Raw genomic sequence first — 115,343 nt, forward strand, 5'->3', positions numbered from 1 at the left:
AACAGAAAAAGGTAATAATGACACCCGTGCTTTGATAAAACTCTTCAACTTGGAAGGGAATGAAATGGGTACCATCCAGACTTCTTTTCCTACTAGCGAAATCAGCAATATCAGTTTCAGTCCTGACGGTAAAACATTAGCTTCAGTGTATGAAGACAGAGTTATCTTATGGAACTTGAATTTGGATGATTTATTAGGACGAGCATGTGACACAATACGCAATTATTTGCTGACTAGCAATGATGTTAGTCAGCAAGATAAGCATTTATGCGATGGTATCGAAACAACAATAGATGCTATTCAGAGCCCACCTGGGTCAACTGCTATTCCCGGAGATGACCTGTCGATGGACCAGATACTGCAACTCCAGCCTGATAATGGGGCTATGCCTGGTAAAATCCCGAAAGAAACAGTTAATTGTGGGTCCAAGAAAGCAACGCATTTGGAGTGCCCACCTTCTGAGCACAAACCCCGTCCAAGGCCCATCAAGATAACCACCAATCCCAACCATGTTAATCCATGGAGTATAGAAACAAATGAATAGTCTAGGAATATTCGATATTCATCTGTTCAAGCCCTTGTCAGTTTGCGAAACCAAGGGCGGGGGTTCCAGCCATGCATTTTGGCAAATTTTGGGAGCGCGAGAATGAACCGACTGGCGATCACTTTCATTGCTATTTTCCTTTCCGCCTGCGCCTACTTAGATGAGCCCCTTCAAGCGCCAACGGCCGTTGCCCAAATCCCACCAGAGCCACTGCAATGTGATCCGAATAAAGCAGCGTGCCCCCCAAAACAACTGACTACCCATTGGAATAAGAAAGGCTGCGACGAGAAGCAGGGGCGCTTTATGATTATCGAAAAACCAGGCACATATATTTACCCAGAGCAGCCACAATCCGGTCAAGAACTTTTACATCACTTCACTTATGGAACCTGTGCGGATGATCGATTACCCATCAAAGGCTCTATAAGCAGGAAAATTTTCCATACAAAAACTTTAGACAAAAACTTGGTCTTTGCAAGTAAAAATGATGATTTCGAGATTAAGGCCGGTACTTGGGAGCATACCGCTAAAATCAAGACGCCGCTAGGAATGACACCAGGTAAATACATTTTCCAAACTATTATTACTATCCAGGGTATCCCAGAAAAAAATGAATACCCATTTACGATAAAAAAATAAACTAAATCAGGATGCAATTAAACAAACGACATTAAATTTGCACCAAAAAACCGCAGATGATCCTGTCACTTTCCAAAATCAATGTCAGCAGTATGAGCTAGAGCCGGGAACCTGCTAACAATGTTGATGGACGCAAACTATCAGTGTTCAACTTGTTTCAGAATAGGTGTTCAGGATGAGCCAGAATATGCACTTTTGACATCGGCTTTGACAATTCGCTGACACTGACTTTGAAAAGCGACAAACAATCTCAATACTGCGAAATTTAATGAGTTAAAAAAACTAGTGTTTTTTTAACGTTTTATCTCATACCCGAAAAACCGGGTAAAAAATTTATGCTCCCTCCTAAAAAACGTTAAAAAACTAAGTAGTCGTCCCTGAAATAGGACAAACATAGCCTTAAGGCATTGAATTAAAAGTAATAAGCGAGAAAAAAGAAGGGTAATAATTGCAAGAAACGGGTAAAATAGATATTAATTTCTTGCAAATTTTTATTCAAAATGAAGCCAAAATCCCAAGAAACGAGCGGCCAAATCGATTTGTTCAATACCCCGCTGGCCGATCTGCTGAACCCCCGTCACGAGTTGTACCAATTAGCCCAGTTGATCGATTGGAAAACGATTGACGATGCTTTCGGTCAGTACTTTGTTGCCTCACAAGGGGCGCCGGCACTGTCCACACGGTTGGTGGCGGGATTGCATTACCTGAAACACGCCTTTGCGTGGTCGGATGAGGCGGTCGTAGCCCGCTGGCTGGAGAATCCTTATTGGCAATTCTTTTGCGGCGAAACCTTCTTTCAGCACGACACGCCTTGTCATCCCACCTCGCTGACCAAATGGCGGCAGCGCATGGGCGAAGCAGGTTGTGAGCAATTGTTGGCCCTGACCATTCAAGCAGGCATCGACAGTAAGGCGGTAAAGAAGCAGGACTTTGAAGCAGTGACAGTGGACAGTACCGTCCAGGAGAAAGCCATCACCTATCCAACCGATGGCAAATTGTACGAACGCTGCCGCCAGCACCTAGTGCGTCTGGCCGAGCAACATGAAATCTCGCTGAGGCAGAACTACAATCGCAAAGCCCCGTATCTACTGCTGATACCCAAAGGGCACAAGTGGCAAACCGCTACCATCATGCCAAGCACATGAAACGCAAACGCAAAATGCTCAAACAACTGAAAACCTTGGTCGGTCGGGTGTATCGTGATATTGAGCGTCAATTGGACAATCAATCCGACGCCGTCAAAGCGGCGTTCAAAGAGACGCTGGCGAAAACCCAACGGATTTTGAATCAGCAAACCCAGGATAAAAGCAAGCTGTACAGCTTTCACGCCCCGGAAGTGGAGTGTATTGCCAAAGGCAAGGTACACAAAAGATACGAGTTTGGCGTCAAGGTGGGCATCACCGTCACCAACAAAAGCAATTTCGTGCTGGGTGCCCGCAGCTTTCCGGGTAATCCCTATGATGGACACACGTTGGAATCCTGTCTGGAACAGGCAGAAATTCTGAGCGGCATCCGCGCTAAGGAAGTGTTTGTGGATTTAGGCTATCGGGGGATTGAAGTGCCGAATGTAACCATTTACAAAGCTCGCCAAAAGCGGGGTGTGAATACCCGAAGACTCAAGCAAGCGTTAAAACGCCGCAACGCCATCGAACCGATCATTGGTCACCTGAAGAACGACGGCTTATTGGGACGCAATTACCTCAAAGGTGAAATGGGGGATGCGTTGCACGCCATCCTCTGTGGTGCCGGCCACAACATCCGTTTGATCCTCAGGCGGTTGAGGATTTTTTGGTCTTATTTTTGGCAGTCGCTGTCTCGGCTCTGGGGCGCATTCTCATCTGAGCAATTCTTGTTGGCACCATAAGACCGAGTATCTATGAAAATTTCGGCTTTTTCAGGGACGACTAAGTAAAAAAGTCCGGGTGTGCTTCGGTTAAACAATCGGAGGTAAAAAAAGTATGGCCAATGCCTAAATATTGGGTAGTTCCCACTAAATTTACACTTCTGATTGCACTTAATGTCGGAACCTGTTTTGCCGGAGAAAACATTTTTTTGATTTTTTGTGAGTCTGCAAAGGGTTTTATAGCTGTCATCAGAAATTTTTAGGCCGATGTTGCCTTGGGGTCGGGTGTTGACGGTCCACTCTTCAGATTCATCGCCGGAAAGCAGGCATTGAATTCCGATTTCTGAAAGCTGCCAATCTTCACCGAGTTTACTAGCACCACAGCTGATAGTTAAGATTTAATTTGTTGTGACAGGATCGCTAGACACTTCGATACATTTCGTTGACTCTAAACTCAGGCAAACCATGTTCAACATCCCTCTCCAATTGCCCACTTTGTAGTCTGGAGCATGCAAGTCATCTGGCCTTTCACTATGACAGCCAATACCAGGAACTAATAAAGACCCTGGCTAATCTAGGCTGTGAACTTAATAACTTGCGCAAAGCGCCGCATCAGCGCCAGTGAACCACTAACAGCCAAACAGAAATAAGGAGCATTGCCATGATTGATCTCAAAGAAATAGCAAAAGTGGTTTTATTGGCTGGGGGTTTATTATTGGGGCATGCTGTTCAAGCGGAAAGCACTGTTAGTCCGGCCGTTCCATATAGCGAGAGAGCTAAGACTGCTGCAATATATGGGCTTGGCGACAGTGGCCCCCAAGGTGGCAAAGTCTATTATGTCGATGATACGGGTGAGCATGGCCTGGAAGCGAAAGCAGCCGATGAGATCAATTCACTAAGTTGGAGTGACGCTGTTACAGTTGCAGGTGCTTATGGCTCCGGCTGGCATTTGCCGACAAAGACTGAGTTAAAAGTCTTATATGAACACAGAAACGTGGTGGGCGGTTTTGCTAAAGACGACTATTGGAGCGCTACGGAGCAAGACATCAACAGCGCCTGGATCCAGGGCTTCGGCAATGGCGACCAGGATCGCTACAATAAATACAGTAAGCTTAGCGTGCGTGCTGTCCGGTCTTTTTAATTTGTTTCTCCAACCAGGAAAAACAGCGTCTACCGGTAAAAATCAGATCAAGGAATAGCTTTTATGAATACACTGGTTGCAAAAATGATTAGTTTTTTAAAGACTGATCGATATGCTGATGATCCGATCGACCTTGCTGAAAAACCAATCAGCACAGCTGCCTTTGCTGTAAATAAAGAACCCGAGCAACTTCACAAAGGCAAAAGACGTTTAAAGGAAAACTACACAAGTCACTGGGATTTGGATTATCTGCCCAGAAAAGAAGTCGATAAAATATTGGCTGAAATTCAAAACCGTAACCCTTAAAGCTAACTCCCTTTAGGCCAAGAACTTTGATGTAACATTAATACCTATCCTTTCGGTCAGTTTGATCGTCCACAAACCGCGGTTGAGACAAACCTTTGCGCTCAAGGAGGGGGTATCTCAAACTTTGATAGACAGCTTTCGGTTTTACTGCTGCCAAACTCTGAAATTGTTAAATGTCGCATAGTGGCCGGGCGGGCCAAAGAAGATGTAAGGTTACTTGCCAAAAAGCTGCCATTCGCTGAACTTAGGGAAGGAAGATTTCGCTAGCGTCATCGAAGGCCGGTTTTGGCCGATCAAAACCGCTCAAAATCTGGCTGAATTTGTATCGGAATATGCAAAATGGCTGAATTGAACTTTGGAAAGGTTGGTTATCTATCTACCAGTAACCGCCCGCAACGCGTGATTCGATCGAAACTAAACACATGCTCTCTCGGGCTTTCGTAGCAACGTCCCACCAATCTTCGTCTGTAATCCGGCTCGCCTTTTTCTAGATAAATAGTGGCACCACAAATGGGACATGCCGCCGAATACCGAACCAACCGAATCACTCTTAAATCCCCGTCTCGTAGCAGTTCGAACTGCGCAGACTGTTCATGAAAATTTGTGAACAATTCATGGGCTACGACGATTCGATCATCCAACAATAATATCCAAGGCTTGATGATCGTGACCCAGGAAACATAGGGAATGGCGAAAATACTTACCAGTAATGTCAAATCTTGCGTCGTCACGGATCTGGGTACGGATAACGATAGCCATCCAGCATAAGCAATTAACACCGCGAACACAGCTATGATTGCTAGCCAACCCGCTATAACCCAGACATGCCATTGTCTTAATTCGATTTGTCCACGCCGAAATAACCGACTCGCGATCCAACTGGGTTTGATTTCACCTAGTTCAGTCATTTGATAGCTGGCTTGCAAATCGGCAGCATTGTTCCTGCCAAGTACACCTTCAATCGCTTGGTCTTCTTCCGTAATTTCCGGTATCGGTTCTGCCTTGATATAGAACGTCGTGAGTTGTCCCGGACCGCCCTTTGTGCTTTTACGCTCTGGCTTTGGGTAATGAGGCAGCTCATATTTACGGGCATATTCGATAATTTGTGGCTCTCTGGCTTCACAATATTTCTTCAACGAACCCGGCCAATCGATCCACTTTTTAGGATCGGCAATTCCTATAGATTCACCGACTGCGGCGACGATTTCATCAGCCGTGAACCGCCGCTTCGACTCTTCAAATTCTGACTTCTTCAAGGATTCCTGGGCTAACGCCCGCAATATGCGGTGGCCTTTTTCATCGCTTGGCTCGCTATCCAGCCAGTCTATCAAGCATTGAATTACCTCACGCATAAACCACCCCAAACCAGGTAACCAGCAGTATTTGTCTGGTTAGTGAATAGCCGATTCATAACAATGTCCTCCATAACAAATTCGAGATGAGCAATATAAAAATGATTTTGGAATGCAATTATTCAGGTCAAACACCAATTAAGGCTCTACTTGTTGTAGGCAAAGTCTCTGTTAAGCAGAACGAGATTAGAAGAATTTCAGGATCATTCAATTCATTGGACCCCGCAATTCGCCTGGCGTTATCAAATTGGCCGTCCGTTATATGCCGAAAAAGGCGTCGCCAGCGCAATAGGACAATTATTTTCAACAAAGCCAAATCATATCTATCGGGGGTTCCGGAGGTTTGTGACCCAAAACAGGTCACTTTGCGACCGGGACATTTGCGCGTTGCTCTCCTAGCATATCGACAACAGTCGTTAATCAACTCAGAGGCGTTTATGTCAACACTGGACGAAGATATTGCCCGGCTAAATTTCGAATATCTCATGCTTGCTAGAGAGTGCGCGCGCAGTAATCCTGAAGAGACGGCCTGGCGATTTGGATTAGATCGAGTTGGCATACACCGTCTCGCCGGCATGACACAGGAGCAACTTCGTGAACACGCCGAAAGCAGTCGTGCTGTGATTCAGTTATTGCCTGTCTATGCCCCAAGCAACCTGCCTATGGTTGCCTATGTGGATCTGCTCCAACCCAATATCACTGGAACCGTGGATGAAACCAATGCCCATTAAATGCAGATCAAACATAGGCGCAGATTTGCTATTGGCGAAAAAATTAATCCAACTCGGCGCCCGTCCTCCAATTGTCAGCCAACTCTGCCATTTAACCCGAAAGCAAAGCATCGCATTTTTTAAGACGGTACAAGGGAAAGCACCCAAACAAGGCATGCTGCCACACGATCATCAATGGGCCATTCGCTCGGCGTTCAACAACATTCATGCCTCGCTATTTTTAAGCATGATTGAAGACATTCGGCAGCGGCTTTGCGCCCCGAACCTGAACGCGACTTTACTGGTTGCAGCTTATGAGATCTACAGCAACGTCACTTCCAGAATTTTAGCCGATCGGCAATTTATCCAACCGCGCTCCGGCCAACATTATCCGTTAGATATCAACCGGGCTTGGTATTTAATCAGCCTGCTCTCAGCGGGTGATTTGGTGTTCATGGTTTGCGGTCGTTGCCGCGCCCGCTACCTGGGCATGATTCACCCTGATGTCTCATTTAGCCAATGCCCTATCTGCGAGGTGTGGACTGATCGGTCGGGGCGGCGGCGTTGGGTTTCCGCAAAATCAAAAAAGCTCACATTGAACAAACCAAGTGCTCGTTAGAGACGATCCATCAGCTAGTAAGGAGAAGTCGCATGAATATCGTTGTCGTCACCGCCACCAGTTCCCAAATACCTCAGTCTATCCATGGCAAAAATCTTGCCCGATTAGCACGTGAATGCTTTGCTAATCAGCAATCGCTAACAATTGATTTTAAGGACGTTAAAAGCATAACGCAGGGGTTCTTTCAGGAATTGTTTTTGCCACTGGTCGCTGAATTCGGATCCGATTTTCTAAAATCGAAACTGACAATAGTTAATATGGCGGGGCATGTCGACAAAATGATGCAGTCAGCATTCAAAAATCTTGAGGCCTACTTTGACAAACTGACGGCAATAGATAAGCTCGATTGCGATCAAGAGATCTATGCCATGAATCAGGCATGGCTCATCAAAGCCAGAGAAATCGCACGGGAGAACCCGGTGCTGACTGAATTAATCTTGGGGATTACCGATGAGGCCATGCGATTGGCACTCGAAAAACTGTCATTAGAAGACATTGATTTCATTGCCCGATCTAATTGGCTATGTTTCACCCCCCGATTTTCGAGTCAATTTATTCAGAGTATCAATCGAGAATCACCCCCGATAGTGGAAGCTATGCTCGGATTAAGTGGCGCTATCGATTAAGAGAGGGAGCTAATGCTTAAAAAATACCAACAGCAAATACTGGCAATAGAACTTCTCAATCGTCACGCCAAAGTCAAAATCGTGTATCAAGCAACAGGGATTCCCATTAAATTGTTGCGACAGACCTACCGACAACTGCATGGTCGTTCCCCAAGTCGTGGTTCTATAAAATTTTCAACCCGTGGCCTGACTGGAAGTCGGCGGAAGTACAAGGACGTAACGCTGTTTGCCGTGTGCTATCGAGTTGCATCAAGCAAATCGGCCGACAGTCAAATACATACCCTCATAAGTGCATTTGATGCCTATAAAAAGTCCTATCCCTTTGGAAATCTCGATTTCTCAGCAGCATGGGTTGTGGCGCAGGATATCAAAGATAAAAAAGTCCAGTTATCGACGTGCACGAATTGTCGAGCCTGGGTCTTGTTAAATGCTAGGGATGACTATGATCGCTGTGAGATCTGTAAGACCGGCATGTAAGCGATATGTTGACAATAACCACAGATGCCTAATTCAAAACTGCTATGGAGACACTTGACTTAAACGAAGCTGCACTATTTTTAAAGATCAATCCAGAAGTACTCCGTAGAAAGGCAAAATCTAAGCAAGTTCCCGGCAAAAAAGTCGGGAAACGATGGGTTTTTGTTAAAGAACATCTTGCCGATTGGGTCAGTGATCGTTATCCTGCATCTGCGAGAAATCTGCAAGTAGTTGACGGATATACATCTAAGGAGAATATTCCATGTCAATCTACAAGCGGAAAGACACATGGTGGATTCAATTCACCGCGCCGGACGGAACGAGAATACAACGATCTGCTGGCACTAAACTCAAGCAAGAAGCACAAGAACTGCACGACAGATTAAAGGCTGATGCTTGGAAAACGAAAAGACTTGGCGTGAAGCCAATACACACTTGGCAAGAAGCTGTTATCAAGTGGCTTATTGAACAGGGTCATAAGCGAAGCATAGAAACCGACAAATTTCACCTTCGTTGGCTTGATGAAATTCTTGGCAACAAGACGTTAAATCAAATCGACAAAATGATGTTGGAGCGCATTACGGAGGCCAAAAAAGCCGAAGGTTCGAGTAATGCCACCGCCAATCGGATTCTTTCGCTGGTCCGGGCAATTTTGAATCGAGCTAAAAACGAGTGGGAATGGATTGATGCTGTACCCAATTTTCGATTTTTGCCAGAACCGAATGAGCGCATCCGCTGGTTAACACATGTGGAAGCCAGCAAACTCCTAATTGAACTGCCAAGCCATTTGGAAGCCATGGCAAGATTCGCTCTAGCTACAGGCCTGAGGGAAGCCAACGTCACCGGTTTAAAATGGTCGCAAGTGGATTTGAGGCGCGAATGTGCATGGGTAGATGCCGCGCAAGCTAAAGCCAACAAGCCGATTTCTGTACCACTCAATACCGATGCCATGGCGGTACTTAAAAGTCAACAAGGGCAGCACAATACCTTTGTTTTTACTTTTGAAGGCGAACCCATCAAAAAGGCCGGCGGAAAAGCCTGGAAAAAGGCGCTAAAACGCGCTGAAATTGAGGACTTCCGATGGCATGACTTACGCCATACTTGGGCAAGTTGGCACGTTCAAGCGGGAACGCCGTTAAACGTTCTGCAAGAACTTGGAGGATGGGCAAGTTACGACATGGTTTTAAGATATGCACATCTTTCGAGTGAACACCTTAAAGTCCATGCGGGAAACTCAAAGCTTGTTGTGACAAAATTACTACACTTCGAAAAAAGAGCGCAGTAAAAAATAACGTAAGCCATTGATAACATTGGTCGGGACGGCGGGATTCGAACCCACGACCCCTTGTCCCCCAGACAAGTGCGCTACCAAGCTGCGCTACGCCCCGAAGTTTCTCGTTAAATCAATGCCCATCTAGCAGAGCAAGCCCGACATAATATCACATTATTTGGGAAACGCTATTTGAGTAGTTCTAATATATCTTCCAGCTCGCCAATCATCTGATGAATAAGTTGTTTGGTGCGTAAACTGTCTTCCTTAGCGCTACCACTCGCCAGATGAGCACGGGCACCACCTATTGTGTAACCTTGCTCGTATAACAAAGCGCGAATTTGTCGAATCAACAACACGTCATGGCGCTGATAATAACGGCGATTTCCTCGGCGTTTTACCGGACTAAGCTCGGTAAACTCTTGCTCCCAATAGCGCAATACGTGGGGTTTTACCGCACAAAGATCGCTAACTTCGCCAATCGTAAAATACCGCTTGGCCGGAATAACCGGTAATTCGTTATTATTACTGGGTTCCAGCATACGCTTCTACTCGAGCTTTCAATTTTTGCCCTGTTCTAAAAGTCACCACACGCCTCGGAGTGATGGGAATTTCTTCACCCGTTTTAGGATTTCTGCCCGGCCGACCACTTTTGTCACGCAATTCAAACTTACCGAACCCGGAAATTTTTACTTGCTCGCCGCTTTCTAGACTTTTTTTAATTTCGTCAAAAAACAACTCTACGATTTCTTTAGCTTCTCGCTTGTTTAAACCGAGGTCTTCAAACAATTTCTCTGCAATATCTGCTTTGGTTAATGCCACAATCACTCCCTCAATTTTGCATTCAGTTTAGCCGCTAAAGTGTCCAGCACTTTGCGAAATATAGCATCAATTTCTGTGTCGGTAAGCGTTTGTGTAAAATCCTGCAAGAGTAAAGCTAACGCGACACTCTTATAACCTTCGGCAACGCCTGGTCCGCGATAAATGTCGAAGATCGATATTTCGCGTATCGCCGCCTCACGACATTCTTCAATAACCCTGGTAATTGCAGTAGCCGATACGGCCTCCTCCACCAACAAAGCCATATCGCGGCGTACCGAAGGAAATTTAGATAGCGCGCTGAATTTGGGAACCTTCCGTTCCAATACGGCCTCCTGCTCCAGCTCGAACAAATATACCGGGCTATCGAAACCTAATTGTTTTTCCAGCGTCGGATGCAGCATACCTAATAAGCCTATAGCGTCGCCGCGTGAATTTTTGATTTGCGCGGTTTGACCGGGATGTAATGCCGGATGTTGATAGACAACAAACTCAGCCGCAATACCCGTCAAACCGAATAACGCTTCGACATCGGCTTTCACATCGAAGAAATCCAGCTTTCTGGCTTTTTCGCCCCACTGTTCGGTGTTAACCGTCCCCAGGGCTACACCAGATAGCATTTTCCGCTGTTGAATGTGCCCGTCTTCATAGAAAAACCGTAGCCCGGTTTCAAACAGGCGCACGCGACTCTGTTGACGATTCGTGTTGTACAAAGCCGCATTCAATAAACCGCACCAAAGCGTAGTGCGCATGACAGCTAGCTCGGAGGATATAGGGTTTTGAATCCGGATAAATTCTTCGCCCGGCGCGACGGCATTTTGCATCGCCTCGTCGACAAAACTGTAGGTAATCGCTTCCTGGTACCCTCGATCTACTAAGCAATCCTGCAATCTCGCCAACGATAATTGTGCCTCGGGCGCCTTTCCCAACTCAGAACGCATTAACAGACTGCTGCTGGGTAGATTGTCGTACCCGTAAATCCTGCCGATTTCTTCCAGCAAATCTTCTTCGATAGCAATATCGAAACGAAAGCCAGGTGGAGTTATTTCCCAACCGTTTTCAACTACTTGAACCTGCATGCCCAGACCTTCGAAGAGCTTATGCACTTCGTCGTCGCCGAACTGGATACCCAGCACTTTGGTAATGCGCTGACTGCGCAATTTGACGGGCACTCTGGGCGGCAGAGCCGCAACAGCAGCAACTTCCTGAACCGGACCTGGGCTGCCACCAGCAATCTCGATGATCAACTGTGTCGCACGTTCGATGGCACGGCGCTGCAAATTGAAATCCACGCCGCGCTCAAAGCGATGTGAGGAATCCGTATGCAAACCAAATTGACGCGCTTTGCCAGCTACATTAATCGGTGTAAAAAACGCGCATTCCAGAAATATGTCTCTAGTCTGACCATATACCGCACTATCCTTGCCCCCCATCACCCCGGCCAAAGCCAAAGCTTGTTTTTGATCGGCAATAACTAAGGCGTCACCATCCAATTCTATGGTTTGGTCATTCAGCAAAGCCAAGGACTCGCCCGCCCGGCTGCGTCTAACCACGATAGGTGCGCTCAATTTATCGGCATCGAAAGCGTGCAGTGGTTGACCCAATTCGATCAACACGTAGTTGGTAATATCAACCACCGGGCTTAAACTTCTAATGCCGCAACGGCGCAGACGCTCTTGCATCCACAATGGCGTGACTGCGGCAGGATTGATATTTTTGATGAGACGGCCCAGATAAACCGGACACGCTTCTGTCGCTTCAACCTTAACTTCCAGGGCCTCTGTGTGTTGCGGTGCGACGGCGGCAAACGTCGTAGCCTGAAATGGCAGATTGTTCAGCACGGCCACTTCCCTGGCAACGCCTTCGACGCTTAAGCAATCTGCACGGTTAGGGGTTAAGCCCAACTCGATCACGTTATCGTTCAGCGCCAAATAGTCGCGAATATCGACACCGACCGGTGCATCAGCCGGTAATTCCATCAACCCATCGGAACTCGCTGCTAAGCCTAATTCTTTTTCCGAGCACAGCATACCGAACGACAGTTCGCCACGCAGCTTGGATTCTTTGATTTTGAAATCACCGGGCAATACCGCACCAATCAATGCTGCCGGAATTTTCAAACCGGGCCTGACATTACTGGCACCGCAAACGATTTGCAGGGCTTCCGCTTGGCCGACGTTGACCTGACAAACCCTAAGTTTATCGGCGTTTGGATGTTGAATAGTGGAGAGCACTTCACCCACTACCACACCGGAAAATTCGGCTGCAACAGGCGTCACGGCATCGACTTCAAGACCGGCCATGGTCAGTTGCGCGACTAATTCGGCGGTGGCGACAGGTGGATTAACCAGTTCTCTTAACCAAGCTTCACTGACTTGCATGATTATTTTCCACCGTTACCTAAACTGTTGTAAAAATTTCAAATCGTTTTCGAAAAACATCCGCAGGTCGTTGATGCCGTATTTCATCATCGCCAGACGTTCGACTCCGGTTCCGAAGGCAAAGCCCGAATAAACTTGGTTATCGATACCGACCGATTTGAATACTTCCGGGTGAATCATGCCGCAACCGCCGACCTCTAGCCAGCCCGTTTGTTTGCAGACGCGGCAACCTTTGCCGTCACACATTACGCAGGACACATCAAATTCGGCGGAAGGCTCTGTAAACGGAAAATAGGAAGGGCGAAAACGTACGTTGACTTCTTTTTCGAAGAAGGCGCGCAGAAATTCAAAAATCACGCCCTTTAGGTCACCGAAACTAACATCGGTATCGACCAGGAAGCCTTCGACCTGATGAAACATGGGCGAGTGGGTCATATCCGAATCACAACGGTAAACACGACCCGGCGCAATAATTTTCAAGGGTGGCTTTTCGGATTCCATCACCCGAATCTGTACCGGCGAAGTGTGAGTTCTCAGTACGGTATGCGCATCGAAATAGAAGGTATCGTGCATCGCTCGCGCGGGATGATGCTCGGGAATATTCAAGGCGCCGAAGTTGTGGTAATCGTCTTCGATTTCCGGGCCCTCGACGACATTAAAGCCGGCCTCGGCAAAAATTTTGGCAATCCGCCGCAAGGTGATCGTGACAGGATGCAATCCAGATACAGTTTGGCCGCGCCCCGGCAGGGTAACGTCGATACATTCGCTAGCCAGACGCGCCGCCAATTCGGCATTTTCCAAAGTCGATTTCCGAGCGTCTAACGCCTCTTGAAAGGTATTTTTGGCATCGTTGATAATTTGGCCGGCACTACGGCGCTGCTCGGGATCCAGACTGCCCAGCTCTTTCATTTGCTGAGTAAATAAGCCTTTTTTGCCGAGATAATTGACTCTGACCTGATCCAGTTGAATAAGGTCTGCTGCATGTGCAAGCTCTTGTAATGCCTGCGTAACAATATCTTCGATACTAGCCGACACGACTCAGCTCACTTTTGTCTGTAATTGAGGGAGGTTCCAAAACGATAGCTTCCCGCCAAACGAGATACGGCGGAAAACTCCCCGCCAGAAACGGGGAGCCAAGCGATTAAGCCGATCTTGCAGAGCGGCTTAATATTTTCCTTACGGTTTGCTTTGGTTTGCTATAGCTACTTTCGCAATGGCGCCGAAAGCGTCGATATCGCGGACAGCCAAGTCAGCCAATACTTTGCGATCAATCGCAACATTGGCTTTATTCAGACCGTTGATCAAACGGCTGTAGGAAATGCCGTACAAACGTGCGGCAGCGTTGATACGCACGATCCACAAGGCGCGGAATTGGCGTTTTTTCTGTTTACGGTCACGATAAGCGTATTGACCGGCCTTGATGACCGCCTGCTTGGCGACGCGGTAAACCCGACTACGGGCACCGTAGTAACCTTTTGCCAGTTTTAAAATCTTTTTGTGTCTTGCTCTAGCGGTGACGCCGCGTTTAACTCTAGCCATGTTCTACTCTCTTCAATAACGGTGACAAATCAACTGTACGGCAGCATACGCGCAACCAATGGCGTATCCGACGGATGAAGAATGGCTGTTTTACGCAGTTGTCTTTTGCGTTTGGTGGTTTTTTTGGTCAAGATATGACGCTTATGCGATTGTTTGCATTTAAAACCGCCGCTTCCGATTTTCTTGAAGCGCTTGCCTGCACCACTATGGCTTTTCATTTTTGGCATTTGTTTTCTCCAATGATTAAAAATAAAGTCCCTGAGATAAAACCCAGTGAGGCAAAATGCTTGGCCCCATTGAATTTCCGGATACAAAAAGTATCCGCTAGCCGATTCGTTCCTGAATCGCGTTGCCGTTTTAAAAAACGGCTAAAACCGTGTGATTGGATTATTTCTTTTTCTTCGGGCCCATTACCATGACCATTTGTCGGCCTTCCAATTTTGGAAATTGCTCGACTATGGCCATTTCTTCCAGATCAGTTTCGATACGTTTCAACAAATCCATACCCAACTCTCGATGAGTTAGCTCACGGCCTTTAAATCGCACCGTAATCTTGGTTTTGTCACCTTCGCTTAGAAATTTGATCAGACTGCGCATCTTGACCTGGTAATCGCCTTCTTCGGTACCGGGCCTAAACTTGATTTCCTTGATCTGGATTTGTTTTTGCTTTTTCTTGGCGGCTTGCAGTTTTTTGTTTAACTCAAACTGGTATTTGCCGAAATCCATGACTTTGCAAACCGGAGGATCCGCATTGGGCGATATTTCGACCAGATCCATGTTTGCATCATAGGCGAGCTGTAATGCTTCGTTTATTGAAACAACCCCGACTTGTTCACCTTCAGCACCTACTAACCGAACCCGCCTAGCGGTAATTTCGGTATTTAAGCGCGTTGCATCTTTTTTAGAGCTGATACCCTAATCCTCCAAGTTGTTATTATTTTCGATCCGCAATCTGGTTTCTCAAGCGTTCGCCAAGTTCGCCAATTGACAGACTTCCTAGATCCTCACCCTGCTGGGTGCGTACACTCACAGTATGAGTCTCTAATTCCTTGTCGCCGATAATCAAAAGATACGGCACTCGCTGCATGGAATGCTCACGGATTTTAAAGCCTATCTTCTCGTTTCTCAAGTCAATTTTGACTCTAAGACTTTGTTTTTCAAGTTGCCGCCTAATTTCCTCGGCATAATCGGCATGGCGATCAGTGATATTCATCACCACCAACTGCACCGGAGCCAACCATAGTGGGAAAGTTCCGGCAAACTGCTCGATCAAAATCCCGATGAAGCGCTCCAAGGAACCCAGAATCGCCCGATGCAACATTACCGGCACATGCCTGGCGCTATCTTCGCCTATATAAGAGGCATCCAGCCTTTCCGGCATCGAGAAATCGACTTGTATAGTACCGCATTGCCAGACCCGGCCTATACAATCTTTTAAGGAGAACTCAATTTTAGGGCCGTAGAAGGCGCCTTCGCCCGGCTGCAATTGCCAATCCAGACCTTTATTGTTTAATGCCAATTCCAACGCACTTTCCGCCTTATCCCAGACCGCGTCGTCGCCGACTCGATTTTCCGGACGAGTTGACAGTTTGATAATCACTTCCTCGAAACCAAAATCTTTGTAAACCTCAAACAACAGGTCGATAAACGTGGAGACTTCGGATTGAATCTGATCTTCGGTACAAAATATGTGCGCATCGTCCTGCACAAAGTTTCTTACTCGCATCAAACCATGCAGAGTACCGGACGGCTCGTTGCGGTGACAAGAGCCGAATTCAGCAAGGCGCACCGGCAAATCTCGGTAGCTCTTAATACCTTGGTTGTAAATCTGGATATGACAAGGGCAATTCATCGGCTTCACCGCATAATCACGGCTTTCCGAATGCGTGGTAAACATCATTGCACTGAACTTATCCCAGTGCCCTGACTTTTCCCACAAAGTGCGATCAACAATTTGCGGAGTTTTAACTTCCCCGTAACCATTCACGCGCAATTTTTCGCGCACGTATTGCTCGATCTGCTGATAAATAGTCCAGCCTTTGTCGTGCCAGAACACCATGCCCGGCGCTTCTTCCTGGGTGTGAAACAAATCCAGCGCCTTGCCGATTTTGCGGTGGTCGCGCTTTTCGGCTTCTTCCAGTCGATGCAGATAAGCAGCCAACTCCTTAGCGTCACCCCAAGCAGTACCGTAAATGCGTTGCAGCATTTCGTTTTTTGAATCGCCGCGCCAGTAGGCTCCGGCAATTTTCATTAGCTTAAAGGCTTTTAATTTGCCGGTACTGGGGACATGCGGACCACGACACAAATCGGTGAAGTCACCCTGATTGTATAAAGAAAGGTCTTCGGTAGCCGGAATCGAAGCAATAATTTCAGCTTTATACCTCTCGCCCAAGCCTTCAAAGAACTTTACAGCATCATCGCGCGACAACAGCGAACGGCTAATGGCAATATCTTGCGCAGCCAACTCTGCCATTTTCTTTTCAATGGCTGTTAAATCATCAGGCGTAAAAGAACGCTCAAAGGCAAAGTCATAATAGAAACCGTTTTCTATCACCGGACCTATGGTCACTTGTGCCGAGGGAAATAATTGTTTGACCGCCTGAGCCAATAGATGCGCAGTGGAGTGACGAATGACATCAACACCCTCTTCGTCCTTGGCAGTGACAATCTGCAAACTGGCATCGGAATCAATCAGCGTAGCGGCATCCACCAACTTGCCATTAACCTTGCCGGCTAGCGTGGCCTTAGCCAGCCCCGTGCCGATAGACAGGGCTACATCCATTACAGACACCGCTTGGTCGAATTGACGCTGAGAGCCGTCAGGCAAAGTGATTACAGGCATTTTCGATTCCACAATAAAAAAAGCACCGTCATGCGGTGCTTTATGTTTTGGTAGGCGCGAGTGGACTCGAACCACCGACCCCCACCATGTCAAGGTGGTGCTCTAACCAACTGAGCTACGCGCCTAAAGTCTATCGTTCGAGCCGCGCATTATAACGACCTTAATCTCTTATGCAAGCTTTTTCTGTAAAACCAGCAGTCCACAAGCTAAATATCAGGCTGTTTCAAATACAATAGCACCCTTGGCACTACTGGTGGCAGGGGCATTTTCCCCGCTATTGCCGGCTAGTTTGTTGAGGAACTCCAACAAAGTAGGCTTTTTACCGTTAGCAGCACTACCTAGCAGATTAACCAGATCACTAAAGCTATCTTGCAAATCTTTGTATTTGCTTCCAGCCGAACCATTGGTGTCAGTCAAAGCAGAGATCAAGTTATCCAAATTATCTGTGAATTTACCATAGCCATTTCGGCCCATCATTTTGTCGCCTGGACCATCATCATCAGAACCGTGACGACGATCAGCACTGTATTTCAAAGCCTGGCGCAAATCATGCAAAAAGCTATGTAATGCATGGCGCACATCGGCGACAGTTGCGCGTGGAGCTGGGGTATTCGTTGTGGTTGCAGCTGTTGTAGTTGCTTGAGTGCCGGCGTTATTCTGAGCACTGGTTGCTGTTGTTGCAGTCGCATTTTGTGCAGTACTTGTTGTTGCAGGTACTGAAGTAGTAGCGGCCGAAGTACCCTGCTTTGGCGGCGTTTGAGGGGCATTTGCATTGCTTTGCTCTTCAGCAGCAGGCTGCTGCACACCGCTCTGCTTCAATACCTGCCGTAAATCCTGCAAAAAGGTCTGCAACAACTGCCCGAGATTAGCCGCATTATTTTGACCGGCATCCGCATCATTATCAGAGCTTTCGTCGGCACTAGCCCCAGCACCCGGAATATTTAACCCAAAACTCTGCAGGGTTTTCACGACGTTTTGCATAAACGCGCCGCCTCCGTGATGGCGCCCGTGTTTCTCCCCTCTTCCACTTACCGCCGGACGCTCTTGATCCTCATCGTTGTAAGTGCTTTTGCTGCTGGATATGCTGATGGTGGTTTGCGATACATACAATGATGTTGTCAATGAATTGATCGTAGTCATTAGATTCACCTTGACGCTGCATAAAAACAAATGGCGCATAGCCAAAGACAGGACAGACTCAAATCACTTCCTATATTGGCGGTTACAACCATGCCGTTTGTTTTAGCGGCAGAAATTTTGTGAACTTTAGCTAACTATCCAAAAAAAAGACCAAACACACTTGACTGAAAACAAAACCTTGCGAACAAATCTTGCTAACAAATTCCGATGCAACGTCACTAACCGATTCCCCCTAAATTCCCAGCCAGTTTTGTGGGCGTAAAAATGTGTCGTACAACTCGGCTTCCGGGCTACCCGATTCAGGCTGCCAATTGTATTGCCAATGCGCGACCGGAGGCATGGACATCAAAATCGATTCGGTCCGACCGCCCGATTGCAGCCCGAATAAAGTCCCCCTGTCGTAAACCAAATTAAACTCGACATAACGCCCACGCCGATACAATTGAAAATTACGCTCCCGGTCGCCGTGGGCGCTGTCTTTACGTTTTTGCACAATGGGCAAATAGGCATCCAGGTAATGATCGCCGACGCTCTGCATAAACGTAAAAGCTTGGTCAAAATCGGGCTCGTTCAAATCATCGAAAAATAAACCGCCTACTCCCCTGGTTTCGTTGCGATGCTTTAAAAAGAAATATTCGTCACACCATTTTTTATAGCGTGGATACACATCCTCGCCGAACGGCAGACAAGCCTGACGTGCAACTTGATGCCAATGCAACACGTCTTCTCGGAAAGGATAAAACGGCGTCAAATCGAAACCACCACCAAACCACCAGATTGGCGGTTCACCATCTTTTTTGGCGATAAAAAACCGCACATTGGCGTGCGAAGTCGGCACATAAGGATTGCGAGGATGCATCACCAGGGACACGCCCATCGCCTCGAATTGCCGATTGGCTAGCTCAGGCCGTTTAGCAGTTGCCGATGGTGGCAAATGACTGCCAAACACGTGCGAAAAATTAACCCCGCCTTGTTCAAATACCTCGCCATTCGCCAACACCCGCGAACGCCCGCCACCACCTTCGGCGCGTTCCCAGGCATCTTCAATGAAGCGTGCGGCGGGTTCTTCCGCTTCTAAAGCAGTACAAATTCGATCTTGCAACTTCAGCAAATACGTTTTAACTGCAGATATATCGTTCTCAATCATGATAAAGCACTGCCCCGTTGATAGTAATTTACTCAGCAACCGCTATGCGGTAGCCCACTGAGCGCAAATTACCACAATAAGCATTCCGCCAACACTTAAGTCGGTTCTCCGGAAAATCTGGGCAGCACCAGATAAAGCACCGAACGCTATGTTATCTATCTAAGAAATTGTTAGCCGGGCGCACCAAAATTCGATTGCACTATTGGCTTGATGTTTCCCGATGTACAATCTACTTTTTATTCCTTGATAAAAGTGTGGATACATTATGGGATTTGAAGAACTAGCGGCGCTCAGAGATGAACTTGTCAAGCAAGCGGCTGCCAATAAATCGGTAAAACGAGAAAAAAAGATAGCGGGTAAATCGCCTATCAAAAAGACCGGCAAAGCTGACGCGTTAGTCGCCATCATCGGCTTGCTGCAAAAGAATTTTCCCTTGGCGTTTCCCAAAAAACCCGCTGCCAAACTGCCCTTAAAAATAGGTATCCACAAAGACATCCTGGCGCATGCCGATCAACTCGGTGCAGATAAAAACCAACTTCGCACCGCACTGAAGGCCTGGTGTTGGGGACATCGATACTGGGATTGCCTGACAGAAGACGCTGTCAGAGTAGATTTACAGGGAATGCCGGCCGGCCAAGTAACAAAAGCAGATGCTGAACAAGCGAGCAAATTAAAAGCGGAACGGCGCAAACAGCCTGAAGCGGTCGAAGCATTACCTACCGGGTCAGCCTAGGTTTTGCTTATCCAAAGATTGCAGGCACCAGGAGAGCGCGAGTTCAAACTGTTGATTTTCCTGGACGTTCAACCACGTAGAACCGCCGAAACAAGTTATTTCCAAAGCCCAGTTGCCTGCTTGCTGATGCGACAGTCCGTCCCAATCCAAAACTCAGAACCAATCGATACGCGCTTAGCACCCAAAATTAACTCGGGTGCTTACCAGCCTTATCAGTTCCCAGAAAATTTTTGCCGTAAACCCTCAATAAGTCATTAGAATGAGCAAAGAATCTACAAAACTATTGTGGAATCATAACGTAGCGACTGCAACATTTGCGTCATTTTCTTCGCGCGATCACGCCTTAGGTTAATCCACCCCAAGGCAACCTCTTTACGACCAAGCCTAAAGCGCAAAAGTCGGCAACACAGAGCCTTAAAGCCCCTCGGCATCTGCCAGGCGTTACTCTTTAATAGACTTTTCAAACTCCGACACTGGATCGCAGTTTGCCCGATCCTAGATTTTTAGTTCCCAGGAGGAATTATGTGTTGGAGTGGCGAGGCATCGGCCGCGCTAGCCTTAACCGGCTTTGCGAGTACTTCTTTTTTTTATCGGCGCGGCGAATCCCAGGTCTTATGCCTGGCACTGGCCTACTTTTCCCTGATGGAATTACTACAGGCGTATACCTATTCGGTGATCGACCAGTGCCTGAATCCGAACAACCAAATTGCTACCTTTTTGGGATATATGCACATTGCGTTTCAACCGTTTTTTGTCAACGCGGTCAGCATGCACTTCATCCCGGAACCGTCACGAAAACGCATCGCGCCGTTTGTCTATATTTTGTGCTTTGCAGCGACCACTGTTTTTATGATGCGAATTTATCCGTTCCAATGGAGCAGTTTTTGTTTTGACCACTACTATCAATTTCTACCAGGCACTCACCTCAAATTCTTGATGCCCTTTTGCGGTACGGAGATTTGCTCGACATCCGGACAATGGCATATTGCCTGGGCCATACCTGCCAGCGGCAGCATTCAGATGGCTAACAGTTACGTATACGCTGCCTTTCTGATGCCCTTGCTTTACGGCTCATGGAAACTGGTGTTGTATCATTTCACGACCGGCCCGCTGTTGGCCTATTTGACTACCAACGATATGAACGAATGGGCTGCCGTATGGTGTCTATATTCGATAGGGCTGCTGCTATTGTTAATTAAAACACCCATCCGCCAATATCTGTATGTGACTAACTGGTATGGTTGCCGCCATCCTCAGTTTTTTAAATAAGTTGATCAATTAACCACACATCCCTCAAGTTTGTTGAAGGTTCAAGCCGACTAGGAAATAATGCACAAAAGGGTAGTTCAATACTGACAGCCAATCACCGATAATCCCCACATAAATCTCAAACTACCCAGCCATGGACTCAGATAAAATCTTCCGCAAAGGCGTGTTTGCAATCTCTATAGGAATTTTCGGCGTATCCTCTGTTTTAACTTGCGCCCAAGCGGAATGGCATGGCGAACTAACTTTTCTCAGCGATTACTTGCATCGGGGCTATTCCAAGAATCGCGGCACCCCGCTGGCTCAGGCGCATATCGATTACCAGGACGCTATGGGCTGGTTCGGCGGCGTAGGCGTTTCACAAGTCAGCTTCGACGACCGTCGTTATAAAAATCATGCCGATGTCGAAATCAAACCCTATCTGGGTTGGAGCCTGCCGTTAAATCGTGACTGGCGTACTGAATTCTCGGTAACCGGCTACCTGTTTGACGGCAAGATTTTTGGCAAATATGCCGATTACGCTGAATTTTACACATCCCTACACTATCAGGACTGGCTCAGCGGCACAGTGTCCGTTGCGCCTAACGCCTATCGCCGCGACGCAACTGTGATGAATTACGAACTCAAATATCGCCGCGACATTCTCGACAACCTGCAATTTTCAACCGGATTGGGCTACTACCAAGCCAACAAATTATTGGATGAGGATTATTTTTATTGGAATGCCGGCGTCTCCTGGTTCATCACCCGCAATCTGGCACTAGACTTACGCTACACTGACGTTCATCTGGACAATCATCACGAAGACACCCATCACCACGAGTTTTATCCACGCTTACAGGACAACAAGTTTTTAATCTCCGTGACCGCCGGGTTTTAAATAAATTTCCCGCCTTTGAACCTTCCGGCGTCGCCGCGGAATACACTCGCACACCAAGCTAAAATCACCGGAACCCAGGTTTGAGCCATGCTGCGTTTAGTACCTAACTTACATCGACCACCCATGCCCGAACAGCCCCAAATCGGCTCGGACGAGTACGCTCTGCTGCAACGTATCGGCGCAGGCGATACCGCCGCGTTCGAAGCCTTCTACAAAAACTACTATCCAAGATTGTTTCGTTTCATCTTGCGCATGACGCGCCAACCTGAAGCGGTGGAGGAATTAATACAGGAGACCTTGCTGGTGGTTTGGGAAAAACCCCAAGGCTTCAATCATGAAAGCAAAATTTCCACCTGGGTATTCGGCATCGCCTATCACAAAACCTTGAAAGCCATGGCCAAAAGCGCCCGGCGTAACAACGATGTCGACATCGACGACTTGACCGAATCCATGGGTGACCCAGCCGCGAATCCAGCAAATAATTGGGAAAACGAGGATTGGTTAAACTGTGCGTTGGCCACTTTACCGCCGGACCAGCGCGCGGTCATCGAACTCACCTTTTACCACGGCTTGTCTTATCAGGATGTCGCCAGAATCCTCGATTGTCCGGAAAATACCGTCAAAACCCGTATGTTTCATGCCCGCAGGAAACTGCAGGTTTTTGCCGACGCACAGGAGAAATAAGGCCATGAACTCACAGATTTCCTCATCCACTACTTCCCATTCGGACATCGTGTTGTTACTACCCTGGTATGTCAATCAAAGCCTGTCGACAAATGAACGGCAGCAGGTAGACCGGCATTTAACATACTGCCTCGTGTGTCGGCGCGAGTTACAGAGCCTACGCAAACTCGCGGCGGCCGTGCAACAAGCAGCCGATCTGGACATAGCCGCTGAAGCCTCGTTCGCCGGCCTGCGTGCCAAAATGCAAACAGCCAGTCAACTCCCGCCCAGCAAACAGGCCGACAGCCCACGCGAACAGCGGGCTGGCGACAATGTAAAACCCTTCGGTTCTGGCCGGGGATTTTGGCGAATCGCCAGCAATACCGGAAAAGGCCTGGCTATTGCCGCGTCCTTGTTATTGGTCACACTACCGGCTGCCGTTCAATACCTGCGCCCGGCCAATACCACCGATTATCACACGCTGTCGGCAGCTAAACCGGACGCTGGTCCGACCGGCCAGATACGCGTGGTGTTTGCAAAGAATTTAATGGAAAAAGACATAGACGCCGCGCTTAGCCAAATTGGCGGAGTACGCATAGACGGACCGAACAGTGTCGGTGCTTACACCGTCAAATTCGCCGCCGGCAAGCCGGATACTGACATGGCTGGCGCCTTGGCGTTGCTACGCAGCCGACAGGATGTCATGCTGGCTGAACCGATTTTACAACCGTAACCGATCATGAAATTAGTGCGCTTGAATCTGTTTATATGCTTGCTAGGCTTGCTTGGCGCCTGCGCGAGCAACAGTGATTTATCCCGGCTGGGCGACAGCAACACTGCGGAAGAGCGGCGTCTGCTGATCACCTTTACCGACCGCAGCATTGACCGCCCGTTGCCAGCCAACAGCTTGGACGGTTATCGCTTGCGCGGCCATTACGGCAACTCCGGCTGGAGCGAACATATTGCGCAGGAACTGGCCGAGCGTCACCATTTAAAGTTCGTCGCGCAGTGGCCGGTGACGACCTTGGGCGTCAGCTGCGTCGTATATGAGGTACCGGATAGCTTACCCGTGCAACAGGCGATAGCAGAATTGCAACAGGACAGCGACGTGTCCTCCGTCCAGCAAATGCAGAGTTTCCAGGTTTTAGGTAAACAAGTTGCGCCGACTCAAACGTACAGCGACCCGTATCTGCATTTACAAACCGGATTCAACGCTCTCGGCATAGCCGATTTGCACCGCACCACCACCGGCCGGGGCGTGCGCATTGCAGTGATTGATACCGGCGTAGATACCGAGCACCCGGACTTGCAGGGCCGGATCAAGTACTCGGAAAACACCGCACCGGAGCCCAGCGATCACAATTTAGCCGATATCCACGGCACGGCAGTAGCCGGCGTATTATCCGCCCATCCCAACAACGGCATAGGTATAGCCGGCATAGCCCCCGAAGCGGAAATTTTGGCATTCCGGGCCTGTTGGCCGGAGAAACCCAATGCCTTGGCGGCACATTGCAACAGTTTTACCTTGGCATTAGCCTTGAATCAGGCTATCAGAATGAATAGCCATATCATCAATCTAAGCCTGAGCGGCCCCGAAGACCCTTTAGTGCATCAGTTAATCGAGAAAGCGTTAACCAAAGGCATTATTGTGGTCGCGGCAGTCCCTAGCCAGAATCAAAGCGGCGGTTTTCCTGCCAACATCGCCGGTGTGATAGCCGTTGGTCAGGAAAACAATGGCAACCACCAGCACATCGCCGCGCCCGGCAAAGACATTCTGACCACCGTGCCGCACCAAGCCTACGACTTTATGAACGGCAGTTCCTTCGCCACGCCGCATGTGGCCGGCATGGCCGCTTTGCTGTTGCAATTGCATCCGGACTGGAAAACAGCGGACATCAAACGCCGGCTAGGTAACGACGCCTCGACCGCCAATTTGCTGGATTCGAGCACAGCCCTCGCCTCTCCGGAACGTACGCACTAGTCTTTACAAAATCCACCGTCAAGAATCGCCCTTATCCGCCGACCGATTTCTGCCGCGCCGTTAATCGCTATGGCCTGTTGCGGATAAGTTCGGTTTATCGTCTCCACTATCTTGATACTTAGCCGCTCAGGCGCCAGATCCATTTCCGTCAAAGGCAACACAAAGCCCTTGGCGGCCAGTTTCTCGATCCGCAAACCTTGCTCGCTATTGCCGGCATAAGGATAGGCCAGTGAAGGTGTGCGGGTGCTGATCACGTCCATCAAAGTGTTGTCGCCGCCGAGGCTGATCGACAAAGCGGCGGTTTGTAAATTTTCCTGGAAGTTGTGCAAGAACGAGACGACTTGGACATTCGGGCTGCTGATCAAAGCTTGCAATTCAGCGATTTCGGTTGCCGCAGCTCGGGAGCTGGTAATCACTAAAAACTGATATTCCGGCAACAGCGGCGCGGTCCGGATCGCGGCGCGCAACAGCGATTTACCGATTTCGCCGCCGCCCTGGCTGACCATTATCCGGTTTTGCCGCACCGGCCAGCTTGCCGGGGGCGGCGGACTGACATAGCCGACGTAAACCAAACGCTCGGCAATCTCGGCGGTCAAGCTAAAGGTTTCCTCGAAGCGGACAATGTTCGGGTCGCCGCGCACGAACACGGTATGGATATGCTCCCGCACCAGTTTCACCATGCGCCTTTCGGCGTCCAGCGGCGCCGGCACCAAGATTTCCCGCACAAAACAAAAAATCGGAATCGCCCCGCAACGCTGTCTGACCTTGGCAAACAAACCCAGAATCTCTTTTTTTAAACGCCTCCGGCCGAACGGAAAAAATTCGACGATTACCGCATCGTAAGGCCAGCTTACAAACTGCTCGATAGCCGCCGCCCGCTCGGCCCAGATAACTTCGATGGGTTTATCGCTATCAGGTGCGTAAAGTTCGTCGCTGGCGCTATTGATCAAAATTGTCGGCAAACGCAGATGTCTGAAGCCCGGCAATTCCGGCATGTGTTGTAAACCCTGGCCGCCATGGATTAAATCAACGTCGGCATATTTCGACAACTCACGGATCACCAGCAGGCTGCTGGTCAAATGCCCCAGGCCCACCAGGCTTTGGCAATAAAATAGGATTTTGCGGCGCTTTGCGGGCATGGCAAACAAACCACTAAAAGCTGTATTTAAAGGTTAAATCGAGCTGAAAGGAATTATTTCCCTCCAACTCGCCGAACGCCGGGCCGGCCATGAAGACCGAACCGGCAAATTGCACCTGCAAATGCTTCCATTCGTCCAATGACAACACCAGATCAAACTCGTCGCCCAGCGTGCCGCTGCGGCCGTTGGGCGTCGCGCGAATGCGTGAATCGCGAATCACCGACGACGGCGTAGCCTGTTCGTAGTGGTGGTAAAGCAAATCGATAGAGCTTTGCTCGGAGATCGGAAAGCCGAGCGCCGCAGTCATGATGTTCAAATTCGATAATTCAGGCCGAAATAACTCACCGTAATAACGAAAGCGCTGGCTGCCGGATAATTTAATCTTGTTGTTATGGATTCCGGATTGCCGATAAGCACTATCGGTGCCGTCGTTGGGATTGGTGTCGCCGGAGCCGTAGGCATAGCCCACGGTCAGATAAGGTTCCAGGAACAAGTTACTGTACCAAGTGATGCCGGCGTCCATGCCCCAGGCCGCGACATGCCGCGGCGTTTGCGCCCTAACCCTTGAAAAATTGCTGTTGATGTCGGTAAAGGTTTGCGTGGTCTCTTCACCAAATACCAACGCTGAATCCAGCCAATAGCCTATCTTGCCGACATGTTCGATTTTTAATTTCCCCATCGCCCGCCCACCGAACCAATTCAGGTCGCCGTCGCTAGAGTCTTTACGATTGGCGCGGATCAGGTCGCCGGGGCGTTGGTTGTCCGAATTATCGAACTGGCTCAGAAAGAACAAAGACAGGTTTTGCTTCGGGTCCCATTGCCAAACCACATCGCCCATCAGCCGAACCACCCGGTCACTGACCGGATCGATGAAATCCTGATCCGACTGCTTGGAGCCCAACTCCTTGGCAATCGCCAACTCGGCGAACAGCGTGTCTTCGCCAAAATAAATCCGCGCCGCGTCCAGTTCGTCGTTCCACCACCATTGGCGCTTGTCAGCAATACGTTGCCGGCCCAATTGCAGACTAAAACCCGAATCCAAAATTTGGTGAATGAACAGCCAAGCCTGGGTCAGTTTGATGCCGGCTTCGTATTGGTCCAGACCGCTTTCGGTGTAAACCTCAGGATCGTAATACACATCGGACTGCACAAAAAACGATAGCGATTTTGACCACTGGTAAAACAACTCCAGCTTCAAATCTTGATAAAGATTGGCCACGTCATCGTCGCGGCGCGGGTCCAGCCGCCGGTCTTCCACGTAGCGAGGTTCCAGTTCGTAAGCACCGCCAATGGTCAGCGGATGGCCGAATACATCGACCTTGAACTGGTCTGCCGGCCGTTTGTCACCGGGGTTAATACGCAATGGTTCTTTTCTGACGCTGTCGCCATTGTCCTGGCGAAAGGCATTGTCATTGGCTTTGTTGGCAACCACCTGCCCGTTGGTGGTCTGTGCAAATACGGATAAACTCAGCAAGGCACCGCCGGCCAAGAATGCGATTTTTCCGGTTTTTAGTATCAAGGAATTAAAGCTCATGAACGCAGGGCAAATCAGTTGGTTGGTTAATTGAGATAGGAACGCATAGCTATCAGCTCAGCCAGGGACTCAAGCGGAAACGCACCTAACCGCACATCAAGCGCTTTTGTGTCGTCTAAAAATTCGCGCATCAAGCGGCAGTGCGTATTGGGATGTGTTTGGAATAGTTGCAATAAGGCTTGCAGATGCTCAAGGTCGTCACCGTCCATCACGGCGTGGTGCAACATAATGCCCAGTGGTAGCGGGTGCGTCGGATGCAACGCCTCTGCTATGGCTTGGCCCAGTGCCATCCAGGGCTGAGCGGATTTGATTCTGATCCCGCACCAATCGATAGCCACCGGAATTTCCCTTAATCTTCCGGTATGCAGTGTTACCGCGCCTCGGTTGCGTGACAAGGCTTGAAAACCCAGTTTAATCAGGCTGTCAGCCGTGGCTTGGCTACAACGGTTCCAGGGCGGCGTGAAGATGCTGTCCAGCGCCGAGCCGAACAGGCACTCAAGCTGTTGTTTGCCAACCAACAAATCCTTAAATTGCCGCTCTTCGCTGCGACTGATGCCGAATTCGCATTTGCGGCCTTGGTTTTCATGGTTGTGATGGCTGTATCCATGTTGATGTAAGCCCAACAGAAACGGATTTCGCCGCCAACGCCCCAGCAGCGAGTCCGCCAGCGACTGGCTAAGAGCATCGGGAATCACCGCAAGATCGATGGGTATATGGCAATCTCGAAAACAGTCCAACAAGGCATAAAGCCGATCATCATCCCAACCGGCGTCGTCGTCGCGAAAGAATATCTGGGCAGCTTGTTCTCGAGCATCCAATGCCATACGCACAGGTTTTAGCCAATCAGCAAACATGGACGTACTCCGTTGATTGAGCTCCTGGGATCAAGTCGTTTTTGCTGGCCCGCAATTCCTGAATCAGCCGCACGGTATGATCGGCGCCGGCCAGATTCAAGCCGGCTGGATTGGGGGAAAAATCCCTTAGTTGCAAAATCCGCTCAGCCAAACGCTGACCGGTCAATTCGCTTGGATTCAGTATTTCGACTAATCCCAATTCGGCTAATTTTTGTGCCCGCTGGCTTTGCTCGTCTTCCTGGCCGCGCACAAACGGCACGACCAGAGCCGGGGTGCCCGACTCCAGAATGTCCATCACCGTGTTGTAACCGCATTGACTTACTGACAGGCTGTGCGCCTCCAGCAAAGGCTGCATCGCCGGTACCGAGCGTCGTAGCGTGAGACCGGCCATGCCTTTGACTTGGGCGACTAAATCCTGCCAATCCGCTTCCGGTAAAAACGGCCCGGCGACGATGGTCATCGGTAATTTTTCCGTAGTCCAATTGATGGCGTGAGCCTGAATCGCCGCTTGAAACAATGGCGCGCCGACCATACCGCCACCGGCCGACACCAACACCCCGTGCCGTGGCGGTTTGATCGCGGCCGGAATGCGACCTGGAGCGACAAAACCGGTGTACAGCAGCGGGGTTTGCAAGGGATGACGCGGCTTAAAACTGTCTTCCAAGCGGGCAAACCGGGGATCGGCATGCACCAGCAGGCCGTCGAAATAGCGGTCGGTAATCCAGCGCGCCCTTTCGTCGTGCCGGCTTTGGTCTTTACGGGCGTTGACCATGATGTCGCGCAGACTGCACAACACCAGCGGCTTCGTTTGTTTGTCCCGACGCGCTGTCTTTAGGAGTGGCAACAACTCGCCAGCCAGTTTCTTGCGGCCGAACGGAAACAGCTCGATCAATACCACTTTGGGTCTGAGCATTGCGTACTCATCCAAAATTATCTGCTTGCGAGCCGCCAACGCTTCTTCGACGCTATAACGTTCATCCTGACTGTACAACTGATGATCCTCGCCCATACCCAGCGGCGGCAGATTCAGCATATCCAAATCGGCAACGGCGGCTTGGTGATCGGGAGCGCGGCCACCGTTCAGAAATGTCACCCGAAATTCGCGGCTCAAGGCATTGGTCAAGGTCATGGCTCTGACCCAATGGCCCATGCCTAGCGAATGTTGGCAATACAGCAGTAATCGCGGTTTGTAGTGGTTCATGCGGCACGCAACCCGTGTTGGAGTTTATACAGTTCGTGATAATGGCCGCCCATCTGCATCAAAGCTTCATGGCTGCCTTGCTCGACAATCACGCCTTGCTTCAACACTAAAATGCGGTCGAAATGACGGATGGTGTGAAATTGATGAGCGATCATCAGTACGGTTTTGCCGCCGTGCAGTTGATCGATAGCATCGCGAATCAAGGCTTGAGATTGGGCATCCACCGCGGAAGTCGGCTCGTCCAGAATCAGAATCGAGGATTGGCGCAACAAGGCCCGCGCCAGACACAAGCGTTGTTTTTGGCCGCCGGACAGATTACCGCCGCTTTCGCCCAACACCGTGTCATAGCCGTCCGGCAGATTGCGGATGAATTCGTCGGCATGCACCAGACGCGCGGCGGCTTCGATGTCTTCAATCGTGGCATCCGGGCTGCCGTAGCCGATGTTCTCGCGAATGCTGGTGCCGAACAGAATCGAATCCTGCAACACCACACCGATTTCCCGCCGCAACGCGGCGCGCTGGTAACGATCAACTTCAATGCCGTCGATGCGCACAACGCCCTGTTGCGGATCGTAAAGTCGAATCAGCAAGCGGGCGATGGTGGATTTGCCGGCCCCGGACGCGCCGACCAACGCCACCCGCTCACCCGGTTGAATGTGAAATGAAATATCCCGCAGGATGGGTTTGCCAGTCGGATAGCCGAACGAAACATTGTTAAATTCGATTTCGCCGCGCAAGCCGCTGGGCACTATCGCATCCGGTGGGTCCTGAATGTCTGGCTCGGTATCCAGTATTTCACTGATACGTTCGATGCTGACGCTGGCCTTGGAAAAACGCGTCGACAGGCGGGTGATTTGCCGAATCGGTTGATACATTTGGGCGATATACGAACTGAACACCAGCACATCCCCCGGTGTCAGCACCCCGTCGAACACTTGCAAGCACCCGAACAACACCACGATGCCGGTGCCGATGGCGCTGATGATTTCGATCATCCGAGTCGCCCCGGCCTCGATGCGCGCGGTACGCACGCTTTCAGTCATCGATTGGCTGCTTTCCACATCAAAGCGCTCACGCTCGACATCTTCCATGCCGTAGGTTTGCACCAGCGGCACCGCGTTCAACAGTTCGCTAACCCGCGACGCCAAGCGGCCTTCGTTATGGCGTTGCTTGCGCGCCGAGCGTTTCACCCGCCGGTAAATCAGCACGATAGCCAGACACAACAGCGGAAAGCTGGCCAGCACGATCAAGCTCAGTTTCACGCTCAGGTTGAACATAATGACGAACATGCCCAGTACGGTCAGCACATGGGTGGTGAAGGTCAAGGCCGAGTCGGCGTAGACGTCCTTCAAGGTATTGGTGTCGCTGGTCAGTTTATTCAGCAACTCGCCGGTGGGCGTACTGCTGTGAAATGCCAGCGACAGGCGTTGCAAGTGGTCGAACAATTCGCTGCGCAATGTGTAGACCAGCAAATAGCCGATGCGCGAAGTCAGAAACAGCTGGTAGTAGGAAAACACGCCTTTGCACAAAGCAATCAGCACCATGCTGCCGCACAGGATCCATAACGCCTGCTCGCTGCCGCCATGCAACAGCGGTTGCGCCGCCGCCAGATGGGCCGGCAACGGATGATTCAGCAACACATGATCGAAAATCAGCTTCATCGGCCACGGCACGATTAGGCTGGTCAGTGTCGAACCGAGAATACAGACAATCGCCGCGACTATACTGCCGCGGACCCGGCCCAGATGCGCCCACACGATTTGTCTAAAGCGGCTGTTCGATTGAGTTTGTTCAGTCATTAGCAGTTTTTCCGGTGAATTCAGTCGGCCAGCGGCCAAGGACGCAAAGCCAGCGCAATAAAATCTGCGACCCGTTGCGGCGCCGCGGATTTTTGTTGGATGAAGCAACGGTAAGCGCGGGTCAGCAACTGGCCGCGTAGATGCCAAACAAAGCGTTGCGCATCGGTTTGGTTGTGGTTGGCGGCTGAGTAAGCTGTAAACAGTGTTTGAACGAGTTGGTCTATCACGGCAACCGGATAGGGATAGTTGTATAAATCCGCCGCGAAATTGGCCAAATCCTGCAATGGATCGCCAATAGCTAATTCGTCGTAATCGAACAGCGCCAAGCGGCCGTCCGCCAACACTAGCAATTGATCGATATGAAAATCGCCGTGGATCAAGCCTAACACTTCAAACTCGGGGCAATCTTGGCGCAACTCGTTGAATAACCCAGTCAGCGCCGGTTGGATGGTGGGATAGGCATGGCTCAATTTATCGGCTTTCTTGAGCCACTCTTTTAGCTGTTGCTGCGAGGTAATGACCAGCAGAGGCGGTGGTGTGACTTGGTGAAAAGCGGCAAGTGCATGAGCTAAGGCCGGGATTTTCTCTGCGACACCGACTGTAAAATCCAACTCAGTTAGCATGTGGCCCTGCAAGCCTTCTAACCATAAAGTGTGGTGACCGGCGTCGTAAGCTAAGGCTTCAGGCATGACAAAGGCGGCGACCGATTGGCGTTGCAGCGTCAGCAGGTTGGTATAGACCGCCCGACCTCGTTCATCGGCATACGTTTTGCCATAAACCACCCGCGCCGGCTCAGTTTCGCTGGCAGCAAAGCGGTAACGCGCCGTGCAGCGAATTTCCGGCCGGTAATTGACGATCTCGATAGTCGATATTGGCCGTTGTTCCAACTCGGCAATCTGCCGACTGTCCATCAATTCCGCCAACCAGGGCATTGCCGGATCGTCCGGAAAGCGCCAGCCGACCATGCCCAGTTCAGCCAGATGTATCGCCGTTTCGCCGTTGGCCTGCGCTTCGGTGTAGGCCTGCTGGCTGCGCTGGCCCAGATAAGCGCGGGCGTAAAGTATGCGCTGCTCGGCGGTCGTTTCCGCTGGATGGCGGCCGCGTAAATGGTAAACCAGCGATAAAAACGAGCGATCGCGGTTTTCAGCCAGCCGATAGGTTTTGTAACGCGGATGCTGAATCTCGCAGCCGGTCACCTGCCAGTCGCCGGCTTGGCATTCGGGCAAATGCTGTTGCAGCGCGGCGGCCATCAGATCGGCGTCCAGCAAGAGGGCAAATTGCGCCAAGGGGTTAATCATGCTCGTAACCCTGAATAGCGCCGGCCATGCTGTTCGCCACCCAGGCGTATCGTCATCACTTCCGCGTTGCTGCGTAAATCGATGGCGTACAGGTATTTGTTTTTGACGTTGATCTCGGCTATACCGGTAAAATCGGCGCCCAACAACTGGTTTAAGATGATTTCGTTGGTGTTGCGATGCGCTACGATCAACATTGCCTCGCCGCCGCTGGCCAACATGGCTTGCAGACTGCTCAACACCCGCGCGCTAAAATCCGCATACGCTTCACAACCGGGCCCACGGAAACCGTATTTATCCTGTTCCCGTGCCGCCCATAAGCGGCTGGCTTCCGGGTCGCGTTCATCGACATGCCTGCCTTCCAGAATACCCAGGCCAATTTCCCGCAAACCGTCCAAAGTCTTGATCGGCAAGCCCTGCATGGCTGCGGTGGGTTTGGCGGTTTGTATGGCGCGGGTCAGGCTGCTGCTGTAAATCGTGCTCAGTGTTTCCTGTTTCAGCACGTCCGCCAAGGCTTCAGCTTGCTGCAGGCCTTTGGCGGATAATTTCGCATCGGCCTGGCCGGAAATCCGTTGTTGCAGATTCAATTCGCTCTGGCCGTGACGAGCTAAATAAATCCGCCGTGGCTGATCAGATGAGTACATTAGCCACTCCAGCAGCCTGCCCACAGTGCGCCGCATACATATCGCTCAGCGCCAGATAGCGTTTGATTTGTTTGAGGCGGGTTTCGTCCAGTTGGCGCAAACTGCGGCGTACCACTTCGTGTATCAACGCGGCGGCAACCTGCCAACGTAAATCCGTCAGACTCAGCGTCTGCTGACGATGGCGTTGGTAACTCAACACCAAGCGATTGACCAGTGGATGGATGGATTCAATGGATGCCGCATCGCGAATGCCGTTTAGATAAATATTAGCGATCAGGCTGGCCAAATCCAGCAGAGGGTCGCCAAGGCATACGCAGTCCATATCGATCAACCCCAAGCACTGACCGTCATATAAAAAATTATTCAATTTCAAGTCGTGGTGCAGCGTTGCCCGCTCAGATGGCGTTTGACGCAGTGCCTGCGCCAACAAACTGTTTACCGAGCGGGCAATACGGCCGGCCCATTCCGGGCGAACTTGTTCAGCCAGGGTTGGCGTGGCTAACAAGCCCTGCACCACATCGACTTGCGTGTAACGTCTTGGCGTATCGATACGGCAGGCGTGCAACTCCGCCACACACTGTCCCATCTGATCGGCCAGTTCCCCATCACTATCCGCCTGCAACGCCGCCCACGTCAAAGCCTGACCGGGCAGATGGGCTTGCCAAAGCGTCAACGTGTCCGCATCAAAGGCCAAAGCTTCGGCGCCCCAGTTAAATGGCCCGTTAAGCTGGCGCATCACGGCGAAGGTTTCGCGGCCCGCGTCATCGGCATAATTTTTGGCGTACACCAGCCGCGGCTGCGTTGATTCGGCAGTTTGCACGCTGTAACGAATCATGCAGGAGCGCTCGGCAAGATAATGCAACACCTCGGATTGCAAACCTTCTACAGGTATGCCCAGTAGGTTGGGTGCTTGCAGGCGGATCGTCATCGCCGCGTGATCCAGCAGCGTGGGCAAATGGCGCAGTTTGCGATCATAAGGAAACGCCCACACCAGCATGGCCGGGTGTTGTAATAACGTCAGCCCGCCTTTCGCCAAGTCGGGCCTTTTGGCGAGTTCCCGTTCAAACTCGCGGTTAACCTCAGCCGGCGAGCATAGCCGCCCGGTGGCAAAGCGGCTGTGCGGATTGTCAGATTGTCCAGTCCACCGATACCCCACCAACAGGCTCTTCCCCGGTTTGTAACGTTTTTCACCGATCTGCCAGCCATTTACGGACGATTGGCTGCTCGCGCAGTCCAGCAGCCAATCCAGCAAGGGCCCCATCAAGTTCGGATTCAACGCTGCCGGCATCTGCGGAAATTGCGGGTCTTGATTCATGCCGCGCGCTCCCAAACCGCTGATAGAGTTGGCTTAGTCGGGTTCAGCCGATAGTTCAACATAACCGGTTTGTCGATGCTGTCTAATAGCGTGCGGCCGACAATGCTCAGACTTTCGGCGGCATCGGCTTGCAAGCTGACGATCTCTCCCAGCAGATTACGACGCACGAACAACAGCTTCGCCCGGCAGACAATATCCGCAAAGCGGTATTCCGCAGGCTTGTTGAGATGGCTAACAAAAAAACAGTCGCGATAAACCGTGTCGGAGGTCTTTAGCGTAATACTCAAGGCCATGGCCTGCATCGGCGTTGCCAGATGCTGCGATTGGCTCACCGGCAAGCTGTCGATCTGGATGTCCGGCGCATCATCCCGGTAGGGATACAGCACGGTTTGAAACCAGCGGATACCGTCGCCCTCCTGACTGAAACTCAGCACCGGCGCGGCGTGTTTGACGCCATACTCCGGCGAAAACCAGCCCGATTCAATGTGCATCGCCACCTCGGCACGCGGCGCTTGCACGATTAACAGGTTAGGCAGGCAAATACCCTGGCCTTGCCGATTATTCAGCTGCTGGATTGGCGCTGGAGATGGCGGCGGCAGATGAAAAAATTGTTGATAGCGATGACTGGCGCAGCCGCTTAGCAGGTCGCTGATAATCCAGTACTCGTTTTCGGCAAAGAAGATGCTGCGCTGATGATCGACTTCGTAACGCGGGCTGAGTGCGCGGCCATGCACAAAATCAAAGCCTTGATTCGATTCAAAACGGATTACCGCGGCGTGAGGTTGCGGGCCGACAGGTGCATGGCATTGGTAGGCCATTTGATCCTGGCCATCAATCTTGACAGTATTGTGCGCGGCCGTGCCTTTAAACGCATGCCGCCAATTAACGCCGTCGCCATCGTGCTCGTGATAGGTATAACGGCCCGGATCGACGACCAAGGAACGGCCGAAAGCGGCCATTTCAAAACTTAACAAGTCGTAATGGCCGTGGCTGCCAAAGCCCAAATCGCCGCAGTCGAAAAACAGGTAACGGCCGTCCGTATAAGGCCGTTCGCCCCAGGCGCTACGCAAAATACAATAACCGCTGTCGGCAAACAGCCGCGAGTGTTGCGTCGGCGGCTGGCCTTGCTTACCTTGGCTGAGCACATAACGCAGCGCGTCGCTGGGGTAATAGCGTTCGGCTTTACCCAGCAGCGACAAGTAGCTGTTGACGTCGCCGTCGTTGATGGCCGGCAGCCAGCCGTCGGGTTTGTGGGCGTAAATCGAAAATTCCAGGGCTTTGCCGATGACGGCATCGAATGGCTCTGGCAAGCTCACGCCGTTTAAATCCGCCAGTTCGCGGACCCGTAAAAAGTTCTTCAACACCGTATGGTGATAGTCGGTGGACAGCTCTTTTTGCACGCCGTCAGCCAGGAAATCCTGGCGCAGATTGGCCAGCAGTTCGCGTTGGGCAAACGCCAGTAACTCGGCCGAGGCGCTGAGTTCCGGAAATATAATGGCAACCGTGAATATCGCTGACAGCTCGATGGTGCGGTGATTACCTTCCGGAGTTAGATTGCGGCTGAGAAATAGCGCCTGCGACTGTATCGATTGCAAAAAAGCCAGCAAAAATTCGGCGCTTATCGCTTGGCAGTGCCGGCCCGGCACGAAGTAATGGTAAGTCAGCAGCCATTGCTGCAAGCGGCGGCCGGTCACTTGGCTGTTCACGAACCCGTCCGGCACTTGCTTGATCCAGGCACTGATCAATGCCACCCATTTATCGGCATAACCTTCGTCACCGCTGTATTCGTAAGCCAAGGCCAGATCGCGGCCGTAATAAAACTTGTGCAGCAGAATCAGCCATTCCAGATCGGCGCTGGGGTTATGCAACCAATCGAATCCGTTGCCTAAACGGTGGGTTTCGTTGTTCAGAGTAAATTGATTTTCGAGAATCGACGCCGCGCTGGCGACATGTTTGGCTTTTCCGGGGTTGAGCGGAAAATAGTTATCCACGGCGCGCTGGCGAAAATGTGCCAGTACCTCGGTGGGTGACCACGCAGCGAACGGCGGCAGCAATAACGCCGTTTTATCGGTGCCGGGGTTGCCTGACAAGATTGATCTATCCATCGCGCGAAATTCGGGTTTCATCATTTACCCCCTTACCGCCGCAGCCGATTCGGTATGCCACACCATCACCCGGCCCTGACTGTCTTGGCGGCGGAACACGAACGCGCTATCGGTTTGCAAATCAGCGAACGTGTAGCTGCCGCCCTGGCGATGCGCCAGGAATAGCGTGTCGAGATACTCCTCGTGCGCCTGCTGACTGTGAATCCGCAGAACACTGGCGATGCTATTGTCGACCGCTTGGCCGAGTTGGCTGACCGGTAGTTGTTCCAATGTCAGCCGAGGCGGCGTCGATTGATAAGGAAAAAGTACGGTCAGAAAGCAATAGTCGGCGGCGTGCGCGGTAAACTTGACGACCGGGGCCGGGTGTTTGACACCGTAGCTGGGCGAGACAAAACCCGGTTCCAGACTCAACAATGTCTGCGGTTGCGGGGCTTGCAGCATGAGCAAATTTGGTGAGTCGACGCGCAAGCCGGAGGTATCGAATTGGGTTGTGGTGCGGTGCTGTGCTAACGCATCCAGATGGAACCGTAGTTCGTAGTCGTGGTTTTGTTTCGCGCGCAGCACATCGCAGATCAGCCAGTATTCGCCGGCGATGAACAGGATTTTGCGCTCGTGAATCACCGAATATTCATGGCTGGCGGCGATGCCGTGCAGATAGTCAAATCCCGGCCGGTGCAGCGCACATTTAAATTCGCGCGCCGGTTCCGGGCCTTGAATCTTGTATTTGCGAATGTGCGGCGCGTAAAGCGTCTGATTTTTGCCGTCTACCTGCACGGTGTTGTGGTAGCCGGTACCGCGAAACAGCACTCGCCAATTGGTGTCGCCGGATTCGTCGTAGGTGTAACGGCCCGGATCGACGATCAACGAGCGGCCGTAAGCGGCCATTTCGATATTGAGTAAATCCAGATGGCCGTGGTTACCGGCCCCCAGCGGCGCGCAATCGAAAAACAAATAGCGTTCGTCTTGATACGCCTCGCCTTGATCGCCCCAGCCGCTGCGCAAGATGCTGTAGCCGCTGGCGGTAAAGGTTTTCGAACGTTCTGCGGGCGCTTGGCCTTGCTGGCCGGCCGTGGCGACGTACAGCATCGCCTCATCGTGATATAGCACATGGCCTTGGCGCAGCAAATCCAGAAAATTGGCGCTGTCACCGTCGCTGATGGCCGGGATAAAGCCGTCGGGTTTATGCGCATGCAGGCAAAAGGTCAGGGCTTTTTGGATGGCTGCGTCCATGTCGGCCGGCAGAGGGATGTGGTTCAGCATCGCCAAGCGACGAATTCCCAGAAAATTGCGCAGCACGATGTGATGGTAATCGGTCGATAACTCGCAATGCACGCCATCGGCCAGCAGGTCGGTTTGCAGGTTGCGCTGCAATTCGGCAATCGAAAATTTCAACCATTCATCGGCACCGCGCAATTCCGGAAACACCACCGCCGCCAAAAAAATCGCGTAAAGCTCCAGGGTACGGTGATTGCGGGCAGGGGTCAGGTTGTCGCACAGATAAGTCACTTGCTGTTGCAGCGAGGCCAGAAAGTCCAGATGAAACTGCGCATCAATGGCCGGTTCGGCATCAGCCGAGACAAAATAACGGTAGGCAAAAATCCAGTTTTGCACCCGGCGACCGGTGACATCGCTGGATAGAAAATCGATGGGGACGCTAGCTATCCAACGTTGGGTCAGCGCTTGCCATTTATCGCGGTAGCGCAGATCGCAGGTTTCTGCAAAGCGCCGGCCCAAGCCGACTGCGTAATAAAACTTGTGCAACAGAATCAGCCATTCGACGTCGTCGCTGGGGTTGCTGAGCCAGTCGAAGTCATCATCTAGCAGGTATGGCTCGTGGTTGAATTCGAAACGGTTGCGCAATACGCCGTCCAGTTTTTCCGACGTGTTTTGCTCTTCGTCGATCACCGAAAAATAGCGGATATGCCGACGGCCATGAAAATACGCCAGCAAGTCAACTGGCGACATATCGCAATACGGCGCCGTCAGCGCCTGTAGACGCGGGTCGGTATTAAGAATGTTCAGCACAGCAGACATGCGCTTCCACCATTTCACCGGCCAGGCAGGCGTCGAACAGATTTTTCAAGGCCACCGTGGTGTGCCGGGAGTTGAAATCTCGGCAGACGGTTTGCCGCGCGGCTTGGCCCAGGCACTGGCGCAGAGCCTGATCTGTTAACAAACGTTCAATGGCATCGGCCATGGCATCGGCGTTTTTCTCCGGCACCAGCAGGCCGTTGACCTGGTCTTGAATCAATTCCGGGATGCCGGAAATGTCGGTGGAGATGACCGGCATTTCCATCGCCATCGCTTCGACCAAGACATTCGGTATACCGTCGCGGTCGCCGTTGTCCACCACCAGACACGGCAGCGCAAACACATCGCCTTGCTGATAAATACCGCGCAGTTCTTCCTGAGTTACCGCGCCGGGCAGACTAACCATATCTTGTAAATCCAGGTCGGCGATTAGTTGTTTGATCACCTGCGCGTATTTATCGGCGCCGCCGACGATGCGGCAGTTAAATTTGACGCCGCGATCGCGCAGAATCGCGCAGGCTTTGACTAAGTAATCGAAGCCTTTTTTCTCGACCAGCCGCCCAACCGACAGGATGGTTGGAACAGAGTCAGCGGCGGATTGCTCGCGCGGTTCCGGCACAAACAAATCGGTGTCCAGGCCGTGATAAATCCGGTGCACGGCAATATCGCTGCCTTTGCAGGCGTCCAGATGCTCCTGATTGGCGCCGGTACAGGTCACGGCAAATTTGGCGCGGCGCATTTTGATTTGCAACAATTCGCCCGGATTCAATTCCTTTAGGTAAATGTCCTTGGCATGGGCAGTAAAGCTGAACGGCAGGCCGCTGATCCGACTGGCGAACATAGCCACCGTCGTGGCGCCGTGGCAGAAATGGGCGTGTAAATGGCGAATGGCCGGATTCTGCAATACCGCATCGGCGATAGTGCCGGCTTGCAAAAATTCCTTAATGAATACCGTGCGCGGAAAGTCCCGCCAGCTTTCGCGGTATTTAATCGACATACTGAAACAGTCCAGCAAAGCGCCGAGATAGGCGATTGGCCGCTTCAGGAACAACCGGCCGTGGCTGGGTATGAATTTCGGCAGGTTTTCCCTCAGCCAGACCCAAAAGCTGCGGCCGGTCAAATCGTCGGCTTGCGGCAGATAAGTCACTGGCGCTTTGATCTGGTCAACCACGGCATGGTGCTTTTGCCCCTCGAGTTGCTTGATCGAAAAGATCGACAGTTTGAGGCCTAAGGTTTCCAACAAGTGGATTTCATTGGTGATAAAGGTTTCCGACGTGCGTGGAAAACCTTTGAGGATGTAGGCGACTTGCGTCTGGTTGTCGTGGTTTTGCATTTTAAAATCCAAAATTGTCCAGCCGGCCCTAAACGGGCCGATCGGTTTATCTCAACGATGAAAGGTTTAGTCTGCCGCTACGCTAAGGCCTGACGTTCTGAGCCGCGCAGGTAGCTTTGCGTCGGCGTCATACAACAATTCGCTGATCGATTCGCTGATACGCGGTAACCCGCCCATGTCGATTTGATACAGGCGGCTGTGATGGACGTTAGTGCGTCCCAACTCTTCACGGACCGTGTCCATCAAAAGTTTGGGGGTCAGATTGTGGGGGTGAATGGCGCGCACCAAACCTTGTAGCGCCAGACGTTCCGCGCGTATCCACTGTTCCTGTGAAGGTTTGATGCGCGGCACCAAAATCGCCCGCTTACGCAGGGTCAACAGTTCGCAGGTGGTGTTGTAACCGCCCATGCTGACCACCAAATCGGCGGATTCCATGCAGGCCATCATGTCGGTGTTAAATTCCTGAATCACCACGTTACGGCAGCCGCGGGCCAAAATTTCGAGCTGGTGGCGGCGGCTTTCCGACATTTCTGGGCCGCAAATCATCAGGGTCATGGTGTTGTCGCCCAGATCTTGCCGATTCAAGCCTTCCAGATAACTGTGCAGCAATTGGTAACCGTCTTCACCGCCACCGGCTGTCACCAGCACCAGTCGTTCCTGGGTACAGCCGATTTGCTGCCGAATTTCACCGGCGCGTTTGTCGCTGCGTTCGCGAGCGATGTAGCCGCAGAAGTCGACTTTTTCGTGGCTGGCGTCGGGAAATTCGTATTCCTTGCGCATGTCGTAAATCTCCGGCGAACCGACCACCAGCACCTTGTCGTAATGGGACTGAATGGCGTCGTGGTAACCGTTTTTCTTCCACACGGGTATCGTGCTTTCCGGACTGTCGAGGATGTCGCGCAACAACAAGACCAGCTTGGCGCGGTGGCCGCGGCGTTGCATCAGGTTGAGAGCCGCGCCCAATTCGTCGCTGACGCCGTAGGGTTTTTTATCGACCAGTATCAAATCGGGGTCGAAATCCAGCACCGCGCTGAGGATGATATTGCTGCGCAGTGTGAGCAATTGTGCGTATTCCATGTCCAGAAACTTCACCGAATAATCGCCTTTCACGCTCCGCGACAGACATGGCAATTTGATGTAATCGATCCGGTCCGGAATCCGGAAAGCGTGCAGCATGGGAGAGCCGGACAGAATAAGCACAGAGACGTTCGGGTCGGCATCCACCAAGGATTTAGAAATCGCCAACATGCGCCGGATATTGCCCAGACCGAAGGTATCGTGAGAATACACAATGATTCTTTTGGATTGTTTGCTAAGCGTCATGGCCCGGATTCCTTTTGCTGCATCGTTCACTACGCGGGTGCAAGTACTGTCCAGTAAGGATGACCTGGCGCCCGGTTCAATTTTGGTAACCAGACAAAACCGTGGTTACGTGCAGCGTCTATTCCCGAGCAAACCAGCAAGGTTCATTCAAATCGGCATTTTCATCAAACTTTAATGTGGCAATGTTATTGAGCCTGCCCACAGGCGCATGAACCGGGTTCTTGGGCAGCATGCTTTAAACACGCAGGAAATAGATTGAGAAGTACGGAAGCCGGGATTTTGAAGCGCTTCGGGAATGTTGTGTCAACGGTTTGAGCGATGTGCCTTCAAACAGCACCGGGGAATTAAGAGGTTTTTAAGCAAAAAGGCGAACAATCCGCCGCGACTGAAACAATCCAACACAGGAGGATATATGTTCAGGCTTATAACGATATTGTTAATCGGCGTGTTATGGTCCGGCACCACTTTAGCGCATGGAGATGATTGGGGACATGGCCACCATAGGCGACATCACCACCATCCCGGGCACGCTTACCGGCCATATTTTAGGATGCATAGCCCGGCAAGAATGGGCTATTACCCTCCCCCGCCGCCGCGCTATTTCGCAAGGTCGCCGCTGGACTATTACGGCTATCCGCCGCGGCCGATGCCCCGATATGATTACAGGGAACGCTGGTGATTGGAAGCTTGAAGGCAGTCAAACGGTTGATTGCTTTGTAAGCGATCTATAGACAGCGTCTATATCACTTGCTCGAAAGGAGCGAAGATAGTGTCCACTTATAATCAGGTGGACACTTATGAAGGAGCACACAACGCGCTTATCGCGCCCATTGATTGCAGGACACGGACGAGATGGCCGATGTCTTTATGATCCGGAAGCCAAACGGGAGTTGGTTCGAATCTGTTTGCAACGCGGACTATCAGTTGCCAAGGTCGCGCTGGAACACGGTATCAATGCCAATCTGCTGCGTAAATGGATAGGCTTATACCCAGAACTAGGCGCCTCTGTCCGGAACGGCGCATTAGCGTTGCCGACTTTTGCGCCCGTTTTAGCGCTGGGCGCGGAGCAGCCGGCTAAGCCAGCACTAAACGTAAGCTTACCCAACGGCATTAGGCTTGAACTGCCGTCTGTCGCATTGAGCGATCTGCCGTTAATTTTGCACACGTTGGCCGAGCTGCCATGTTCCGTTTCGACGCAGGATTAAAAGTCTACCTGCACCGGGAGCCGGTGGACGGTCGCAAGGCGATCAATGGTTTGGTTGTGCTGGTTGAGCAGGCATTGTGCTTGAACCCCTTCGAGCCGGCCATCTATGTATTCCGCAATCGGCGTCGGGATCGGATCAAATTGTTGTTGTGGGACCGTACGGGTTTCTGGCTGATGATCAAGCGACTGGAAGCCGATCGATTCTGCTGGCCGAAAGACGCGGCCGTGGTGACCTTGACGGTAGAACAACTCCATGGGTTGTTAGCCGGTATTGACCTGGCTGCGATGCAGCCGCATCCGGTGCGGATCTATACAAAAACCAGCTGAAACAATGACTTAAATCGCGTAAAATAGTGGCATGACGACCACCATCACGCTGTCCACCGAAGACTATCAAGCCTTGTTAACGGACAAGCAAGCCTTAGTGCTTGAACAACAGCGGCTGGCTCAGCAATTGCGCTTGGTGACGGTCGAGCGCGATCTGTTGAAAGAACGCGTGGATGCTTTTCTGCATCGTCTGTATGCCGCCAAGTCCGAGGCGCGGAGCAATCCCGCTCAGCGTGATCTCTTCCTGAACGAAGCCGAAGCGTTGGCGCCGAACGGCGCGCCAATCGCTGAGGAAAGCACGCCCGAAGCGGTTGAGGTGGCCTGTCACAGCCGCAAGAAACGCAGCCGCAAGCCGCTCGATCCGCTTCTGCCGCGCGAGATTGTGCGCCATGAACTGCCGGAAGCCGAACGGGTCTGCGCGCATGACGGCCATACGTTGGTGGAAATCGGCGCGGACATCAGCGAGCAACTCGACATCGTGCCGCAACAGGTGCGGGGGTAATCCCCCCATTTTGAGCAGAGTCTAAAACCAGTGCGCCGCAAAATCTTGAACCTGCCCGATCGATTCAAATAGGTATTGGGCAAGCCATTCGTAACGCACCGTTCGGTTGTAACGTTCAACGTAGGCATTCTGTTGCGGCTTGCCCGGTTGGATATAGTTAATCTGGATACCCTGTTGCTCGGCCCAGGTTTTTAGAGTCTCGCTGATATATTCCGGTCCATTGTCACAGCGAATGGCGTCAGGCTTTCCACGCCACTCGATGATGCGATCCAATGTGCGGGTGACCCGCACAGCCGGTAACGAGAAATCCACTTCAATGCCTAAACCTTCCCGATTAAAGTCATCAATGACGTTGAGCAAACGGAAAGCCCGCCCGTCAGCCAGTTGATCATGCATGAAATCCATCGACCACACGGCATTGACGTGATCCGGGACCGTCAAGGGTTGCGGGGTTTCCCTTACCAAGCGCTTCTTGGGCTTGATGCGCAGGTTGAGTGCCAGGTCCCGGTAAATCCGATAGACCCGTTTGTGATTCCAACGAAAGCCTTTCACGTTGCGCAAATATAAAAAACATAATCCAAATCCCCAGGTACGGTGCGTGGCGGTCAGGCGTAGCAGCCAGTCGGCAATTTCGGCGTTTTCAGTCGAGCGCTTTGACCGATAGCGATAACCGCTCGGGCTGATGCCTAAAGCCGCACACACCAACCGAAGACTGGCCCGCTTGGCCTGAATCAGGGGTTGCGCCATCTCGCGGAGGCAAGATGGCGTTAGGCCTTTTTTTCCAGGGCTTCCTTGATGATTTCGGCCTTCAGCCGTTCTTCGGCATACATTTTCTTCAGCCGCCGGTTTTCGTCTTCCAACTCTTTTAGGCGAGCCATCAGGGACGCATCCATGCCGCCATATTTGGAGCGCCATTTGTAAAACGTGGCAGAGCTAACGCCGTGTTCACGACAGATCTCCGGTACGGGCGTGCCGGCTTCCGCTTGCTTCAATATCGCCAGAATCTGGCTGTCACTAAATCGTGAGGTCTTCATGTAAAACTTCCTTCGTCTGTTACGAGAAAATTCTACTTTTAAACGCTGCTTTTTTCAGGGGGGATTACCCGCACTTGCTCTCCCCACAATTCAAACAAGTCATACACCCATCCATCAACACCATCGCCTTAGTCGAACACTTCACGCACAACACCGCTTTTTCCGGGAACGCCTGCCCCTCCGTCGTGCCGTGCTGGGCTTCAAACTCCCGGCGCTTTTCATCGACCAATTGCTGGTGGTGATCGCTGAGTTTTTCCGGCTTGATCATGCCGATGTGTTTCATGTGCGATTCGATGGCGTGGCCGATCTCGGCAACCAGGGACGGCATGAATACCCCGCCTTTTTTGAAATAACCGCCCTGTGGATCGAATACCGCTTTCATTTCTTCCACCAAAAAGGTGGCGTCGCCGCCTTTGCGAAACACCGCCGAAATCAAGCGGGTCAGCGCCAGCACCCATTGAAAATGCTCCATGTTTTTGGAGTTGATAAAAATTTCGTAAGGCCTGCGTTCCTGATGCACCGTGCCTTCGTTCAGGATGATGTCGTTGATGGTGATATACAGGGCATGCTCGGATTGCGGGGTTTTAATCTTATACGTCGAACCCAGCAGCATTTCCGGACGCGCCAGGTTTTCGTGCATTTCTTCCAGCGAAGGTTTAGCCACTTCGGCTTCTGCCTGGGCTGCTACTTCCAGGTTTTCTTTGGTCAGCACTTTGTAGCCGACGATTTTTTTGTTGATTTTGTGTAGGGTCATGGGTATTCCGTAATCTGTAGGTTGGGTTAGCGTAACCCAACAATCAATGCCGTCGTGTTGGGTTACGGCTAGCGCCTAACCCAACCTACATTTTTTAAAAATCAAAACTTGCCGTAATAGCCTTCTTTCAAGGCATCGAACAAGTTGGCAGCGGTGTGGGTTTCGCCGTCGTATTCCACTTCTTCGTTACCTTTAAATTCCACCACATGGCCGTCTTCCAGGGTGAACTGGTAGGTGGTGTTTTCCAGATCGGACTCTTTGACCAACACGCCCTGGAACACTTCTGGATTGAAGCGGAAGGTGGTGCAGCCTTTCAGGCCTTGGTCGTAGGCGTATTCGTAGATGGACTTGAAGTCTTCGTACGGATAATCGGTCGGCACATTGGCGGTTTTGGAGATGGACGAATCTATCCAGCGTTGCGCAGCGGCCTGGATGTCCACGTGCTGTTTCGGCGTCACGTCGTCGGCGGCGATGAAATAGGCCGGTAATTGCTGATTGGGATCTTCGCTGTAAGGCATCGCGTCCGGGTTTACCAGATGACGGTAGGCCAGCAATTCAAAAGAAAATACGTCGATTTTCTCCTTGGATTTTTTGCCTTCGCGGATCACGTTGCGCGAATAATGATGAGCAAAGCTCGGTTCAATACCGTTGCTGGCATTGTTGGCTAGCGACAGCGAGATGGTGCCGGTCGGCGCGATAGAGCTGTGGTGGGTAAAGCGGCAGCCTATTTCGGCCAGTTCCGCGACCAATTCCGGCAGTTCCTGCGCGACTTTTTGCATGTAGCGGCTGTATTTGGCGTGCAACACTTTACCGGGCACTTGGTCACCCAATTTGTAGCCGTCGGCTTGCATCTCCGGACGTTTGTGCAGCATTTCGCCGGTGACAGTGAATAGCTGGTCCATGATAGGTGCCGGGCCCTTTTCTTTCGCCAGTTCCAGGCCGGCTTTCCAGCCTTCCAGAGCCAACTCTTTGGTGACTTGTTCAGTAAATGCCAGAGACTCTTCATTGCCGTATTTCATGCCCAGCATGGTAATGGTGGAACCCAAGCCTAAATAGCCCATGCCGTGGCGGCGTTTTCCAATGATTTCTTCGCGCTGTTTTTCCAAAGGCAGGCCGTTGATCTCGACGACGTTATCCAGCATCCGGGTAAAGATACGGATAGTTTTACGATAAGCTTCCCAATCAAAGCGGGCTTCTTTGGAGAATGGTTTATCGATGAAGCGGGTCAGGTTGATCGAACCCAGCAAGCAACTGCCATAAGGCGGCAGCGGTTGTTCGCCGCAAGGGTTGGTGGCGCGGATGTGTTCGCAAAACCAGTTGTTGTTCATCTCGTTGACCTTGTCGATCAAGATAAAGCCCGGTTCGGCGTAATCGTAGGTGGAAGACATGATGATGTCCCACAAGCGGCGCGCCGGCATGACTTTGGTAATGCGGCAAGCCACCAAGCCAGCGTCGTTGACCACATAGCCTTTTTTATTGGGTAGATCGCGCCAGACGATTTTGTCGGTATCGGTTAAATCCAGTTTATCGGCATTGGCTTCGCGTTCGGTAACCGGGAAAGACAGTGGCCATTGGCCGTTGCTTTTCACGGCTTCGACGAATTCGCTGGTAATCAGCAGCGACAGGTTGAACTGGCGCAAGCGGCCGTCTTCGCGCTTGGCGCGAATAAAGTCCACTACGTCGGGATGCGCCACGTCGAAGGTGGCCATTTGCGCGCCACGACGGCCACCGGCCGACGATACGGTGAAACACATCTTGTCGTAAATATCCATGAACGACAAAGGTCCAGAGGTATAGGCGCCGGCGCCGGACACATACGCATCGCGCGGTCTTAATGTCGAAAATTCGTAACCGATGCCACAGCCGGCTTTCAGGGTCAGACCGGCTTCGTGGACCTTGTGCAGAATGTCGTCCATCGAATCTTCAATGATGCCGGACACGGTGCAGTTGATGGTTGAGGTGGCTGGCTTGTGATCCAAGGCGCCGGCATTGGAGGTAATCCGGCCTGCCGGGATCACGCCTTTCCGTAAGGCCCACAGAAATTCTTTATAGTGTTTTTCTTGCAGCGCCTTGGTTTTCTCCACGCTAGACAGGGCTTTGGCGACGCGCTTGTAGGTGTCATCAATCGTTTCATCAATCGCTTTGCCGTCCTTGGTTTTTAAGCGGTATTTGCTGTCCCAAATATCCAGGGAAGCACTTTGCAGCGGGATTTCGGTAGCGTCTTGTGTCACAACATGAAGTTTTGCGGTCATTCGTGGATTCCCTTTTCTAGTTGAATGGTTATAGGCCCATCTCACCACTCCGGCGCGGCTAAGATGTTGATGTTTATTGGATTAAAACCGAAAACAATACAGTCTAGCGATATACTGCATATAGTGTCTATGTTGAAATTCTAGCACAACATATTGTGTTGTCAGTGGGAAATTTTTACTAAATAGCCGCACTTGCGTGCTTTGTTTTTTTAACTCAAGGAGTTAGCGGCGGCATTTAATTTTAATTTCCTGATGGGGTATAGCCCGGCCATAAGATTTCGAATTGAACGGATGATTTACACAGGCGCTGGATGAGTTCAGGTTGCCGTATCAAGCGATTATTCACAGAGTTTGGACGAGCTTAACAACAGCTGACTGGCACTGCATTTGGCATTTATCGTGGGGGTTGAAGATGGCTTCAGTAAGACAGAGAGTCTGGCATTGCGCTCGGCCTGAACCAGTCAAAGCCCTGGAAGTAAACGGCTCTATACCCAGTTTTGCGCAGACACGCTGACAGATGGAGAGTTCGCTAAACCGCAAATCTAACAATGGGTGAGCGACACCCAGGTTGCCATATTGCCGAAAACAGGAACCGGTTGCGACGAATTGCCGTCGCGCGTGCCTTCAGAATGTTGATTGGGACGCTTGAGATTACCGAATAGAATCGTGGGAGATTTTACTTTTAATCTCCGATAGCCTGGTGGGTGCTGAGGGGTTCGAACCCCCGACCCTCGCCTTGTAAGGGCGATGCTCTCCCAGCTGAGCTAAGCACCCGACTAAAGGCCGCGCATTTTATCCAAAACTGGAGCTACTGCAAAATGTTTTGTTAGCTTTGCTATGCCAATGCTCTTGCCGCAGGTGCATTTGCCAAGAGTTTGTAGCGCCGGACAGCCATTAGAAAAACAGGCAGTACGAGCAGAAAAAGTTACGCTGAACAACTCACACAGCTCAAAACCGGCCGTTGCACGCAAACCGCAAACGCTGACTGTGTAAGCTTATTTTCGGGATGTATTGAAAAATCCCGGTTTTAAGTTACTTTTATGTAGGCTTATGACTACGCAAGATGAAAGTCTGGAGGCTCATTGTGTTTAAAGCCCAATTTGGCAAGGCACATCCAAGTTACCTGAGGACACGTTCTACTGAGCGCTAAACCCAGCGCAACGATACGGAACAATCGAAAGCAGTGACAGGGTTAATAATCCCGGCGCGAGCAATACTTAAACCGTTATACGTTTATCGACAAAAATCTGATGAGTAAAGGCACCACTTACATACCGATTTACGATTTCTCGCCGAGCGTTAACGCCGGCCATCTAAAACAAATCCTGCCATTGCTGGTGCGTCATAACGTTGCAGCCAATCCCATCAACTACGCCATTTGGTACGACTATGTGGCCGGCGGCAACCCGACCTTAAACAAAGCAGTCGACTCGTTGCTCGCAGAAAACAAGGCCTTCGATTCCGACAACAGCGTGGAGCTTTACAAATCACACATTTGTAATGCGTCTTTGGAATCTTTCGAGCAAATCAACCGGCAACTGCACAAAGTTATCGAACAGGCCACCAGCGCGATCAAGGAAACCTACAACAAGGCCGAAGAAACCAATGACAGCTTTCAGAAAAAGTCAGTTATCTTGGAGAACTTCTCCGCGTCCGACGGCTTGAAAACCATCTTGGAAGAAATCATTCAGGAAACCAAAGCTCTGGCGATGACCAGCCAGGCCATGCAAACCAAGCTGACCGAAGCCAACCAAGAAATGGAGCAATTGCGCACCGAGCTGGCTCAAGCCAGACAAATCGCCACCACTGACGGTTTAACGGGCTTGTTGAACCGGCGCGCATTCGACATGACCTTGGCCGAAATTATCGAACAATCCGCACCTGATACCGCTTGCCTGTCGATGCTGGACATAGACCATTTCAAACGTATTAACGACACTTACGGCCACACCATCGGCGACAATGTCATCAAATATGTGGCGTCTTTAATGAAGAAACACGCTGAAGACCATCATCATGTGGCGCGTTACGGCGGTGAGGAACTGGCGATTATCATGCCCAACACCAGCCACGAAAAGGCGGTAGAAATCTCCGAAAATATTCGCAACGCGATGGAAACCAGCCGCTTGCAGCGCAAAAACGACAACCAGTCGCTGGGCAAAATCACCTTGTCGATAGGCGTTGCCAGATTGCAACCCGGCGACAATCCGGAAAGCTTTATCGTCCGCGCAGATAACGCCTTGTATAAAGCCAAACAAAGCGGCCGTAATCGGGTAATCCATTCATAAGAACCGCAGAGAAACTAGCGATCCGTCAGGCGCTGTACCACTATGCTGCCGACCATATCGCCCTCTACGTTGACCATAGTCCGCACCGTATCCAGTAAACGGTCTATGGGCAGCAGTATCGCGATGGCTTCGGTCGGGAGACCAACCGATTGCAACACCATCATCATGGTCACCATGCCGGCGCTGGGGATGCCCGGCGCGCCCATGGCGGCGATCATCGTGGTAAAACACACGATCAATTGTTGCCCCAAATCCAGCTCTATACCGGCTAAATTCGCGACAAATAACGCAGCGGCAGCTTCGTAGAGCGCGGTGCCATCCATATTAACAGTCGCACCCAGCGGCACCACGAAACCGGCAATACCGGGTTTGACGTGCAAATGCTGTTCCACGCAACGCAAGGTAACCGGCAATGTCGCAGAGCTGGAACTGGTGGCAAATGCGGTGATTAAGGCTTCCCTGGCGCCCAGGAAAAACTTCAGCGGCGAAACCTTAGCAACTATAGCTAACAACAAAGGCAACACGACCAAGCCATGCAGCAAGGTGGTACCGATGACCACCGCGACAAATTCGGCCAAACTACTTAACAAAGCCAGATTTTGCGTCGCCAGCAACTGCGCCAGCAAAGCCATGATGCCGAACGGCGCCAGCCGCATAATCCAGCCGACCAAGCGCAACATCAACTCCAAGCCTTCCTGCAACAGCAGCAAGATATTGCGGTAACGATCCCCTCCCACTACCAAGGCAATCCCCAACAACAGCGCAAACATCACGATTGCCAGAATATTGGCCTGCGCTAGTGCGGCAAACGGGTTAACGAACAAGCCATGCAGGAAGCTGGCTACAAATTGCGCAAAGCTCATTTGCTTGGCGGCAAAGTTGGGAAGAGCGTTATTGAACAAATCCAGATTCAAACCTTTTCCCGGCTCGAATACATTTGCCGCGGCCACACCTAGCAGGATAGCCAGAGCCATAGAGACAACAAAAAAACCCAAGGTAGACAGCCAGACTCGATGCAGTTGGCCGTGCATGCGCAAATTCGCTACCCCAACCGCTATAGAGGTAAACACCAAAGGCACCAACACCATTTTCAACAGATCCATGAATAAAGTACTCAAGAGACCGCAAACGTAAATACCTTGTTTGCTGAGCGCGGCGTCCGGCCCCAACTTGGCAAATCCCATTCCCAACGCGACGCCGAATACGGCACCCAGAAAAATTTGTGTGTTTAATGCGACTTTCAATCCGGCCTCCTGAAAATACGCTGATCGTAAAACGCCAAAGCATAGAGATTTATCATAGCAAGCCCGGCCACCCATCATGTATCAGGCCAGTCAGTCAGCGGATGCGCTCCGCCAAGACCGGCGAAGATTGGCTTTTGGCTTGTCTATTTCGGTAAAATCTGCCGCTATGACGACAATTACCAACCAACTAGAAACTTGTTTATGCGGCTCCGGCCTGGATTATGCCGATTGCTGCGGCCGCTATCACAGCGACGAACACTACCCGCCAACGGCGGAAGCCTTGATGCGCTCACGTTTTAGTGCCTATGCCCGGCGCGACGTGGACTATTTATTAAATACTTGGGATACCAGCAAACGGCCGGCAGCCATCGACTTTTCCAAGGAAACCGCGCAATGGCACAAACTGGCGATAGTCAGCACTAAAAAAGGCACCGCCCACGACAGCAAGGGCATTGTCGAGTTTAAGGCTTTTTACCGACAAGACGGCGAAGACTATTTCATGCACGAAATCAGTCGCTTCGTTAAATCCAATTCCCGTTGGCTTTATCTGGACGGCGTCATCAAAGCCGCAGGCAAAGTCGCGGCAAACACGGATTCCGGCAAAAATGCGCCTTGTCCGTGCGGCAGCGGCAAGAAATTTAAACGTTGCTGCGGCCGCTGAAAACCGGCCCGCTAAGCTTCATCAAGTCAGCGAGCCGCATCCACGAAATTCAATTGCTTCCAGGCTTCGTAGAGCACTATTGCCACGGTATTGGAGAGATTAAGACTGCGGCTTTCCTTACGCATCGGCAAATATAACTGTAGCGCTGCCGAATGTTGACTGAGAAATGCAGCCGGTAAGCCGCGGGTTTCCGGACCGAATAACAAGGCATCTCCTGCTTTATATCGCACCTCACTGTAACCGGTGTGGCCTTTGGTGGTTAACGCAAATAAACGCTGGGGCTTGGCTTTTTCGACGTAATCGTGCAGGGAACCGTACTGGCGAATGTTCACCCATTCATGATAATCCAGCCCGGCGCGACGCAGACGTTTGTCGTCCAAATCAAACCCCAAAGGCTGGATTAAATGCAGATGCGCACCGGTATTAGCGCATAAACGGATGATATTGCCGGTATTGGCCGGTATTTCCGGCTCGAACAAGACAATATCCAGCATTGTTTCAGTATTTTTCCACGTCCACCGGCGACAGCTTCCAAATCTCGCGGTTGTATTCGCTAATCGTTCTATCGGTGGAAAACTTACCGCTGGCAGCGGTATTGAGAATACTCATTTTGGTCCAGCGCTCTTGATCACGCCACGTTTGCTCGACGCGCTTCTGTGCTTCCAGATAACTGCGGAAATCGGCGATTGTCATCCACGGATCGTGCGGACTTTTAATCGAGGCAATGATGTCGTCGAAAATCCCCGGTTCGAACTGATTGAAATGCCCGCATTCCAGCAAGCGCATCACGCCTTGTAAATCGCCGTCCTGATTGATGAACCATTGCGGATCGTAATGCGGCCGCAAAGCCTCCACTTCGGTTTCGGTCAAGCCGAACAGGAAGAAATTATCGGCCCCGACCTCTTCACGAATTTCAATGTTGGCACCGTCCAACGTACCGATGGTCAGCGCGCCGTTCATCATAAATTTCATGTTGCCGGTACCTGATGCTTCTTTACCGGCAGTCGAAATTTGTTCGGACAAATCCGCGCCCGGACAGATTTTCTCCATCGCCGACACGCAGTAATTGGGCATAAATACCAATCTCAGCTTGTCGCCTACTTCCGGGTCTTCATTAATCACGCTGCCAACATTGTTAATCAACTTGATGATTTTTTTCGCCATGACGTAGCCAGGCGCCGCCTTGCCGCCGATCAAGACGCAACGATCCACCCAGTTTTGCGTATCGCCACGTTTAATCCGGTCATAAAGATGAATCACATGCAGCACATTCAAAATCTGCCGCTTGTACTCGTGTATACGCTTAACCTGCACATCAAACAAAGCATCAACATTGATTTCAATGTCATGTTCTTCTTTTTTGTAATCGACCAAGCGCTGCTTGCTGGCCCTATTCAAGTCGTACCATTTTTGCCTGAACGCGGCGTCTTCGGCGTAAGGCGCTAATTTGGACAGCTGAGACAGGTCGGTAATCCAGGCATCACCAATCGTTGCGGTGATAAACTCGGCCAATTCCGGATTACAGCCGGCCAGCCAGCGTCTGGGGGTCACACCGTTGGTTTTGTTATTAAATTTTTGCGGCCAGAGTTCGTAAAAGTCTTTAAACAAGCCTTCCTGCAACAACTTAGAATGCAGTTCGGCAACACCGTTGACCGAAAAACTGCCGACGATGGCCAAAAATGCCATCCGCACCTGCTTTTGATAACCTTCTTCGATGATGGACATCCGCGCCATGCGTGGATTGTCGCCAGGCCAACGCGCCGACACTTCCGCCATAAAGTGCGCGTTGATTTCAAAAATAATTTCCATCAGGCGCGGCAGCAAATGCTGCATCAGATTGACCGACCATTTTTCCAAGGCCTCGGGCAGCAAGGTATGATTGGTGTAGGCCATCGTTTGCCGGGTGATGTTCCAGGCTTCTTTCCAAGGTAAACCGTGAATATCCATCAGCAAGCGCATCAGCTCGGCCACCGCGATGCTGGGATGGGTATCGTTGAGCTGGAAGCAGTTTTTCTCGGCAAATTTACTGAAATTATTACCGTGACGTCCCACCCAGTTGGCGATGACGTCCTGCAAACTCGCGGACGCCAACAGATATTGCTGTTGCAGACGCAGGGCTTTGCCGTTTTCGTTGGCGTCGTTGGGATACAACACCATCGTAATGTTTTCGGCGGTGTTTTTCTCCGCCACGGCTTCGGCGTAATCACCGGCATTGAATTCCTGCAAATTGAATTCTTCCGTGGCGATGGCTTTCCACAAGCGCAGGGTATTGACCGTACCGTTTTTATACCCCGGCACCGGCGTATCGTAAGGCATGGCGATTACATCATGTGTGTCCAGCCAACTCGTGCGCTTGTGGCCTTTTTCGTCGATGTGGGTTTGCGTGTGGCCGCCAAATTTGATGCGGTGCATGTATTCCGGACGTTCGATTTCCCAGACATTGCCCATCCGCAACCAATGATCCGGTTTTTCGACCTGCTCGCCATTGACGATTTGTTGCGAAAACATGCCGTATTCATAACGCAAACCGTAGCCTGTCACCGGTAATTGCAGAGTGGCGCAACTATCGATGAAACACGCCGCCAAGCGTCCCAAGCCGCCATTGCCTAGACCTGCATCCGGCTCGCTCTCGATGAGCTCCTCGGCTTCCAAACCCAAATCATACAGGGCTTGCGTCACAATATCGTCAACTCCGAGATTCAACATGGCGTTGCTCAAAGAACGCCCCATCAAAAACTCCATCGACAGATAGAAGGCTTTTTTACAATCGGAGTCGCGATAGACGTTATAGGTTTTCTTCCAGCGCTCGACCAATCGGTCGCTGATCGCCAAAGACAAGGCTTCGTAGGCGTAATGCGGAGAACGGCAATTTTGATCGCGTCCGAGCCGATGACTGTAATAGTGTTTGAAATCGGCTACGAAATGCTTTTTTTCCATGCCCAACTTGGGGAGCTTGGTAATATCGGCGGCGGGATTACTCTTATTAAAGACTCTATGCGGCATAGTGCTTACCCTTGAGGACAGTGAAAATTAAAAGCCGTGGGCCGCTTGATTGTGCAAGGCTGAAAGCGATGCCAAAGGCCCTCTAAATCGAATTGTCGGGCTGCCGCGACGCCCGGTTTGGGGCGTCGCGGTTAAACATTAGTTCAATTTGCCGTGGCATTGCTTGTACTTTTTACCGGAACCGCACGGGCACGGGTCGTTACGGCCCACTTTGTTGCCGAGTCTGACAAAAGGCTGCTCCGCGCTCTCCGGGTCTGAGTCTGAGTCTGACTGAGCTGCTGGTGCCGCCGGCTCTTCTTCAAAAATGGAGTGGGCTTCCGCGTGTTCGTAGTGCATTTCCAGCGGTGCTTGGCGTTGTTCGTCGATCGCCTGCACGTCCTCTTCACGCGCCACTTGCACCTTGGCGAGTATGCCCACCACTTCCTGTTTGATATGCGTCAACAGGCCGGTAAACATTTGGAACGACTCGCGCTTGTATTCCTGCTTGGGATCTTTTTGCGCATAGCCTCTGAAATGAATACCTTGGCGCAATTGGTCCATCGCCGCCAAATGCTCTTTCCAGCTATTGTCCAGCACTTGCAACATCACGGATTTCTCGAAATGCCGCAGCACTTGTACGCCTACGGCCTCTTCACGGGCGCGGCTTTCTTGCTCGGCTTTTTCGATAATCAACTGGCGCAATTTCGGTTCATTCAGCGTACGGTCCTGCTCCAGCATTTCCACCAGCGGCATCTGCAGATTAAACTCTTGCTGCAAATGGGTTTCCAAACCACGCACATCCCATTGCTCTTCCATGGTTTTCGGCGGGATGTATTCGGTGATGACGTCGTTCAGCACGTCCGCACGTATGGCGTTAATAATGTCGTTGATGTCTTCGGCAGCCATCAACTCATTGCGCTGCGCGTAAATAACCTTACGTTGATCGTTGGCGACGTCGTCGTAAGCCAGAATTTCTTTGCGAATATCGAAGTTGCGATTCTCCACTTTGCGTTGCGCGCTTTCGATGGAACGAGTCACCCAAGGATGCTCAATCGCTTCTCCTTCTTCCATACCCAGTTTTTGCATCAAACCGGCGACGCGCTCGGACGCGAAAATCCGCATCAAATCGTCTTCCAGCGACAGATAAAAACGGGTCGAACCCGGATCACCCTGCCGACCGGAACGGCCGCGCAACTGGTTGTCGATCCGCCGCGACTCGTGGCGCTCCGAGCCGATCACATGCAGACCGCCGCTGGCCAAGACTTTTTCATGCCTATCCAACCAGGCGCCGCGTACTCTTTCCTTGTCGGCTTCGCTGGCGTCCGGGCCCAAGGCTGCCAGTTCGGCATTCAGATTGCCACCGAGTACGATGTCGGTACCGCGACCGGCCATATTCGTAGCAATGGTGACAGCGCCCGGCATACCGGCATTTTCGATAATGTGGGCTTCGCGCTCGTGCTGCTTAGCATTCAAGACTTCATGGCGGATGTTTTGTTGTTGCAGCATCCGGGAAATCAATTCCGAGTTTTCGATCGAGGTGGTACCGACCAACACCGGCTGACCGCGCTGCACGCAATCCTTAATGTCTTCGATTACGGCGTTGTATTTTTCCCGCGCCGACAGATAAACCAAATCGCCTTTGTCTTTACGGATCATCGGTCTGTGGGTAGGAATAACCACCACTTCCAGGCCGTAGATTTTGTTCAACTCAAACGCTTCGGTGTCCGCAGTACCGGTCATACCCGATAACTTGTTGTACAGCCGGAAATAATTCTGGAAGGTAATCGAAGCCAGCGTTTGGTTTTCGTTTTGAATAGTCACGTTTTCCTTGGCTTCCATCGCTTGATGCAAACCCTCGGACCAGCGCCGGCCGCTCATCATCCGGCCGGTAAATTCGTCGACGATGATGACTTGGCCGTCCTTCACCACATAATCCACATCCTTCTGAAACAGCACATGCGCCCGCAAGGAGGCATTCAGATAGTGCATCAAGCGGATATTGGCGGCTTCGTATAAGGTCGAGCCATCGGCTATCAAGCCGTGCTCGGTCAACAAACGCTCGACGTGCTCATAGCCGGCTTCGGTCAGATGAATCTGCCGGGATTTTTCGTCCACCGCGTAATCGCCGGGCATTTGATCCTGTTTTTCCGGATCATCGGCTTTTTCCTGTTTGGTCAAGTAAGGAATGATTTGATTGGTCTTCAGGTAAATATCGGTACTGCCTTCCGCCTGACCGGAGATGATCAACGGCGTTCTGGCTTCGTCGATCAGAATTGAGTCAACCTCGTCGACGATGGCAAAATTCAAATCGCGCTGGACTTTTTGTTCCAGACTGAAGGCCATGTTGTCACGCAGATAATCGAAACCGAACTCGTTGTTGGTGCCGTAGGTAATATCCGCTGCATAGGCAACCTGGCGTTGCTCGTGCGTTAAATCACTGACGATAACGCCGGTAGTCAAGCCCAGGAAACCGTAGAGCTTGCCCATCCATTCCGCGTCGCGGCGGGCCAAGTAATCATTGACGGTCACCACATGAACGCCTTTACCGGGCAAGGCATTCAAATAGGCGGCCAAGGTAGCCATCAGGGTTTTACCCTCACCGGTTTTCATCTCGGCTATCTTGCCGCTATGCAAGACCATACCGCCAATCAACTGCACGTCGAAATGACGCATGCCAAATACACGGGTGGAGGCTTCCCGCACGGCGGCAAAGGCTTCTGGGAGTAAATTGTCTAAGTTTTCGCCTTGGGCCAGGCGGTCGCGAAATTCCTGCGTCTTGGCTTGTAACGCCGCATCGGATAATTTTTCGTATTCGGCGGCCAGAGCATTTACTTTCTTGACTAGCTTGCGTTTCTTCTTGACCAGCCTGTCGTTGCGGCTGCCAACTACCAATTTAACCAGCTTACCCAGCATGATATTTCCAGAGTGAGAGTGAACCAAAGTTTGCGATTATAAACGGTATGGGGCGGCTGTGACCAGAAAACAAGCCCGGCAAGCTGAGACTATTCACCAGCCAGTTTTTGTAAATCCGCTATTTAAAACAGGATTTTTGCTTGGCAGCCGCAGCCTAACGGCATAATCCGGTGATTTCCATCGCAGCAAAGGTAGCCCTCGCTGGAACATGGACAAGCCTTTCGATCAGCGTATAATTCGCCGGCTTCGGCCTTTGTGGCGGCAAGCATTCGACATCATTACTGGCTTTAACAATATATGAAAATAGTGATTCTCGGTGCCGGTGTTACCGGCTCTTCGGTTGCCGGCGCATTGGCCAGTGAAGAAAACGATATTGTCGTTATCGATAAAAATGCCCACTTGCTCACCGCATTGAAAGGCCGCCTGGATATAGCCACCGTCGAAGGTAACGCTGCCCATCCCAGCGTGCTGGAACAAGCCGGGATTCAGGACGCGGACATGGTGATTGCCGTTACCGACCGCGACGAGACCAATATGCTGGCCTGTCAGGTAATTAATACCCTGTACAGCAAACCCAAAACCATCGCCCGGGTGCGCGCCATCGACTTTCTCAACCATCCGGAATTATTTGCGCCGGGCGGTATTGATATTGTCATCAGCCCCGAGCAGGTGGTCACCGAATCCATCCATAATCTGATCAAATACCCCGGCGCGCTGCATGTGTCCGAGTTTGCCGACGGCTTGGTCAGACTGTTTTCGATTCGCGTGGTGCCAACCGGCTTTCTGACCGGCAAACGCATCCACGCCGTCAAAGAAAAACTGGCCGACAGCATGATCCGGGTCGCGGCGATTTTCCGCGACGGCAAAGCCATCGCGGTAAACGGCGAGGCGGTAATCGCCACCGGCGACGAGGTATTCTTTGTCTGCCCACGCGATAAGGTTCGTAAAACCCTAGTGGATCTGCATAAACTGGAATCGCCGATCAAAACCATTATGCTGGCCGGCGGCGGCCATGTCGGTAAGCGGCTGGCAATTGCCTTGGAAAAAAATTACCACGTCAAAGTCATTGAACAAGACATCGAGCGCGCCCGAGAGATCTCCAACGATTTGCGTAACACCCTGATTTTGCATGGCGACTGTACCGACGAATCGCTACTGCAAGAAGAAATGATCGAAGACATTGATTTGTTCTGCGCGATTACCAATAACGACGGCATCAACCTGATTGCCGCCGGTCTGGCGAAAAAACTCGGCGCCAAAAAGGCTATCTGCCTGATCAACAATAATTCCTACCTAAAATTATTGGACGGTACCGAAATCGATCTGGCGATTCAACCGAAACTGGAAACCTTGGGCGGCATCCTGAAACACGTGCGCAAAGGCGACGTGGTCGGCGTCAGCTCGGTGTGCGGCGGCAGTGCGGAAGCGATCGAAGCCATTGCTCACCGCAGCAAAAACTCCAGCTCCGTGGTTGGTTTGCGGGTAGATCAGGTCAACTTACCGGATGGCGTGATTTTAGGCGCGCTGATTCGCGAAAAAGAAGTGATTCCGGTGCATCACGACACCGTATTCGCGGAAGGCGATCACGTGGTGATGTTTGCGTTGAATAAGAAAATGGTTAGAGATATTGAAGGCTATTTCCAGCCGATCTAGTCGGCCAAATCTGCATCGATAAAAGCCAGTGCCCGCTGCGGCAAACCATCGTTGCCCTCGCCTTGCAAGGAAGCCTGGCTATCTTCATGCACCGCCGTCATGAACTGGAGCAACTGCATTTCAATTTTCTTTTTTTCCTGCGGTTCTTGCGCATCCCACATTTGATTCAATAACTGCTTGGCATGATGATGGATCGTAAACGCCACAGCTTCCGGCAGATGCGCGTAACTGGTGCGCAAAGACTCCTTCAGTTTATCCAGCGACTGCAGATATTGCTGATAGTCTTTTAAATCCTGCTGACATTGAGTTTTCACCATTGCCAGTTCATTGCTATTGCGAGCTTTGTTGACGGCCAGCTCGTGCGCTAATTGTTGCGACTGTTTTTTCAGTTGCGCCACCAAGGCCTGTTCCGCCAGCGCCTTGGTTTGCCGCAGTTCGGCGACATCTTCGTGCCTGGATAAATGCCATTGCAAATTGTCGTCGCGACTGCGCCGCAAAAACGCCAGCGCTTCGCCCAGCCAACTGCTAATCGACGACATGCAGTTGGTGGCTTAAAGCCAGCATGGCCGCAGCATCGGCTTGTTTACGATAGGTACGCAAGGCTTTGCGCAGATTTTTATATCGAGTGGCTGGCAATTGCGCCCGCACCGCTTGCAATTCATCGCTAATTACCGCGAATAAGGCCCTGGCCTGTTTGCGGTTATCGGCTACCATCAATCGTTGCCGCTTGAATCTGCTCAGATAACTCAACTGCCGGCATTCCGCAGCCTGGCGCCGCTCAATATTTTGCCGACGAATCTGCAAAGACAACAGCTGCCGTACCGCCGCCGATTCGCGACTGAAATACCCGCGCAGCTCACGGTAAACCGCTTTAAATAAGGTCATCACGCCCAGCAAAGCCAGCAGACCCAAAGTCAGCAACATCACTTTACTGGCTAACAGATAAAACAGCCCCATCAACAAGACCAAGCCAAACTGCAAACAAACAAACCCCAATACAAACAGCAGCATCGCCAGGCTGCCTATCAGTAGTCCGCCATAAAAAAGCCGTCCGAACATGGTTCTCAAGGCCGCTCGATAAACTCCAGCGCATTGCCGTCGCGATCCCGGCAAAACAGCGCCTTGCGGCCGGAGATACTCAGCGTATAAGCCGTTCCGGTCCGCTCCAAATCTTCGCGTAAAGCATCAACCGAATCAATATGCATCGCCACATGCCGATCACGGCCGCCATGCGTCGGCCTGCCGGTGGTGGGATCGGGATTTTCTAATTCCAGCAAATGAATTTGCTGCGCCCCGATTTGCAGCCACGCACCGGGAAACGGCAGGTTCGGCCGTTCGGTCTGCTCCATTCCCAGCACATCGCGGTAAAAAAGCAGCGATTGCTCGGTATCGGAGACGATCAAACTGGCGTGATGTATCGTGAAATTATGTTTGGACATGGCAATCAACAGGTGAGTAAGGCAGCGAGATTATACCGCCCGATTATTTCACCGCGTAGGTTTTCAACCAAGCTGAACTAGCAGCGGTGTCGACTGTCGGGCGGTACTCGGCACCGACCCAACCTTGATAGTCCGACGTGGCGATAACATCGAACAAGGTTTTGAAATCCACGGCGCCTGTTCCGGGCTGGCCGCGGCCTGGAGAGTCGGCAAATTGAATATGCCCGATCCTATCCATATGTTGGCGCAAAAATCCGGCGCAATCTTCGCCCATCCGACTCATGTGATAAATGTCGTATTGCATGAATAAGTTCGGATGGTCGATTTGCTTTAGCACATCCAGCATCTTGTCTCCGGTATCAACGATAAAACCTAGCATGTCGTGGCTATTGACCGCCTCGAATACGGTTTTGATGCCCAACTTAGCGAAAACGGCTGCGGCATAAGCCAGATTCTCACAAAAGGTAGTTTGATATTCACCCAAGCGTTGTGGGTCCAAACAGCGACCCGGTAACACGTTAATAACGCTGGGCTTTAATCGTTCGGCATAAGCCAGCGTCTGCTCCACCGCAGTTTTAAATTCATCCCGTCTTTCCGGAACCGCCGCCAAACCCTCACCACCTTGCAGCAAGGTATCGGCATCGACATTGAACAACACCAACTGTAAATCCTGTTGATCTATTAAATCACCGATTTGTTCGACTGGCAGCGAGTAGGGAAACTGGATTTCCACCGCAGCGAAACCGCACTTTTTAGCAGCCTGAAACCGTTCCGGCAACGGCTGTTCGGTAAACAATAAACTCAGATTGGCGGTAAAGCGCAGCATCAGTCTTGGCTGTAAAGCTTGATAATTGTCGAGGGATCTTGCTCCAAAAAGCCGCTGCTGCCGTGCAATTGCATCAGTTGCGCCGCCAAGCCCGACATCGGTATCGCACTGCCCTGTTTGCCCGCTAAATCGACAGCCATATTTAAATCTTTCAATAAAGTTTTGACGCGCCACTTTACCGGTTCGAAACGCTGATCCGCCATTTCCGGGCCGACGATTTGCAATGGCTTGGAATCGGCAAAGCCGCCAGCCAGCGCTTCCGGAATTTTTGCAGCATCGACACCCGCCGACTTTGCCAAGGCCATCATTTCCGCGATTACTAACACATTGCAACTGACAATCATCTGATTGCAGATTTTAGTGGTCTGGCCGCTGCCGACCGGCCCCATATGCGTTAAGCGGCTATACAGCGGCCGCAATACTTCTTTGGCAATTTCAATATCCGGTTCGGCGCCGCCAGCCATAATCGCCAAACTGCCCTGCTCTGCCCCGGCCGTACCGCCGGATACCGGCGCGTCCACCCAGCGCATACCGCAAGCAGTCCGCAATTGAGATGCCATGCGCCGGGTGGCTTCCGGGTGAATACTGGATAAATCAATCAACAATTTGTCGGCAGCGCCGTTGGCGATAAAGTGTTCCATCACCACCGCTTCAACGGCCATGGTGTCGGCCAGACACAAAATCACCACATCGGAGGCTTCTACCAATTCACCGACACTCTGGCAGACCTTAGCACCTGCGCCAGCCACCACAGCCAATTTGGCGGCAGTGCGATTCCAGACATTGACCTGAAAGCCCGCCGCCAGAAGCCGCAAGGTTAACGGTTGCCCCATCAAGCCTATACCGACGAAGCCTAGCGTGTAGCGTTGTTCTGCCACAGTGACGCTCGCTTTTATTCGAATAGCGCCGGACTTAAATCCAAACGCTCGGCATCGCCGCGCCCGCTCATCAGATGTTGATAGACGATTTGAAAAGCTTCGTCGAAATCGGCATTGACAAAGCGCTGGGACAAATGCACGCAAATGGCATATAAGCCCGAATAATGTACGGTTTCGCCGGAATTACAAAGGTTGATTTTCTCGGACAGTACCCGCATCACTGACATTACCGAACCGTCTTGCCGCCAGTTGGCGGACACACTAACCACCTCGTCGCCCCGGCTCGCGATAGCAGCCAGCGCATTAAAGGATAAATCCACCAAACCGGCCAAAATTTTGATGAGGTCGCCGCCGGCAATGGCTTTAAATGTCTCGCTACCGCAATCCAGCAATAGGGCTTGGCGCAGCACAATATCCATATCGGACAAATGGCCGATTTCGCCGTCGTCAGGCTGCTTGATAGCGAATTTCCGGTGGAAATCTCTAACTTGTTGTAAATGTTGGTTCATGATTCTACTCCGGGCTTGGATTCAAAGAATTCGGGGAATAATGGCGCGGCGCTGGACAACATCTGCAGTCAACGACCTAGCCATTTTTAGGACATCAGCGCATCTGAGAATGCGCCAATGAATCAACTAGGGCAATAGGGAAATCTGTTTTAACGCAGTTGCCGGCGCGATTCAATCAACGACAAACCGACTATTACAATCAGCAGGAACAAGGATGTTTCCAATAATAAAAACGCGGCTATTTTGAAATAAGCGAAAGCTGGATCGACATAACGCACCAGCCATCCGGCCGCTTCATCGGCTATCGCTGCAGCGTAAACTATCGCGCTAATCCAGACTTTCATCAGAGTCGGCAACGAGGTCATCAACATCAGATGCGTCAGCGTCAATACCAACATGCCCATGGCAAACAAATGAAAATGACTGACTTCCAGCAGACTTTGATAGCTTTTCGGTTCGTTAAACTCTTGCTCGTTTCCCAAGTAATACGAAACTACCGACTCCGGGGTGAGATTCATTTTATGGAAATACATCAGACCATTACTAATCCACAATAAGGCCACATAGGCCAAGAACATCAAGATCAAAGAGTTGATCAACAGCTGGCGATTCTGCTCGCCGGTTACAAAGAAACGCATTAGTTGGGCTTGTTTTGGATGAGAACTTGATAAATCGCCAATACCTTGCGCGCGCTGTTAATTGCGGCACGGGTACTAAGCGTCGCCCCCGCCACACCTTGTATATCCTGATTCAGGCTCAGCTCTTCGATGGAATGATTAGCCAGCAAGGCCATCCAGCGTTCCGGCGGTTGATATTCCGGCGGCTCATGAAATGCCAGCGTATGAACGTTACGCAATTTGCCATCTGGTGTTAGTACCACCAACAAGGTTTCCGGTTTGGTTCTAACAGTGTGGGCCTCAATCGCGGCATAGCCGATTACCGCGCCTTGCTTCTTACCCACATAAAAACTAAACAGATTGGATTCCAACTTGACCTTCGCCAACTGTTCGATCTGCGCGACTTCCTCCGGCGTGGGAAACAGCGACTGCATTTCCACGGTAGCATCGTCACCGAAGGCCAGCTTCATTGCTTCGTCCTTGCTATAAAAAACGGCAGCGGCGAGGTTTACGCTCGTTAAACAAAAAACCAGTAGCGCCAGCATAAGCCGACGAGTTTTTGAAATCAGCATGAGTGGGAAAAATCCAGGGAGTGAACAATACGGCGGCTATGATAGAGACCGGCAAACAATTTGCCAAGCCGATAGGCGCATAAGCAATTTAGAGGCGTCATTATATAACGATGTACCCCGCCGAATGAAACGGCGGGGCTTAATACGCAACCAGACAGTAGCTTTAGAAAATAAAGCCTACACCCAAGTTGAAGTCGTCTGGAGAAGTGCCCGATTTTTGGGTGAAATTACGGTAATCGGCTTTGATCACGACATTGGGAATGGGTTTGTAGTTGAGGCCGACTTGGTAGATTTCGACATCCCTGGTCAAATCGTCTCGACAAATGGCGTTTGCGCATGTCGAAGCAGTAGCAACAGTATCCATACGCTCGTAACGTACGAAAGGAGCCAAATATTGGGTTGTATCGTGCGCAAAGTGCGGCAATATGTCGTAACCAACTTCACTGTACCAACCATAGTTTTCTTCACCGATACTTTTAGCATTGGCAACACTCAGCAAGGCTGCATCGCCGATATGCCCCCAGGAACCCAAGGTACGAAATTCCAGGCCACGGTATTTCCATTGCAGATGGGCTTCGTAAAGTTGCGTCGCTACTTCAAGTTGCCGCCCGTTATACAGCTGATTCTGCCCGGAATTACCGACATACGCCGAGCCGCCCACCATGACGCCGGGCAACATCGGCGGCGCATAGTCGATGCGACCGACATAAGCCAAATCTTCCGCCAACGCCTGTCCGCCGGATTGCCGGCCGCTACGAATGCCGTCAGCGCCAAAATTCTTAGCATTCATACCGTTAACCACATAGGTTGTGTACGTCAGACCCGGCAACAATTCACCGAATAATCCCACACCGTTTTCACGCCAAGTGCTGGGGATAATGCGTCTTTCGACTTCCGGGCGATTGTTACCGAAGAAAAACGGCGGTTCATGTATCTGGTTGATAAAGCCCATCGGCATTAACACCATCCCGGCCCGGACGTTGACCAGCGGGTCGATGAAGAAATCCAAGGAGGCCATCTCAACAGAGACGGTGCCCGTGCTACCTGATCCGTTATTGCCAGTTGAGGAATGTTCGAACTCTATTTCACTGTTGAACAGTATGCTGTCAGTGAACTTATAACCCGCGTAAATGACTAGTCGTTCGAAATCTGTATTGTCCGGATTATTGACGGTGCCGGTTGCCGCATTACGCCCGCCCTGATCATCAACCCGCGCCTGATAATTGGCCTCACCGTAGCCACCTAAAGACAGGCCCTTGCCAACTTGATAAACCTTGGAAGCCGCTGGACCTAGACCATAAGCACTTTTGTATTCGACTTTTTCCGGCACCACCAACTCGGTACGCAGCTTTTCCACTTCTTCCGTCAATACATTGGTTTTACGCTCCAAATTGCTGACTTCACCCGTGGGCGCCTTTTGCGCGACCGCTTCCAGCTTTTTAGTCATGCTGTCAATCTGCTGCTGCTGAGCCTGAATGATCTTCCACATTTCATCCATGGTTTGTGGTTTTTCGGTGGGAACACCCGCAGCGTTTACCCCGGCACTGACAACAATCGCCGAAATCGCGGCGCTAAGTTTTGAGTTTAATGGCTTCATATCGGTCTCCAAGAATTTGAGACTCGAGTATAAAACCCTCACAACAATTAATGCAAATCATTCTCAAATCTATCCGCATTAAGAAACAATGGCTATCCCCAAAATATTGACACCCATCCAATTCAACCGCTATAAGCAGCTAGCGATTGCGATAAGATGAAGTTTTTCAGTACGTTTCATTTTTTTGATGATCACTTCCCTTCTGGAGGCAGAAACACGGTCATGTCCCGCTTCGACAAACACCACTTGCCGAGGTTGACGGCTTCTAAAATATTTGGCTCCTTTTTGCATCAGATGCTGGCGGAAACGTCTATCAACATTGGTACTGATTCCGGTATAAAGACTGCCGTCATCACACTGAATGATATACACCGACCAATTTGACACTGGCGCGCTACTTAGAGTCTGTGGATTTATTCAACCAACCGTTCAACAAAACCGCTACCAATACGCCAAACCCGATATAGACATAGCGAACGATGAAGATCAGTACGGCGCTCTGACTGTGGCTTGCAGCATCTGCAGCACCTGGGGTGATTGCCAAAGTCCAGAGCAGCGCCGCCAAAAAATACACCACCACACCCGACACCGCCCATGAGACTGCTGGACGGCTTGAGCGTGCCGCAGTGTTGTAAAACCAAATGCCGACTAATGCAGCAGCTATCGAACCTAACATGTGTTTTCCTGATTTTAAGTGGTTTACCGGCGAGACAAGCGCTCGATTCCCAGATTGGCCAACTGATCGGCACGCTCGTTACCGACATCCCCGGCATGTCCCTTCACCCATATCCAATCGATGTTGTGACGCTGGATAGCAGCATCCAAACGTCGCCATAAATCTTCGTTTTTCACCGGCTTATTTGCCGCAGTTTTCCATGCCCGCTTTTTCCAGTTAGCCAGCCATTCGGTAATGCCTTGCAAAACATATTTGGAGTCAGTGTGCAATTTGACGCTACACGGCTTTGTTAGTGTTTCCAGAGCCTGTATTGCAGCCACTAATTCCATGCGGTTGTTCGTCGTTTCAGGTTCGCCACCGCATAGCTCCTTTTCTTTATCACGGTATTCCAAGCGCACGCCCCAGCCTCCTGGTCCAGGATTGCCCTTGCATGCGCCATCCGTATAAATAATAACGTCAGTCATGGTCCACCTTTCTGTGTATGTTCGATTTCAATCCCAATCCAACCGTAGCCAAATTGCTGCGGCCTTGCTTTGCCGCAGCCAAAGGAATCAATGTATACTGCCTCTTGACCGCTTTGATCCCATAAGCCATCGCAAATAAAGACGCAAAGCTCAACTGGAATTTACCGTGAGCAATGGTGTAACTGTCCAGCCCAAACTCGGCGGTCGTTAGCAATTCGAAATTCATCAGTTTCAACCAATCCAAAACCCGGGCTTTGGTAATGAAATGCGCCCGCCAAGATTCCGCAAGCTTCCAGTCCCATAAAAACTGGAAACGTACCGACATACTGAACGGATTGAAATTCAGCATGACCAATTCGCCGCCCGGTTTTAACACGCGATTGACTTCGCGCAGGGTTTGAAATCGACGCGCATCGAACTCCAAAATGTGCGGAAGTATGACTAAATCCATTGATTCAGTTTGAATAGGCAAGTTAAATGCTTTAGCGGTCACCTTCAACGCGCCAGCATCACCCAAGGCCTTGCCGTCCAGAATTAGATAATTCCTATACAAGGAAAAATCGACAAACTCATTTTCCCAACCTAAACCACCGATCTGGAGTTGTTGTTGTTTACAACTCACCGTTATTGATCTTCGCAGATAGTTGGCCTCCATGGTTTGCAGAAGCTTACCCCTCGGGGTTTGGTACAACGCAAACAGAAATTGTCTCTTCATTTAACCGCCGCTAAGGGTATGTTTTTTTGGCTATTTTAGAAAGCCATGCTAGGATCTAATTTTTTTATTTTAGCGAGTTCAGACAATGCCCCGCTCAATTTCCAAAAAATCAGGCCGTCATCTGTCTTATCTACTGCCTATTCTGCTAGCAACCGGTTGTAGCCAACATGCGCAAAAAGACCATCTGAGCCAATCATCAACTAGCAAGTTTTCCGTATTTACCCGTAATGGCAATGCCGGAAAAATCCATAACAAGCAGGTAGAAGCAAAAGAGCACACCACCATCTGGGATAGGATGCTGTCTCTTTACGCCTTACCGGAAATCGATAATGCCAGAATCGACCGCGAAGTAAACTGGTATCTTAGAAACCCTGAATATCTGACCAGGGTGCAACAACGCGCCGAGCCCTATCTATATTTCATCCTGAACGAAATCGAAGCAAAAAATATCCCCGGAGAACTGGCACTATTACCTGCGGTTGAGAGCGCTTTCAGACCTGACGCAATGTCGCCAGCTCAAGCCTCCGGTCTATGGCAATTCATTCCACCCACCGGGCGTCTTTACGGATTAAAACAGAACAGTTGGTATGACGCGCGACGCGATGTGGTGCAATCGACTCAAGCAGCCACCACCTTCCTGAAAGAACTGAGCGAGACTTTCAATAACGACTGGTTACTGGCGCTCGCTTCATACAACGCCGGCAAAGGCAATATCAAAAATGCCGTGGATAGAAACCTCGAACGCGGACAGCCTACCGACTTCTGGTCTCTGGATTTGAACAACGAGACCTCAGCTTACGTACCCAGGCTGCTGGCAATCGCTAAAATCTTCGCCAATCCGGAAAAATATAACGTCAATCTGCATCAATTCGCCAACCAGCCTTACTTTGAGTTGGTTGATGTAAAGTCCCAGCTCGACTTGGGTAAAGCCGCCGAAATGGCGCAAACCCCGCTGGACGACTTCTTAAAGCTCAATCCCGGCTATAACCGCTGGAGTACCGACCCGAACGGCGCGCAACATCTGCTGATTCCGGTAAGCAAAGCCGATTCCTTTAAAGAGAAACTGGCTGAACTGCCACACGAAGAAAGAATCAAGTGGGAACACCACACGGTAGGCAAGAAAGAAACTCTGAAAAGTATTGCCAGCAAGCACAGCACCAGCATTGAAGAGATTATTAATGTCAATCATCTTGACGATGATACCGTTGCCCAAGGCACAATCCTGTTAATCCCGGTTTCTTACCATTCACAAAAGGGCGAACCGACCGCACCGGCTGTTGCCGCAGTGTCGCAACAATCCACACCAACGCCCGCTCAATCAAGCAAACAGCAATATACGGTTAAGAAAGGCGATACCCTATGGGATGTCTCGCAACGTTTTTCTGTTGATAAAGACGATATTGTGAGTTGGAATAAATTACCCAAGAAAGCGACTCTGAAACCCGGTCAAAAACTGACTATCAAGAAAACCAGTAGCAGTATAACCGTTGCATCTACCGCGCCTTCCATCAAGCAAATCAGCTACACGGTCAAAGCCGGCGACACTTTGGCGCAAATCTCGAAGAAATTTAACGTCAACGTCACCGAGCTCCGCAAATGGAATAACGTCCCCAAAAACAAGGCAGACATCAAACCGGGCTCTAAGCTAAAAGTGATGATTGAAGCCGGCCATCCGTCTACCTAAAGCTTTAGATAACGAGTACGTAAGTTCACGAAATTAGATCTTTCTCATCGCCGCAAGGGTAAACTTAAATAAGCGATTTAGGTTTACCCTTATGCATCGCCATATCAAACCACCCTGCTAAAGCAACCAGCATAGAAGGCACTATCGCCACATCCCACAGAAACAGCGATTCGACTTAAGATATTGAATTAAAACAGACGCTATAGCAAACTTGGCACAGCATTATTGCCGCTGTGCAAGAGCTATAACTTTAAGAATTGATGGCGTCCCCACGGGGGTTCGAACCCCGGTTACCGCCGTGAAAGGGCGGTGTCCTAGGCCACTAGACGATGGGGACTAAGACTATTTTTTCAGAATGACTTCTTTAACACGAAGTACCGGCTTAACCGGCTTTAGCCAAGTTGGCGTCCCCACGGGGGTTCGAACCCCGGTTACCGCCGTGAAAGGGCGGTGTCCTAGGCCACTAGACGATGGGGACTCAGGACTAAATCAACTATTATTTGGTGGAGCCAAGGAGGATCGAACTCCTGACCTCTTGCATGCCATGCAAGCGCTCTCCCAGCTGAGCTATGGCCCCGTAGTTGAGTCCTCGTATTATACGGATTTTCAGAGCTTTGTCTAGGAATTTTCTACATTCTTTATGTAACTGATCGCTCGCTCTATTCTGTGCAAGGTTTTCTCTCTGCCCAATAGAGCCAAAGTCAGATCAATAGCCGGCGATACACCGCTGCCACAAACCGCAACGCGCAAGGGTTGCGCAACCTTACCCAAATTAAGCTGCAACTGCTCAGCACTATCCAATACTACTTGATGAAGGCCTGAAGCTTCCCATTCGCCGATAGCGCTAAATTGCACCAGTAAATGTTGCAATATATCGTCCACGCCCGCTTTGAAATTCTTCTTGGCGGCTTTTTCTTCGTAAGCATTGAATTCCTTGTAAAAGTATTCGCTTTCGGCCGCCATATCCACCAGGGTTTTGCATCGCTCGCGCTGCGCTTTAACCACATCCGCCAACGCCGGACCGCTGGTCGGATCGATACCCCGCTCCCCCATATGCCAAGCCAAATGCCGAGCGACATGCGCCGGATCGCTACTCATGATGTACTGGTGATTCAACCATATCAACTTCTCGGTATTGAACGTGGACGCGGAAACATTGACTTTTTCCAGCTCGAACAGCGCGACCATCTCTTCCAAGGAAAACAATTCCTGATCACCGTGCGACCAACCCAACCGCACCAGATAGTTCAACAAAGCCTCGGGCAAATACCCGTCATTGCGGTACTGCATCACACTTACCGCACCGTGGCGTTTGGACAGTCTTGCACCGTCGGAACCTAAAATCATCGGCACATGAGCATACACCGGCAATTGCGCACCCAAGGCTTTTAGAATATTGATCTGCCTGGGCGTATTATTGACATGATCGTCACCGCGTATCACATGAGTAACCCCCATATCCATGTCATCGACTACCACCGTCAAGTTATAGGTCGGAGTACCGTCGGAGCGTGCAATAATCAAATCATCCAGTTCCTTATTGGCAACGACGATGCGACCTTTCACCAAGTCATCGATGATAACCTCACCCTGCTCCGGATTCTTAAAGCGCACCACTCGCTCGCCTTGCGGATTTTCAACGCCATGCCGGCACTTGCCGTTGTAACGCGGCTTTTCCTTGTTGGCCATTTGCTGCTCGCGCAACACTTCCAACTCTTCGCGACTGCAGTAGCAATAGTAGGCATCGCCCTGCGCCAGCAATTGCTGAATGACTTCTTTGTATCGATCAAAACGATGCGTCTGATAGAACGGACCCTCGTCATATTCCAAGCCTAACCAAGTCATGCCTTCCAGAATGGCATTCACCGACTCCTGGCTGGAGCGCTCAAGATCGGTATCCTCGATTCGCAAAATAAATTTGCCACCGTGTTTGCGCGCATACAACCACGAAAACAGAGCGGTTCTGGCACCACCGACATGTAAATAACCGGTGGGACTGGGGGCAAAGCGGGTTCTAATACTCATCATCAATTATTTAGTTGTTAAAAATTTCTTGGCATATTCGCCGGGAATGGAGCGAGAGGCGTTTAAACGCATCGCCTGGTAATTAAATTGCACACTGCCTTTGGCTGCATCGTTTCTGCCCAGGATCGCCAACGAAGTGGCATGCCCTTGTTTAGCGGCTTTTTCGTACCAATCGGTAGCCTTATCTCTGTCGCTGCTGACACCCATGCCTCTATCGTACATCGCCCCCATTACTACCTGGGCATCGAGTAGACCTTGATTCGCGGCTTTTTCCATCCACTCCGCAGCCTTGTGTTCATCCTTATCAAAACCCTCTCGGCCAAGTAAATATAGCGACGCCAATTTAGCTTGCGCCAGCGCATTACCGTGCTCAGCCATTTCTTTCACGCTATCAGCCTTTACCGCACTGGCGAGTAAAAACATCGCACAGAACATTAAAATCTTGCCCATTACATTCTCCAGGGAAGCCTACGAATTAAAAACAAACCGGCATTATTTCACGGTGCCCGGCTAAGATGAACGCACTATTTAAAAATAAGGGATTGATGTTAGACTTAAGACACCAAGGCGGTACGCTAGGCCTTGTCGATGCAGAACAATAACCTGGAGAATTAATACATGAAAAGAAACCTTTTATTCACGGCCACTCTGGCCGGAGCGCTGCTTTCCGGTTGCGCGACGCAGTCGAGCAATAATTTCCAGGCCTTCCAGCCTGAAGACCTTAACGCGCTGGTTAAATCCGGAAAACTGGTACAAAAAACCAACAGCTTTTTCGTGATTAATGATTCATCTTCATCCATGAGCCGTACCTATGTAAATTCTGCGGATTACAGCGGCACCAAGCTGGATGTCGAAAAAAATCTGCTCAACAAGTTTAACAAATCCATTCCGGTCATGCCGCTGACATCCGGTTTACGCAGCTTCGGTTTTGGCCCATGCCTATCTTGGGGCTCAACTTATCTCAACCAAGCCGTGCAAGACTACTCTCCAGCCAGTTTCGAAACTGCGATTACCTCTCTACAATGCTCTAGTGGCGGCACCCCACTGGCCACGGCGCTAAGCGATTCCGGCAAAGACATCACCTCTGCTCCCGGCAATATTGCCTTAATCGTTTTAAGCGACGGTATCGAGGAAGTCTCGCCGCTACCGACTGCCGAAGCGCTTAAATCCCAATACGGGGACAAGTTGTGTATTTACACAGTTTGGGTCGGCAATGACCAAGATGCGGCCGGACAAGCGGTGCTGCAAGAACTGGCCAATGCATCGGGTTGTGGGTTCTCGACTACTGCCGAAGCGATTACCAGCGCCAAAGGCATGAGCGATTTCGTTAAAAACGTCTTCCTGAAAGCAGGCACACCCAAAGCGGCCGATTGCTCAACACAAGACGACGACAAAGACGGCGTAAGCAACTGTGCAGACAAATGCCCTGACACCCCTAAAGGCGCTATCGTTGATAAAGACGGTTGCTGGGCATTCCGCGGCCTGCTGTTCGATTTCGACAAATCTGACGTCAAAGCCAAATACGGCCCGCTGATTCAAAACGCCGTGGAAGTCATGAAAATGAACCCTGGTTTGACCATTGAAATTCAGGGGCACACCGATAGTTATGGTAAGGATGCTTACAACCAAAAGCTTTCAGAGCGCAGAGCCAATGCGGTCAAAGCCGAGTTGATCAAACAAGGCGTGGAAGGCAAACGCCTCACAGCGGTTGGCTTCGGCGAGTCCAAACCCGTCGATACCAATGAAACCGACGAAGGCCGTGCCTACAACCGCCGTGTCGAATATAAACGTACTGATCGCTAAACGATAAGTTTCCAGCTTAACGAAACCAGGGAGGCCTAGGCCTCCCTTTTTTTTATGTCCAGACCAGTCGAATCGACTGTCGCCTAATATTGGTGCCGCGTGGCGTAATCGTCAATTTATCAAAGCATCCGCAGGTATGGAAGCGCAATGGCGACACAACACGTTGGCGTAGTTTCAGCCGCTAAAGATCCACAAATTCTTGCCCCGTTGGCGCGTTCGCAATCATAGATGTAAATTTAAAACCTTGTTGGGCATATTCCAGGCCAGGGTTCACAACGCTTTATGTCTGGAACCTACCTTCGATACCTCCGCCCTCACCCAACTATCTGCAAGGTATGCACACGAAACCATGGCATGCCTATAAAATACCTTAATTCGAGTATTCCAAAATTTCGCCAGTGAATTCGAAAGTTTTTGATATGCATGATTTTGGATTTTTGGCGAATAAACCAAAGCGAGCAGCATATCTACAGAGGCTGAAAAAGCGAACGAGCTATTCGGCTTAAAGCTTTGGAATATTTTGTTTTCAGTGGTCGAGTTCGACCCTTAAGCGTCATTCGCCGGAAAATACGAATGGCAAAAGTTGGTAAGATAGCAGACAAGAATGGATGGTGCATAGCGATACCCATCAATTATCCGCCTAAAATGATGGGTTCCGGCTATCGCCTTACCCCCGCCACGTTTTGATGTCTATTCATTATGTTACGAACCCACACCAAGAGGGCAATTGTGGCTTTTAGCAAAATTTTACTTTCAACAGCGATTGCCATAAGTATTTTTCTTTTTGGTTATTTACTTTTGTTAATAGAACGTACCGATTAAGCGCCTAGCAAAAAGTTAACGTGTATTGTGAGCCAAACCCGCGACCAATTTCGTCAATGGCTTGCTCAAGTTCATCCGGCGTAAATGTTTTGAATGGCAGCCATTCATATTTCATTTTATGCCACAGCAATTCAATGCGGTTCAGCTCGGGACTGTAGGGTGGCAGGAAATAAAATCGCATACCTTTCTCTTCCAATAAATCCCAATAAGGTTTCAGTTTCTTGGCAGTATGAATGGATGCATTATCCAAAATCACTACCAAGGGTTTGCTGACGCGTTCGATCAAAGCCATCAGAAAGCCAAAAAACCACAGACCATTGACGCTTTGCCACAGTTTCGCCATCATTAATCGGCCCGATGAAAGCAAAGCGCCTATGACATTCATGCGCTGCGCACGTGTAGCGGTAATGGCATGGACTTCTCCGCTTTTCGTCCAAGCCGAACGATTCGGCGGCTGTGGCGCAAACCCGGCTTCGTCCACATAGGCCAATTCGATTTCACCGGCTTGCGCTTGTTTAATCAGCTCGGCGATGTCATGTCGGGCCTGCTCGAAGCGCTCTGGATCGCGCTTTTTTTTAAACTGTAGCGGGTGCGCTTCCACACATAGCCCAGCCGTTTCAACTCGTTCCGTAGCGTGCCGGCACTAATCGTCACGCCGCATTCCGTCGTTAGACGACTGACTAATGCCCGGCAATTCAAAGGTTCCGCATCGATCCATTCTTTGAGTTGGCATCGATGCGAGTCGGTCAACTTACTCGGCGCACCACTGCGGGGGTGATCCGGTAAGCTGTTCAGTCCGTTTCTCCACCACTTCCGTCGCCGCTCCCGAATCGCTTCCGGCTTCACGCCTTGTTGTTCTGCAACCGCAATGACTGTCTGACCATTGGCTAACATCAAAATGGTGTCCGCACGCTCACGCTCTCGCCAATCACTCCCTTTTTTGATAATTAGCTGGAGTTGCTCTCGTTCGTTTTCGCTCAATTCAATTGGTTTTACCCGCATTCCGTCGCTACCACCACCGTATCTAAAATCCGGTTATTTTACTGCATGGCGATTTGTTATTAAGCGCTTACCTAGCAAAACCAACATCAATTGGGTTTGATGTAATTATTTTTTTTCACACAATCGTCGTGTTCTTAATACCTTTATTTATAGTCGGCTTACAGAATAATATTTTTACAAAACCGATTCTCCTATCGGCGTTAATTCTCTCGATTATGTTAGAGATTGTTTTTTTAGGATTAAATAGTCGTCCCTGAAAAAGCCGATATTTTCCGAACACCAGCATTCAGGCCGACAATAAAAACGGCGCGCTCAATGGCCGCGCCAAAATCCGACATGGCGGTCTCCAAAAATGAGGCAAAAAAATCCTCAACTGCCTGAGGATCATACGGATATTGTGGCCAGCACCGCATAAGATGGCATGCATGGCATCGCCCAGTTCGCCTTTCAGGTAATTGCGGCCCAGCAATCCGTCGTTTTTGAGGTGCCCGATGACGGGTTCGATGGCATTGCGGCGTTTGAGGGCGCGTTTGAGTCGCCGGGTGTTTATTCCTCTCTTTTGCCGGGCTTTGTAAATGGTCACGTTCGGGACCTCGACACCACGGTATCCTAAATCCACAAAAGCTTCTTTTGCGCGTGTACCGCTTAGAATCTCCGCCTGTTCCAGACACGATTCCAGGGTGTGTCCATCGTAGGGATTACCGGAAAAGCTGCGGGCGCCGAGCACAAAATTACTTTTGTTGGTGACGGTGATGCCCACTTTGACGCCGAATTCATACTTCTTGTGGACTTTGCCTTTGGAAATGCATTCGACTTCCGTGGCGTGGAAACTGTACAGCTTGTTTTTATCCTGGGGTTGTTGGTTCAAAATCCGTTGGGTTTTCTCTAGCGTCTCTTTAAAAGCCAATTTGACTGCATCGGATTGATCCGTCAATTGGCGCTCGATATCTCGGTAAACCCGACCCACCAAAGTTTTGAGCTGTTTGAGCATTTTGCGTTTGCGCTTCATTTGCTTGGCATGACTGTACCGGTTCGCCATCATCAGCAAATAGGGGGCTTTGCGGTTGTAGTTCTGCCGTAGTGTAATCTCATGCTGCTCAGCCAGACGTACCATGTGCTGGCGACAGCGTTCATACAATTTTCCATCGGTCGGATACGTGATGGCTTTCTCTTGCACCGTGCTATCAACCGTCACCGATTCAAAATCCTGTTTCTTCACGGTCTTGCTGGCTACGCCAGCCTGGATCGTCACCGATAACATCCACTCGCAACCTTCTTCTCCGATCCGTTTTCGCCAATAGGTCAGTGACGTGGGGTGGCAAGGTATCTGGTGTTGGAAATACTCTTCGCCACAAAAATATTGCCAATAGGGATTTTCAAGCCACTGTGCCACGACCGCTTCGTCCGAGCGTGCAAACGCATGTTTGAGGTAATGAAGCCCGGCAATAAGACGCGTTGGCAACGCCGGAGCGCCTTGGTTCTCGGTAAAAAATTCACCGAACGCATCATCCAGTACTTTCCAATCGATCAAATTTGCCAGTTGGTAAAGCTCATGCTTCGGATTCAACAGGTCGGCCAGTGGTGTGTTGAATAGATCGATTTGGCCGCTACTTTCTTGGGATTTTGGCTTCATTTTCGATAAAAATTTGCAAGAAATTAATATCTATTTTACTAATTTCTTGCAATTATTGCCCGTCTTTTTCTTCAATTATTTATTGTGTTTCAATGCTTTAGCCGTGAATTTGTGGCTTTTCAGGGGCGACTAAATACAACAGGAATTGTGTGGCAGTATGAAAAAGGCACTCCAGCAAATCTGATAGACCTTATTCGCGAACAACTTAATTGAGCAAATTACAGCAAACATGCAATTTTTACTAAACTTTGCGCTCAAGGTGGCTCTCAGCTTCGCTACGCGCATCTTAGCTCAGTGTTATCGCTTATGAAGTGTTTTCTACTGACAATATTGCTTTTCTCATTGACTGCAATGGCAAATGAAACTATCGAAAGTGATAACAAGTATGCGAAAAAGTACATGCAGCAGTTTCATAACGGAATGACAATAGATGAAGTGCGCTGTATCCTTCTCAAAGTCAAAAAGCAAGTAGTGTTTTACAATAACTGCATAAAAGATTTTCAATACCCAATGACGCCGTGCGCTGACGGATACAATCTCATAATCACAATTAAACTTCCAGGCTTCGATCAGTCACTCGGCAAAGGTGACTTACAAATGTATTTTTACTTTGATAGTAATCAACTTTTGTTGGAGAATTTACATGAACTCTATTACCCGGCTCAGCATTAACAGCTAAAATTTTACGTTTAAGCTTGATATAGTGGGCACGGTTTTGTTTCTAACCAGATTAGAATTGTAGGAAAACTTGCCTAAACATCTGCTATAGACTCCTAACCGGTCAATCAAAAATTCAAATAGCTGTCCGCTCTTGGCCGAACTCAGCCTATCCCCTCAGCAACCAGAAATACAGGGCCCTCAAACGCCAGATCAGTATCTGACCAACACCGTTTCGTTAGACAGCAAGCGCCGTAGGCGGATCAAAAGTTCATCGCTCGGGCGCACGCGCCAGTCGTCGCCCAATTGCAGGATCGCTTTGTCGGTGCCAGTGCGGTATTCGATTTGGATCGGGCATTGACCGCCGCAGAACGGCGTCAGCGTAGCCTGAAGGCCTGCCAACCAACCCGGCGGCAGGCCGCTATTGGCCAGATCTATCGTCAACGTAATGCCGCGGGCATATAACTCGCGCGCTTCTTCCATGCTGTAAAGCTTCTCGGCAGTCATCCGCAGACTGTTGGTAAAGTCGTCCATTGCCAATGAACCTTCGGCAATCAGAATCGTGTCCTTGCTGAGCAGGTTGCGATATTTGTCGTATATATTGCTGAAGGCCGCCACTTCCAGGCGGCCGGTACGGTCGTCCAGCGTTGCGAAGCCCATCATCTTGCCCTGCTTGGTTTGTCGGGTACGCATTTCCACGATCAGGCCGGCAACACGCGCTTCCATTTTGCCTCTGGAGCGGCCGGCATCGACTTCCAGACTGGCTAACGAGCCGTGGGTGATATGTTTTAATTCCGGCAGATATTCGGCGATGGGATGGCCGGTTAGAAACAGCCCCAAAGTCTGCTTTTCCGCTTCCAGCTTTTCTTTTTCGGTCCAAGGTTCGACCACGGTGGAATACGCTTCCGCTTCGCCATCGCTGACTTCCACTTGTACCGCCAAACCGAATAGATCATTTTGACCGGCCAGCGCCATTTTTCCGTGTTGTTCGGCCACTCGCAGCGCGGTGGTCAATTCAGCGAGATGGGCCGCGCGATTAGGGTCGATCGCATCCAGCGCTCCCGCCCTAATCAATGCTTCCAGAACCCGGCGGTTGACCTTGCGTAAATCGACACGTTTGCACAGGTCGTACAAACCCGCGAACGCGCCATTGGCGGCCCGTTCTTTTAATAGATCTTCAATCGCATTTTCGCCGACCCCCTTAATCGCGCCTATACCGTAAACAATCTGACCCTTGTCGTTTACCGTAAAACGAAAGTGGGATACATTAATGTCCGGCGGGCAGATCTCCAGTTTCATTTCCCGGCATTCGTCGATCAACACCACCACTTTGTCGGTGTTATCCATATCCGACGACATCACCGCCGCCATGAACGCGGCCGGATAATGCGCCTTCAACCAGGCGGTTTGATAAGCGACCAAAGCGTAAGCGGCCGAATGCGACTTGTTGAAACCGTAGCCGGCAAATTTCTCCATCAAGTCGAACACATAGGTGGCGATGCCGGCGTCGATCTGGTTGGCTACCGCGCCCGACATGAACTTTTCGCGCTCCTTGGCCATTTCCTCCGGCTTTTTCTTACCCATCGCCCGCCGCAACATATCGGCGCCGCCCAAGGTGTAACTGGCCAATTCCCGGGCAATCTGCATCACCTGCTCCTGATACAGAATAACGCCATTGGTAGGTTTTAAAATCGGTTCCAGCAAGGGATGAGCGTATTCGGCTTTGGCACCGTGCTTGACGTTGATGTAGTCGTCGACCATGCCCGACTCCAACGGGCCGGGACGGAATAACGCGACGAGCGCGATGATGTCGTCGAAGCAATCCGGTTTCAGCTTTTTGATCAGCTCCTTCATACCGCGCGACTCGAGCTGAAACACCGCCGTGGTCTGAGCGTTTTTTAATAATTCATAGCTGGGCAGGTCGTCACGGGGAATCTGGGAAATATCGACTGGCTCTTCACCGCGTTGGGCGCGCTGGCGATTGATGGTTTGCAGCGCCCAATCGATGATCGTCAGAGTCCGTAACCCCAAGAAGTCGAATTTAACCAAGCCAACCGCTTCAACGTCGTCTTTGTCGAACTGCGTCACCAGATTGCCGCCGCCCTGCTCGCAATACAAGGGGCTGAAATCGGTAAGTTTGGTCGGCGAAATCACCACGCCGCCGGCGTGTTTGCCGGCGTTACGGGAAATACCTTCCAGAGAACGCGCCATGTCGATCAGGGATTTAACCTCTTCCTCGGTATCGTATAAAACCTTCAATTCGGCGCTATCTTGCAAGGCTTTATCCAACGTCATGCCAATTTCAAATGGAATCAATTTAGCCAGCCTGTCCACAAAGCCGTAGGCGTGCCCCATCACTCGACCCACGTCGCGAATCACCGCCTTGGCCGCCATCGAGCCGTAGGTGATAATCTGTGACACGTGATCGCGGCCGTAGTGACGGGCCACGTAATCGATGACCTCGTCGCGGCGCTCCATGCAAAAGTCGATATCAAAGTCGGGCATCGACACCCGCTCCGGGTTCAAAAACCGTTCGAACAGCAAATCGAATTCGATAGGATCAAGGTCGGTAATCTTCAATGCATACGCCACCAAAGAACCAGCACCGGAACCCCGCCCCGGCCCCACCGGTATCGCATTGTTCTTGGCCCACTGGATAAAGTCGGCAACAATCATGAAATAGCCGGGAAAACCCATTTGGGTGATCACGTTCAGTTCAACTTCCAAACGCTCGTCATAGACTTTGCGGTTATCCGCGAAGCTGCCCTTGCCTATCGGCGGATACTGGACTAAACGCTCTTCAAGCCCTTGGCGCGAGGCCTGCTTGAAGTAGTCGTCCAGCGTCATACCCTCAGGGACCGGAAAATCGGGCAAATAGTTTTCGCCCAGCGTCAGCTCGACATTGCAGCGTTTGGCAATTTCCACGCTATTGGCCAAAGCCTCCGGAATGTCGGCGAACAATTCCGCCATTTCTTCGGCAGTGCGCAAATATTGCTGAGCGGTATAGTTTTTCGGCCGGCGGCTATCGTCCAGCACCCGGCCCTGATGGATACAAACGCGCACTTCATGTGCGTCGAAATCGTTTTTACTGATAAAACGCACGTCGTTGGTGGCGACCACCGGCAAATCCAACTCGGCAGCCAAATCCGCCGCTAATTTGATGTAACGCTCTTCGTCAGTTTTACCGAGCCGCTGCAATTCCAGGTAAAAACTGTCCTTGAACAAATCTCGCCAATATTCGGCACAGCGTTTGGCTTGCTCGGCATTTTCCGCCAACAAAGCCTGACCTACGTCGCCATCCATCGCTCCCGATAACACGATCAAACCATCGTGATTCTCGGCAATCCAGTCTTTTTGCAACATCGGAATACCTTGATGCTGCCCTTCTTGGTAACCTCTGGAAATCAGCTCGGTCAGCGTGACATAGCCTTTTTTATTGCGCGCCAACATAGTTAAGCGAAACGGCGAAGCCGGCTCGTCGGGATTGAAGATCAGTACATCGGCGCCGATCAACGGTTTGATGCCGGCGCCTTGTGCGGCTTTATAGAATTTAACCAGCGAAAACAAATTGCTCTGTTCGGTAATTGCAGCGGCCGGCATTTGATACTCAGCCAGTTTCTTCACCAACGGCTTGATTCTGACGATACCGTCAACCAGGGAGAACTCAGTATGAATACGAAGATGAACGAAACTCGGTGTCATGTCTGTTTAAACAAGATACTTTTTAACAGGGGCATACGATTTTCGATGCTGCGGGGTAATCCCAAGCTGTTGTAACGCCGCTAAATGCTGCTGGGTTGGATAGCCTTTGTGGATAGCAAAAGCATAACCGGGATACAGCCTATCCAGTGTCTGCATTTCCTCATCGCGGGCGACTTTGGCTAGGATCGAGGCGGCGGAAATTTCCGCGACCAGCAAATCGCCTTGTACGATAGCTTCGCCGGGCATATCCAATGCCGGCAGCCGATTGCCGTCAACCTTGACCGCATCCGGGCGATATTCGAGTTGTGATACCGCCCGTTGCATCGCCACCATCGTCGCTTGCAGAATGTTGATAGTGTCTATTTCGCTGGCTTCGGCGCGGGCAACGGCCCAGCACAAGGCATTGCTTTTGATCTGCTCGGCCAGCAACTTGCGTTTCTTTTCGGTAAGTTTTTTGGAGTCGGTCAAACCCGCGATAGGTCTGAGCGGATCGAGAATCACCGCAGCGGCGACCACCGGACCGACTATGCAGCCACGGCCAACTTCGTCGATACCGGCTATGCGTGGGGGGTTATCGGAGGATACCGCGCGTGACATTACGTAGAAAGCTGACCATATTGGAAAGTTCGTTGCTTTCGCCGGCCATATCTTCCATTTCTTCGATGGCGTCTTCCAGACGCAGATTGTTTTTATAGAGGATTTTATAGGCTTTGCGAATCTGCCGAATCACTTCCGGCGGCACGCCGTTGCGCTCCATACCCACCGAATTGATCCCGTGCGGGCGAGTGGGCCTGCCGCCGACCATCACATACGGCGGAATATCCTGAGTGATTGCACTACCCATCGCCGAAAAACTGTATTCGCCGATTTTGGTAAATTGATGCACCAAGGTAAAACCACCCAAAATAGCATGATCACCCAGATGCACATGCCCGGCAATCGAGGCGCCATTTGCCATGATCACATGATCGCCAATTTCGCAATCGTGCGCCACGTGGGTGTAAGCCATGAACAAATTATCGCTGCCGATCAAAGTCAATCCTCGATCTTGCTGCGTCCCACGGTGCATCGTACAAAATTCGCGTATTACATTGCGGTCGCCGATTTCCAGGCGGGTGATTTCATCGGCGTACTTTTTATCTTGCGGGTCTTCACCTATCGAGGTGAATTGGTAGATCGTATTATCCTTGCCGATGGCGGTAGGACCTTTAATCACCACATGCGGCCCGATCTCGGTACCTGAATCTATCTGCACATCCGGGCCAATAACCGAGAATGGCCCGACTTTAACGTCGTCGGCCAATTCGGCATTGATATGCACAACCGCTCTGGGATCTATCATTTAAGCCTCTGCTGCCACAGCCGCACACATAATTTGCGCACTGGCGGCCAGTTCGCCATCTACTTCCGCACGGCAATCGAAAGACCATAGGTGACGCTTGTGTTTGATGTAAGTCACTTCCAGGCGCAATTGGTCACCAGGAACGACTTGCTTTTTGAAACGGGCATTGTCGATGCCCGCCAAGTAATAAATCGTGCCTTTGCCCAATTGCTTGTTGCTTTGCGACGTCAGCAGCGCGGTAGCTTGCGCCAGGGCTTCCATGATCAACACACCTGGCATGATAGGCTGACTTGGAAAGTGACCTTGAAAAAACGGCTCGTTAAATGTCACATTTTTCACAGCCAACAAACGCACACCCGGCTCGCATTCAAGCACCCTGTCTACCAGCAAAAAAGGATAGCGATGTGGCAAGAGTTCCTGAATTTGTAAAATATCGAGTGTGCCGGCCATGAGTAATCTGTGCGAAATGAGGGGAAGCGGGAAGTTCGCTTTGACTAGGAACTCCCCAACTTAAGGTGCTGCATGCTTCCGCAATCAGGAAGCATCGGGGAAAATCTTATTGAGACAAGTTTTCCAGTTTTTGCTGAACGCGGCTGGTAACGTCAATTTGATCGTTGGCATAAATAACACCGTCGGTCAGCAACAAATCAAAAGACTCTTCTTTGGCTAACGCTCTTACTGCTTCCACGATACGTTTTTGCAGGTTGCCCAACTCTTCGTTTCTACGCATGTTGAAATCTTCGCTGAACTCTTGTTGCGCACGCGCCGCGTCGCGTTTTTTGTCCAGAATGTCTTTTTCGATTCTATGACGCTCTTCTTCGCCCATTACCGCAGTATCACGGCCCAACTTTTCTTCAAGCGATTTGATCTCTTTTTGCTGAGAAACCAGCGCTTTGTCTCTTGGTGAAAATTCAGTTTCCAAGCGAGTTTTTGCTTTGGCGGCTTGTGGCGCTTTTTCCAAAACCTTGGCCACATTGACAAAACCGATTTTCAGCTCTGCGTGACTCACGCCAGCAAAAATCATCAGCATTAGAAACAAAGAAATTCTATTTTTCATGGTCAAAACCATCTCCGGTTAATTTTTTTGAGTTTAAGACAGAACGCAAAGGCGATTATAGGGCAAAACAGGCTCAAACTAAACTAAAATCCCGAGCCGAAGGTGAACTGGAAGGCTTGAGTTCTATCGGTACTCTCCGAATTCAGGGGCTGGGCGACACTCACTGCCAAGGCCCCAAACGGCGACAACCATTCCCCCGACAAGCCCACCGAATAGCGGAAATACTTGCGCAAATCGCCGGAATTAAGTCCAGGGGCCAGTGTGCCGGCGTCAACAAACGAGCCAATCCTCACCGATTTCATATCGCTTAAGAACGGTACAGGAAAAAACAGCTCGGCCTTGCCAATCAGCTTGGTGGAGCCCCCGATGGGTCGATTGTAGGTATTGGCGGTATTGATTTCGTTTTGGTCAATGACACCCAAGGTATTTTGCATAAAACCGCGGACGTCACCGGTACCACCGGCAAAATAGTTTTCAAAAAACGGCAAGCCGGAACTACCACCGTAGCTACCGCCATGCGCCACCTCACCTAACAAGCGGAAGGTAAAGTCGTTGGATAAGGGAAAATAATGCTGATGTTTATAGCCGACTTTGAAATATTCCAAGTCACTACCGGGTACGGTAATCAATCCGGACAGCCTTTGCTGACCACCGCTATGAGCGAAGGTGGCTCTGTCCAAGGTATCGTGAGTCCAGCCGGCAGAAGTTGACAGCGTATCGAAGCTTTTCGACCGAATAGCCGAAATGTCGTCGCCCTTTTTAAACCCTAGGAATTTTAGAATCGTGTCCGAAGACAAGGTGGTATTTTCAATCTCGGTACGCTTTAAATCAATATCAAAACCGATTCTGTCGAACTCGTTCAACGGGATACCAAAGTTGATACCGGCGTTTGTAATGGTTGTGTTGTACGCCGCCAAGTTAGCCGCGTAGGCATTTCGAGAGGTGTAACCAAGGTTGTAGCCCATCGCCACGCCATCCAGCGTGTAATAGGGGTCTGAAAAACCCAGGTTGTAACGCGTCAAAATACTACTGTTGTTGAACGCGAAATCCACCCGCTTACCGGTACCGAAGATATTGTCTTGCGAAACGTTGGCGTTAAAAATAATACCTTGCACCTGCGAGTAACCGACACCAGCCTGCAAGTTACCGGAGGCTTTTTCCTTGATCGTGTAATTGACATCGATCTGATCTGCGGAACCCACCACAGGCGGTGTTTCCACGCCCACTTCCTCAAAATAGCCCAATCTATCCAGACGGGTCTTGGTCCGTTCAATCTTGCTACTGGCCGCCCAACTGGACTCCATTTGCCGGGCTTCGCGGCGAATCACTTCGTCACGGGTTTTAGTGTTGCCTTTGACGTTAATTCGCCTCACATACACGCGCTTGCCCGGATCGACGAAAAAAGTCATCGCCACGGTTTTTTGCTGCTCGTTAATCTCCGGCACCATATTGACGTTGGCAAAGGTATAGCCTTCGTCACCCAGGCGATCAGAAATGGATTTGGACGTTTCGGTAGCGTTTTTTCGGGAGAAAATCTCGCCCGGTCCAACTTTAACCAACTTGATCAACTCTTCAGGTTGCACGATCAATTCACCGGACAATTTGACCTTTTCCAAGGTATACACATCGCCTTCCTTGACGTTGATAGTGATGTAGATTTCCTTTTTATCGGCCGTAATATCAACTTGAGTAGATTCGATGGAGAAATTGATATAGCCGCGATCCAGATAATAGGAACGCAGTTTTTCTAAATCAGCGGACAGCTTTTGTTTGGAATATTGGTCGTCTTTGGAATAAAAAGACAGGAAGTTGGTGGTGCTTAATTCGAATTCTTTCCGCAACACATCGTTAGCAAAGGATTTGCTGCCGACAATGTTGATTTGCTTGATTTTGGCAACCCGGCCCTCGGAAATATCGATATGAATCCCGACCCGGTTCCGCGTCAACTCGGAGACTTCGGTTTTGATTTTCAGGCCGTATTTACCGTGGCTGAAATATTGCCGACGCAGTTCTTGTTCGACCTTGTCCAGAATTTGCTTGTTGTAAACCTTGCCTTCCGCCAAGCCGATTTTTTTTAAGGCTTCGGTCAAATCTTCCTTTTTGATGTCTTTGTTGCCCTCAATAACCACTTTCGCAACCGAAGGCCGCTCGACTACATTCACCACCAGCGTGCCGCCATCGCGTTCCAGCGATATATCCTTGAAAAATCCGGTGTTGAATAAAGCCCTGATGGCCGCGGCTTGCTTGTCTTCGGAAAAGGTTTCGCCAACATTAACCGGCAAATAGTTGTAAACGGTACCGGCGGAAATTCTTTGTAAGCCCTTGACCTGAATATCCTCAACTACAAAGCTGCTTGCATGAGCGGCCTTGCCGGACAGCATACTCAGCAACAGTATTTGTAATAGTGGGTTTTTCTTCACGCAGTCAACCATGGAAAATGAACAGGCGCGATTGTAACACGCTGTTTTCGGATTCCCGCGCGTTCAATGGTAAATACTCGTAAATACTGGCCGAAAAATTGCTTTCTTATTCACTTTCAATTGCAAGGAAAAACAATTCAAAAAAAAATACAAAAATCCAATGCAAGCTATTGAAATAAAATAATTTTGATCAAAACATCAAGTTAACCAAACGTATCGGCAATCAAGTTCCGATAGACGGCACGCGTGTAATCCGCTTCCGCAGCGGCTACTTGGGCATCTATTCGCGGACTCACTCCGCCAGCGCCTTTCACCGGCGCAATCACGTTGGCTGCGTCCAGTTTGTAAACCCCAGCCACAGAAATACCGTGGTCAGGCGCGATCAGGCTATAGCAGGTATTCAGCCAATGTGCTTCGGGTACGGGGGTCTGATTAAGCAAGCTCGTCACCGCCAGCGCACACGCTTTAGCTTCGGAATTAGCGGCAAAAGCAGATTTAGGGATAGGCGCATAATGCGCGGCATCACCAATGACGTGGATAAATTCGTTAAATAACGATTGCCCAGTCAGCGGCCGAACCGGACACCAACCGGTGCTATCGGCCAAACCCTGCTGCAAAGCGATGTGCGCAGCCGATTGCGGCGGAATGATATTTAACACATCACCTCTGAATCGGTCGCCGAATTCGCTAGTCAGCACCCTATTCTGCTTATCCAGTTCAAGTAAAGGATTATCCGCCAAACTATGCCACTCGATCATACTATTGGCGGTGCCGTAACCGTAATGTTTTTTCCAGCCGGCTTCGAACAGCGCCTGCTTGGAAAAGCTGCGCTTGGCATCAAGGATGAGTATTTTCGAACGTGGTTTATATTGTTTCAGCCAATACGCCATCATACTGACCCGCTCATAAGGGCCAGGAGGGCATCGATAAGGATCGGCAGGCACCACAATCAGCACTACCCCACCGTCCGGCATCGCTTGCAGTTGCCGCGCCAGCATTAAGGTCTGCGGACCGGCCTGCCAGGCATGCGGAAATTGCTCCGCGGCGGCCTGATCGTAACCTGCCATCGCATCCCACCGAAAATCGATGCCGGGCGACATGATTAACCTGTCATAGCTCACGCTCTGCCCGCCGGCCAATCGCAATCGCCGTTGCCCGGCGTCTAAACTGCTGACGCGATCAACTAACAGCTTGATTCCATATTTGTCTTGCAAAGCCTGGTAATCGACCGTCAACTGGTCGAGGCCTGTCAAACCGGCAAACAGCCAATTACTGCCCGGACAAGTGATATATTTGGCTTTGGGTTCGATCAGCGTGACTTGAATATTCGCATCCAGCAAGTGCAGATATTTCGCCGCCGTCGCACCGCCGAAGCCGCCACCAACCACCACGACATGCGCTTTGGCACCCGAAAAAAACGGCAATCCGCCACAACCGCTAAGAACACCAGCCCCAACCCCGGCCAGGCCTTGTAAAAAACGTCTGCGGGATAACCCAATCATTAATACCGACTCAAATACTCGGCAACCGCCGCCAGCTCGGCATCGCTGTAACCTTTAGCCAAACGAGGCATCAATGTGGCGGGCTTTTTGTCGTATTTAAAATCCAGCAAGGCCTGCCGGAGCTGTTGTGCGGATAAACTTTTTAGCGAAGGGATTGAGCTTTTGGCATCTAAGCTTGACTCGGTGTGACAATTCCAGCAATTAAAGGCAATTGCTCTCGCATCGATTTCGGCATAAGCCATCGAGCTTAATGCGCTGGCAAGCAAAGCCGCCGAGACATAGCCAATGCGCTTCATGCCGTTTAAGCAAGCAGTTTCTGCCGAAACACTTCATACAACAATACGCCAGCCGCCACCGATACGTTCAGGCTTTCCACCTGCCCGGCCATCGGGATTTTCACCAGAAAATCGCAATGCTGACGGGTCAAATGGCGCATGCCGGTGCCTTCCGTGCCCATCACCACCGCCAGAGGCATATCCAGTTTCATCTGAAACACGGTTTGCTCAGCTTCGCCGGCCGCGCCCATGATCCAGATATTCTGCTCTTTCAACCAGCGCAGCACTCTGGCCAGATTGGTGACTTGATATACCGGCACCGTTTCCGCTGCGCCGCTGGCTACTTTACAAACCGTCGGCGTGATACCGGCAGCGTTGTCTTTAGTGACGATCACGCCATGCGCGCCCACGGCATCCGCGGTGCGCAAACAAGCGCCGAGATTATGCGGATCTTGCACTTGATCCAAAACCAGATAAAACGGGGTCTGGGTTAGCGCTTCGACGTCTTGTTTGAGCTGGTCTTCGCTGCGCATCGCCGGCAATTCCACGGCCACCACAATGCCTTGGTGATTTTTGCCGTCGGCCATCTTTTCCAGCTTTTTGCGCTCGGTTTTTTCCGGATTGATACCCAGCTTGACGAGATCGTCTATCACTTGCTTCAGGCGCACATCCTGGCGTTGGCTATCCACCCAGGCACGGCGAATTTTTTGCGGTGAATAATCCAGCGCGGCTTGTACCGCGTGAATGCCAAACAATTGGGTTAAATTCATGAGCGACGGCGTCTTTTGGCTTTTGGCTTGTTTGGGGCTTTTTTATCTTTATCCGATTTGGCAGCTTTACCGTTCGCTTCGGCTTTTTTGCGGCCCGAAGAAGATTTGGTTTTGGCGATTTTTTTACCCGTCTGTAGCAACTCAAAATCGATTTTCTTGTCGTCCAGATTAACCCGCACCACGCGAATTTTAACCATATCGCCCAAGCGGTAACGCACGCCCGTGCGCTCGCCGTACAACTGATGCTTACTGGCGTCGAAGGCAAAATAATCCTGTACCAGGGAGGCGATGTGCACCAAGCCTTCCACGTAAATCGATTGCAATTCAACGAAAAAGCCGAAACCGGTCACAGCGGAAATCAAACCGTCGAACTCTTCGCCGATCTTGTCCATCATGTACTCGCATTTCAGCCAGCTCACCACATCGCGGGTCGCGTCGTCGGCGCGGCGCTCGTTCGCCGAACAATGCTCACCCAACAACACCATGTCAGGATGCGTGTAATAAAAACTATCCGGCGATTTGCCGGCCAGACAATGGCGAATCGCTCTATGCACCAACAAATCCGGGTAGCGGCGTATCGGCGAGGTGAAATGTGCGTAGGCATCGAGCGCCAAACCGAAATGGCCTTTGGTTTCCGGGCTGTAAACGGCTTGCGACATGGAACGCAACAAAATGGTCTGAATCAAATGCGCGTCGGGACGCTCCTTTACCGACTCCAACAGATGCATGTAATCCAATGGCGTGGGTTGCGCCTTACCACCCAGAAACAAGCCCAGCTCGCCCAAGAAGGTTTTCAGCGCCAGTAATTTTTCGGGGCCCGGGCCATCGTGGATCCGCAGCAGACGCGGCATTTTTTTCTTATTTAGAAACTTCGCCGCCGCCGTGTTGGTGGTGATCATAAATTCTTCGATCAACTTGTGGGCATCGTTGCGCTGCAAAGGCACGATTTCAGCGATTTTACGCTCGGGCCCGAAGACGATTTTGGTCTCCTGGGTGTCGAAATCCATCGCCCCGCGCAACTCGCGCTGATTGCGCATCACTTTATACAAGCCGTATAAAGTCTGTAGATGCGGCAACAAAGCGGCGTATTTTTTTGCCAGCTTCTGATCCTCATCCACCAGTATTTTTGCTACTTCGGTATAGGTCAAACGGGCATGAGAGCGCATGACGGCTTCAAAAAACCGCGAACGCAGGACATTCCCTTCTTCGTTGATCAGTAACTCGCAGACCATGCATAAACGATCCACTTCCGGGTTCAACGAACACAAGCCGTTGGACAGTATCTCCGGAAGCATCGGAATGACTTTTTCCGGAAAATATACCGAAGTACTGCGGTTTTTGGCTTCGGCATCCAGGGCTGTATCAACTTTTACGTAGTGCGAGACATCGGCAATCGCCACCAACAGCTTCCAGCCTTTTGGAGTTTTTTGCGCGTAGACGGCATCGTCGAAATCGCGGGCATCTTCGCCGTCTATCGTGACCAAGGGCAACTTGCGAATATCTTCCCTGCCCTGCTTGGCGGACTCCGGCACTTGCGGTGTGAGTTCCTTGATTTCTTCCAGTAATGGGTCCGGCCACTGATTAGGCAAATCGTGCGAGCGAATCGCCATTTCGATTTCCATGCCCGGCGCCATATGCGCGCCCAGCACTTCAGTGATGCGGCCCAAGGGCTGACAATGCTGGCTTGGTTGCTGAATGATTTCCGCCACCACAATCTGGCCTTGCTTGGCATGACCGACGTCTTCCTTGGCAATCAACACTTCGTGGGCAATTTTTTTGTTATCCGGCACCACATAAGCCACGCGGCCCTCGGTAAAAAACCGGCCGACCACTTGATGCGTATTGCGTTCGCTGATTTCAATCACTGCCGCTTCACGGCGACCGCGTCTATCAATGCCAGCCACGCGCGCGATGACTCGGTCGTTGGGCATCAGCGGCTTCATTTCCCGCGGCGACAAAAACAGGTCTTCGCTACCGTCGTCGGGCTTCAAAAAACCGAAACCTTCCGGATGTCCAAGCACCCGCCCGGCGATAGTATTGCCCCCGGAGCCCAGGCAATATTTTTGCCGGCTGTTAAAACTTAGCTGGCCGTCGCGCTCCATGGCACGCAGCCTGCGGCGCAACGCCTCCAGGGCATCGGGCGTTTCCAGGGCAAATTGTTGGGCGATTTGTTGGCGGCGTAGCGGCTTGCCGGCTTCTTGAATAAGCTGGAGGATCAGCTCGCGACTGGGTATGGGGTTCTCGTATTTTTCGGCCTCACGCTGGGCGTGCGGATCGACGAGTGCGTTAAAATCAGATGTCTGATCGGTATTTGATGTCATTGAATCTGTTTGCTGGGTTCTGCCGCCTATTCCCTGTCGGAACCGGCCGGCAATCGTCTTTGTTATATAAAATCATAGCCTTTCTTCTTGTTCTGCGTGGGAATGACGTCGTCCAGAATACGCCGGCATTCGAACTGCCAATAGCCCAAGCCGATATTTCTGCGGCCGTTCAAAATAATGGGAAAATTCTCATGCCCCATAAACATTCGCAATAAATCGCCGTCTTTCAAGCGAAAAGAATCCATGATGATAAAGCTTTTTTCGCCTTCGCTATCTCTTGTGCCATAGATTAAGGCTTTCTTACGCTCCGCATCGGTATCCGCCTCGAGCGCCTGATAAGCCACCGGGAAAGCTTGGGCAGCGATGACCATTACCTCAAATATCAGCTTGGAATCCTGCTTGGGGAGCAGTATTTTGCACACCACGCCGAGCGAACGTTGTTGCGGCATCGCGTCTATCTTGCGGAAACTCACCAAGCTGCCGATAGACAGTACGCCTTCCTTGTGGAAATTACAGGACAAGGCGCGCTCAGAGTCAGTCTCGGCCCGTATTTCCAGACCGGTTTCCAAACCAAGTCTACCGGTTTCCAATAGATCATAGGTCGTTTCCAAACCAATAGCCACATATCTATCCAGCCGATCAGCAAAATATACCGTCCCTTGCGGCTCCTTCCCTTGCCAGCGCTGCATCAGATAGTCGAACAGTTCCGCGGATAGCTTTTGATGATTATTCTTATCGATCTCCAGCGAACTAAAGCGGGCTTCCTCCTTGCTGCACAATTTGTCCGCCTGCTTGATTACTTTACCCAATTTAGTCAGATTCAGGTAAAGCATGGCCGAGTCCGACCTACGATCAGTCTGTGTGCCACTGAGCAAAAAAGCCGGCGGCAGGTCTTCGTCCATTAAAATAGCGCACTGCACGGCTTGTTCGGCTACCGGTTTGGTTTCGATTTGCAGAAAATCGCTGATTTTCTCGAGAAACTCATAAACCAGTTGAAACTCTTTCTGCATCAAGCCGGATGGATAAGCCAAACTTAACAGCAATATTTGTTTATAGCTGTCTTCGACTGACGACAGTTTACTGAATATACCGCCCTGGTCGGCCACCTTGGAGCCCGCCTTATCCAGCTTCACGGCGAGTTTATACAACGAGTGCAAATCGATCCAGATCCAATCCGGCACCGGATAGCTCATCATGTAATGACTTATCACGATGCGGCTCAAGCCCCGGATAGTCCGCTGTATCCCCAGCGCGGTGGATTTACCTTGCAACCAACCAATTTCCCGGCGGGTCAAATCCTTTACCACGCTCCAATAGCCGATGGTAAATTGTCTTTCGATTGCGCAGGCCAAGCCGAATATTTTTTTTTCGCTTTCGCCCTTTGGGAAACCGAACTTGATCAGCCGCGAGCGCAGATAATCGTCGATCAGGTAAAAGCTGTCTCTGAGCAACTCCAATGCATGCAAGCGTTTCGCCGCCGGCATTTCCACCGAAATCAATTCGCCTAACAACTCGTAAAACAGCCGGGCAGCCAGACCCGGATTGGCCGTCGGCAGTTCCGCAATCCATTGCCTTAGCGCATCGTCAGTAAACGACGCCGATAATTGGGGATCATTTTTTTGCTGGGGTATGACCAGAAAAAACGAGTTTTTCACAAAAAATCCATTATTAATGAACGTGTTGGGAATCGCTCACTATTCAGGATGACACCCCAATAGGCGACAAGACCAAAGGCACGCTGCGTTGCTAAGCCATCAACCATCGCCTAGAACAACCCTTCGTCGTCTATCATCAAATTTTGCAAGGCATTCACATCCTTTCTGAGTTGCTTCCTTGCCAATAACTTGGTTTGCACACGTTCAGGAAGCTCGGTAAAAATCAATACCTGATTGGCCACCAGTAAATCCACCAAGTCGTCTATGACCCTGACCATATCGTTATCGGTGGCCGACAAGGCTTCCCTTGCCTTATCACTTGGGACCTGCTGCAAAAATACCGCTACTTCCGGGTGATCGACATCGAGCCACTCGTCGCCGCTGTCGCGCAGTTGCACAATTGCTCCCGCCTGATCTCGGACTACAAACGGCACAGGTCACCTACCATCGACATAATCAGCAAAATATCGGACCTTATCGGTAAGCACCGGCAACGCAAAAACCGATCATCTAGGTGAGATAGTCAAAGCGCCCAGCGTCACGCCAATGTCTATACCGCGGCCCTTGCCGGACAGTGCCAAAGAAATTTCGCCGCGGGTTAACAGTTGCCCGTCTATGGATTTGGTGGCGCCGGCATGCCCTTCAAAAGCCACAAAGCTGCCGTAAATTTCATTCAGATTTCTAACTTCGGAAAACACCCCGGTACCCTCGATTTCCGATTTACCGATGGTAAAACCTATACTCTTCGAAGCCAGTGCGACTTGCGCCCGCTGTCCGTTACTACAACTGATGTTGCCCAGGCCATCGTATTGCTTATACACAAATGACCAACCGCTCAGCTTGTAAGTCATCGTGCAGGATGTTAACGATTGCGCGGCTGCCGGAGACACGAAAAACAGTCCGCTTAGGCTTAGCGCCAACAGCGGAATAAATCGAAAAAACTGGGTTGTCATAGAATCTCCATTTTTATAAAACTTTAAATACAAATCGATGCGCCACTATCGCTGCGTAAACCCCATTATATTACAAACAGTGTAAGCTTCCGTTTACTGTGAAACGCTCAACGATAGCACCGACTTAATCCCATCGGCTGTTTCGGCCTGATTCAACTCGGTCGCCATTAGATACAGCCTGTCTTTGCTGATCCCGCCGGGGTCGGCCAGATACTGCGCGATATGGTTGGCTCTGGCAATCGCCAGATCGTTAAGTCGCTGCGGATCGGGTGGAAAAATGCCTTCCAGCTTCTGTTGCGCCAACGGGTAAAAGTCGGCGTCCGGATTACTCTTGATCCGCGGCTTGCCCAATAAGGATCTATCCATCTCCAGAGGGAAGACTTCGCCAAAAAACTTGGCCAGCAAGCGCTTGTAGTCATCGTCGGACAATTCAATGTATTCGTGCCGAACTTTCTCCCCCTTGTCGCGCAACTCGCCGGACTTCATTTTTTTCAAGACATCCTTTACCGCTTCAAAACGCATCGCCGGCCAATCCATGTTTTGATAGGCAATTCCTTTGATTTCCAGGGTTAATTCGGGTTTGCTGAGCAAGGCTTTGTTAAGCTGATCCAGTTTGGCGGATTCTTCGACAGCTAATTCAGCACTGCCCGGTGCGAAAGCCACCGCACTAAAATCCTTATCGTCATCCAATAACGAACCCAGCGCTTTGAAAGGCGACATCGCCACTTTAGAGACCAGATTAACCAACACATCCGCCAGCAAAGAACCAATACTGAATTTCGGATCTTCCAGACTGCCGGTGATTGGAAAATCCAGATTAATTTTGCCGTCCGCATCTTTCAGCAAGGCAATCGCCAAATGCAAAGGCAAGGACACCGCATTCGGATTTTCCACGTGCTCACCCAAGGTCAGCTGATCGATAAGCAATTTGTTCTGCACTGCCAACTGTGCCTGCTTGATGGTGTAGCGCAAATCCAGCGCCATTTGGCCTTTTTCAATCCGGTAGCCGGCAAACTCAGCCATATAAGGCGTAATCAACGGCAAAGGCATGTTGGTAAAATTTAGGGCAATGTCCGAATCACCCGTATCGAATTGATATTTGCCCTTGATACCGACCGAGGCCATCTCGTAAACCTTGCCTTTTAAAGCCAACTTGGCCTCGGCATCTTTGTCCGACGAAAACCCGCTGACTTCGCCGTTGAGGCTGTTCATGGCCGCTACGAACGGCAAAATCAAGGAGTAGTCGGAGAAATCCGATTTACCCTCTTTCAGTTCGATTTTACCGATACTGACCCGCGGCTCGGCGGTTTTGCCGGCCGCCTGTTTGGCTGGAGGTTTAGCTGCCGGCGCTGGTTTTGTGGGCGTTTGCGGCAGCATCAGATCGTCGATATTGGTTTTACCATCCTTTTTGATATTAAACCGCAGATAAGGACGATCAAACATTACCTTGGCAAATTTGAAATCCTGTTTCGCCAAATCAATGTCTATCCCCGCCACCTCCAGATTGGACCATTTCAAGAAATCCACGTTTTTGAGCTGATCCCGAGTCACCAAACCTTCTAAATTGGCGTCGCCTTGGAAGGTGAGTTGCAGTTGCTCGGCCACCGCTAATTGCAGATTGCCCTTCCCACTGAAGTCGCCATCCACCAATTCGAGTTTTAGAAAGGGATCCAGATAAGGTTGGAACACTTTCAGGTTAATATCGTGAATATCCAGCGCCCAAGAGCCCGCAAAAGGCTGCAAACTCATCTCGCCGTCCACTTTCAACCCGCCGGTATTATTGAACTTACTGCTCAACTGCACCGGCAATTTGCCACCGTCCTGGGTGCTAAATTTTTGCAACTTGCCACTCAACTCGCTCAGTTGCAGCTCCAGCGGCTTCGGCAGACTGTAATCGGTAAAATGAATGTTGTAGTTGTCTAATGCCAACTCATCCACTTTAACCAGCCAGGGCTTACTCTGCTCAGCAACCGCCGGCGTTGCCGGTGGCTCAGTACCGTCAGGTGCGGCGGGCTCTCCGGCAAACAAGGCCTGGTAATTGACAATACCATCCGCTTGCAACCATGCGCTAATCGCCGCATCGCTGCTGGATACCGAACCAATCTCAACTTGCTGCTGATTAACATCGACATTAATGCCGTTGACCGCCAAGACAGGCACACTAACTAACGGCTTACCATGATTGTTCTCAGTAATTTCCAGCTGCTTGATCTCGACCTTGCCGTTGCTTATTTTTGTCAGCATCCCATCCGCTGCTTGGGCAAGCGTGTAATCGACTTGCAAACCGAGCAGACCGTTGACGATTTCCACCGGCAGGATTGCTTGCAAAAATAATTGCCAGCTTCTGGCCAGGCCTATGTTTTCCAACTGCAGATGACCCTTTGAAGCCAGCGGCGCAATCGAGAAATCCCCATGCCATTGGATAGTGCCGCCCGATTCCAAACCCACACTCAATTCACCCAGCGCACTGCTTGCCGCCTGAGTGCTGAATTCGTTGAGTGTTAGATTAAGCGGCAACAGGTTTTCCGATAGCACTGGACCGCTGGTAGCGTCCTGCCAACCTATTCGTCCTTCTTTGATAGCGATTTGATGAACCAACAGCGCCAAGCTGTCGCCGCCACTGTCTTTTGTGTCCGGCTGCGACAGTGATTGCTTGGCTTTTATATCCGCAAAATTGAATGCGCCGTCGGCACGACGTTCGATATTGACTTGCGGGTCCTGCAACTCGATGGCATCTAAAACCACACCGCCTAGCTTTGCCGATTCCACTGCGTCTAAATCGACAAATAGACGCCCGAAACCTACCAGGTCTTTGCCGTCTTTCGCCGCCAGGGCAAAGCCTTCCAATGTCAGAGTAAATTTGAACGGGTTAAAGCGAATCGCCGAAATCCGGACTGGCTGTCCGGTTTCTTCCTGAATTAAAGCCGGTAGCTTTTTTAAGGCCAGTGCCGGCACTAGGTAAAACCCCAATAAGGCGTAGAGCGCCAAAAGCGCAATAAGCCCCAATCCCGCGATCAAGCCCTTTTTTCGATTCATTGTCACCACCACACGCTGTAAATTAGTGCAGCTTATTCAACAAATCGGCATCTATCCGGCATCCGCCGAGATCCGGATAATCGGCTAGGTTTTGTTCGAAATCTCGAAAGGACGGATGTTGAAAAGCCAGGCGGGCAATCTTGCCTTGCACTAACTCAAATTCCAAAGCCCCGCCTTTTTCACGTGGGCTACCGGGTTTGGTGACAAACAGCATGATGCCGATATTCGCCATCGGCTGACCTTGATCCTGAGCGGGACGCGCGCAGCTATAAGTCTCGACATTGAGCCCACTAAACACACCCGCCAGCTGAGCGGCGTTGATCAGCACACCTTCGTCGGCAACCGTCGCTACTTGCAGTAGCGCTTCCAAACCAAAGTTGCCCAAGTGGTTTTGCAGTAGCACCGTGCCGTTCCCGCCTTTTTCGGTATTCAACAAAGGGTATAACTGCCGGGCAGCTTCGTCTTTGTTGGGGTTTTGCAAAGCCGACAAAAACTGCCGCGCCGCGGATTGAATCGGATTGATGACGCCTTCTTTTTTCTGCCGGGAGTTGGTCAGCGCTTCCCAATCCTGCTCGGTATTAACCGCCAGTTTCATACTCTTCATCACGGCGTAGTCTTCGCTCGCCAGACAGCCGGCGAAATCCTTAGCCCGGTATTGTTCCAGCAACTTAGGACGGATTTCGTCGGTCATGGCCCGCTGCGCGGAGATATTGAAGTTTTTCCAATCCGGCGAGGTTTTGCTCAGGAAATAATACAACACCGCATTACGATCAAATTTATTGAAGCCCAAATCCTTCATAGCCAGCTTCAAGCGCCGACATTGGCTTTCCACATCCGGGTAGTTTTGCCAGTCCGGTTGCAGATTGGGTTTCGCGGCCGGGTCAACTTGATCGATCAGCTGCCGCAAACTGACTTCGCCATTGGCCGTTTGAATCGGTATCCGCCACAATTCATCAAGTGACAAATCATGCGCGTCGGGCGGCAGGTCACCCAAAGTTTTCAGCAGTAATGAGGAGACTATTTCCGGGTATACCCGCAATTCGCCCAGCAGTTTGCTCTCGGAAGACCAGGCACTCAAGCCGCCTTCGACCACTTCATAAACGCCCAGACGGATTTGATTGAAACTACTGCTGTCGCCCGCAAGTACCACACTGGCTGGCAAAGAATGCGTCTCGGAACTGTATTTACCGTTACCGGAAGCACCGGCAGCCGGCGTTTTGGCAACCACTTGCGGATTGCTCTCCACCCAGTTGCCGGCTAGTTTGCCCATCACCGCCATACCCGCGCCGACGCCGGTGAATGCGAACAAACTGCTAGCGGCATTCACGTCGTTGATCAACTGGGAAAGATTGGCTTCGTGGCTGTTACTGGTCAGAAAATTGTATTCGATCAGGGTGTCTTTGCTGGAATCGAGCCGTAACCAAGGGGTCAGATAGGATTTTTTGGTTTCCAGTTTGAAATTGCATTTGCCGGTCGTGGCTTGATACAAAAAGCCGCTGGCTTCGCGCTTCAGTTTTAACGCATCGTTATGCACACTGAATACCAGCGCCGCGGACAAGTCACCGTTTTCGTAATGACCACCGACATCGCTACAACCGCCTTTCAGGGCGTTATCCCCTTTGAAATCAAAGTCCGAAACCAATTGTACATAGTAGTCATCGCCACTCACTGTGGTTTGACCGCGTAGCGGCTTGATCGGCAAAGACTCGGTTTTGGGATAATCGACGGCAATTTGCCGGGTTGTGGCGCAACCGGCCAGCAAACCGCTGGTTAGCAATGCAGTAGTCAGGACTGAAAAACAACGTATCGACATTAAATATCCTATGGTGTCGCGAAACCCAGGCAGGCATGTGCCCGATGCAGTATCGTTTAAATGTAGAATCGAGTTCTTAGGCGCCACTTAATCGTGGCGCGATAAAATTTATCGTAAGGCATCTTGATGCCGCGGATAGACGCTATTCAAGCACTAATTCCATGCAAGTTAGCCGGGAATGATAAATTGAAGTGTGTTTTGTGGCTATTGTTTTGTTCGACGCGGCAATAGCGCTTAAAGCGCGTCCTGTTTGAAGCGATGGATTTGCCGGCGTTGTTTTTTGTTGGGTTTATGCTCGCGCTCTGACGGATGCAGCAAGGCTTGCTGCTGCTTGTGCAACTCGATTTGTTTAAGCCGCTTATCGATACTGGCTTGGTCTTCGCTGTAAAGCGCCACGGCCTCTTTAGCGGGACGGCGTTGATTATTCAGATCGGTTACCGTAAGTTCCCAAGTGTATTGGTCTTTGGTGACGCTGATCAAATCGCCGACTTTCACTTCCTTGCCCGGCTTGCAGCGCTGGCCATTGACGTGCACTTTGCCGCCGCTAACCGCATCGCCGGCCAGACCGCGCGTCTTAAAAAAACGCGCGGCCCACAGCCACTTATCGATGCGGACGTGATTTAACTCACTCAACGCTTAAACCGCTCTCCGTCCAGGCTTTAAAACCGCCCGCCATGCTGACCGCCCCACTATAACCCAGTTGATTCAAGACCTGGGTAGCTAGCGCCGAACGTCCGCCAGTCTGGCAATAAACCACTATATCCGCCTGTTGCTGGCCTTGAAAATCCGGATGGCTATCGATCTTGAACTCCAGCAGGCCGCGAGGAATATTGACGGCCCCCGGCAAATGTCCGGCGGCGTACTCGGCTGGCTCACGCACATCCAGCAATAAACTGCTCAAGCGCGTTTGCGCAGTCACCACGTCGATTTCGGTAATCTGTTGTTTGGCGGCAGCCACTAGTTCTTGGGCAGTAAGGCTCATAAAAATTCTCCAGTCGTAAACGGAATCAAGCTTCCATGTGTTTTTTCAATTCTTTCGGAATCGAGAATACCACTTTTTCTTCTATACCTTTGTTTTCACGAACCTGGGTGGTTTCGCCGCCCCACTCTTTAAGTTGATTAATGACTTCCTGTACCAACACTTCTGGCGCGGACGCACCGGCAGTCACTCCCACTACGTTGATACCTTCCAGCCACTCTTGTTTCAAATCCTTATAGGTATCGATCAAAAACGCCTGCTTACCCAGCTGTTCGGCGATTTCCCGCAAGCGGTTGGAGTTGGAGCTGTTGGGCGAACCCACCACCAAAATCAGATCGGAAATCTTTGCCAAATCATGGACTGCGTCCTGGCGGTTTTGGGTGGCGTAGCAAATATCGTCTTTTTTCTGTTCCTTGATCGACGGAAATTGTTCACGCAATGCGTCGACCATTATTTTGGTGTCGGTCATAGACAATGTGGTCTGGGTGACATAAGCCAAGTTATCCGGATTATTGACCCTCAGATTTTTTACATCATCCGGAGTTTCAACCAGATAAATGTCGCCATGCTCAGTGCACTTGTCGTACTGCCCCATAGTTCCTTCAACCTCAGGATGGCCGGCATGGCCGATCAGAATCACTTCTCTATCCTGTTTGGCATGTTTGGCCACTTGCATGTGTACTTTGGTTACCAAGGGACAAGTTGCGTCGAACACCGTTAACTTGCGCTCTTCGGCTTCTTTTTGGACCTGTTTGGACACACCGTGAGCACTAAAAATCAGGTAGGACCCCACCGGCACGTCACTGAGTTCTTCGATAAAAATCGCGCCTTTTTCCTTCAAGCCATCGACTACCGTACGGTTATGCACCACTTCGTGCCGCACATAAATTGGTGCACCGAAGGTATCGATCGCTTGATCGACAATTTCAATAGCCCGGTCTACGCCGGCACAGAATCCACGAGGGTTAGCGAGTACGATTTGCATATTCTTGAGTATTTTACTTGGTTAAGACAAAACGATTTTAATCCAATTTTGTTTCCGAGACGATAATTCCGTCGCTATCGGCGTACAGATAGTGATCTTTTTTGAAGTTGACGCCGGCAAAAGTGATCATCGAATCCCGGTGACCATGCCCGTGCTTACTGCTACAGAGCGGATGGGTGTTCAAAGCCACGACACCAATCGGCATTTTGTTGATGGCTTCTGAGCCGCGGATACTGCCGTACACGACGATACCCTGCCAGCCATTTTCGACTGCCAAAGCTGTTAAGGTGTCCCCCAGCAAGGCGCAACGCTTTGAGCCGCCGCCGTCGATCACCAGCACCCGCTCAGTGACTTTTTCTTCCAGCACACTCCGCACCAAAGTGTTGTCCTCGAACACTTTTAAAGTCGTAATTTGCCCGCTGAACTGGCTTTTACCGCCGAAATACCGAAACAAAGGCTCGGCAATTTGAAAATTTTCTTGGGCGGAAAAACGGTCACATAAAGCGCCGGTCAAAAATGACATATAGCCTCCAAAGGCTAGTAATAACGCGCCAGCAATCCGTACTGGCAATCAGCATCGGGCAGCGGAATTTTCACTTCATAACCGCCCCCTGACGCTTCCTGCATGGGCTGGCCGTATTTATCGACCATATTCTCCACGGTTATATCCCGATTGCCGTGCGGCAGGATCAATTCCAGCTTGTCGCCCAGCGAAAATTTGTTCTTGACGCTAATGTCAGCCCAACCCGTTTCGGTATCGTAATGGGTAATTTCCCCGCAAAATTGCTGCTGATGGCTTTTGGAATAACCGGACAGGTAGTTTTGATGCTCATGGGTATGGTGGCGCTGATAAAAACCGTCTGTATAACCGCGATTCGCCAAGTTATCCAGAATACCCAACAACTCGGGTTGGAACGGCCGCCCCGCCAACGCATCGTCTATTGCCTGCCGATAGGTTTGTGCGGTGCGCGCCACGTAAAAATGCGATTTGGTACGGCCTTCGATCTTTAGACTATCGATACCGATTTCCACCAAGCGCTGCACATGCTCTATCGCGCGCAAGTCTTTAGAGTTCATGATATACGTGCCGTTTTCGTCTTCCATCACCGGCAAAAGCTCACCCGGACGGCCTTCTTCTTCCAGGAAATAGATGTTGTCTGCCAAGGGATGTCGATCAGCGCCGCCGCAACTGGCGGTATTTAGTCCCTGGTTTAGATCATTCATAGAGATGACCGCACTATCGGCCAACAAATAATCGCCTTCCGCATTTTCCACCGCCGGCTTGGTATCGTATTTCCAGCGGCAGGAATTGGTGCAGGTACCTTGATTCGGGTCTCGATGATTGAAGTAACCAGATAACAGGCAACGACCGGAATAAGCTATACACAACGCGCCATGCACGAATACTTCCAGTTCCATATCCGGACATTGCTGGCGAATCTCGGCAATCTCGTCCAGCGACAACTCGCGTGACAGAATCACTCGCTCTACGCCCATGCTTTTCCAGAATCTTACGCTGGCATAGTTGACGGTATTGGCTTGCACCGACAAATGAATCGGCATCTCCGGCCATTGCTCACGGGTCATCATGATCAAACCCGGATCGGCCATGATCAGCGCATCAGGCTTCATAGCAATGATGGGCTCAATATCTTTAATGAAGGTTTTAATCTTGGCGTTATGCGGAATGACGTTGGCAGCCAAAAAGAATTTTTTGCCAAGCTGATGCGCTTCGGCAATACCTTTGGCTAAGTTGTCTGCCATAAAATCGTTGTTGCGCACCCGTAGACTGTAGCGCGGCTGCCCGGCGTAGACGGCGTCAGCGCCGAACGCGAACGCGTAACGCATGTTTCGTATGGTGCCGGCGGGGGAGAGAAGTTCGATGTGTTTCATGTCTGTACTAAAAAATGAGCTGACAGGCATTCTAGCAAATTATCGCCCGCGTCAGGGTATCGCAAGCATTGGCCAAAGAACCACTAAAAATCTCGGCCGGAACGAATGCCGAATTACTTAACGGGGACAGTCGGTCTATTGAAAAACTGCGGCATCCGGGAAAGAACTTTACGCAAAATAAACATCGGCATTCGCACGGGCAGATTATTCTTTCGGCAAGCGTAATAAGCCTCTATGTTTCCTTTGATAATGCCGATCAGACTATTATTGGAAATACCGCCGGTCCGCATTTTTATCCAGATTTTGGGAATATAGACTGCCTTAACCTTATTCACGGCTAGAAATCGCATAGTCAACTCAAAGTCTGCTTGTCTGGAAAATTGTAAATCGAATCCACCCAACTGCTCATAGAGACCGCGACGCACGAAAAAAGTCGGATGCGCCGGCATCCAACCTTTTTCGAATAAACCGCTACGATAGTTACAAGAAGTCCAATATCGAACAATTTTTGAGGCATCATATCTGTCGACATACAACAAATCTGCGTAGCAAACGTCTACAGTAGGGTCAGAAAATATCTCGGCGACTTGGGATAATATAGTGTCATCCGCATACACATCGTCAGCGTTCAGGGTACCTATCACATCACCGGACGCCAGAAAAATACCTTTATTCATAGCATCGTAAATACCTTGATCAGGTTCGGAAATAAACTTGGCCAGATGCTGACCGTATTTACGCACCATATCGACGGTGCCATCGGTTGAGCCGCCATCGATTACGATGTGCTCGATGTTATTAAAATCCTGCCTCGATACTGACTGCAAGTTATCGTGAATAAACTCCGCCGCATTATAAGATACGGTGACAATTGATATTTTCATTAGACCTGAGATAAATACTTAAGAATCTTGAAACAATTAATAGTCGCCTCCACCGCTAACCAACAGAACTGCTCCGTACGCGAATAAGGCGAACTTTATCAATCCTTAATAAAGGCAATTGCTCATAACCAGAACGCTAACGCCTAATAAATTTGCCTAACCGTACCCAAACAAAAGCACAACCGCGTCTGAAGTCGCCAGTTAACACTCTCCCGATAAAAACCGATATGGCACCGTAAATTATTGCCAATCCTTTCGGCAGCTTAAAAATTGGCGCGACAAAACAATGAAAAGTCCAATGCTGAGAAAATCTGGCGTTAAACCGTGAATAGGCAACGCTCAAATCTTCAGTTCCCTGCAACCGCAGCCTTAACACGTAGTATGGATAGTAGCCTATCAGCATATCCGATTCGAGTTTATACTTAGTATCTACAGATAATCCACTATCAATATATTTATCAACAATAGCGCCAAACTTATCAACGAACACGTCGGAAAACGAGTACCCGCCGCTATTATTACGCTTATAAGCCACCAAATAACTGTCTACATATAGATTAACGGGCGCCTTTAAAGCGGCACTATAAATTAAATCAATGTGTACCAGATTGGTTCCACAGTAATCGTTAGCATCGACACCTTGCAAATAATCCTTGGATATTATATTTACGGAAATCAACGTTGAAAACTTACCTAACTTGATAATAAACTCGTTTGAGTTTGCGAATTCGTACAACTTCTCGCCACCGCCAGGGTATTCAGCCCTAAAGTCAAAGTCGTAACCATATGCTCTAACTGACACCACGCCATAACTTTTACGCGCCAGTAAACTTTCCAGATGTTTTAAAGAGCCATCTATGAGTAAGTCATCATCGCCAAAAATTAAAACGTATTGTCCCGCCGCCTGATTAAAGCATTGTGCAATATTTAGATCCGGACCGATGTTCTCCGAATTTCTTATATATCGTATTGGAAGGTCTTTGTTTAAGAACTGGTCAATACAATCTTTAGTATTATCGCTGGAACAGTTGTCGGATACTAAAATCTCTACAGGGTGAGTTAATTCACCAAGCTGAGATACAATTTGTTCGATATTCTTAACCAAATAATCTGCTCTATTCCAAGTTGGAATCGCAATAGTTAGCAAGGGCCTAGTGTGTTTATTCATATTTTTATTATATTATCGCGTGCCACTTTTTACGAAGCATTACCCACATCACCAGCGATGTCGGAAAACCGAACCCAACATTCACTAGAAACAAAACCAGCACAATACCCGCCGAACCCCAACTCGGCGCCAGCCAAACCGAGCCACCGACGGTCAACAAGGCTCCTGACAACGACAACCAAAGAAAGGGCTCCTTGCGGTGCGCCCTGAGATAGATAGCTAACAATCCGGAAATATGGGCAAACAAAATTGCACCGATCAACACGGCGGTTTCCCAAAAAGGTAAAAACCGTACGCCATACGCCGTGTAATCGGCCGCATAGCGAATCAAAACAAAAAACACCGCCCCCAGGACAAATACCGCAAGTGAGCGTTTAAAACCCTTTTTGAATTCCTTGTCCAGTAAATCCCAATCCTGTTGGCCGGCAGCTTTGGCTAACACGGGGATTCGGCTCGTCATCCAAGCTAAACTTAACAAACCCAACATATTGCAAACGGTCATGGTGACGCCCATTTGTCCTGCAACCACGGCATTCTGAGTCTGAAACAATAGCGGAGTATGCATCTGAGTTAAAAAATATCCGCAGAGCCAACTGATTCCCAAGCGCCATTGCATCGGCCAAAGCTCTCGCCACCAGCCGAAGTCTCCGGAAATCCCAAACAAAGCTGACGCCCATAGTTTCGGATAGCGAAGTAGCGCCCATACCAAGGCAATCAAGGCGGCCGATGCGGGCATCATAGCGACCGCATAAAGACCGCCCCCCTCAATTAGAGTGAACCAAATGGCGATAGCGCCAACAATACCTTGCATCAAGCGCAGCGAATAGACCTCCACGACTTTACCGCTGCCTTCCACTATAGCCAAAACGGGCAATAAGGCCAAACCTACAGCCGTGCTAACAACCAGAACCAACCAAGGTTGTTGCCAGGCTAAATCCGACTCCTGGGGCCGATGACTAAAGAAATACAAACCACCCGGATAAACTAATAAAAACAGCAGCCCTGAAACACCATACCAATACAACGCTTTTTTAGTCAGTGCCAGATAGCGGCCAACATTGTTACCAACGACAGCCCCATGAGGCAACCAATTCAATTCGGCAAATTCATGCGCCGCCTGCTGCACCAGTATGGTAGATAGGCCCATATCCAATAACGCCTGCAAGCCGGCGAGACTGGCAAAGGTGTAGTAGTAGCCCTGTTCAGCGGGAGATAAATATCGTGCAATGCAAAATAGCGTAATCAGGCCAGCACCAGCCTGCCAACCCCGTTGCGCTAAAACTGCTAACGTTTTCTTATCGACCTGCATATAGTTTTGCCTCGGGTTCCCTGCATCCAATGAATGGATTGGCTAGTTATAAATTCAATTCGGCAAAAAAATCAAAGCCTGGATCGATCAATAGTTAAAGTTCGCTCGGGTAAATTAAAAAGCTTACGATAAAATCGGCGTAAGCCTCCGGCCAAAAAACCGGGCATTAGACAATAAGCCAGAAATACCATAAATATACGACCACGCCAGCCATCGCCATAAGCCATCATAGACAACAAATAATTAAATTGATTGATGCCTTGGGCTTTGTAATTTAATGCGACTTTAAGCAACCACAAACTGCCGTTCTTGCTACGTCTATCCCTTGTCATATACCGGGTAATTTCCCCAATAAATTTTATACGGAGCTTTTTGTCCTGCAAAAATCGACTGGTCCTAAACCAGCCTGCATACCATTCCAAATCGCCAAAATAATATCCGGGAGCTGTATTTGGCGTATGTGTCATTAAATCACTTTTAGTACTGTAGACTGTAAGAGGTTTCTCCTGCATCGAGAGCATCGTAGATACCAATTGCGGATATGCGTCACCTATATTCATATATGCAGAGGGCAAATGGGCCGATGCAACGCTGCGACGAATAATGGTTGCGGAAATCATGCTGATACTGGCGAAAAACAATTGCTCATTATAAGCCAGATCCAGCGCTGGAATAGATTTACCTTTACTACAACCTTCAACAAGCCATCCCAAGCGAATAATATCGGCATTTTGAGATTTTAACACCTCAATCAATTCATCAATAAATTGCAAATGCCAGTCATCGTCGTCACCTATAATCCAGCAATATTCAGAATCCGTTATCTCTATGGCGCGTAATATATTACCGTTACCACCGATGTTGTATTTATTTTTTTGGTACTTCAGATTAGGCCAAACGTTCTGAAATTTCACCACCACATCCTTTGTGTTATCAGTAGAGGCATTATCTAAGATATATAGCTGAACTCCTGTCAGACCAGCTTCGACAAATTTCTGCAGCGTTAAATCCAAGCAATTGCCACGGTTATACGTAATAAGGACCGGTGCCAGTAGTTGGTTATTCCATTTAGTAGATGAATTCATTATTTATTTTTAACATCTTAATTATTTAAAAACAGAAGCATTACGGTATTAAATAGAACTTCTTTAAATCACCTTTAGAAATGCAACACACATCCCCTGCTTTTTTAACAAGATCTGAGTAAGGGGATATAATTGAGCTGCAATTGGCCACCAAACCATCTGAATCTACTTTTGAAAAAAACTGACGTATAGACTTATCGTCATTTCCAATCCATACATAAGTAATTGCCATTGGCCATTTACTCTTCTGGAAGAAAAAATAGGAGTTATCATCAACTATAATTTTTTTACCCTGAACGGGATCAATGCTACATACTTGTGAAGCTAAGATTAAGTCAGAACGTGATTTGACCGCATCATATTTAGCTATTGAAACGCCAGGACCGACGTATCCATCCATAAACTCAGACAAATATCTTGAGATAAAGATTGCTTGAGAAAACAATGCTACCAAACCCAAATATACAACGACCACGCTCATTCTAAACTTCAAAAAAATTCCAGAAAAATTCTCACCTAAAAAGAAAATTAGGATTATTAAAAGCATCGAATAAACATACCCTGCATCGTACCAATTTTTTGGCAGATTAAACACGCCCCCTATAAAAACGCACCAAAATATAACCAACAATACAAAATTAACAGTAACAAATCGCCGACTTGAAATGTCTTTCCAATATTGATATGGAATTAAAAATAATAGCGTAAAAAAAACCACTGAAACATTTAACCATATAAAAATATTTATACAGTTCTCTTCGACTGCAAGAGGCAAACTAGGCAAATAGTCAACATCTGTCTTCTCTTGAAATCCAAGCTGATATAAATACTTATGGAACATACTCAAACTTCTAAACGCCATGCCAAAAAACTGGCTTGGATCATGGATTAAAAGCCCAGGATCAATAGAAAAGCTTTTAAGCATATTTTGAAATGCAGGAGTTTCATCGCATTGAAACGCATACTTAAATGCAATGAAATTCTGTACAACATGCATTACCAACAGCAGTATTGCAAACAGAAAAATTAATCGGGACTTGAAGCGACGAAATAATTGCCATCCAACTACAAAAAAAAACGGAGCTAGGAACAAACCTTTTGGATGCCCATACAGAATAAGGGAAACAGCAACAAAAAATAGAAAAACCAAACCCAGTAATTTTCTCAAAGCATATTTTTGATCAAGACTTTGATTCAAAATAAAAATATATATAAGTAAAATAACCGACGGAAATATAAGCTGCTCACCTCGATTTATTACCAAAAAAAATGGGAAAACCCCAATGGAAAAAAACGATATGATAAAACCTAAAATACGCAAATCTTGAGAAAAGCTAAGTACATGGGATCCATTTTGTACAAGCTTTTGCTTTACCTTCAACTTTAGATAAAAAGCCAACCATGAAACCCACAGAAACGCCACTAATATACCGACTTTTCTTAAGGCGGGCGGATCCGTAACCCAGCCATGTATAAGCCAATTTATTAAGCCGGGCAAATACATTGCTGCAGGTATAGATTGAAAAAATGTAGCAACGCACGTAGGAGCACCGCTAATTTTATAGGGATAATCGTAGGGAAGGCGTGAAAGCCAAAATCTAATCTGAACTTCGTCAGGATATATTGGAAAAAAATACGTAGTGACTAGCGTTATGCAAAATACGAGAGCTAAAGCAAGGTATATATATGCAGGCCAATCAGCACGTCTAAAATATTTTACGACCTTATAGCTTACCGGAATAACTTGATCTTTAACTGTATAGACTTTAACCAAAAATATCAATAAACCGGCCAAAGCGATAAAGTAAAATGCATATAGGATTTTAGTGCCGGGAAAAGTGCCTATTTTTATAGAAACGTCTTCTATTCGTCCTCGAAAATATCTGGAATTATCGAACCCTTGCCCTATTAATATCTGAGAGGTATTCACAGATAGGCTGGAACTCCGATAATCAGCCACACCTAATCCATCCAAATTAGCTTTTACGAAAGAGCCATTCAGCGCCTCTACTTCAAGATCATACCACTGGTCTTTTCTGAGGTTTTCTGTAATTATCAGCCCCTTTATACCATTAGGAGCGGATGAATCATTAACAACAATAGATGCCGTAGTACCAGAGATCTCTAAGCGCACTCCCTGATTGATAGGCGCGGTTTGAAATAAATTTGGGTAGCCATCTGTAGCATTAACGAGAAAACGTAACTTTATGCTGAAATAAGCATTATCGGACGCTTTAAACTCGCCAACCGAAGTAACAGAAGTATCGCCATAAATGTATGGCTTAGCATTTATAGCTTCTAAATGACTCGCAAGAATCGCTACAACCGGAGACTGAGCTCTGAGCCAATTGGGATCCATATGATGAATACACAACGCCATAAGCGCTGAAAGCCATATTACCAACAATATTTTCATAGAAGATGCGCTTGTCTTTACGCAAAAACTTAACGCATTGACCAAAGTTTTGCTGTTGTGAAATTGAAAGCTACGATGAACGGGATCAACGCCATCTGCACGAAAAAAGGATCAGTGCTAGTAGTTTCTACAATATAACCCAGTACCCACATATTCAACAATACGGACAAAACACTAGCCAAGAGAAACTTGAAAAACCTAGCCCTAAATTGAATTTTCTGCTCTGGATTGAAAACCCACATAAAATTCAACGTGTAAGAAAATACCATACCGACACCCCAAGCAGTAAGTAACGAAAGTAAATAATTCACTTTCAACAACTTCAGCATTGAAGTAAATATGAAAAAAGTTAGAACAAAATTCGCACCTCCTACGAGCGTAAATCGTGTAGCCTCGACTCTAAGTTTGCGCATTTTTTAACAGCAGATAGTAAATGGATAGACCGCATGGGTTTTTAAATTTTTTTATTCGTTTTTTTGTGCCACTACCACTAAGGTACCTCCAAAAGGAAGCGAGACACCGGCTTTAATAAGAGCTTCATCTAATCGCATAAAAATATCAAAAATTATATTTAAGAATACGGGAAACTTAACCCTTTTCTCTAGCTCTACTTTATCTGATTTTAGTTGCTTGCATCCTTTATCAAATATTCGAGAAACCAACATCAACGGAAATAGCATAAAAACAAAGGAAGTCGCAAAAATAATGTCAAACCCATTACTTTTTAGTTTGGTCACCAGCTCTTTCCGGGAATATCTACGCTTGTGTTTGACTATTTCATCAAGCCTGCTCCACAAAAACATATGTTGAGGAACAGTAATAATCGCACGCCCTCCTGGGCGGAGTAATCGGTTAATATTTGCCATCGCGACAACATCGTCACCAATATGCTCAAGGACATCAAATGCAATAATTAAATCAAATTGTTGGCCAAGGTTTCCATTTACAATATCAAATTGAATGAAGTCCACATCAGGAAGTTTATTTTTTGCATACAACAACCCACTAATATAAACTTCAGAGCCGGTTATTTCTAGGTTTTCGTTCTCCACAATATGTCGAATAAACCCTCCTGTCCCACAACCAATTTCCAGTAATTTAGTTCGACCCACTATAGCTTGATTATAAACAATAGCTTTAAAAAGCCTATTTCTGGAACGAACCCAAAAGCTGCCTTCCTCATTCTCATCGGTCAGCTCGAACCCACTGTCGGGATAGTCGGCATAGGAACTCATCACTTCTGGGTTAAAGCATTTGACTCCTTCAATTACTGTGTATTTTCCAGCATTGGTCATAGAAACTTATCCCTAACGACATAGTTCGGTCTTTTTCGTACTTCTTCATTGATCCGCCAAACATACTCCCCGATAACACCTAGCATTACCATGATTAATCCTCCTACCAAAAGGATTGCAATCATAATGGGAGCCCAACCCGAAAATGGCGTCTCACCACGCCACCAACTGAAGACAATTGATAGACTATATAGCACTCCAAGCGCTGAGGTTATCACGCCAATCAAGGATATAAACCTTATTGGCAGGTATGAAGCATCTAACACACCATCCAAAAAATTTTTAAGCTTTTTGCCGAAGTTATATTGCGATTTACCAATAGTCCTCTTCAACCGGATATAAGGAATAAAACTCGTTCTATATCCAGTCCAAAGTAAATCGCCTTGAAAAAACCGATGCCGCACGTCAATTGCGTTAAATGCATCCATAACTTTTCTATCCATTAAGACGAAATCAAAACCGCCGGGAGGTATTTGCGGCAATGAAATCCTTAAAACGCCATAAGCCAAACGTGAGAACAATTTTGCAAGCAATGAGTCGGAACGATCTGTACGATAACAAATTACAATTTCAGAACCTTCATGCCATTTATCAACCATCTGCGGAATTAGTTCGACAGGGTCTTGCAGATCGGCTGATATATTAATGACCGCATCGCCGGTAGCCTCCTTGAAACCCGCCAACATAGCCGCCATTTGGCCGAAATTTCTGGTAAAGGTAATAACTTTAACTCGAGTGTCGTGTTTTCTTAAGCTCAACACCTCCTCTAAGGAGCCGTCTTTAGATCCATCGTCCACAAAAACGATTTCGTATTCGTCGTGAATCAGTTGATTTGAAAAAACTGAATTAATTTTTTCATATGTTTTAACAAGAGCCCCTTCATTATGATAGACAGCAACAACGAATGAAATTTTCACTATTTTTGGCCTCGTTCGCACAACAAAAAAATACTCGAACATAAATCCGGATACTGTTGACCTAATTTATAACATGCCTCCAAATACTCTTTAGAAATTATGTCGGTCTGCAATAGGCGATCCCATTGAAAATTTGCCAGCGCTTTGAAGAAAACCCCAGACCGATGAATCACATTAAGGCCTGCTGCAACAGCATCTCGCTCCAAGGTATCCAATGTATAAGTGCATTGATGACCGTGTTCGGCTTCTGATTTAGTAACGGCTGTGTTATGCGAAATTAACCCCATTTTTACAGCAATCTGTCTCGAAGGTGCATTTGCATTAGGGCATACTAGAAAAAGCCGACCATTATCATCCAACCACTCATAATTGATACGTTTCAATAAAAATACAGGATCATCCAAATGTTCCAATACGTGAGTAAGTACAACGTTGTTATAGCGAGAAGGGAGGCTCGCATTCTCAAATAACGAATTAACGAACTTTACACCATTATTCAACTTGAGCTTTGCTTCAGATATAGCCAAATCAGAAGCTTCGACACAGGTTACATCATCAAAATACTCATTCAGTCTTCGAGTAAAATCGCCCTTGAAACTACCAAGCTCAAGTACACTCCCTGAATTAAAAAAAGGCTCAAACGACCGAATCATAAAAGGATGCATAACATCGATATCGAAGCTATATGCATATTTAGAGTCGCCAATATCAATCAACTCTCTATTGTAATCTCTCTCGGAATTCATAATACATTTATTCCCAATAATTAGTTTTTTCCAAGAGATCGCGGTAATCTTTCGAAGTGATACCAACTAATACCTGATCCCAATAACGACCTTTTCGAAAGAAATAATTTCTCCTACGCCCTTCTTCTATCCAGCCCAATCTCTTTCCGCAATATGTAGCAATAGAAAGCTTATTGTATTCAATCATTGATCCATCCAATCGTTCTAAATTGAGCTCATCGAAAGAGTAACGCATTGTAGCCATGATCGCGTCGATAGCATAACCTTTACCACGATAGCTGGATTCTCCAATAACAAGGCCATGCCAGGCATGTCTATTACGCCAATCGATATTAACAATACTGGAAATCCCTATAATCCCAATTTCTGGCACATCAACAACGAAACGCTGATTCAGCCTATCACTTTTTAAATTATGGAACCATGCTTCATGGAAATCTAATGAACTTGGAAAGTGAATTTCGCCGATTCCATCCTGTGTAACAGGATCATTGGCCCATTTCTGAAGCAATTCCAGATCACTCTCTTCTATGGCCCTTAAGGTCAAATGTTTTCCTTTTATGTTCAATTAATTCACCACAGAACGGTATTATTGACAACAGTAAAAAACAAATATTAATTACGCTAAATATCGATTTCCCATCTACCCAGCATAAACTAATATAATATTAGCTCTCATACCTAGCCACACCAAACCCGAAACGACCGAAGTCGTTACCGTTATACAACATATAAATATTACCATCCATTTCGAAAACATGGGGATAGCATAGCATATCCGAATCCCAACCACCTTTTGTCACGTCAATTCCAACATTGTCATCATCCCTAATCCAATTAACCAAATCAGTTGAATATGCATACCCTATTCTATATGCTCTGCTTGTATTGGTTCTAAAATCAGTGGCGTGCCGATAACAAAAAAACATGTGGTATTTATTGTCAAAATGAATAACAGATGGGAGAGCTTGACACTCGTCAAGTAATTTATCTTCTACTAACTGCCTACCCTCTTTACGCCACGAAACTCCGTCTTTAGATGTAGCATGTGCAATTTTATATACACGATCAGGCTCCTTCGCCGACGTCCCTCTAACCCATTTTGTACCATGGATATACCACATATGAAAAGTATCGCCATAAGTAGTAACAAAAGCGTCACCAACTAAAAAAGGCTCATGTAAAGAAGAGGTTAGTACAGGACCTTGTCCAATTTTTTTAAACGTCACACCGTCATCAGTGCTTATAGCCAACCCAATAGATGCGTCCGTCGATACGGATACTTTTCTATTCCAGCCGGTCGTATATCCCAATACTTTATCCTTAACCCTAAAAACGTTCATAGGGAAAATTCCGTGCTCATCAAAGCAGCCCAAACCACCTAGTTCAATTACCGTCGAACTCGATACTGCTATAATTTTCTCAAAATATTTATCCATATCAACAAAAGAAATATGACTCAAATATTTACCATGCCTATCAATTTCTCTTGTTGAAAAATAAATTCTAATATAATTATCAAAGACCAAGGCTTGAGGAGATTGAGCAAACTCGAAACAATTATTAGATAAAGAATGCTCCCTTGGATCGAATATTTTTCCTAATTTTTTCCATTTCATAAGTACAATATAATAAGAATCAAGTCAATCTTCCTTCTAGCTGTGCCAACCCAAAACCATATCTGCCTACCTGATTTCCAAGATATAACATGTATATCTCCCCATCAAGCTCAAACACGTGAGGATAAGCGATTGATTGATCATCCCAGCCCTCTTCAGAAATATCAATACCTGCTTTACTGTCATCTCTATGCCAATTTACCATATCAGTTGAAACAGCATAGCCAATGCGATATCCTCTATCGTTTTTTCTAAAATCCAAGCTATATTTATAGCAAAAAAACATATGATATTTATTATTGTAGAAAAATACATCCGGACTAGCTTGACACTCATTCTCATCTAATTTACTTTCAATAATATTTCTACTATCTCTTACCCATTCAAATCCATCATCTGAGTGTGCCATACGAATTTTATATACCGCTTCCGGACTGCCATCATTCTCTAGCCAACTAGTTCCTGCCACATACCATAAATACCATCTATTGCTAAATCTTCTAATTTTAGGGCCGCTTAAAACAAAAGGATCATTAACATTGCAAGATAGAACCGGTCCTTTACCAGCCTTTGTGAAAGTCTCGCCGTCGTCGTAACTGATTGCTGCGCCTATCGCAACCGTAAAAGGAATAGACTCACATCTTGTCCAACCACCGTAATAGGCAAAAACGCTACTATTGTGTCTAATCACTGATACGGGATAAGTACCGAATTCATCAAAAGTACCTAAATCCCCTAATTCCAGAATGGGCGATTTAGATACATTTAAAATTTCAAATAAATCATGTCTATTCAAGTCTACGTAGGCTGAATAACTAATATATTGCCCACGCTCATCGGGCAGCGGCCTGCAGGAGAAATACACTCTAACAAATTCATCAAAAACCAATACAGAAGGCGCTTGAGCAAACTCTTTTAGCCAACTTTTACCTTCAATTTCTTGAGGTTTAAAAACTAGACCAAGCTTTTTCCATTTAAACAAAATGAGCCACCTAAGGGTTAATTAAGACTAGAACGAGCCCGCACATATATATCAAAAATCAAAAGTCTATATATGCGTCGGTGAGAAGATTGGGATGAGGTTGTTTAATAGTACACCCTACACCCAGCCCATGAACGGCTAACATAAGCAGCTCAGGGCCTGCACGGCGTACTATGATAGGATTTCTCATTAATCCTTCGGAAGAATATGCCCCCATGGGGCATAAATACAAACACCCAATACTTAATTTAACGGGATTCCAATCAATGGACAAAGGATTCTTTGGGATTCCCTATAGTTTATCTATTTGCATGTCTAAAAACTCTAATAATACTTCTTAGTTGCTACAACTAAGAGACTAGCACAATACTCAGGAATATCTTCTCCCAAAGAATAAAATGCACGCACAGCGTCGTCACCTAATTCAATCATCTGTTTTTCCGAAAGCGGCTTAAGATACATCCCTTTAACAGATAGCACTTTTAAACCTGCTTTATCACAGTGATCTTTCAACATATCCACGGTGTATAAACGTCTATGCCCAACTTCATAATCTTTTGGCGCCATTTTTTCATAATTTTCCAGAACACCCATTTTATATCCCGCACGCCTATTTAAAGACATACAATTTGGAGCTGAAATAAAAATTAGCCCTTCATGTCTAATTAAATCAGCAAGTATTTTGAGAGACTGAACTGGATCTTCAACATGTTCAATGACATTTAAAAAAAATATAAAATCAAATCGTCGGGTAGTAGAGAACTCTTCTAAAAGCAATTCATGGCATTTTATATTTGAAACCCTATTTTTTAACAACGCCACATTTTTTTTCGAAGGCTCGATTACTTCTATATCTTGAAAGATTTTATATAATTTTTCAGTGGAAGAACCACTACCGCAACCTACTTCTAAAGCGCTTTTACCTTCGGCACTATATCGCTTAATGATTTCAATCTCACGATCTATCATAAGCTCATCCATATAGTCACCTTTTT

Annotated in this window: 103 protein-coding genes, 6 tRNA genes and 3 pseudogenes (1 of these 112 running past the window's edge); 25 read left to right on the forward strand and 87 right to left on the reverse strand. The window is 49.5% G+C overall.

The genetic code is table 11. The features are described from left to right. From EBB_RS09555 to EBB_RS09575, 5 genes and pseudogenes are all read left to right on the forward strand, one after another. Window positions 1–544, forward strand: a 544-nt coding sequence (locus tag EBB_RS09555) for a hypothetical protein (protein WP_223146824.1), incomplete at its 5' end; no start/stop codon positions are given. Between the two features lie 102 nt (window positions 545–646). Beyond that, window positions 647–1,183: a hypothetical protein gene (locus EBB_RS09560; protein ID WP_192393638.1), complete on the forward strand. Its 537-nt coding sequence runs from the start codon at window positions 647–649 to the stop codon at window positions 1,181–1,183. 500 nt (window positions 1,184–1,683) lie between these two features. Beyond that, window positions 1,684–3,047, forward strand: a pseudogene (locus EBB_RS09565) (IS5 family transposase). Window positions 3,048–3,687: 640 nt separating this feature from the next. Further along, the gene (locus tag EBB_RS09570; protein ID WP_020482883.1) at window positions 3,688–4,167 is read left to right on the forward strand and encodes an Lcl domain-containing protein; all 480 of its coding nucleotides are present in this window, start codon (window positions 3,688–3,690) and stop codon (window positions 4,165–4,167) included. Window positions 4,168–4,230: 63 nt separating this feature from the next. Then, on the forward strand, window positions 4,231–4,473 hold the full coding sequence (locus tag EBB_RS09575; RefSeq protein ID WP_192393639.1) for a hypothetical protein: 243 nt from the start codon (window positions 4,231–4,233) through the stop codon (window positions 4,471–4,473). A gap of 368 nt (window positions 4,474–4,841) precedes the next feature. On the opposite strand, the gene EBB_RS09580 is transcribed toward EBB_RS09575, so the two are convergent. After that, window positions 4,842–5,825 (reverse strand): hypothetical protein, encoded by a 984-nt coding sequence (locus EBB_RS09580; RefSeq protein WP_192393641.1) that lies wholly within the window; start codon window positions 5,823–5,825, stop codon window positions 4,842–4,844. Between the two features lie 86 nt (window positions 5,826–5,911). Between EBB_RS09580 and EBB_RS25865 the strand changes: the two genes are divergently transcribed. The 6 genes from EBB_RS25865 to EBB_RS09605 are packed head-to-tail and all read left to right on the forward strand — an operon-like array spanning window position 5,912 to window position 9,542. Continuing rightward, window positions 5,912–6,556 carry a flagellar transcriptional regulator FlhD gene (locus tag EBB_RS25865; RefSeq protein WP_225587373.1) on the forward strand — a complete coding sequence of 215 codons (645 nt, stop codon included), beginning with the start codon at window positions 5,912–5,914 and terminating at the stop codon, window positions 6,554–6,556. Next, window positions 6,546–7,154: a FlhC family transcriptional regulator gene (locus tag EBB_RS09590; protein ID WP_225587374.1), complete on the forward strand. Its 609-nt coding sequence runs from the start codon at window positions 6,546–6,548 to the stop codon at window positions 7,152–7,154. Before EBB_RS25865 ends, EBB_RS09590 begins: the two co-directional genes overlap by 11 nt. A gap of 32 nt (window positions 7,155–7,186) precedes the next feature. After that, on the forward strand, window positions 7,187–7,780 hold the full coding sequence (locus EBB_RS09595; protein ID WP_192393645.1) for an STAS-like domain-containing protein: 594 nt from the start codon (window positions 7,187–7,189) through the stop codon (window positions 7,778–7,780). Between the two features lie 12 nt (window positions 7,781–7,792). Continuing rightward, complete coding sequence (locus EBB_RS09600) at window positions 7,793–8,257, forward strand: FlhC family transcriptional regulator (RefSeq protein ID WP_192393647.1); 465 nt, start codon at window positions 7,793–7,795, stop codon at window positions 8,255–8,257. A gap of 44 nt (window positions 8,258–8,301) precedes the next feature. Beyond that, on the forward strand, window positions 8,302–8,643 hold the full coding sequence (locus EBB_RS26680; RefSeq protein WP_371741550.1) for a helix-turn-helix domain-containing protein: 342 nt from the start codon (window positions 8,302–8,304) through the stop codon (window positions 8,641–8,643). Next, on the forward strand, window positions 8,526–9,542 hold the full coding sequence (locus tag EBB_RS09605) for a tyrosine-type recombinase/integrase (RefSeq protein ID WP_371741586.1): 1,017 nt from the start codon (window positions 8,526–8,528) through the stop codon (window positions 9,540–9,542). Before EBB_RS26680 ends, EBB_RS09605 begins: the two co-directional genes overlap by 118 nt. A 26-nt stretch (window positions 9,543–9,568) precedes the next feature. Here EBB_RS09605 and EBB_RS09610 read toward each other — a convergent pair. From EBB_RS09610 to hemF, 12 genes are all read right to left on the reverse strand, one after another. Next, a tRNA-Pro gene (locus EBB_RS09610) sits at window positions 9,569–9,645 on the reverse strand. A 70-nt stretch (window positions 9,646–9,715) separates the two neighbouring features. Further along, window positions 9,716–10,069: a MerR family transcriptional regulator gene (locus EBB_RS09615; protein WP_020481982.1), complete on the reverse strand. Its 354-nt coding sequence runs from the start codon at window positions 10,067–10,069 to the stop codon at window positions 9,716–9,718. Next, entirely contained in the window at window positions 10,053–10,349 is a 297-nt protein-coding gene (gene ihfA, locus EBB_RS09620; RefSeq protein WP_026146839.1) for an integration host factor subunit alpha, read from the reverse strand. Before ihfA ends, EBB_RS09615 begins: the two co-directional genes overlap by 17 nt. 2 nt (window positions 10,350–10,351) lie before the next feature. Then, window positions 10,352–12,727, reverse strand: coding sequence for a phenylalanine--tRNA ligase subunit beta (gene pheT, locus EBB_RS09625; protein ID WP_192393651.1), 2,376 nt, complete (start codon window positions 12,725–12,727; stop codon window positions 10,352–10,354). 15 nt (window positions 12,728–12,742) lie between these two features. Next, on the reverse strand, window positions 12,743–13,762 hold the full coding sequence (gene pheS / locus EBB_RS09630) for a phenylalanine--tRNA ligase subunit alpha (protein ID WP_192393652.1): 1,020 nt from the start codon (window positions 13,760–13,762) through the stop codon (window positions 12,743–12,745). Window positions 13,763–13,903: 141 nt separating this feature from the next. Beyond that, window positions 13,904–14,266, reverse strand: a complete 363-nt coding sequence (rplT, locus tag EBB_RS09635) for a 50S ribosomal protein L20 (protein ID WP_020481986.1) — start codon at window positions 14,264–14,266, stop codon at window positions 13,904–13,906. A gap of 29 nt (window positions 14,267–14,295) precedes the next feature. Continuing rightward, a complete protein-coding gene (gene rpmI, locus EBB_RS09640) occupies window positions 14,296–14,493 on the reverse strand; it encodes a 50S ribosomal protein L35 (RefSeq protein WP_020481987.1) in 198 nt (65 codons plus the stop codon). Between the two features lie 160 nt (window positions 14,494–14,653). Next, window positions 14,654–15,178 (reverse strand): translation initiation factor IF-3, encoded by a 525-nt coding sequence (infC, locus tag EBB_RS09645; protein ID WP_192394980.1) that lies wholly within the window; start codon window positions 15,176–15,178, stop codon window positions 14,654–14,656. A gap of 22 nt (window positions 15,179–15,200) precedes the next feature. Then, the gene (gene thrS / locus EBB_RS09650; protein WP_192393654.1) at window positions 15,201–17,108 is read right to left on the reverse strand and encodes a threonine--tRNA ligase; all 1,908 of its coding nucleotides are present in this window, start codon (window positions 17,106–17,108) and stop codon (window positions 15,201–15,203) included. 48 nt (window positions 17,109–17,156) lie between these two features. Continuing rightward, window positions 17,157–17,233, reverse strand: a tRNA-Val gene (locus EBB_RS09655). Window positions 17,234–17,321: 88 nt separating this feature from the next. Then, the gene (locus EBB_RS09660; protein ID WP_192393656.1) at window positions 17,322–18,248 is read right to left on the reverse strand and encodes a hypothetical protein; all 927 of its coding nucleotides are present in this window, start codon (window positions 18,246–18,248) and stop codon (window positions 17,322–17,324) included. Window positions 18,249–18,480: 232 nt separating this feature from the next. Next, window positions 18,481–19,395, reverse strand: coding sequence for an oxygen-dependent coproporphyrinogen oxidase (gene hemF, locus EBB_RS09665; protein ID WP_192393658.1), 915 nt, complete (start codon window positions 19,393–19,395; stop codon window positions 18,481–18,483). A gap of 265 nt (window positions 19,396–19,660) precedes the next feature. Between hemF and EBB_RS09670 the strand changes: the two genes are divergently transcribed. The 6 genes from EBB_RS09670 to EBB_RS09695 all read left to right on the forward strand — a co-directional run bounded on the left by EBB_RS09670 (window position 19,661) and on the right by EBB_RS09695 (window position 24,918). Further along, window positions 19,661–20,128: a ProQ/FinO family protein gene (locus EBB_RS09670; RefSeq protein WP_192393660.1), complete on the forward strand. Its 468-nt coding sequence runs from the start codon at window positions 19,661–19,663 to the stop codon at window positions 20,126–20,128. Between the two features lie 522 nt (window positions 20,129–20,650). Further along, window positions 20,651–21,397 (forward strand): DUF5765 domain-containing protein, encoded by a 747-nt coding sequence (locus tag EBB_RS09675; protein WP_192393662.1) that lies wholly within the window; start codon window positions 20,651–20,653, stop codon window positions 21,395–21,397. 133 nt (window positions 21,398–21,530) lie between these two features. Further along, the gene (locus tag EBB_RS09680) at window positions 21,531–22,274 is read left to right on the forward strand and encodes a TorF family putative porin (protein ID WP_192393664.1); all 744 of its coding nucleotides are present in this window, start codon (window positions 21,531–21,533) and stop codon (window positions 22,272–22,274) included. Window positions 22,275–22,397: 123 nt separating this feature from the next. Then, window positions 22,398–22,958, forward strand: coding sequence for an RNA polymerase sigma factor (locus EBB_RS09685; RefSeq protein ID WP_192393666.1), 561 nt, complete (start codon window positions 22,398–22,400; stop codon window positions 22,956–22,958). Between the two features lie 4 nt (window positions 22,959–22,962). After that, window positions 22,963–23,670 carry an anti-sigma factor gene (locus EBB_RS09690; RefSeq protein WP_192393668.1) on the forward strand — a complete coding sequence of 236 codons (708 nt, stop codon included), beginning with the start codon at window positions 22,963–22,965 and terminating at the stop codon, window positions 23,668–23,670. A 6-nt stretch (window positions 23,671–23,676) separates the two neighbouring features. Further along, a complete protein-coding gene (locus tag EBB_RS09695) occupies window positions 23,677–24,918 on the forward strand; it encodes a S8 family peptidase (protein ID WP_192393670.1) in 1,242 nt (413 codons plus the stop codon). On the opposite strand, the gene EBB_RS09700 is transcribed toward EBB_RS09695, so the two are convergent. From EBB_RS09700 to EBB_RS09755, 12 genes are all read right to left on the reverse strand, one after another. Next, window positions 24,915–26,057 (reverse strand): glycosyltransferase family protein, encoded by a 1,143-nt coding sequence (locus EBB_RS09700; protein ID WP_192393672.1) that lies wholly within the window; start codon window positions 26,055–26,057, stop codon window positions 24,915–24,917. The genes EBB_RS09695 and EBB_RS09700 overlap by 4 nt on opposite strands. 13 nt (window positions 26,058–26,070) lie before the next feature. Next, window positions 26,071–27,591, reverse strand: a complete 1,521-nt coding sequence (locus EBB_RS09705; protein ID WP_192393674.1) for an alginate export family protein — start codon at window positions 27,589–27,591, stop codon at window positions 26,071–26,073. Between the two features lie 26 nt (window positions 27,592–27,617). Beyond that, a complete protein-coding gene (locus EBB_RS09710) occupies window positions 27,618–28,445 on the reverse strand; it encodes a polysaccharide deacetylase family protein (protein ID WP_192393676.1) in 828 nt (275 codons plus the stop codon). Continuing rightward, window positions 28,435–29,646, reverse strand: coding sequence for a glycosyltransferase family protein (locus EBB_RS09715; RefSeq protein WP_192393678.1), 1,212 nt, complete (start codon window positions 29,644–29,646; stop codon window positions 28,435–28,437). The genes EBB_RS09710 and EBB_RS09715 overlap by 11 nt, the downstream gene beginning before the upstream one ends. Beyond that, a complete protein-coding gene (locus EBB_RS09720) occupies window positions 29,643–31,445 on the reverse strand; it encodes an ABC transporter ATP-binding protein (RefSeq protein WP_192393680.1) in 1,803 nt (600 codons plus the stop codon). The genes EBB_RS09715 and EBB_RS09720 overlap by 4 nt, the downstream gene beginning before the upstream one ends. A 20-nt stretch (window positions 31,446–31,465) precedes the next feature. Then, window positions 31,466–32,743, reverse strand: coding sequence for a phosphotransferase family protein (locus EBB_RS09725; RefSeq protein WP_192393682.1), 1,278 nt, complete (start codon window positions 32,741–32,743; stop codon window positions 31,466–31,468). After that, entirely contained in the window at window positions 32,740–33,384 is a 645-nt protein-coding gene (locus EBB_RS09730) for a histidine phosphatase family protein (protein WP_192393684.1), read from the reverse strand. The genes EBB_RS09725 and EBB_RS09730 overlap by 4 nt, the downstream gene beginning before the upstream one ends. Continuing rightward, window positions 33,371–34,699 (reverse strand): aminoglycoside phosphotransferase family protein, encoded by a 1,329-nt coding sequence (locus EBB_RS09735; RefSeq protein ID WP_192393691.1) that lies wholly within the window; start codon window positions 34,697–34,699, stop codon window positions 33,371–33,373. The genes EBB_RS09730 and EBB_RS09735 overlap by 14 nt, the downstream gene beginning before the upstream one ends. Then, entirely contained in the window at window positions 34,696–36,825 is a 2,130-nt protein-coding gene (locus EBB_RS09740) for an alginate lyase family protein (protein WP_192393693.1), read from the reverse strand. The genes EBB_RS09735 and EBB_RS09740 overlap by 4 nt, the downstream gene beginning before the upstream one ends. A gap of 3 nt (window positions 36,826–36,828) precedes the next feature. Then, window positions 36,829–38,838 carry an alginate lyase family protein gene (locus EBB_RS09745; RefSeq protein WP_192393695.1) on the reverse strand — a complete coding sequence of 670 codons (2,010 nt, stop codon included), beginning with the start codon at window positions 38,836–38,838 and terminating at the stop codon, window positions 36,829–36,831. Then, window positions 38,813–40,168: a glycosyltransferase gene (locus tag EBB_RS09750; RefSeq protein ID WP_192393697.1), complete on the reverse strand. Its 1,356-nt coding sequence runs from the start codon at window positions 40,166–40,168 to the stop codon at window positions 38,813–38,815. The genes EBB_RS09745 and EBB_RS09750 overlap by 26 nt, the downstream gene beginning before the upstream one ends. A gap of 66 nt (window positions 40,169–40,234) precedes the next feature. Then, window positions 40,235–41,491 carry a glycosyltransferase family protein gene (locus EBB_RS09755; protein ID WP_192393698.1) on the reverse strand — a complete coding sequence of 419 codons (1,257 nt, stop codon included), beginning with the start codon at window positions 41,489–41,491 and terminating at the stop codon, window positions 40,235–40,237. A gap of 797 nt (window positions 41,492–42,288) precedes the next feature. Here EBB_RS09755 and EBB_RS09760 point away from each other — a divergent pair. The 3 genes and pseudogenes from EBB_RS09760 to EBB_RS09770 all read left to right on the forward strand — a co-directional run. Then, complete coding sequence (locus EBB_RS09760; RefSeq protein ID WP_192393700.1) at window positions 42,289–42,696, forward strand: transposase; 408 nt, start codon at window positions 42,289–42,291, stop codon at window positions 42,694–42,696. Then, window positions 42,672–43,022, forward strand: coding sequence for an IS66 family insertion sequence element accessory protein TnpB (gene tnpB / locus EBB_RS09765; protein WP_192393702.1), 351 nt, complete (start codon window positions 42,672–42,674; stop codon window positions 43,020–43,022). Before EBB_RS09760 ends, tnpB begins: the two co-directional genes overlap by 25 nt. 31 nt (window positions 43,023–43,053) lie before the next feature. Beyond that, window positions 43,054–43,518: pseudogene (locus EBB_RS09770) on the forward strand (IS66 family transposase); the annotation flags it as partial. A 33-nt stretch (window positions 43,519–43,551) separates the two neighbouring features. Here the strand turns inward: EBB_RS09770 and EBB_RS09775 are convergent. From EBB_RS09775 to EBB_RS09790, 4 genes and pseudogenes are all read right to left on the reverse strand, one after another. Further along, window positions 43,552–44,558: pseudogene (locus EBB_RS09775) on the reverse strand (IS3 family transposase); the annotation flags it as partial. Between the two features lie 64 nt (window positions 44,559–44,622). Beyond that, entirely contained in the window at window positions 44,623–45,312 is a 690-nt protein-coding gene (locus EBB_RS09780) for a TSCPD domain-containing protein (protein ID WP_192393704.1), read from the reverse strand. Window positions 45,313–45,413: 101 nt separating this feature from the next. Continuing rightward, the gene (locus EBB_RS09785; protein ID WP_192393708.1) at window positions 45,414–47,564 is read right to left on the reverse strand and encodes an adenosylcobalamin-dependent ribonucleoside-diphosphate reductase; all 2,151 of its coding nucleotides are present in this window, start codon (window positions 47,562–47,564) and stop codon (window positions 45,414–45,416) included. Between the two features lie 698 nt (window positions 47,565–48,262). After that, window positions 48,263–48,338: transfer RNA gene (locus EBB_RS09790), tRNA-Val, on the reverse strand. Between the two features lie 476 nt (window positions 48,339–48,814). Here EBB_RS09790 and EBB_RS09795 point away from each other — a divergent pair. Beyond that, window positions 48,815–49,852, forward strand: a complete 1,038-nt coding sequence (locus EBB_RS09795) for a GGDEF domain-containing protein (RefSeq protein WP_192393709.1) — start codon at window positions 48,815–48,817, stop codon at window positions 49,850–49,852. 14 nt (window positions 49,853–49,866) lie between these two features. Here EBB_RS09795 and EBB_RS09800 read toward each other — a convergent pair whose 3' ends face one another. Continuing rightward, complete coding sequence (locus tag EBB_RS09800; protein WP_192393710.1) at window positions 49,867–51,096, reverse strand: dicarboxylate/amino acid:cation symporter; 1,230 nt, start codon at window positions 51,094–51,096, stop codon at window positions 49,867–49,869. A gap of 166 nt (window positions 51,097–51,262) precedes the next feature. Between EBB_RS09800 and EBB_RS09805 the strand changes: the two genes are divergently transcribed. Then, complete coding sequence (locus EBB_RS09805; RefSeq protein WP_192393711.1) at window positions 51,263–51,757, forward strand: YchJ family protein; 495 nt, start codon at window positions 51,263–51,265, stop codon at window positions 51,755–51,757. A 26-nt stretch (window positions 51,758–51,783) separates the two neighbouring features. Here the strand turns inward: EBB_RS09805 and trmL are convergent, their stop codons facing one another. The 3 genes from trmL to secA all read right to left on the reverse strand — a co-directional run bounded on the left by trmL (window position 51,784) and on the right by secA (window position 57,652). Next, window positions 51,784–52,251: a tRNA (uridine(34)/cytosine(34)/5-carboxymethylaminomethyluridine(34)-2'-O)-methyltransferase TrmL gene (gene trmL, locus EBB_RS09810; RefSeq protein ID WP_192393712.1), complete on the reverse strand. Its 468-nt coding sequence runs from the start codon at window positions 52,249–52,251 to the stop codon at window positions 51,784–51,786. 4 nt (window positions 52,252–52,255) lie between these two features. Beyond that, the gene (locus tag EBB_RS09815) at window positions 52,256–54,760 is read right to left on the reverse strand and encodes a glycogen/starch/alpha-glucan phosphorylase (protein WP_192393713.1); all 2,505 of its coding nucleotides are present in this window, start codon (window positions 54,758–54,760) and stop codon (window positions 52,256–52,258) included. A 138-nt stretch (window positions 54,761–54,898) separates the two neighbouring features. Next, entirely contained in the window at window positions 54,899–57,652 is a 2,754-nt protein-coding gene (secA, locus tag EBB_RS09820; RefSeq protein ID WP_192393714.1) for a preprotein translocase subunit SecA, read from the reverse strand. 297 nt (window positions 57,653–57,949) lie between these two features. Between secA and trkA the strand changes: the two genes are divergently transcribed. Beyond that, complete coding sequence (gene trkA, locus EBB_RS09825; protein ID WP_033155191.1) at window positions 57,950–59,305, forward strand: Trk system potassium transporter TrkA; 1,356 nt, start codon at window positions 57,950–57,952, stop codon at window positions 59,303–59,305. On the opposite strand, the gene EBB_RS09830 is transcribed toward trkA, so the two are convergent. From EBB_RS09830 to EBB_RS09890, 13 genes are all read right to left on the reverse strand, one after another. Then, entirely contained in the window at window positions 59,302–59,844 is a 543-nt protein-coding gene (locus EBB_RS09830) for a hypothetical protein (RefSeq protein ID WP_192393715.1), read from the reverse strand. The genes trkA and EBB_RS09830 overlap by 4 nt on opposite strands. Next, entirely contained in the window at window positions 59,831–60,364 is a 534-nt protein-coding gene (locus tag EBB_RS09835; protein ID WP_192393716.1) for a hypothetical protein, read from the reverse strand. Before EBB_RS09835 ends, EBB_RS09830 begins: the two co-directional genes overlap by 14 nt. 5 nt (window positions 60,365–60,369) lie before the next feature. Then, window positions 60,370–60,744 (reverse strand): VOC family protein, encoded by a 375-nt coding sequence (locus EBB_RS09840; RefSeq protein ID WP_192393717.1) that lies wholly within the window; start codon window positions 60,742–60,744, stop codon window positions 60,370–60,372. Between the two features lie 43 nt (window positions 60,745–60,787). Continuing rightward, complete coding sequence (locus tag EBB_RS09845) at window positions 60,788–61,570, reverse strand: hydroxypyruvate isomerase family protein (RefSeq protein ID WP_192393718.1); 783 nt, start codon at window positions 61,568–61,570, stop codon at window positions 60,788–60,790. Further along, entirely contained in the window at window positions 61,570–62,448 is an 879-nt protein-coding gene (locus EBB_RS09850; RefSeq protein WP_192393719.1) for an NAD(P)-dependent oxidoreductase, read from the reverse strand. The genes EBB_RS09845 and EBB_RS09850 overlap by 1 nt, the downstream gene beginning before the upstream one ends. A 14-nt stretch (window positions 62,449–62,462) precedes the next feature. Then, window positions 62,463–62,957, reverse strand: coding sequence for a nucleoside triphosphate pyrophosphohydrolase family protein (locus EBB_RS09855; protein WP_192393720.1), 495 nt, complete (start codon window positions 62,955–62,957; stop codon window positions 62,463–62,465). A 149-nt stretch (window positions 62,958–63,106) separates the two neighbouring features. Next, complete coding sequence (locus EBB_RS09860) at window positions 63,107–63,595, reverse strand: Aq_1264-related membrane protein (RefSeq protein WP_192393721.1); 489 nt, start codon at window positions 63,593–63,595, stop codon at window positions 63,107–63,109. Beyond that, entirely contained in the window at window positions 63,595–64,044 is a 450-nt protein-coding gene (locus tag EBB_RS09865; protein WP_225587376.1) for an FMN-binding protein, read from the reverse strand. The genes EBB_RS09860 and EBB_RS09865 overlap by 1 nt, the downstream gene beginning before the upstream one ends. 265 nt (window positions 64,045–64,309) lie before the next feature. Then, complete coding sequence (locus tag EBB_RS09870) at window positions 64,310–65,743, reverse strand: porin family protein (RefSeq protein WP_192393722.1); 1,434 nt, start codon at window positions 65,741–65,743, stop codon at window positions 64,310–64,312. Between the two features lie 129 nt (window positions 65,744–65,872). Continuing rightward, window positions 65,873–66,130 (reverse strand): GIY-YIG nuclease family protein, encoded by a 258-nt coding sequence (locus EBB_RS09875; protein WP_192393723.1) that lies wholly within the window; start codon window positions 66,128–66,130, stop codon window positions 65,873–65,875. A gap of 7 nt (window positions 66,131–66,137) precedes the next feature. Beyond that, window positions 66,138–66,419, reverse strand: coding sequence for a hypothetical protein (locus tag EBB_RS09880; protein ID WP_192393724.1), 282 nt, complete (start codon window positions 66,417–66,419; stop codon window positions 66,138–66,140). A 23-nt stretch (window positions 66,420–66,442) separates the two neighbouring features. After that, window positions 66,443–66,883 (reverse strand): ribonuclease HI, encoded by a 441-nt coding sequence (gene rnhA, locus EBB_RS09885; RefSeq protein ID WP_192393725.1) that lies wholly within the window; start codon window positions 66,881–66,883, stop codon window positions 66,443–66,445. Then, complete coding sequence (locus tag EBB_RS09890; protein ID WP_371741552.1) at window positions 66,876–67,505, reverse strand: class I SAM-dependent methyltransferase; 630 nt, start codon at window positions 67,503–67,505, stop codon at window positions 66,876–66,878. Before EBB_RS09890 ends, rnhA begins: the two co-directional genes overlap by 8 nt. A 178-nt stretch (window positions 67,506–67,683) precedes the next feature. Between EBB_RS09890 and EBB_RS09895 the strand changes: the two genes are divergently transcribed. Then, the gene (locus EBB_RS09895; RefSeq protein ID WP_192393727.1) at window positions 67,684–69,282 is read left to right on the forward strand and encodes a LysM peptidoglycan-binding domain-containing protein; all 1,599 of its coding nucleotides are present in this window, start codon (window positions 67,684–67,686) and stop codon (window positions 69,280–69,282) included. A gap of 261 nt (window positions 69,283–69,543) precedes the next feature. Here EBB_RS09895 and EBB_RS09900 read toward each other — a convergent pair. The 5 genes from EBB_RS09900 to EBB_RS09920 all read right to left on the reverse strand — a co-directional run bounded on the left by EBB_RS09900 (window position 69,544) and on the right by EBB_RS09920 (window position 71,757). Further along, window positions 69,544–69,619 (reverse strand) — tRNA-Glu (locus EBB_RS09900). A gap of 65 nt (window positions 69,620–69,684) precedes the next feature. Beyond that, window positions 69,685–69,760: transfer RNA gene (locus tag EBB_RS09905), tRNA-Glu, on the reverse strand. 23 nt (window positions 69,761–69,783) lie between these two features. Further along, window positions 69,784–69,859, reverse strand: a tRNA-Ala gene (locus EBB_RS09910). Between the two features lie 41 nt (window positions 69,860–69,900). Beyond that, entirely contained in the window at window positions 69,901–71,307 is a 1,407-nt protein-coding gene (gene gltX / locus EBB_RS09915; RefSeq protein WP_192393728.1) for a glutamate--tRNA ligase, read from the reverse strand. Between the two features lie 6 nt (window positions 71,308–71,313). Then, window positions 71,314–71,757 carry a tetratricopeptide repeat protein gene (locus EBB_RS09920; RefSeq protein WP_192393729.1) on the reverse strand — a complete coding sequence of 148 codons (444 nt, stop codon included), beginning with the start codon at window positions 71,755–71,757 and terminating at the stop codon, window positions 71,314–71,316. Window positions 71,758–71,925: 168 nt separating this feature from the next. Here EBB_RS09920 and EBB_RS09925 point away from each other — a divergent pair, with 168 nt between their 5' ends. Beyond that, complete coding sequence (locus EBB_RS09925; RefSeq protein ID WP_192393730.1) at window positions 71,926–73,110, forward strand: OmpA family protein; 1,185 nt, start codon at window positions 71,926–71,928, stop codon at window positions 73,108–73,110. Between the two features lie 826 nt (window positions 73,111–73,936). Here the strand turns inward: EBB_RS09925 and EBB_RS09930 are convergent. From EBB_RS09930 to EBB_RS10110, 36 genes are all read right to left on the reverse strand, one after another. Further along, the gene (locus EBB_RS09930) at window positions 73,937–74,533 is read right to left on the reverse strand and encodes an IS630 family transposase (protein ID WP_192393731.1); all 597 of its coding nucleotides are present in this window, start codon (window positions 74,531–74,533) and stop codon (window positions 73,937–73,939) included. Continuing rightward, a complete protein-coding gene (locus EBB_RS09935; protein ID WP_192393732.1) occupies window positions 74,452–74,934 on the reverse strand; it encodes a helix-turn-helix domain-containing protein in 483 nt (160 codons plus the stop codon). Before EBB_RS09935 ends, EBB_RS09930 begins: the two co-directional genes overlap by 82 nt. 286 nt (window positions 74,935–75,220) lie before the next feature. Beyond that, complete coding sequence (locus EBB_RS09940) at window positions 75,221–76,567, reverse strand: IS5 family transposase (RefSeq protein WP_225587194.1); 1,347 nt, start codon at window positions 76,565–76,567, stop codon at window positions 75,221–75,223. An 870-nt stretch (window positions 76,568–77,437) separates the two neighbouring features. Next, entirely contained in the window at window positions 77,438–80,926 is a 3,489-nt protein-coding gene (dnaE, locus tag EBB_RS09950) for a DNA polymerase III subunit alpha (RefSeq protein ID WP_192393734.1), read from the reverse strand. 6 nt (window positions 80,927–80,932) lie between these two features. Then, complete coding sequence (gene rnhB / locus EBB_RS09955) at window positions 80,933–81,523, reverse strand: ribonuclease HII (RefSeq protein WP_192393735.1); 591 nt, start codon at window positions 81,521–81,523, stop codon at window positions 80,933–80,935. After that, window positions 81,498–82,268, reverse strand: coding sequence for an acyl-ACP--UDP-N-acetylglucosamine O-acyltransferase (gene lpxA, locus EBB_RS09960; protein WP_033155209.1), 771 nt, complete (start codon window positions 82,266–82,268; stop codon window positions 81,498–81,500). Before lpxA ends, rnhB begins: the two co-directional genes overlap by 26 nt. Next, window positions 82,269–82,718, reverse strand: coding sequence for a 3-hydroxyacyl-ACP dehydratase FabZ (fabZ, locus tag EBB_RS09965; protein ID WP_192393736.1), 450 nt, complete (start codon window positions 82,716–82,718; stop codon window positions 82,269–82,271). A gap of 106 nt (window positions 82,719–82,824) precedes the next feature. Then, on the reverse strand, window positions 82,825–83,325 hold the full coding sequence (locus EBB_RS09970) for an OmpH/Skp family outer membrane protein (RefSeq protein WP_020485707.1): 501 nt from the start codon (window positions 83,323–83,325) through the stop codon (window positions 82,825–82,827). An 83-nt stretch (window positions 83,326–83,408) separates the two neighbouring features. Then, the gene (gene bamA, locus EBB_RS09975; protein ID WP_371741553.1) at window positions 83,409–85,745 is read right to left on the reverse strand and encodes an outer membrane protein assembly factor BamA; all 2,337 of its coding nucleotides are present in this window, start codon (window positions 85,743–85,745) and stop codon (window positions 83,409–83,411) included. Window positions 85,746–85,948: 203 nt separating this feature from the next. Then, window positions 85,949–87,247: an NAD(P)/FAD-dependent oxidoreductase gene (locus tag EBB_RS09980; protein ID WP_192393738.1), complete on the reverse strand. Its 1,299-nt coding sequence runs from the start codon at window positions 87,245–87,247 to the stop codon at window positions 85,949–85,951. Next, window positions 87,247–87,543 carry a c-type cytochrome gene (locus tag EBB_RS09985; protein WP_192393739.1) on the reverse strand — a complete coding sequence of 99 codons (297 nt, stop codon included), beginning with the start codon at window positions 87,541–87,543 and terminating at the stop codon, window positions 87,247–87,249. Before EBB_RS09985 ends, EBB_RS09980 begins: the two co-directional genes overlap by 1 nt. Window positions 87,544–87,548: 5 nt before the next feature. Continuing rightward, window positions 87,549–88,292, reverse strand: coding sequence for a 23S rRNA (guanosine(2251)-2'-O)-methyltransferase RlmB (gene rlmB, locus EBB_RS09990; RefSeq protein WP_192393740.1), 744 nt, complete (start codon window positions 88,290–88,292; stop codon window positions 87,549–87,551). Further along, entirely contained in the window at window positions 88,289–90,613 is a 2,325-nt protein-coding gene (gene rnr, locus EBB_RS09995; RefSeq protein ID WP_192393741.1) for a ribonuclease R, read from the reverse strand. The genes rlmB and rnr overlap by 4 nt, the downstream gene beginning before the upstream one ends. Before the next feature lie 62 nt (window positions 90,614–90,675). Continuing rightward, window positions 90,676–92,268 (reverse strand): cyclic-di-GMP receptor FimW-related protein, encoded by a 1,593-nt coding sequence (locus EBB_RS10000; RefSeq protein ID WP_192393742.1) that lies wholly within the window; start codon window positions 92,266–92,268, stop codon window positions 90,676–90,678. A gap of 110 nt (window positions 92,269–92,378) precedes the next feature. Then, window positions 92,379–92,702, reverse strand: coding sequence for a hypothetical protein (locus tag EBB_RS10005; protein WP_192393743.1), 324 nt, complete (start codon window positions 92,700–92,702; stop codon window positions 92,379–92,381). 72 nt (window positions 92,703–92,774) lie between these two features. Further along, a complete protein-coding gene (locus EBB_RS10010; RefSeq protein WP_192393744.1) occupies window positions 92,775–93,221 on the reverse strand; it encodes a hypothetical protein in 447 nt (148 codons plus the stop codon). A 93-nt stretch (window positions 93,222–93,314) separates the two neighbouring features. Then, window positions 93,315–96,257: a DUF748 domain-containing protein gene (locus EBB_RS10015; protein WP_225587377.1), complete on the reverse strand. Its 2,943-nt coding sequence runs from the start codon at window positions 96,255–96,257 to the stop codon at window positions 93,315–93,317. A 22-nt stretch (window positions 96,258–96,279) separates the two neighbouring features. Beyond that, window positions 96,280–98,070, reverse strand: coding sequence for a hypothetical protein (locus tag EBB_RS10020; RefSeq protein WP_192393746.1), 1,791 nt, complete (start codon window positions 98,068–98,070; stop codon window positions 96,280–96,282). 234 nt (window positions 98,071–98,304) lie between these two features. Next, window positions 98,305–98,703, reverse strand: coding sequence for an RNA-binding S4 domain-containing protein (locus tag EBB_RS10025; protein WP_192393747.1), 399 nt, complete (start codon window positions 98,701–98,703; stop codon window positions 98,305–98,307). Further along, window positions 98,696–99,052 (reverse strand): rhodanese-like domain-containing protein, encoded by a 357-nt coding sequence (locus EBB_RS10030; RefSeq protein ID WP_192393748.1) that lies wholly within the window; start codon window positions 99,050–99,052, stop codon window positions 98,696–98,698. Before EBB_RS10030 ends, EBB_RS10025 begins: the two co-directional genes overlap by 8 nt. A 25-nt stretch (window positions 99,053–99,077) precedes the next feature. Then, entirely contained in the window at window positions 99,078–100,034 is a 957-nt protein-coding gene (gene ispH / locus EBB_RS10035) for a 4-hydroxy-3-methylbut-2-enyl diphosphate reductase (protein ID WP_033155221.1), read from the reverse strand. A gap of 37 nt (window positions 100,035–100,071) precedes the next feature. Then, window positions 100,072–100,557, reverse strand: coding sequence for a ribonuclease E activity regulator RraA (gene rraA, locus EBB_RS10040; protein ID WP_192393749.1), 486 nt, complete (start codon window positions 100,555–100,557; stop codon window positions 100,072–100,074). A gap of 14 nt (window positions 100,558–100,571) precedes the next feature. After that, window positions 100,572–101,927: a prephenate-dependent tRNA uridine(34) hydroxylase TrhP gene (gene trhP, locus EBB_RS10045; protein ID WP_192393750.1), complete on the reverse strand. Its 1,356-nt coding sequence runs from the start codon at window positions 101,925–101,927 to the stop codon at window positions 100,572–100,574. A gap of 113 nt (window positions 101,928–102,040) precedes the next feature. Further along, window positions 102,041–102,811: a glycosyltransferase family 2 protein gene (locus tag EBB_RS10050; protein WP_192393751.1), complete on the reverse strand. Its 771-nt coding sequence runs from the start codon at window positions 102,809–102,811 to the stop codon at window positions 102,041–102,043. Window positions 102,812–102,947: 136 nt separating this feature from the next. After that, window positions 102,948–103,979, reverse strand: coding sequence for a glycosyltransferase family 2 protein (locus EBB_RS10055; RefSeq protein WP_192393752.1), 1,032 nt, complete (start codon window positions 103,977–103,979; stop codon window positions 102,948–102,950). A gap of 7 nt (window positions 103,980–103,986) precedes the next feature. Then, a complete protein-coding gene (locus tag EBB_RS10060; RefSeq protein ID WP_192393753.1) occupies window positions 103,987–105,288 on the reverse strand; it encodes a lipopolysaccharide biosynthesis protein in 1,302 nt (433 codons plus the stop codon). Between the two features lie 71 nt (window positions 105,289–105,359). Beyond that, window positions 105,360–106,373, reverse strand: a complete 1,014-nt coding sequence (locus EBB_RS10065; RefSeq protein ID WP_192393754.1) for a glycosyltransferase family 2 protein — start codon at window positions 106,371–106,373, stop codon at window positions 105,360–105,362. 40 nt (window positions 106,374–106,413) lie between these two features. Further along, window positions 106,414–108,789, reverse strand: a complete 2,376-nt coding sequence (locus EBB_RS10070) for a LamG-like jellyroll fold domain-containing protein (RefSeq protein WP_192393755.1) — start codon at window positions 108,787–108,789, stop codon at window positions 106,414–106,416. A 29-nt stretch (window positions 108,790–108,818) separates the two neighbouring features. After that, window positions 108,819–109,202 carry a GtrA family protein gene (locus EBB_RS26685; RefSeq protein ID WP_192393756.1) on the reverse strand — a complete coding sequence of 128 codons (384 nt, stop codon included), beginning with the start codon at window positions 109,200–109,202 and terminating at the stop codon, window positions 108,819–108,821. A 51-nt stretch (window positions 109,203–109,253) separates the two neighbouring features. Further along, window positions 109,254–110,084, reverse strand: coding sequence for a class I SAM-dependent methyltransferase (locus EBB_RS10080; RefSeq protein WP_192393757.1), 831 nt, complete (start codon window positions 110,082–110,084; stop codon window positions 109,254–109,256). After that, entirely contained in the window at window positions 110,081–111,001 is a 921-nt protein-coding gene (locus EBB_RS10085) for a glycosyltransferase family 2 protein (RefSeq protein ID WP_192393758.1), read from the reverse strand. The genes EBB_RS10080 and EBB_RS10085 overlap by 4 nt, the downstream gene beginning before the upstream one ends. After that, window positions 111,001–111,747 carry a class I SAM-dependent methyltransferase gene (locus tag EBB_RS10090; protein WP_192393759.1) on the reverse strand — a complete coding sequence of 249 codons (747 nt, stop codon included), beginning with the start codon at window positions 111,745–111,747 and terminating at the stop codon, window positions 111,001–111,003. The genes EBB_RS10085 and EBB_RS10090 overlap by 1 nt, the downstream gene beginning before the upstream one ends. 7 nt (window positions 111,748–111,754) lie before the next feature. After that, the gene (locus tag EBB_RS10095; RefSeq protein ID WP_192393760.1) at window positions 111,755–112,315 is read right to left on the reverse strand and encodes a GNAT family N-acetyltransferase; all 561 of its coding nucleotides are present in this window, start codon (window positions 112,313–112,315) and stop codon (window positions 111,755–111,757) included. 100 nt (window positions 112,316–112,415) lie between these two features. Continuing rightward, window positions 112,416–113,366: a glycoside hydrolase family protein gene (locus EBB_RS10100; protein ID WP_192393761.1), complete on the reverse strand. Its 951-nt coding sequence runs from the start codon at window positions 113,364–113,366 to the stop codon at window positions 112,416–112,418. A 19-nt stretch (window positions 113,367–113,385) separates the two neighbouring features. Next, window positions 113,386–114,348 (reverse strand): glycoside hydrolase family protein, encoded by a 963-nt coding sequence (locus tag EBB_RS10105; RefSeq protein WP_192393762.1) that lies wholly within the window; start codon window positions 114,346–114,348, stop codon window positions 113,386–113,388. 324 nt (window positions 114,349–114,672) lie between these two features. Further along, window positions 114,673–115,343, reverse strand: the 3' portion of a protein-coding gene (locus tag EBB_RS10110) for a class I SAM-dependent methyltransferase (protein WP_192393763.1). 49 nt of this gene lie beyond the right edge of the window; the window shows 671 of its 720 coding nt (coding positions 50–720); the start codon falls outside the window, past its right edge; it ends in the stop codon at window positions 114,673–114,675.

It is taken from the genome of Methylomonas fluvii (assembly GCF_014850975.1).
GTDB classification, from domain to species: Bacteria; Pseudomonadota; Gammaproteobacteria; order Methylococcales; family Methylomonadaceae; genus Methylomonas; species Methylomonas fluvii.

Coding starts and splice junctions, on each gene's coding strand:
- EBB_RS09735 (WP_192393691.1), bottom strand. CDS start 34,699: ATGAATCAAGACCCGCAATTTCCGCAGATGCCGGCAGCGTTGAATCCG.
- EBB_RS10070 (WP_192393755.1), bottom strand. CDS start 108,789: ATGAAAATATTGTTGGTAATATGGCTTTCAGCGCTTATGGCGTTGTGT.
- thrS (WP_192393654.1), bottom strand. CDS start 17,108: ATGCCTGTAATCACTTTGCCTGACGGCTCTCAGCGTCAATTCGACCAA.
- EBB_RS10080 (WP_192393757.1), bottom strand. CDS start 110,084: ATGACCAATGCTGGAAAATACACAGTAATTGAAGGAGTCAAATGCTTT.
- EBB_RS09730 (WP_192393684.1), bottom strand. CDS start 33,384: ATGTACTCATCTGATCAGCCACGGCGGATTTATTTAGCTCGTCACGGC.
- EBB_RS09935 (WP_192393732.1), bottom strand. CDS start 74,934: ATGCGGGTAAAACCAATTGAATTGAGCGAAAACGAACGAGAGCAACTC.
- rnhA (WP_192393725.1), bottom strand. CDS start 66,883: ATGACTGACGTTATTATTTATACGGATGGCGCATGCAAGGGCAATCCT.
- EBB_RS09575 (WP_192393639.1), top strand. CDS start 4,231: ATGAATACACTGGTTGCAAAAATGATTAGTTTTTTAAAGACTGATCGA.
- EBB_RS09675 (WP_192393662.1), top strand. CDS start 20,651: ATGTGTTGGAGTGGCGAGGCATCGGCCGCGCTAGCCTTAACCGGCTTT.
- trmL (WP_192393712.1), bottom strand. CDS start 52,251: ATGCTGGATATTGTCTTGTTCGAGCCGGAAATACCGGCCAATACCGGC.
- EBB_RS09835 (WP_192393716.1), bottom strand. CDS start 60,364: ATGTTCGGACGGCTTTTTTATGGCGGACTACTGATAGGCAGCCTGGCG.
- EBB_RS09805 (WP_192393711.1), top strand. CDS start 51,263: ATGACGACAATTACCAACCAACTAGAAACTTGTTTATGCGGCTCCGGC.
- EBB_RS26680 (WP_371741550.1), top strand. CDS start 8,302: ATGGAGACACTTGACTTAAACGAAGCTGCACTATTTTTAAAGATCAAT.
- EBB_RS09710 (WP_192393676.1), bottom strand. CDS start 28,445: ATGTTTGCTGATTGGCTAAAACCTGTGCGTATGGCATTGGATGCTCGA.
- dnaE (WP_192393734.1), bottom strand. CDS start 80,926: ATGACACCGAGTTTCGTTCATCTTCGTATTCATACTGAGTTCTCCCTG.
- EBB_RS09720 (WP_192393680.1), bottom strand. CDS start 31,445: ATGACTGAACAAACTCAATCGAACAGCCGCTTTAGACAAATCGTGTGG.
- EBB_RS09845 (WP_192393718.1), bottom strand. CDS start 61,570: ATGCTGCGCTTTACCGCCAATCTGAGTTTATTGTTTACCGAACAGCCG.
- EBB_RS09700 (WP_192393672.1), bottom strand. CDS start 26,057: ATGCCCGCAAAGCGCCGCAAAATCCTATTTTATTGCCAAAGCCTGGTG.
- rplT (WP_020481986.1), bottom strand. CDS start 14,266: ATGGCTAGAGTTAAACGCGGCGTCACCGCTAGAGCAAGACACAAAAAG.
- lpxA (WP_033155209.1), bottom strand. CDS start 82,268: ATGATAGATCCCAGAGCGGTTGTGCATATCAATGCCGAATTGGCCGAC.
- EBB_RS10015 (WP_225587377.1), bottom strand. CDS start 96,257: ATGAATCGAAAAAAGGGCTTGATCGCGGGATTGGGGCTTATTGCGCTT.
- EBB_RS26685 (WP_192393756.1), bottom strand. CDS start 109,202: ATGCGCAAACTTAGAGTCGAGGCTACACGATTTACGCTCGTAGGAGGT.
- EBB_RS09895 (WP_192393727.1), top strand. CDS start 67,684: ATGCCCCGCTCAATTTCCAAAAAATCAGGCCGTCATCTGTCTTATCTA.
- EBB_RS10090 (WP_192393759.1), bottom strand. CDS start 111,747: ATGAATTCCGAGAGAGATTACAATAGAGAGTTGATTGATATTGGCGAC.
- EBB_RS09750 (WP_192393697.1), bottom strand. CDS start 40,168: ATGCAAAACCACGACAACCAGACGCAAGTCGCCTACATCCTCAAAGGT.
- EBB_RS09855 (WP_192393720.1), bottom strand. CDS start 62,957: ATGAACCAACATTTACAACAAGTTAGAGATTTCCACCGGAAATTCGCT.
- EBB_RS09600 (WP_192393647.1), top strand. CDS start 7,793: ATGCTTAAAAAATACCAACAGCAAATACTGGCAATAGAACTTCTCAAT.
- EBB_RS10055 (WP_192393752.1), bottom strand. CDS start 103,979: ATGAATAAACACACTAGGCCCTTGCTAACTATTGCGATTCCAACTTGG.
- EBB_RS10060 (WP_192393753.1), bottom strand. CDS start 105,288: ATGCAGGTCGATAAGAAAACGTTAGCAGTTTTAGCGCAACGGGGTTGG.
- EBB_RS09785 (WP_192393708.1), bottom strand. CDS start 47,564: ATGACCGCAAAACTTCATGTTGTGACACAAGACGCTACCGAAATCCCG.
- EBB_RS10010 (WP_192393744.1), bottom strand. CDS start 93,221: ATGACAACCCAGTTTTTTCGATTTATTCCGCTGTTGGCGCTAAGCCTA.
- EBB_RS09740 (WP_192393693.1), bottom strand. CDS start 36,825: ATGAAACCCGAATTTCGCGCGATGGATAGATCAATCTTGTCAGGCAAC.
- EBB_RS09860 (WP_192393721.1), bottom strand. CDS start 63,595: ATGCGTTTCTTTGTAACCGGCGAGCAGAATCGCCAGCTGTTGATCAAC.
- EBB_RS10030 (WP_192393748.1), bottom strand. CDS start 99,052: ATGAGCCTTACTGCCCAAGAACTAGTGGCTGCCGCCAAACAACAGATT.
- rnr (WP_192393741.1), bottom strand. CDS start 90,613: ATGACATCAAATACCGATCAGACATCTGATTTTAACGCACTCGTCGAT.
- gltX (WP_192393728.1), bottom strand. CDS start 71,307: ATGAGTATTAGAACCCGCTTTGCCCCCAGTCCCACCGGTTATTTACAT.
- trhP (WP_192393750.1), bottom strand. CDS start 101,927: ATGAAACACATCGAACTTCTCTCCCCCGCCGGCACCATACGAAACATG.
- EBB_RS09695 (WP_192393670.1), top strand. CDS start 23,677: ATGAAATTAGTGCGCTTGAATCTGTTTATATGCTTGCTAGGCTTGCTT.
- EBB_RS09925 (WP_192393730.1), top strand. CDS start 71,926: ATGAAAAGAAACCTTTTATTCACGGCCACTCTGGCCGGAGCGCTGCTT.
- EBB_RS09870 (WP_192393722.1), bottom strand. CDS start 65,743: ATGAAGCCATTAAACTCAAAACTTAGCGCCGCGATTTCGGCGATTGTT.
- EBB_RS09590 (WP_225587374.1), top strand. CDS start 6,546: ATGCCCATTAAATGCAGATCAAACATAGGCGCAGATTTGCTATTGGCG.
- trkA (WP_033155191.1), top strand. CDS start 57,950: ATGAAAATAGTGATTCTCGGTGCCGGTGTTACCGGCTCTTCGGTTGCC.
- EBB_RS09690 (WP_192393668.1), top strand. CDS start 22,963: ATGAACTCACAGATTTCCTCATCCACTACTTCCCATTCGGACATCGTG.
- EBB_RS09725 (WP_192393682.1), bottom strand. CDS start 32,743: ATGATTAACCCCTTGGCGCAATTTGCCCTCTTGCTGGACGCCGATCTG.
- EBB_RS09780 (WP_192393704.1), bottom strand. CDS start 45,312: ATGACCCTACACAAAATCAACAAAAAAATCGTCGGCTACAAAGTGCTG.
- EBB_RS09815 (WP_192393713.1), bottom strand. CDS start 54,760: ATGCCGCATAGAGTCTTTAATAAGAGTAATCCCGCCGCCGATATTACC.
- EBB_RS09920 (WP_192393729.1), bottom strand. CDS start 71,757: ATGGGCAAGATTTTAATGTTCTGTGCGATGTTTTTACTCGCCAGTGCG.
- EBB_RS09685 (WP_192393666.1), top strand. CDS start 22,398: ATGCCCGAACAGCCCCAAATCGGCTCGGACGAGTACGCTCTGCTGCAA.
- ispH (WP_033155221.1), bottom strand. CDS start 100,034: ATGCAAATCGTACTCGCTAACCCTCGTGGATTCTGTGCCGGCGTAGAC.
- pheT (WP_192393651.1), bottom strand. CDS start 12,727: ATGCAAGTCAGTGAAGCTTGGTTAAGAGAACTGGTTAATCCACCTGTC.
- EBB_RS09705 (WP_192393674.1), bottom strand. CDS start 27,591: ATGAGCTTTAATTCCTTGATACTAAAAACCGGAAAAATCGCATTCTTG.
- EBB_RS09570 (WP_020482883.1), top strand. CDS start 3,688: ATGATTGATCTCAAAGAAATAGCAAAAGTGGTTTTATTGGCTGGGGGT.
- secA (WP_192393714.1), bottom strand. CDS start 57,652: ATGCTGGGTAAGCTGGTTAAATTGGTAGTTGGCAGCCGCAACGACAGG.
- EBB_RS09560 (WP_192393638.1), top strand. CDS start 647: ATGAACCGACTGGCGATCACTTTCATTGCTATTTTCCTTTCCGCCTGC.
- rraA (WP_192393749.1), bottom strand. CDS start 100,557: ATGTCATTTTTGACCGGCGCTTTATGTGACCGTTTTTCCGCCCAAGAA.
- EBB_RS09940 (WP_225587194.1), bottom strand. CDS start 76,567: ATGAAGCCAAAATCCCAAGAAAGTAGCGGCCAAATCGATCTATTCAAC.
- EBB_RS09840 (WP_192393717.1), bottom strand. CDS start 60,744: ATGTCCAAACATAATTTCACGATACATCACGCCAGTTTGATCGTCTCC.
- EBB_RS09715 (WP_192393678.1), bottom strand. CDS start 29,646: ATGAACCACTACAAACCGCGATTACTGCTGTATTGCCAACATTCGCTA.
- EBB_RS09670 (WP_192393660.1), top strand. CDS start 19,661: ATGGGATTTGAAGAACTAGCGGCGCTCAGAGATGAACTTGTCAAGCAA.
- EBB_RS09660 (WP_192393656.1), bottom strand. CDS start 18,248: ATGACTACGATCAATTCATTGACAACATCATTGTATGTATCGCAAACC.
- EBB_RS09980 (WP_192393738.1), bottom strand. CDS start 87,247: ATGATTGGGTTATCCCGCAGACGTTTTTTACAAGGCCTGGCCGGGGTT.
- EBB_RS09865 (WP_225587376.1), bottom strand. CDS start 64,044: ATGAAGCTGGCCTTCGGTGACGATGCTACCGTGGAAATGCAGTCGCTG.
- EBB_RS09755 (WP_192393698.1), bottom strand. CDS start 41,491: ATGACGCTTAGCAAACAATCCAAAAGAATCATTGTGTATTCTCACGAT.
- EBB_RS09580 (WP_192393641.1), bottom strand. CDS start 5,825: ATGCGTGAGGTAATTCAATGCTTGATAGACTGGCTGGATAGCGAGCCA.
- EBB_RS09985 (WP_192393739.1), bottom strand. CDS start 87,543: ATGAAGCGCATTGGCTATGTCTCGGCGGCTTTGCTTGCCAGCGCATTA.
- EBB_RS09760 (WP_192393700.1), top strand. CDS start 42,289: ATGAAGGAGCACACAACGCGCTTATCGCGCCCATTGATTGCAGGACAC.
- rpmI (WP_020481987.1), bottom strand. CDS start 14,493: ATGCCAAAAATGAAAAGCCATAGTGGTGCAGGCAAGCGCTTCAAGAAA.
- EBB_RS09830 (WP_192393715.1), bottom strand. CDS start 59,844: ATGTCGTCGATTAGCAGTTGGCTGGGCGAAGCGCTGGCGTTTTTGCGG.
- EBB_RS10100 (WP_192393761.1), bottom strand. CDS start 113,366: ATGAAATGGAAAAAATTAGGAAAAATATTCGATCCAAGGGAGCATTCT.
- EBB_RS09970 (WP_020485707.1), bottom strand. CDS start 83,325: ATGAAAAATAGAATTTCTTTGTTTCTAATGCTGATGATTTTTGCTGGC.
- EBB_RS09880 (WP_192393724.1), bottom strand. CDS start 66,419: ATGTTAGGTTCGATAGCTGCTGCATTAGTCGGCATTTGGTTTTACAAC.
- EBB_RS09745 (WP_192393695.1), bottom strand. CDS start 38,838: ATGTCTGCTGTGCTGAACATTCTTAATACCGACCCGCGTCTACAGGCG.
- EBB_RS09680 (WP_192393664.1), top strand. CDS start 21,531: ATGGACTCAGATAAAATCTTCCGCAAAGGCGTGTTTGCAATCTCTATA.
- rnhB (WP_192393735.1), bottom strand. CDS start 81,523: ATGTCACGCGCGGTATCCTCCGATAACCCCCCACGCATAGCCGGTATC.
- EBB_RS10020 (WP_192393746.1), bottom strand. CDS start 98,070: ATGTCGATACGTTGTTTTTCAGTCCTGACTACTGCATTGCTAACCAGC.
- tnpB (WP_192393702.1), top strand. CDS start 42,672: ATGTTCCGTTTCGACGCAGGATTAAAAGTCTACCTGCACCGGGAGCCG.
- EBB_RS09615 (WP_020481982.1), bottom strand. CDS start 10,069: ATGCTGGAACCCAGTAATAATAACGAATTACCGGTTATTCCGGCCAAG.
- rlmB (WP_192393740.1), bottom strand. CDS start 88,292: ATGAATTTAACCCAATTGTTTGGCATTCACGCGGTACAAGCCGCGCTG.
- EBB_RS09795 (WP_192393709.1), top strand. CDS start 48,815: ATGAGTAAAGGCACCACTTACATACCGATTTACGATTTCTCGCCGAGC.
- EBB_RS10065 (WP_192393754.1), bottom strand. CDS start 106,373: ATGAATTCATCTACTAAATGGAATAACCAACTACTGGCACCGGTCCTT.
- hemF (WP_192393658.1), bottom strand. CDS start 19,395: ATGATTGAGAACGATATATCTGCAGTTAAAACGTATTTGCTGAAGTTG.
- EBB_RS25865 (WP_225587373.1), top strand. CDS start 5,912: ATGAGCAATATAAAAATGATTTTGGAATGCAATTATTCAGGTCAAACA.
- fabZ (WP_192393736.1), bottom strand. CDS start 82,718: ATGGCCGGCACACTCGATATTTTACAAATTCAGGAACTCTTGCCACAT.
- EBB_RS10050 (WP_192393751.1), bottom strand. CDS start 102,811: ATGAAAATATCAATTGTCACCGTATCTTATAATGCGGCGGAGTTTATT.
- EBB_RS09595 (WP_192393645.1), top strand. CDS start 7,187: ATGAATATCGTTGTCGTCACCGCCACCAGTTCCCAAATACCTCAGTCT.